Here is a 115343-nt window from a genome sequence, read left to right on the forward strand (position 1 = left end):
CGACATCCTCGCCCGCGCGGAGCGCGCGAAGGCGGCAGGCGCCAAGGGGCTGATCGTCACGACCGACTGGGTGTTCAACGTCGGACGGGACTGGGGCAGCCCGGAGATCCCGGAGAAGGTGAACCTGAAGGCGTTGGTGCGTCTGGGGCCGGAGATCGCGGTGAAGCCGCGCTATGCACTCGACTGGGTCAAGGGCGGCAAGATCAACATCCCCGATCTGTCCGCGCCCAACCTCACGCCGCAGGGTGTGCCGGGGCCGACCTTCTTCGGGGCGTACGGGTCCTGGATGAACACCCCGCCGCCCACGTGGGAAGACCTGCAGTGGCTGCGCGAGCAGTGGGATGGGCCGTTCATGGTCAAGGGCATCACCCGCCTCGACGACGCCAAGCGCGCCGTGGACATCGGCGCGACGGCGCTGTCGGTCTCCAACCACGGCGGCAACAACCTCGACGGCACCCCGGCCACGATCCGTCTTCTGCCCGACATCGCGGCAGCGGTGGGCAACGACATCGAGGTCCTGCTCGACGGCGGCATCCGGCGCGGCAGTGACGTCGCGAAGGCGCTGGCGCTCGGCGCCCGCGCGGTCATGATCGGCCGTGCCTACCTCTGGGGTCTCGCGGCCAACGGCCAGGCCGGTGTCGAGAACGTACTCGATCTCCTGCGCATGGGACTCGACGGCGTACTGATGGGGCTGGGACACAAGAGCGTGCACGAGCTCTCGGCCGGCGATCTCGTCATCCCGGACGGGTTCAAGCGGTCGTTCGGCGACGCCTGAACCGTGCTCTGCGCGGCCGAGATCGTGCCGGTGAGAACGCTGGGGAACCATAACTAGAACGTGTTACAGTTCTGCCATGGGACAGTTCGACGGCAAGGTCGTCTACATCACCGGCATCGCCCGAGGTCAAGGTCGCAATCATGCGATCCGGTTCGCCCGCGAGGGGGCCGTGATCGTCGGCCTGGACATCGCGGGTCCGATCATCGATCACGCGACCTACCCCGCGGCCACCGCCGACGACCTCGCCGAGACAGTCCGTCTCGTCGAGGGCGTCGGCGGCAAGATCATTGCGCGGCAGGGTGACACGCGTGATCTGGCCTTCCAGCAGCAGCTCGTGGCCGACGCCGTCGAGCAGTTCGGTCGTCTCGACCACGTGGTCGCCAACGCCGGTGTGCTGACGTGGGGCAAGGTCTGGGAGCTCACCGAGGAACAGTTCACCGACGTCATCGACATCAACCTCGTCGGTGCGTGGAAGACGTTGAGGGCCACCATCCCGGCGATGCTCGAGGCGGGCAACGGGGGGTCGATCACCGTCATCAGCTCGGTTGCGGGCCTCAAGGCGATGCCGCTGCAGGCGTCGTACTCGGCGTCGAAGTACGGACTCGTCGGACTGACGCAGACGACGGCCAAAGAGCTCGGGCACCATCGCATCCGGGTGAACAGCGTGCATCCCTACGCGGTGGACACCCCGATGGGCGTGGCCGACACCGAGGCCCACCGGATCTTCGGGATCCCCTGGGTCAACCCGCATTTCACGTCGATCCTCGACTACCACCCGGTCGCCGCCCTCGACGAGATCTCCGACGCGGTGCTCTACCTGGCCTCCGACAGCGCCAAGGGCATCACCGCTGCCGAGTTCCAGATCGACATGGGGCACTCGAAGGTCTGACGCGCGCGGCCGCCGGTTGCTCACTTGGTGCGAGCGAAGCGAGCCACGAAGCGGCTTCCGAGTGTGCCTCGCGAAGCCCTTCGTGGCTCGTCGCTTGCGCTCCTCGCACCTCAGGGGGCAGGGGTGGGTCGCTTGCGCTCCTCGCACCTCAGGGGGCAGGGGTGGGTCGCATTCGCTCCCGGCTCCCCGGGGAGCAGACGTGTCAGTCGGCCCAGAGCGTCGACGGGTCGGTCGCCTCGGTGGTCGGGCCCGCCGGAGTCTCCGGCTTGGTGCGCGAGAAGCGCGGAGCCACCTGGGCCTGGGTCACGCCGTCGATGTCGACGAGATTGGCACGCGCGGCCATGTGGGCGTCGGCGGGCGCCTCGGCGAAGGTGAGGACCGGCGACGTGCAGGCGTCGGTTCCCTCGAAGACCGCGGCCCAGTCGTCGCGGGTGCGGGACTTGAAGGTCTCGGCGAAGACCTCCTTCAGCTTGGGCCACTGGGCGATGTCGTTCTGCTCGGGCAGGTCGGCGTCGGCGAGTTCGAGCCCCTTGAGGAGTTCGGCGTAGAACTGCGGCTCGATCGCGCCGACCGCCATGTACTTGCCGTCGGAGGTCTCGTAGACCTCGTAGTACGGGGCGCCGGTGTCGAGGAGGTTCACGCCGCGGGTGTCGCTCCACAGCCCAGTACCGCGGAACGCCCAGATCATCTGTCCGAGAACGGAAGCGCCGTCGACCATGGCGGCGTCGACCACCTGTCCGCGGCCGGAGATCCCACGCTCGAGCAGCGCCGCGAGCACGCCGACGACGAGGAACATCGACCCGCCGCCGAAGTCGCCGGCCAGGTTGAGCGGCGGCACCGGGCGATCGTCTGCGCGTCCGATGGCGTGCAGCATTCCGGTCAGCGAGATGTAGTTGATGTCGTGCCCGGCCAGCTCCGCGCGCGGCCCGTCCTGACCCCAGCCGGTCATGCGTCCATATACCAGTCCCGGGTTCACCTTCTCCAGATCATCGGGTCCGAGCCCGAGCCGCTCCATCACACCGGGGCGGAAACCCTCGACGATCACATCGGCCTTGGCGACGAGGCCGAGGATGGTCTCCCGGTCGTTCTCGTCCTTGAGGTTCGCCTCGACGACGCGTCGGCCACGAAGGAGGGCATCGGCGTTGCGGCCCGGCTTGGGCAGCGAACCGGGCCGCTGGACGCGCACGACGTCGGCGCCGAGATCGGCCAGCAGCATGGCGGCGTGCGGGCCGGGCCCGATGCCGGCGAACTCGATGACCCGGATCGAACTCAGTGGGCCGGCCTTGCCGCTGTTGCGTGGTGTGGCACTGCTCATGGGGTGTCGTCCTCCCGATCGTTGTACTGCGCACTGTGTCAGGTGTCACTGGATGCACCAAGCATTCCATAACCGATCGAACGCTCGTCAGAGTGGTCCTGGGCGGGATCCGGGCGCGTTTTTCGCTTCGTTTTTCGGGCGAGGCCGACATACGCGCAAGCACCATCGCTAGCATTGGTCGAATGACAGGGCCATCGATGTTGGGGCAGTGCAACTGGCCAGACCTCGATGGGCAGGTGGTCACCCTGCTGGTGCCCCTCGGCTCGGTCGAGCAACACGGTCCGCACCTACCGCTCGACACCGACACACGCATCGCGGCTGCCATCGCGGACCGCGTGTGCGGGCGATCGGACCATCCCGGACTCCTGCGGGCCCCGGACCTCAACTACGGCGCCAGCGGCGAGCACGAGGGCTTCGCCGGCACCATCTCCATCGGGCACGAGGCGCTGCGCGGGCTCCTCGTCGAATACGGCCGCAGTGCGTGCCGCTGGGCGGCGCGCGTGGTGTTCGTCAACGGGCACGGCGGAAACACCCGGACCCTGATCGAGGCGGTGACCCGTCTGCGGTACGAAGGCCGGGACGTCGCCTGGTTCCCGTGCGCCTTCGACGGCGCCGATGCGCACGCAGGTTTCACCGAAACTTCTGTGCTGCTGCATGTCTCGCCATCGGTTGTCGATCCCGACCGCGCTGTCGCGGGCAATCGGGAGCCGGTGGGCGCGCTGCTGGGTGCGATGCGGTCCGGTGGTGTCGCCGCCGTGAGTCCCAACGGTGTCCTCGGTGACCCGGGGGGCGCGAACCCCGACGACGGTGCGCGGCTGGTCGGCGACGTCACCGAACGTCTGTCGGCCGCCCTCGAGTCGTGGCAGGTCGACGATCAGGGGCGTCTGGGATGACCGCCCTCGACGACTCGGCTCCACGTCGGTGGGCCGAGAACCAGGACGCGGGCGCCGACGGCCCGGCCCCCGGCGACGACTCCGGCGCCGCCGACCGCGAGAGCGATGCGACCGCGGATGCCCCGGCGGTGACGCACACCGGTCTGCCCGACGGGTTCCAGGTGCAGATCGACCTCCGGTGCGCGAAGGCCGGTGACTTCCGCTACCTGGTCGGCGGATCGCCGACCCGACTGCTGCGCATGTCCGACACCGCACTCGGAATGACCTCCGAGGACGGACGAATCGAAGTGTGCGACAACGTGACCCGGCGTCTGGCGCGCGCCCTGCTGGACGCGGGGATCGCCAACCCCCGGCCGATGTTCGGCCCGCAGCCCGAGGACGTGACCGTCGTCATCCCGGTGCGGGACAATCAGAGTGGGGTCGACCGCCTCCTCGAGGCCCTCGATGGGCTGGCGGTCATCGTCGTCGACGACGGCTCCATGACACCCATCGAGGTGGACCGGCCGACCGCCCGGGTCCTACGCTTCGACGACAATCGTGGCCCGTCCGCGGCGCGCAACGCGGGCGCGGCGGCGGCGACAACCGACTTCGTGGCGTTCCTCGACTCCGACGTCGTGCCCGACCCGGACTGGCTCACGATCCTGCTCACGCACTTCTCCGATCCGACCGTGGGTCTCGTCGCGCCGCGGATCGTCGGACTGCAGTCCGAGGCGATGACGGCATCGCTGGCCGAGCGATACGAAAACGGCTGGTCGTCGCTGGACATGGGGCCAGAGGAGTCCGCGGTGGCGCCGTCGACCAGGACTCCGTATGTGCCCAGTGCCGCGATGGTCGTGCGGCGCAGCGCTTTCTGCGGATTCGACGAGTCATTGCGCGTCGCCGAGGACGTCGACGCCTGCTGGCGGATGCATGCCGACGGGTGGCGGATTCGGTACGACCCGGTGGCACGTGTGGCCCACGAGCACCGCACCGACCTGCGCTCGGTGCTGTCGCGCCGGTGCTTCTACGGCACCGGTGCGGCGCACCTCGCCTCCCGGCACGGTGACCGCGCGGCGCCGATGAAGATGTCGGTCCCGATGGCCGCCGCGGTCGTCGCGCTGCTGTCCCGGACCCGCTTCGGTGCCGCGCTGGCGATGATCATCCTCACCCACCTCGCGGTCCGGATGCGGCGCCGGCTCGGTGACCTGCCCTCGGCGCCGCTGGTGTCCGCGCAGATGACCGGACGGGCGGCCGGGTTCGGGTTGCTGCAGGCCGCCGATGCGATCTGCCGTCACTACTGGCCGCTGGCGTTGGTGCTCGCCCTGGTGTCGAAGCGATTCCGCGTCCTCGCCGTGCAGGTGGCGATCGTGGAGGGGGTGGTGTCCTGGGTCCGGGACCTGCTCGCCGATCCGACCAGTCCGCCCACGCTCGGCCCGCTGCGGTACATCCTCATGCACCGGCTCGACGACCTCGCCTACGGTGCCGGCCTCTGGCAGGGAGTCATCGCCCACCGAGACCCGGAAGCGTTGCGCCCGGTCATCTCTCGATGACAGCGGCCGAACGGCCGATCACCGCCGACGTCGTCATCGTCGGTGCCGGTAGCGCCGGATGCGTGCTCGCCGAGAGGCTCTCCCGCGAGCCCGGTCGCACGGTCGCCCTCCTGGAACGTGGGCCCGCGGGGCTGCCCACGCCGGCGGATCTGGACCTGCGGCGACTACCGATCGACGACGCCGCGCCGCATGCGGTCCGCCACGACACCGACCTCGGGGTGTCCGCGGCCCGGGGGTCGGCGCTCGGCGGCTCGTCGGCGGTGAACGGCGGCTACTTTCTGAGGTGGCATCGAGACGACTTCGGCTCCTGGCCGGCCGGATGGGAGCCCGACGCCATCGCCGGCGCCTACGACGAACTGGACGCCCCGACGGGCACCATGGGTGTCGGACCCGTGCCCGACAGTGAACTCGGGGACGCCGGAGGCGCTTTCGAACACTACTGGTCGGTGCGGGCGCCGGTGCGTCCGATCGCGCAGCGGTGGCCGGTGGTGGGCCTGAACCGGGTGCTCACCAACCGGAGCGGACTCGCGCGCCGCTCGGCCGCGGACGCCTATCTCGTCCCCGCTCTGTCCCGCCCCAACCTGCGGGTGGTGACCGGATGTGCGGTCGACCGCCTGGTCGCGGTCCGGGGCGCGACGGTGACGGGAGTGCGTGCGGGACCGCTGGAGGTGAGCGCAGGAGAGGTGATCCTCGCTGCGGGCACGCTCGGGACCGCGGGAATCCTGCTCCGATCAGAACTCGGGGACCTGCCGTGGCCGGACGTGGCCGGCCGCTCGGATGTGCGGTCGCTGACCGCCGGGGAACATCGGGGTCTGGCGGTGTCGTACTCGAGACGATCGCCGGCGGATGCGGGCATGGTCCTGCCGACGGTGCTGCACACCGACGAAGGCCTCGAGATGCGCTGCTACCGAGATGATTTCGCCACCTACATCCGAGGGCTTCCCGCGGGTGGGCCGATTGTCGAGGTGACCGCGATGCGGCACTCGCCGGTACGTCTCGTCGCGGAGCGCGCCGGAGTGCGGATGGCGTTCGACGAACCCGACCCGGACACGGCCACGGCACTGAGGGCCGGAGCCGCCGGGGTCGTGGAGATGCTGCAGGCGCCCGAGTTCGCCGACATCGTCGTACCGGGGAGCGTGCGGATCGCCGATCGGGCCGGGTTCTCCCAGCACGCCTGGGGGACCATGCCGATGGGGGACCGGACCGATTGGCTGGGTGGCGTCTTCGGGTTCCGTGGACTGCGGATCGTCGACGGGTCCATCCTGCCGAGCAGCGGTCGCAGTGGTCCGCACGCGACGATCATGATGATGGCGTGCCGCATCGGTGGCGTGCTCGCGCAACGGTGAGTCGACGAGGCCGAACGCTCGCGGTCCGGTCCCATCCTTATCTACGCTGAGAACATGTCTGCCCCCACGCTGTCCGATCCCGCCGTCCGCGCTTTTCTCACCGACGGCACCAAGACCGGGCACCTCGGATACACCGCCGCCGACGGACGACCGCTCGTCGTTCCGGTGTGGTTCGTGCTCGACGGTGACCGGATCGCCTTCAACACCGGTGCCACCACCGCCAAAGGCCGCGCGCTGCTTCGTGATCCACGGGTCGTGATGTCGATCGACCTGCCCGAGCCGCCCTTCGGCTTCGTGCAGGTGCAGGGCCTGGCGCGGATCACGGAGGACCTGGACGAGGTGCGTCGCATCGCGTCGCTGTGCGGGGCCCGGTACATGGGCGCCGAGCGGGCCGAGGAGTTCGGGGCGCGCAACGGCGTGCCCGGCGAGCTGGGCATCTGGATCGAGCCGAGCAAGGTCATCGCGAGCCTCGATGTCACCGCGTGAGCGCTCGCCCGCGTTCCTGACGCCGACGCTGTCCAAACAGTGCTGGGGGTTCATGATCGGGTCGGCGCTGTTCGCGCTGGGCTCGGCTCCCGGGCTGGCGCACGTGGTGGGTGCCGGGTTCGCCAACGGCTGCTACTTCGTCGGCGCGTGGTTCTTCACCGGGGCCGGGTTCATCCAGCTGGTTCGGAGCGGAACCGTGGCCGAGCTGCAGTCCTCGGCGCCGGGGTCGGTGATCCGTGCCGAATGGCTGAGCGCGGCAACGCAGTCGGTCGGCACCATCCTCTTCAACGTGTCGACCACGGGAGCACTCCTCGCACACACGATCTGGGGAGACCGGCACCTCGTCTGGACCCCCGACGCCGGCGGTTCGGTCGCCTTCCTCATCAGCGGTGCGGTCGCCTTCGTCGGGTACTCCCGCGCCACGGGGCGCCGATGGGATGTCCGCGACCGCGACTGGTGGTCGGTGCTGATCAACTGGATCGGGTGCGTGGCCTTCGGGGTGTCGGCAGTCGGGGCGTTCGTGACCAAGGGCGGCGTCACCGCCGACGCCGTGGCGGCCACAGCCGGCACGTTCGTCGGTGCGATCTGCTTCTTCCTCGCGTCGCTCGTCGTACTCCCGAAGCGGCACAACATCTCCCGCTGAGTGCGTCAGCCCGGGTTCAGTCCGGCTGCGGCGCGTCGGCGTCCGCACGTTCGTCGACGGCGCTCTGGTGGGCCGAGAGCTCCCGGTCCAGTGCCGTGTCGAGGGCGCGGTCGAGGGCGGCGTGCGCGTTCTCGGTCCCGACGCGGCGCATCACGCCCAGCAGGTTCACCGCCCAGGCCACGTCGTCGTCGTTCTCCGGCAGCCAGCCCGGGCCCTTGCGCCGGTCGACCTCGTCGTGAGCGACCGCGAGCAGGATCTCGGCCGCCTCGTTGATCTTGCCGGTGAACCGTTCGTGGACGTCGGCAAGGGTGGAGATCTGCATGCCCCGTCGTACGAGCCTGGCCAGGTTCCCGATGATGCGTTGATCGACGGCCTCGTACACCCCGTCGCGCGCGGTCTCGGCGATCACCCCGGCGCTCACCAGCGCGGCGACCTCCGCGTCGTCCAGCAGGCCGAACCGATCGTCGAGCTCGGCGCGGGTGATCTCCGGACGCGACGTACTCGACCAGTGCTCGTCGAGGATCTCGTTGAGTTCCAACGCATCCCCGATGCGAGCACCCGGATTGGTCATGAACGTGGCGATGTGTTTGAGCGTGAACCCGCTGCCGAGCAGCTTGTTGATGGCCCGCAGATTGCGAAGGTGCTTCTCGGTGTAGATGGCGACGCGTCCGCGGCGGAGCGGCTGGGGGAGCAGCCCCCGTTCCTGGTAGCCACGGATGTTCCGGGTCGTGGTGCCGGACACGCGCGCCAGGTCGTCGATCCGGTACTCTGTCATCCCCTCACTGTAACGCTGCGGCGGCCGGAGTCCGAGCCCCCTCGTGGACGAGGATCCGGTAGTCGCGCAACTCGACGCGGCGCAGCTGGCCGACATACTGCGAGGCGAACCCCGGGTACATCGTCGCGTTGAACCCGTCCTCCGTCAGGTACCAGCTCTGGCAGCCCGAATTCCACGTCGTCGAGGTCAGCCGGCGCTGGATGTCCCGGTTGTATCGGTCCTGCGCCTCCGCGCGGACGTCGAGCGCCTTCCACCCGTTGTCGAGCAGTTGGGCGACGGCCCCGGTGATGTAGTCGATCTGTGCCTCCATGTAGACCAGTGCCGAGCTGTGGCCGGGACCGGAGTTGGGACCGAACGTGAAGAACAGGTTGGGGTAGCCGGACGCGGCGACGCTGCGGTAGGCGAACGCGCCTCGCTCCCACTCCGATGCCAGCTCCCGCCCGTCGAGACCGGTGATCGGGATCGGCGTCCCGGTCTTGGAAACGTCGAACCCGGTCGCGAACACGATGCAATCGAACTGATGCTCAACACCTTCCACGGTGCGGATGCCGCGTTCGGCGAGCCGGGCGATCGGCCAGGTGACCAACTTGCAGTTGGGTCGCTGGAGGGCCGGGTAGTAGTCGCTGGTCATGAGCAGTCGCTTGCATCCCGCGGCGAAGTCCGGAGTGAGTTGCCTGCGCAGCCACGGGTCGTCGACCTGGGACCGCAGGTGCAGTTTGCTCACCGCCTCGACGACGCGGGTCAGGGGAGTGTTCCAGACGACCCCCAGTGCCACCGTCTCGTGACCCCAGAACCAGAGCGAACGCGCAAGACGCTGGGTGCCCGGAATCGAGCGATAGAGCCGTTTGGTGGCCTCGCGGGTCCGGGCGTCGGCACGGGGCAGGACCCAGCCCGGCGTGCGCTGAAAGACCTTCACCGAGGCGGCCCGGTCCACCAGCTCCGGAACGATCTGCACCGCGCTGGCCCCGGTGCCCACGACAGCGACCTTCTTCCCGGTGAAGTCATAGTCATGATCCCAACGCGCGCTGTGGATCTTGTGGCCCGCGTAGTCCTCGATGCCGGGGATGTCGGGGAACGAGGCGTTCGCGAGCGGCCCGGAGGCGAGGACGACGGCGCGTGCCCGTACCGGCTCGTGTCCCTCGGCGAAGGTGACGGTCCACAGACCTTCCTCGGCGGAGTACTCCAGCCCCGACACCGTGTGGCCGAACCGGATGTGGCGGCCGATCCCGGAGTCGTCGACCATCGAGCGGATGTAGTCGAGGATCTCGGCACTCCGCGAGTAGGTGTGTGACCACTCCGGATTGGGGGCGAAGCTGTAGGAGTACAGGCGCGACGGGATGTCGCACGCTGCCCCCGGGTAGGTGTTGTCGCGCCAGGTACCGCCGACCCGGTCGTCGCGTTCGAAGATCGCGAAGTCGTCGATCCCGCGATCCCGGAGGCGGATTCCCGCGCCGATGCCGGCGAAACCGGCGCCGATGACGGCCACCGAGGTGTGCATCGCCATCCCCTCAGGCCGTCGGCTCATAGGTCAGTTCCTGCGACCACGTCGGTGTTCGGTGGACCAGGCCGAACGGGATGCGGTCGGTCAGCTTCACCATCGAGTCGGCGAACAGGTGGTAGGGCACATTTCGCCGGTTGATCACCGCCGCGCCGTGGTACGCGACCACCTGGAACATGGGCAGACGCCGCACGTATTCACTTCGATCGCCCACTGCCCGATAGCGCTTCATCGCGCTGTAGAGCCGTTCCTCGTCGACCCCCATCGCGACGATGTTGTCGCGCATCTTGTTCAGCAACGGTACGTAGCTGAGTGCGCCGATCAGGAACGTCGGCTTCACCCATCCGCCGACGAAGTCGATCGTCCGCTTGCGCAGCCCCGCATGCCCGAGGATCTCCATGACCTCGAAGTCGACTGCCAGGTGGCGGGATTCGTCGGAGTTGATCCGCTTGAACACCTCCTGGGCCACCGGGTCCTTGACCTCGTCGGTGATGAACTTGATGAGGGCGCCGTCGAGCGCGACCTCGAGCATGGGGATCACGGTTCCCAGGAAGGACAGGGACATGTCGTCGGAGTGCCGGTCGAGCCAGTTGATCACCAACTGCACGTTCACATTCGGCGACGGGATCTCGTCACCGTCCAGCATCCCCCACCGCCGCATCAGTGCCAGTTCGGCATTGGCGTGTTTCTGCTCCTCGGCGTGGAAATGCTCGTAGATGCTCTTGAGCGTCGGGGTCGGCGCCTTCTTCGCCATCGCCGCGAAGCCCCGCGCACCGACGTTCTCGATCCACATGAGGTCACTCATGAAGGGTTTGAGCTTGGCGTGCAGGTCCGGTTCGATGAGTTCGGCCCCAGGTGCATCCCAGTCGATGTCGGCCAGAGCCCATTGACGGTCCTTGATCTTCTGCAGCATGTTGTCGAGGTCGATGGCCATGACAAGTCCTTTCGAGTGGTCGTTCGGCTGAGGTCTGACGCGTCAGGACGACGGCAGGAGACGGTTGAGGAGTCCGAGCCCGCGGACGTAGGACGCGGGGAAGTGTCGTTTGAGATGCCAGATGACCCGGGCATCCAGCTGAGGCAGGACGTACAGTCGGCCGAGATCGTGGGCATCGAGTGTCGACGTGGCCACCCCGGCCGCCGACACCCCGGTCCAGCGCATCAGCGCCCCTGCGAGATCCTGTGCGTCAGAGGTGATCCGGCCGTCCCGCGCCACGTTGGTCTTCACGAAGGTCGGGCACAACACCGTCACACCGACGCCGGAGTGTGCCAGTTCCGCCGCGAGCGTCTCGCTCAACGAGACCACGCCTGCCTTCGACACGTTGTAGGGCGCCATCACGGGCGCTGCGGCGAAACCCGCCGCCGACGCGACGTTGATGATCCCGCCGCGGCCTGCCGCGCGCAGCAGGGGTGCGAAGAGTTCGCATCCGTACACGACGCCCCAGAGGTTGATCCCGAGAGCCCAGTCCCAGTCGTCGAACCCGATGTCGCCGACCGGGCGGCCGCCGATGCCGACCCCCGCGTTGTTGATGACGAGTGTCGGCGGACCGTCGAAGGTGTCACGGGTGAACGCCACCAGTGAGCCCATCGCATTCCGGTCCGCGACGTCGCAGCCGAAGGCGTGGGCCACGCGGCCGGTCCGGCTGGTGACGAGGGACGCGGTCTCGTCGGCGCTTCTCTCGTCGATGTCGGCGCAGATGACCTCGCCTCCGCGCCGGCCGAGTTCGAGTGCGAACGCGCGACCGATGCCGCTCCCGGCGCCGGTCACGACAGCTCTGGCATTCCGCGACAACGGGTTCCGGACGAATCGGTGCCGGATGCCGTCGACCGCGGTGATCATGACGCGTCCGACACGATGCGCACAGCCGAGGTGGCCGGCGCCGGTGCGTGCCGGTCCGCCGCTCGGTCGGTCAGGAACTCGCCGACCCGCCGCAGCGCGGCGTCGGCCTCGGGGCCCAGTCGAGGGAGGGCCTGGAAGACGTGCATCATGCCCGGCCAGATCTCCAGCCGGCTGTCACCGCCGTGCGCGCGGAGTTCGTCGTGCAGGTGGCGCGCGTCGGCGCTGAGCATCTCGGCACCACCGGTCTGGACGAGAAACGGCGGAAGGTGTCGCGCCGGTGTGAAGTCGAGCGAGAGTCGTGGGTCGTCGGCGGCCGCGTCACGGGTGTAGAGGCCCACCAGGCGCGCCGCTGCCGCCGCGGTGATCGCCGGGTCCCGCCGGATACGCTCCTGATCGCGCGCCAGGCCGAAGGTGAGGTCGATGAGCGGAGAGAACAGGATGACCGCCGAGGGTTGCTCGACGTCGGCGACCGCCCGCCGGAGGGTCAGATCACAGGCCAGGTGTCCACCCGCGGAGTCGCCGGCGACGACGATGTCCCCGGGTGTGAAGCCCTGTCGGAGCAGCCAGTCGAATCCGTCGGCGACGTCGTCGGCGGCCGCGGGAAAGCGGTGCTCGGGTGCCAGTCGGTAGTCGACGACGAACACCGGCAGATCGGTGGCCAGCGACAGCCGCGCGGCGAGAGAGCGGTGCGTGCGTGCCGAACAGATCGTGAACGCGCTGCCGTGGATGTAGTAGATCGCGGCTCGCCCGCGTCGGACTCCCGGACCGAGGACCCATTCCCCGGAGATCCCGTTCTCCTCGACGTTCAGCACGGTCGTCCCGGACGGGGTACGCCCGAGCGTGCGCATGATCGCGGCGATGAGTCCACGCGAGAGGCGGATACCCAGTGGGTTCAGCGGGATCACCCCGGTGAACGTGCCCAGACCCCACCTCGTCGCGTGGGCGGTGAGCGTTGCCCGCGTGGAGGCCTCGCTCGGCAACGGGGTGGGCGTCGACATGGTGTGCATCAACTCACACCATCAGCAACTGTGCCATTTGTCAATGGCATGGTTGCTGCGGTGACGAGGTGGTGCCCGGTCGACATCACACGGACACCGACAAAAGACCGGGCCGCGCGATGTCCTCGCGCGGCCCGGTCGTTCACCTGTGCGTCAGCTGCGTGCGCTGCCCTCCGGAACGGCGGACGCGGACTCCGCGGCCACCGGGGCGTCGGGGGCGGCCTGCGTGTCGGTCACCTCGATGTCGCCGGTCATCCGCGCGATCGCCGCGCGTCCGTAGATCAGGTGCGCCGGCACGAATTTCATCCCGAGCCAGTAGAGGACCATGCCCGCAGCGGCGCCCATGAACCAGGTGAAGCTGGCCTGGTACACCGTGCCGAAGATGACGACGCTGATGGGGAGCACCGACGCGATGATGGTGGCGCCCACGGCAACCGGGTTCCAGCCGTTGCGGTACCAGTAGGTGCCCTGGGGCTCCATCGTGAACAGATCGTCGACCTCGATCCGTTGCTTCTTGATGAGGTAGAAGTCGGCGATCAGGATGCCGAACAGCGGACCGATGACCGCGCCGAGGGTGTCCATCGTGTAGTGGATGGCGGTGGGATTGTTGAAGAGATTCCACGGGGTGATCAGCACCGAGCCGACCGCGGCGATCATGCCGCCGGTCCGCCAGCTGATCTTGGTGGGCGCCACATTCGAGAAGTCGAAGGCAGGCGAGACGAAGTTCGCGACGATGTTGATGCCGATCGTGGCGATGGCGAAGGTGAGCACGCCGAGCACCGCCGCGGTGGTGTTGTCGATGCGGTCGACGATGTGGACCGGATCGGTGATGATGTTGCCGTCCTCGTCGGTACCGATCACGGTGACCGCGGCAGACACCGTGCACACCACCAGGAGTGAGAAGAAGAGGAAATTGACCGGGAGTCCCCAGAAGTTGCCCTTCTTGACCTCGCCGAAGGTGCGGCCGTAGCGCGAGAAGTCGCCGAAGTTGAGCATCGGTCCGGAGAAGTACGAGACCACGAGCGCGAACGCGCTGATCATCATCGTGATCGACGACCAGCCGGAGAGCCCGTCGCCGACCGACAGGTCGAGGCTCACGTTGTCCCACCCGGCCTCGACGACGAGGTAGGCCGCCAGCGCGATCATCACGACATACACTGCGGGACCGCAGAAGTCGATGAACTTGCGGATCGTCTCCATGCCGTTCCAGAAGACGAGGGCCTGCAGGACCCACATGAGGATGAAGCCGGCCCAGCCCAGCGCGGACAGGCCCAGGAAGCCGTGCTGCTCGACGTCGCCCCAGGGTTCGAGGCCCGGCCAGAACTTCAGCGCCAGCAGGCCGAAGGCGACCGACGCCAGGTAGGTCTGGATGCCGTACCAGACGACCGCGATCACGCCGCGGATGATCGCCGGGATGTTCGCGCCCTTGACGCCGAAGGACACCCGGGTGGTCACGGGGTAGGGGACGCCGGCCAGCTGCGAGGGCTTGGCGACCAGGTTGCACAGGAGGTTGACGGCGATGATGCCCACCAGGAGTGCGACGAGGACCTGCCACGCCGCGATGCCCAGGGCGAAGAGGCTGCCCGCGAACACGTATCCACCGACGCTGTGCACGTCGGACATCCAGAAGGCGAAGATGTTGTACCACGTCCACTTCTGTTCTTTCAGTGGCGCGAGATCGGTGTTGGTGAGCCGGTCGTCATACGTGGACTTGATGACGCTCTCGCCGGCGGCGCCGGAGTGGGACGCAACCGACGGGGCCGCAGGCGACGGCCCGGGGTTCCCGGTGGGCGGTGTGGACATGGGTGCTCCTGGTCTTCCGATCAGCGGTGGGGGTCGGATGTCGTGCTGGCGCGCTGATGGGAAGAATGTAGGAACGCTTTGTTACCCCACGATGAACGGGCAGATATATTCCGCCGGGGATGTCCCGGGTGTGTCAGTCGTGGCGGACGTCGAGGAGTGCGGCGGTCTCGATGACGGCGCTCTCGAGGCGCTGGTGATGACGACGGGCGACGTCGAGGACCGACGCGGTGTCACGGTCGGCGAACGCCGCGAGCAGATCGGCGTGGTCGGTGTTGAGTGCGTTCTGGGTGTCGGCTGTCACCGATCTCATCACCTGGAACGGTTCGGTGAGGTTCCAGGTCGCCTCGAACATGTTGAGCAGGCGTGGCATCGCGCACGGCGCGGTCAGCGCGCGGTGGAACTCCCGGGAGATGTCGTGAAACGCCTTGCCGTCGTTGAACTTCACCGCGGCCAGCAATTCCGCGTGACGGGCGCGGGCGGTCTGCAACGACGACTCGTCGATGAGGCCGACCGATCGGGCGAGCGCGGCCTGTTCCAGGGTGCCACGGACGAAGTAGATCTCGCGCAGCTCCTCGGTGGACAGTTGACTCACGCGATATCCGACCCCCTGCCGGTGGACCACGAGGCCCTCGCCGACAAGGGTTTTCAGCGCCTCGCGGACCGGGATCGGGCTGACGTCGAAAGCGTCGGCGATCTCGCCGGGTGGGAGCTGGGTGCCAGGCGGCGCGCCGCCGGACAGGATCAGCCGACGCAGCTCCTCCAGCACGTTCGCACGTGCGTTGCCGGTGCGCGTCTCGGCGAGCTGATCCAGCAACCGGTCGGTCATGCGCCGGTTCATCGCGACGATCCGGGGCGGGACGGGTGGCGGGCGATCCAGTCGGCCACCGCCTCGGTGAGCCGATGCTGATTGTGTCGCTTGACGATCTCGTGACCTTCGTCGTCGAACATCAGCATCTCGGCCACCGCCCCGCGTGCCTGGAGTTCGGCGACGATCTGCTGCGACTCGCTCACCGGGACGTTGGTGTCGTGCGCCCCGTGGACGACGAGCAGTGGCGCGCGGACCGCGTCGATCCGGTGGATCGGCGAGAGGTCGGCGAGAAGTTCCCGGTCGGACTCGGGGTGCCCGTACTTGGTGTAGGCCGCGACCGCGATCCACGGTTCGGTGTTGCGGAAGAACGATTCGAGGTCACTCATGCCGCAGATCGCGATCCCGGCGGCGAACAGCTCGGGGTGGAACGTGAGGCACGCCAGCGTGAGATAGCCGCCGTAGGAACGACCCGAGCAGTACACCGCATCGGGGTCGGCGATTCCCTGCCGGCACAGGAACTCCGCGCAGTCCGCGGCGTCGTTGATCCCGGCGTACCGCCCGTATCGGTCGTCGGCATGGGCGAACAGCCGGCCGTATCCCGACGACCCGCGGACGTTCGCGGCGAAGACCGTGATCCCGGCGTCGACGAGTGGGCCGAACAGGAACTGGTAATCCGGTCGCGACTGCCCCTCGGGGCCGCCGTGGAAGTACAGGAGGGTGGGACCCGGCGTCACCGAACCCGTCTTGTCTCGCGCTCGGAACAGGAAGCCGGACAGCGGCATACCGTCGCGCGCGGAGAACTCGAGGAGTTCGGGCCGGAGCAGGCACGAGGGTCCCTCACCCGTGATGACGTCGTCGCGGACGGGATACACGGCCCGGTTGGCGACATCGACGAGGTGGACCAGGGGGGAATGTTGGGGACTCGACACCGTCACGGTCACCACCGAACCCGCCGCACTGATGGAGAGGTCGGAGGCCACCTCGCCGGGCAGGTCGATGGGTGGGTGGAGGGTCTGATCGGGCAGGGTCATGATCTGCAGCTCGCTGCGCCCCTGGACATTCCACAGCAGCGCGACGGTCGACTGGTCGTGGCTGACCGCGAACTCGTCGAGTCCGATGTCGACGCGCTGGGCCATCACCCGGAACCGCACCCCGAACTTGCTGACCTCGACACCGAGGAGTCGTGGGAACTTGGCGTCGAAGTCGCTGCGCACCAGCGCTTGGACGCTGTCGAGGTCGCGTGTCGGTTCGTTCGGGGCGTGCACGAAGACCAGTGAGGAGTGGTCGAAACCCTGATCGAGGACGTAGCCCTGATCGGTGACCGCGCCTGGATCCTGCGGTAGGAGAGGGGTCATCGAGATCTCGTCGTCGCCCGAGTCGGGCTGACGGCGCAGCAGCAACATGTCGTGGTAACCGCGCGGACCGACCCGGACGAGGGTGGCGCCCTTCCACGAGTCGATGAGCACACTGCCGACGCGCTGATCCAGGGTGAGTGTCGTCGCGGTTCCCGGATGGACGCGTAGGGCGTGGGAGGTGCCGTCGGTGTCGATGGCCGTGATGAGAACCCAATCGGTGTCCCATCCGACGAGACCCACGGTGCCGAACGAGCGGCCGTCGGGCCGCGTCGCCGCGATGCGGTGGGCGGTGTCGTCGTCGGGATCTGTCGTGACGACCCAGACCTGGTGGTGCTCGCCGCCGCTGGGGGCGATCTCCACGGCCAGCCAGCGACCGTCGGTCGAGTGCACCACCTTCCGGACGGGCCCGGTGGACCGCAGCTTGACCCACCGCAACTCGCCGACACCGTCCCGGGAGAGCGAGCGCTGCGCGGCCCGTGGATACCCCGTCCCCTCGTCGACGATGTAGGCGAACGCGCTCCCGTCAGGCGAGAGCGAGGCGCCGTAGGTCTTCCATCCGCGGTCGTCGAAACGCAGCGAGGTCACCGTCGTGCGTTCGCTTCCATGGTCTGCAACCACATCTCGAGGAGCGCGACCTGCCACAGCTCGTTGCCGTCGAGCCTGGTGCGAATCCCGTTGGGGTCGGCGAAGAGTCGATCGAGCGCCGCCGGCCGGTACAACCCGCGGTCGCGGGCGGCCTTGGATCGCAGCGTGTCCGAGACGAGGTCGAGGACACCGCCGGTGAGGTGGCGGATCCCCGGCACCGGGAAGTAACCCTTCGTGCGGTCGATGACGGCCGACGGCAGCAGCGCCCGGCTCGCCTCCTTGAGCACGCCCTTGCCGCCGTGCGCGAGCTTGAGATCGGGGGGACAGGTGGCGGCCAGTTCGACGAACTCGTGATCGAGAAACGGGACGCGGGCTTCGAGTCCCCACGCCATCGTCATCGTGTCGACGCGCTTCACCGGGTCGTCGACGAGCATGACGGTGGTGTCGAGGCGAAGCGCCGCGTCGACGGCGGTCGCGGCGCCCGGTGCGGACTGATGGGCCGAGGCGAACTCGAAGCTGGGGTCGTAACCGGCCTCGGGGAGATAGTCGTCGGCGAGGATGCCGCGGATGTCGACGTCGTCGCGGTCGAAGAAGACGTCGGCATAGGCGCGCGTCGTCTTCTCGCGGGTCACGTCGAGCAGTGGGGGATACCAGCTGTACCCGCCGAGGATCTCGTCGGCGCCCTGCCCGGACTGGACGACCTTGATGGACTTGCTGACCTCCTGCGAGAGGAGATAGAACGCGACGCAGTCGTGGCTGACCATCGGTTCACCCATGGCCGCGACCGTGTCCGGGATCGCGGGCAACAACCGGTCGGTCCCGATGTGGATCTTGTGGTGGTCGGTGCCGAAGGTGTCTGCGATGAGATCGGAATAGGCGTACTCGTCTCCCGATTCTCCGGCCGCGGAGTCGAATCCGATGCTGAAGGTGGCGAGGTCGGTCTGGCCCTGTTCGGCGAGCAGGGCGACGACGAGTGAGGAGTCGACGCCGCCGGACAGCAGCACCCCGACGGGTACGTCGGCGACCATGCGCCTGCGCACCGAGGTCCGCAGCGAGTCGAGCAGCTCGTGCTGCCACCGCTTCTCGTCCCAGTCCCGGCGGTCGGGGTGCGGCTCGAACGCCGGTTCCCAGTAGCGGCGTTCGGTACGCCGGCCGTCGGGCCGGATCGTCAGAACCGTCGCGGGCGGGAGCTTTCGGATGCCGTTGTAGATCGTGTGGGGCGCCGGCACGACGGCGTGGAAGCTGAAGTAATGGTGCAGCGCCACGCGATCGATCGAGGTGTCGACGTCACCGGCGCGCAGCAGCGCCTGCACCGACGAGGCGAACCGGAGGCGCCCGGGGGTGTCGGCGAGGTAGAGCGGCTTGATGCCGAGCCGGTCGCGGCCGAGAGTGACCACGCCGGTGTCGGTGTCGACGATCGCGAAGGCGAACATGCCCATGAAGTGGTCGACGCAATCGGGACCCCAGGCGTGGAACGCCTTGAGGATGACCTCGCTGTCGGCGTGGGAGAAGAAGGTGTAACCCTTGCCCTCCAGTTCGGCGCGCAGTTCGTGGTGGTTGTAGATGCAGCCGTTGAACACCAGGGCGAGGCCGAGCGTCGGGTCGATCATCGGCTGACTGCCCTTCTCGGTCAGGTCGATGATCTTCAGGCGCCGATGGCCCAGCGCGACAGAACCTTTCGAGAAGACGCCGGAGCCGTCGGGGCCTCGGCGGGTCATCTCGCAGGTCATGGCATCGACAGCCGAGACATCCGGGGCCGTGCCGTCGAACCGGATCTCACCGCAGATTCCGCACATGGGTCGCTGGTCCTCCTCGTCGCTGCCGCACTCCGATGCCACTGGTGCTCTGGCGCACCGGGCGGAGGCATCCTCCCACCCTAGGAGGCCGGGGGCCCGACGGCACCCCGGGCGGGGGCCGCTACTTCGGGGTCACCCACGTGGTGATGTCGCAGTGCACGACCTCCACGCCCCTGGTGTCGACGATGCTCACCGACACGGTGACGTCGGTGCCGGCGGTGATGGCATCGAAGTCGACGGGCTCGGCGAGCCGCGCCTCGGCGGTCAAGCGCGTCGTCGCCTTGGTCAGGTAGCTCGTCTGCATCGCCTTGGGTATCCAGCGATGGGACGTCGGTGTGGTGGCCTCCATCAGCATCCCCATCGCGGCCTCGGCGAGATTGCAGGCGGCGATCGCGTGGAAGGTGCCGATGTGGTTGTGGACACCGAACCAGTTGGGCGCGGTGACCTTGCAGTAGCCGGGTTCCATCTCCTGGACGAGCGGTAGGACGGTGCCGAAGTAGGGGACCTTCGCGACCATCCCGAGGGAGAACAGAACGTTCCCGAGAGGATTGGCCGGCAGCCTCTTGCGCAGGGCGAAGGTGGGGTTCGTCGAACTCATGCCGGTATCTTACTCATGAGTCAGTTCATTCCCCGGTGTCGGCGTCCGGCGTGGATTTGATCGTGCTCCCGACCTGATGCATACTGTTCGGGTTGCCTTGACCGGCGGACGCAGGTTGTGCCGTGTGCCAGCCCAGCGGTCGCGGACAGGTGAATGACTCCCAGGCCCGGTCTACGGGGACTGGGCGTGTAACGCGTGCGCCGATATCGGTTCACGGTCCCGACACGCCCGACCGCGGGTGCCGGAGCAACCAGGCTCGTACAGGTACGAGCCAACGTACAACGACAGATGAACAGCGTCGATTGCCGTATCTCACACGGTGGTCATGTGCTCAGCCGGCGAGAGCTCGGTCCGGATCACGCGGTGTTTGTCTGTCGAGAACAACTGACGGAAGAGGACACAGCGTGGCGGGACAAAAGATCCGCATCAGGCTCAAGGCCTACGACCACGAGGCGATCGACGCTTCGGCGCGCAAGATCGTGGAGACCGTGACCCGTACCGGGGCACGCGTCGTCGGCCCGGTGCCATTGCCCACCGAGAAGAACGTGTACTGCGTCATCCGTTCGCCGCACAAGTACAAGGACAGCCGCGAACATTTCGAGATGCGTACCCACAAGCGACTCATCGACATCCTCGACCCGACACCGAAGACGGTCGACGCGCTGATGCGCATCGACCTCCCGGCCAGCGTCGACGTCAACATCCAGTAGGACGGGGGCGAGATAAATCATGAGCAATCAGAGTTCGACCAAGGGGATCCTGGGCACCAAGCTCGGCATGACCCAGGTCTTCGACGAGAACAACCGCGTCGTCCCGGTCACTGTCATCCAGGCCGGCCCGAACGTGATCACCCAGCTCCGCAGCGCGGACCGTGACGGCTACACCGCCGTCCAGCTCGCCTACGGCGCGATCGATCCCCGCAAGGTGACCAAGCCGGTCGCCGGCCAGTACCGCAAGGCCGGGGTCACCCCGCGCCGCCACCTGGCCGAGATCCGCGTCAACGACATCAGCGAGTTCGAGGTCGGTCAGGAACTGACCGCCGAGATCTTCGCCGACGGCGCGCTGGTCGACGTCACCGGCACCTCGAAGGGCAAGGGTTTCGCCGGCGTCATGAAGCGCCACGGCTTCGCCGGTCTGGGCGCCAGCCACGGTGCCCACCGCGTGCACCGCGCACCGGGCTCGATCGGTGGCTGCGCCACCCCGGGTCGTGTGTTCAAGGGCATGCGCATGGCAGGCCGCATGGGTAACGACAAGGTGACCACGCAGAACCTCACCGTCCACAAGGTGGACGCCGAGGCCGGTCTCCTGCTGATCAAGGGAGCGATCCCGGGTCGCAAGGGCGGCATCGTGATGGTTCGCGACGCAGTGAAGGGTGGTGCCAAGTGAGCACCGAGACCGCTACGAAGCTGACGCTGGACGTCAAGACCGCCGACGGCAAGACCAACGGAACCGTTGACCTGCCCGCCGCACTCTTCGACGCCCCGGCCAACATCGCGCTGATGCACCAGGTCGTCGTGGCCCAGCAGGCCGCGGCACGCCAGGGCACGCACTCCACCAAGACCCGCGGCGAGGTCCGCGGCGGTGGCGCCAAGCCGTACCGCCAGAAGGGCACCGGCCGTGCGCGTCAGGGCTCGAACCGCGCGCCGCAGTTCACCGGTGGTGGCACCGTCCACGGCCCGCAGCCGCGCGACTACAGCCAGCGCACACCGAAGAAGATGAAGGCGGCCGCCCTGCGCGGTGCGCTGAGCGACCGCGCTCGCAACGAGCGCATCCACGTGATCACCGAACTGGTCTCGGGGCAGCAGCCCTCGACCAAGTCGGCGCGCCAGTTCCTGGAGAGCCTCTCCGATCGTCGCAAGTTCCTGGTCGTCCTCGGCCGCGAGGACCTGACGGCGTGGCTGAGCGTGGCGAACCTGCAGAACGTGCTGCCGATCGCGCCGGATCAGCTCAACACCTACGACGTCCTCGACTCGGACGAGGTGGTGTTCAGCGTCGAGACGCTCAATGCCTTCATCGAGCAGAACACGGCGGATGCCAAGGCTGCCGTCGAGAAGACAGCAGAGGAGGCCTGACATGTCGACCATTGCCGACCCGCGCGACATCATCCTGGCGCCCGTGATCTCGGAGAAGTCCTACGGGCTCATGGAGGACAACGTGTACACCTTCCTGGTGCACCCGGAGTCCAACAAGACCGAGATCAAGATCGCGATCGAGAAGATCTTCGGCGTCAGTGTTGCCAGCGTCAACACCGCGAACCGACAGGGCAAGCGCAAGCGGACCCGCTCCGGCTACGGCCAGCGCAAGTCCACCAAGCGCGCCGTCGTGTCGCTGACCGCAGACAGCAAGCCCATCGAGATCTTCGGGGGCTCGGTCAGCTGACCGGGGCCTTCGAGAAGGACTAGAGACTCATGGCTATTCGTAAGTACAAGCCGACGACCCCGGGTCGTCGTGGGGCCAGCGGCTCCGACTTCGCCGAGGTCACCCGTGACCACCCGGAGAAGTCGCTGGTGCGTCCGCTGCACGGGCGTGGTGGCCGAAACGCTCACGGCCGCATCACCACTCGTCACAAGGGTGGCGGCCACAAGCGTGCCTACCGTCTGATCGACTTCCGTCGTAACGACAAGGACGGCATCAACGCCAAGGTCGCTCACATCGAGTACGACCCGAACCGCACCGCGCGGATCGCGTTGCTGCACTACGTCGACGGCGAGAAGCGCTACATCATCGCGCCCAAGGGCCTGAAGCAGGGCGACGTCGTCGAGAGCGGCTCGACCGCCGACATCAAGCCCGGCAACAACCTGCCGCTGCGCAACATCCCGACCGGTACCCAGGTCCACGCCGTGGAGCTGCGCCCGGGCGGCGGCGCGAAGATGGCCCGCAGTGCGGGTTCGTCGATCCAGCTGCTGGGCAAGGAAGGCAGCTACGCCACCCTGCGTATGCCCTCCGGCGAGATCCGTCGCGTCGACGTGCGCTGCCGCGCCACCGTCGGCGAGGTGGGCAACGCCGAGCAGAGCAACATCAACTGGGGCAAGGCCGGCCGTATGCGCTGGAAGGGCAAGCGCCCGACCGTCCGCGGTGTCGTGATGAACCCCGTCGACCACCCGCACGGTGGTGGTGAGGGCAAGACCTCCGGTGGTCGCCACCCGGTCAGCCCGTGGGGTAAGCCCGAGGGCCGCACCCGCAAGAACAAGGCCAGCGACAAGCTGATCGTCCGTCGCCGTCGTACCGGCAAGAACAAGCGATAACAGGAGGAGGTAAGAGAATGCCACGCAGCCTCAAGAAGGGCCCGTTCGTCGACGACCACCTCCTGAAGAAGGTGGATGTCCAGAACGAGAAGGGCACCAAGCAGGTCATCAAGACCTGGTCCCGTCGTTCGACCATCATTCCCGACTTCATCGGTCACACCTTTGCCGTCCACGACGGACGCAAGCACGTGCCGGTGTTCATCTCGGATTCGATGGTCGGGCACAAGCTGGGCGAGTTCGCCCCCACCCGTACCTTCAAGGGTCACATCAAGGATGACCGGAAAGCGAAGCGCCGGTAATGACTACGCAGACCGATAATCCGACAGCAAAGGCGACCGCCAAGTTCGTGCGCGTCACGCCGATGAAGGCTCGTCGTGTCCTGGACCTGGTCCGCGGCAAGAACGTGGACGAGGCCCTCGACATCCTGCGGTTCGCCCCGCAGTCGGCGTCCGAGCCCGTGTACAAGGTCCTGGCAAGTGCCGTCGCCAACGCGGAGAACAACCTGGATCTGGATCGCCGGACCCTGGTCGTCGCCACCGCGTTCGCCGATGAGGGTCCGACCCTCAAGCGCTTCCAGCCGCGCGCACAGGGTCGCGCGTTCCGTATCCGCAAGCGCACCAGCCACATCACCGTGGTCGTGGAGAGCTTGCCGGAGAAGGCAGCCGGCGGCCGTGGCCGTTCGCGTCAGCCGAAGAAGAAGGGAGCCTAGACAGTGGGCCAGAAAATCAACCCGCACGGCTTCCGTCTGGGCATCACCACCGACTGGAAGTCGCGGTGGTACGCCGACAAGCAGTACGCGGACTACGTCAAAGAGGATGTCGCCATCCGCAAGCTCCTCTCCACGGGGCTCGAGCGGGCCGGCATCGCGAAGGTGGAGATCGAACGCACCCGTGACCGGGTTCGCGTCGACATCCACACCGCGCGTCCGGGCATCGTCATCGGACGCCGTGGCGCCGAGGCCGATCGCATCCGCGGCGATCTGGAGAAGCTGACCGGCAAGCAGGTCCAGCTGAACATCCTCGAGGTCAAGAACGCCGAGTCCGAGGCCCAGCTGGTGGCCCAGGGCGTCGCCGAGCAGCTGAGCAACCGTGTGGCGTTCCGCCGCGCGATGCGCAAAGCGATCCAGTCGGCGATGCGTCAGCCGAACGTGAAGGGCATCCGGGTCCAGTGCTCGGGTCGTCTGGGCGGCGCAGAGATGAGCCGCAGTGAGTTCTACCGCGAGGGTCGCGTGCCGCTGCACACGCTGCGCGCCGACATCGACTACGGACTCTACGAAGCCAAGACCACCTTCGGCCGGATCGGCGTGAAGGTGTGGATCTACAAGGGCGACATCGTCGGTGGACGTCGTGAGCTGGCCGCGGCCGCTCCGGCGGCCGAGGATCGCCGTCCGCGCCGGCCCAGCCGGCCCCGGCGTAGCGGTGCCTCGGGCACCACTGCGACGAGCACCGACGCCGCTCGCGCGGCCGAGGCCGCTCCCGCCGAGGCCACCGCTGGTGCGGCTGAGAAGCAGGAGGGCTAGGCCATGTTGATCCCCCGTCGGGTCAAGCACCGCAAGCAGCACCACCCCAGCCTCAAGGGGCAGGCCAAGGGCGGCACCAAGGTGACGTTCGGCGATTACGGCATCCAGGCTCTGGAAGGCGCGTACATCACCAACCGTCAGATCGAGTCCGCTCGTATCGCGATCAACCGGCACATCAAGCGTGGCGGCAAGGTCTGGATCAACATCTTCCCGGACCGCCCGCTGACCAAGAAGCCGGCCGAAACCCGCATGGGTTCGGGTAAGGGTTCGCCCGAGTGGTGGGTCGCCCCGGTCAAGCCGGGTCGCGTGCTGTTCGAGATGACCTACCCGAATGAGGAGATCGCTCGCGAGGCCCTGCGTCGCGCGCAGCACAAGCTCCCCATCAAGACCAGGATCGTGACCAGAGAGGAGCAGTTCTGATGGCACTCGGAGTTGCTGCGAACGAGCTTCGTGAGCTCAACGACGCTGATCTGGTCGATCGCCTGAAAGAGTCGAAGGAAGAACTGTTCAACCTTCGGTTCCAGATGGCCACCGGCCAGCTCGACAACAACCGTCGCCTGCGGACCGTGCGTCGCGAGATCGCGCGTATCTACACCGTGATGCGTGAGCGGGAGCTGGGCCTGGCGTCCGGACCGGATGGTGATGACGCATGAGTGAGGACCAGAAGGTGACCGAAACCCAGACCGAGGAGCGCGCACGCCGCAAGGAGCGCATCGGCTACGTGGTCAGCGACAAGATGCAGAAGACCATCGTGGTCGAGCTGGAAGATCGTAAGAGCCACAAGCTCTACGGCAAGATCATCCGGACCACGAGCAAGGTCAAGGCCCACGACGAGAACGGCGATGCCGGCGTCGGCGACCGTGTGCGGATCATGGAGACCCGCCCGCTGTCGGCGACCAAGCACTGGCGTCTCGTCGAGGTGCTGGAGAAGGCCAAGTAGGCCCTCTCCCAACGAGATCTACCAAACGCCGGCCCGTTCCCCCTGGGGAGCGGGCCGGTTGTCGTCTGGGCCGATCCCTGAGGAGCTCCGGAGCCTGCGGAGGTCGGCCCACGATCCCTGAGGAGCTCCGGAGCCTGCGGAGGTCGGCCCACGATCCCTGAGGAGCTCCGGAGCCTGCGGAGGTCGGCCCACGATCCCTGAGGAGCTCCGGAGCCTGCGGAGGTCGGCCCACGATCCCTGAGGAGCTCCGGAGCCTGCGGAGGAGCGTCACGAAGGGTGGTCTCAACGGGGGATTGACCGGCTGAGCCGAACGGTGTGAGGGTGAGATGCGATGCCCACCACCGATCTCGCGACAGCCGAATCCCGCGCACGACCCGCCTGGGTCCGGCGGGCGTTCGAATCCGACTCGGCGGAGCCGGACCTGGATCGCGTTCGCCGGGTGGGGGCACGGTTCCTGGGTCTGGGTTTCATCGGTTACCCGGTGGTCTCCGTGGCGGCGATTCTCGCCTCGGCGCCGCTCACCGACGCCTGGTGGCCACCGTTGAGCATCCTGCTGTCGGTCGGACCCGGAATCCTGTTGATCGCGGCGACCTTTCGGCCGGGCACGGCATGGCTCACGCCGCTGGCGATGACGTCGTGGGTCGGTTACATCCTCGGGCTCGGGTTGTGGTTCGTCGCATGGAACGGCTCGACGCTGGCGGATCCGGGTGGCACGGCCCAGTGGATGGTCGCCTTCTGCGGCATGCCGAGCATGGTCCTGATGCTCGTGCACCCGCGTCTGGCCGTGGTCGGTCTCGTCGCGTCCTCGACCCTCGCGCATCTCTCGCAGCAGCTCGGCCGGTTCGGCGAGGTGACCTCCGACGCGCCGGTGGAGATCCTGTGGTCGCTGATGTTCACCGGCGTCTTCCTCGCGGTGGTGCTGGTGGCCACCCGGACCGGGCGCGAACTCGACGAGACACGCGAAGAGACCTACCGCACCGCGGCCAACGTCGCCGCCGCCTCGGCCCGCGAGGTGGAGAAGGAGCGATTCGACGCCATCGTCCATGACCGGGTCATCGCGTCACTGCTCGCCGTCCGGCCCGGCCGTCCCGATGATCGGCTGGCGGCGCAGGCCGCGTCGGCTCTCGAAGAACTCGCGCGTGTCCCGGGGCCGGATGATCCGGTCGCCGCGAGCGAGGTCGAGGTGATCCGACGCATACGGTCGGCGGCCGCGGACGTCTCGGAACGGTTCGACGTCGAGGTCGTGGACGGCGACGCGGACGGGGACGGGGACGAGCGGTGGCCCGAGGCGGCGGCCTCCTATCCGGTCGAGGTGCTCGACGCGGTCGTCGAGGCGATGTCGGAGGCGCTGCGCAACGTCGCCGGGCACGCCGGGGACGATGCCGAATGCGCCGTCATCGTGCAGCTCGGACCCGACTCGCTGAGCATGGCGGTCGTCGACAACGGTGTCGGGTTCGACCCCGACGCGGTGGCGGCCGGCCGGCTCGGCATCGCCGTCAGCATCCGTGGCCGTCTCGCACGACTACCGGGCGGCCACGCGCGGGTGCAGAGCCGCGCCGGCCGGGGGACCACCGTGCAGATCCTGTGGGAGCGGCCGTGAGACGCGACTGCGCCCGGGGCGTCGACAGCGCTCAGCGCGGCGAGGTCGTGAACGCCTTCGGGATCGGCTCCCGGCCCCTGTGGCTGATGATGGGGGTCCTCGCCTGCGGCTATTTCGCCGTGACGCTGTACGCCGACTCGACCGTCTCCGGGTGGTGGCAGTGGATCGGACTGTTCGCCGGTTTCGTGTTGTTCGTCGTCGCGGGGGTGTCGATTCTCGACTCCCCAGGCGATCCGCTGCCCACGTCGACGACCATCGCCGTCGCCGGGCTGGCCGTCGCGGCGGTGGCTGCCACGCTGTTCTCGCTGCCGTTCCCGCCATCGCACGTGATGCAGACCGGGCCGCCGATGGGCGCGTCGGTGATCATCCTGGCCTTCGTCGCGGTGCGCGGCCGTCCCCTGGCCGCGTGGCTCGCCAGCGCCTGCATCTCGGTCATCGCGGCCGTGTGGGGCGCGGTCTCGACGGCGGGGGCGCTCTGGGGACTGTCCATCACCCTGCCCGGCTACGCGATCATGATCATGGGTTCGCTGTTCTCCGTCATGCTGCGCCCCATGGCCAGGCAGATCTACGCCCTTCGGGAGGCCAACGAACGTCAGGTGGCGCTCGACGCCGCCGCGGCGGCGGCGACCGAGGTGCGGGACCGCCGACTCGCCGCCCTCGACGAACGGGCGCGTCCCGTCCTCACCCGTATCGCCAACCGTGAGTCCTTCACCGCGGACGAGGTCGTCATGGCCCGCCTGCTCGAGGCGCAGTTACGCGACGGCATCCGTGCCTCCGGGCTCGACCTCCCGGTGGTCCGGGATGCGGCGTGGCGCGCACGACAGCGCGGGGTTCGCGTCATCCTTCTCGACGACGGTGGGCTCGCGGCGCTCGACGAAGCGAATGCGGCGACGGCGCGCGAACGGCTCGCCGTCGCCGTCGCCGAACTGCTGGACGAGGTCGACGACGGGCGGGTGACGATCCGCATCCAGCCGCCGGGGCGCGACGTGCTCGCCTCGGTCGGCGTGGACGCCGACCATCGCACCGACCGGGTCGAGTTCGACCACCGCATGATCGTCTCCGCCGATACGGCGCGGGAGACGCCGGCCTCGGGCAGGTGACGCCGCGGGTCAGGCGTTGCCGGTACGCAGCCATTCCAGGACGGCGGGAGTCACCGGTGCGGTGGCGTCGGCGTACTCCGGATGCTTCTTGAGGTATGCGGCGACCAGGGGGCACACGCCCACGATCGTGAGGTCGCGTGCGCGGGCGTCGTCGAGGGCCTCGGTCACCAGGATCGTCGCGAGGCCGCGTCCGCCGAAGTCGGGGTCGACCTCGGTGTGGAAGAACACCCGCGCGGTCAACGGGGCGTCCTGAGTGCCGGAGACACGGTCGCGGTACTCGGCGAAGCCGGCCAACGTCTCGCCGCCGGGCGTCTGGACCAGGATGTCGTACCGGTTCTCCTCGGGATTGTCGCGCACCGTGGTCTCCGCGCCGGTCTTGTCCGCGGTCATCGCTGCACCGTCACGATCGGGCCCTGCACCGACCAGGGGAAGTTGATCCACTTGTCGGTGGTACGCCAGGTGTAGTCGGGGACCGTGATGGTGTGCGGCTTCTTGTAGAGCACGGCGTTGCGGACCTCGGCGACCCGGCCCTGCTCCTGACAGAAGTCGTTGACCAGTTTGAGGGTCTTGCCGGTGTCGGCCACGTCGTCGACGACGAGAACACGCTGGTCGGTGAGGCCGCTCGACTCGAGAAGCGACGGCAACATCACGGGTTCGGACAGCGTCTCGCCGACGCCGGTGTAGAACTCGACGTTCAGCGAGATCATCAGCTTGCAGTCCAGGGCGTAGGCGAGGGCGCCGGCCGGGATCAGGCCGCCCCGGGCGATGCCGAGGATGATGTCCGGGGCGAACGCGTCGTCGGCGACCTGCTGGGCGAGCTCACGGCACGCCACGCCGTTGAGCTCCCACGTCAGGATCTCGCGCTCGGGAGATGTGGTGGTCATGAGAACACTCTTCCAGAGGGTGCGCGACGACGCGTGACCGAAGTCCATGTCGGCGCAGTCGCGCGGCTCGTCGGTCGAGCGATACACGCACCGCGGGTGCGTCGAACGCGGCGAGGAGGCGGAAACGCCACGTCGTGCGAGGTCGCGGACACGACGTAACCATTCGACCCCGACCGCACGACATATTCGTGGAGGACAGACCGAGTCAAATTCGTCGGGAACTCTGATTCGTGCGTAAGTTTGTTGTCGTGGATGCCTAGCGTCAGATCCTTGCCGCCGTCCCATCGGTGGCCGACGACGTGCGACGCTCCGGTTGTCCATGTTGCCGCCCTGTTGTCGACGCGTAGAGGAAGACATGTCCGAGGCCAGTGGTCAGCGACCCTCCGTCGCGTCCTACGCGCCGCGTCATCAACGGCAGGATTCGCCTCTTGCGCCGCTGCCCGAAGACCCGTTCGTACTCCCGGACCCGGTCGAGGAGCAGCTACGACGCTGGCGCGCCGAGCGGTCGAATCCCGCGCCCCCCACCGCCGAGGACGGTGATGCGGCCGAGCCGTCGCCCAACGGGCACGTGACCGTCCCGGCCGAAGAGTCCGCACCCACCGACTCCGCACCCACCGACGGCCCGCCCGTCGACTCCGAGCCGGCCGATCCCGCGTCCGCCGACGCGGCACCCACTGCCGAGGCGCGCGCTGCTGACGCACCCACAGCCGCGGGCCCGCCGGTGAGCACGCGCCCCGTCGAGTCGCCGCTGGATCCGTCGCCCATCGCCCGCGCTTACACGCCACCGCCGGTCCCGACGACCCCGCCGCCCCCACCCGCCGAACGGAACGGACATGTCGTCCGGCCGGCGCCGAACGGCGTGGCGGGACGGGTGGTCCCCGAGTGGCAGAGGGGACCCGTCGACGGGTCGGAGTCGCAGACCGTCGCATTCCCGGTCGCCGACCCGGTGCGGGAACCTGCGCCCGGTGACTCCGCAGGCATCGCCATCGAGGCGAGGAACCTGCACAAGAAGTTCAAGGACATGGTCGCGGTCGAGGATGTGAGTTTCACCGTCCCCGCGGGCAGCATCGTCGCGTTGCTCGGACCCAACGGCGCAGGCAAGACCACGACGGTGAACATGCTCTGCACGCTGCTCAAGCCCGACGGCGGGAGCGCCACGGTCAACGGCCACGACGTCTCGCACGACGCGGCCTCGGTCCGGAAGTCGATCATGCTGACCGGCCAGTTCGCCGCTCTCGACGAGGCGCTCACGGGCCGCGAGAACCTGGTGCTGTTCGGACGCCTCCTGGGCCTGGAGAAGTCGGCCGCGCGGGTACGCGCCGACGAACTGCTCGATGCGTTCTCGCTGACAGATGTCGGCGGCAAACGTGTCCGCGAGTACTCGGGCGGCATGCGCCGCCGGATCGACATCGCCTGCGGCCTGGTCACCGCACCGAGGATCGTGTTCCTCGACGAGCCGACGACGGGGCTGGATCCGCGCAGCAGGCTGGAGGTGTGGTCGCTCGTCGAGAAGCTCCGCGACTCCGGCGTCACCATCCTGCTGACCACCCAGTACCTCGAAGAGGCCGACGTCCTGTCCGACAACATCGTCGTCATCGACAAGGGCCGGGTCATCGCCGAGGGAACCTCCGACGAGCTGAAGGCATCGACCGGTGCGGCCTACTGTGAGGTCACGCCGGCCGACCCGGCCGACCGTGCCCGACTTCGCGACACCCTGGCCGACCTCATCGCCGACCACGTGCAGAGCGCCGACGACCACTTCGTCGCGGTGCCGGCCCCCGATGGTCCGGAGACGCTCGTCGAGGTCATCCAACGCACGGCAGCCGCGGGTATCCCCCTCTCCGACGTCGCGATGCGCCGGCCTTCGCTGGACGAGGTGTTCCTGGCGTTGACCGACCCGCGGCGGGACCGGAGTTCCACCTGACATGACGACTTCTGACGTACTGCGGTCGGGGGCGACGTCGGGGTCTCCGACGACCACGCTGATCGAGCCGCGCGTGCGACCCGTGCAGCAGTGGTGGGCGCTGTCGGGGCGCGGGATCTCCAAGGTGTTCCGGGGCGGCGAGGTCATCTTCGCCTTCATCTCGCCGGCGTTTCTCGCCATCTGTTTCTACGTGCCGCTGCGGAGCATCGTCGAGGTCGCGCCCGGCGTGAACTACGGCCAGTTCCTGATGCCCATCATCGTGCTGCAGTCGGTGAACTTCGCCGCGTCCTCGGCGGCGATGCGCGCGGCCTTCGACGGGGTGCAGGGAATCAACACCCGCTTCCGGGTGATGCCGATGTCGCCGCTGATCCCGATGCTGGCGCGGACCGCGACCAACGGTGTGCTGCTGGTGATCTCGCTCATCTGCGCGGCCGTCGCCTGCCTGATCATCGACTGGCGGCCGGGCGGTGGGGTCTGGGGGACGCTCGGTCTGTTCGGCCTGGCCTTCCTGATCGGAGCCCTGTTCTCGTGGGCGGCAGACGGTCTCGGGCTCGTCGCCGGCAGCCCGGAGGCCACCAGCCAGGCCCTGGCCCTGCCGACCCTGATCCTGGGCATGATGTCCACCGGATTCGTGCCGCTGGAGCAGTTCCCGGAGTGGATTCAGCCGTTCGTGCGCAACCAGCCCATCTCGCAGTTCGCCGACTCGATGCGTGCCCTCGACGCCGGGACCGCCACGTGGCACCAGTTGCAGCCGTCGCTGTGGTGGTGCGCGGGGCTGGCAGCGACCGCACTGGCGTTGCTGGCCGTCAGCACGCGGAGGACTCGCTGATGAGCGCCGCCGGAGTGGGCGCCTCCACCGCGGAATCGACCGCGCAGCGGCATTTTCTGACGACCGCGCCCACCGACGTGCCGACGGAGTCCTCGTTCCGGGCGTGGTGGCGTCAGAGTCTGCCGCTGGCCGGCAGACAGATCGTGGTGTTCGTCCGCGACGTCCCGACGCTGATGCAGGCGTTGCTGTTCCCGGCGCTCAGCATGCTCATGTTCAAGGTCGTGCTCGGCGACGCGATCGGGTCGGCGACGGGTCAGAACAGTGCGTACGGCACTGTGCCGCTGGTCATCCTCGTCGGCGCGATGTTCGGCTCGATCGCCTCGGCGACTCGACTGAACCGGGAGCGGGCGACCGGACTGCTCGCCCGGCTGTATGTCCTGCCGATCCACCGGGCGGCGGACCTCACCTCGCGGGTGATGTCCGAATTGGTGCGGATCCTGGTCACGACGCTCATCCTCCTCGCCGCCGGCCACCTCATCGGATTCCGATTCACGCAGGGGCTGGGTTCGGCGATCGGGCTCGTGCTGGTCGCGCTGGCCTACGGCACCGCCTTCGCGACCCTGACGCTGGCACTCGCCGTCAGCGCGCGCCCAGGGGCGCCGATCGTGCCGTATCTCGGTCTGGCCTCGAGTCTGTTGATGTTCTTCAACTCCGGCTTCTCCCCGATCAGTGCTTATCCGGAGTGGCTGCAACCGATCGTCGCCAATCAGCCCATGACACCGGCCATCGAGACGATGCGGGCGTTCGCGGCGGGTGGCCCACTCGCCGAGAATCTCACGAAAGTCGCTGTTTGGACCGTGCTGATTCTGGTCATTTCCATTTATCCGGCTCTTCGCGGCTATCGGAAAGCCGCGAGGGACCGATGATCACGAACCGATCCCATACCGTCGGGGTAACGAATGACACCCGGCATGGCCCCAATGGGGTCGATGCCGAGCGTGTCAACATCCCCCGTCGGCACATCGGCGCTGGTCAGTGGCTCTTGTGCGAGATCGGACGGGATATCGGCGCCGTCCCCTCGCCACGCGCGGGCACGCCGAAGGGCGTAACAAGGAAGGTGGGTACGGCGATGGCATTCACAGAGGCTGGCCCTGCATCCCGGTTTCATCAGACCCCCTCGCGTGAAATAGGATGGAGATTCTGTGTCGGCGTCCGATGTGGAGGGTCTGAACGATTACCAACGGCAGTGTCGTGAGGTCTAATCGACTGCAGGACTAGCGAGGGAGTGTTCAGAGGACGTGGCAATCGCCGATTACCGTGCTGATACGCCGGGTGACGTGGACGAGACCATTGCGGTCCTTCCGCTCACCGCGGCGCAGCGCGGCATGTGGTTCGCCGAGTCGCTGTCGTCCGAGTACTCGGTCAACATCGCTCAGTATGTGGACATCCGCCATGCGCCGGGCGGATTGGACGTCGAACTCTTCGCACAGTGCTGTGTGGAGGTCGGCAAACTCGTCGAGTCGCCGTTCGTCCGTCTGACCGAGATCGACGGCATCCCGATGCAGTACGTCGACGTCGACTTCGACCAGACCGTGGACATCCTGGACTTCCGTGGCGAGCCCGACCCGGTCGCGGCGGCGATGGACTGGATGCAGGCGGAGTACCGGCAGCCGGTCGATCTCCTCAACGACCAGTTCATCATCGTCTCGATCCTGCTCATCTCGGACGAGCGCACGTTCTGGTACAACCGTGCCCACCACATCATCATCGACGGCTATGCCGCACTGTCGATCATGCGTCGCACCGTCGACCGCTACAACGCTCTCCGCCGGGGCGAGGAGCCGCGCGACAAGCCGCCGGCCACCATGGCCGACATCGTCGCCTATGAAGAGGCCTACCAGGGCAGCACACGGCGGGAGACCGACCGCGCACACTGGCTCGAACGCGTCGCGGATCTGCCGGAGCGGGTGACGCTGTCGAAGGTCGGGACCTCCGGGTCGCTGTCGTTCGACAACGTCGTCGCCGGCGCCGCCCTGGACCCGGATCGGCAGCGCCGGTACGAGGCCCTCGCCGGGGAGCTGAACAGTTCCCTCGCGGTCGTGATGACCTCGGCGTTCGGCGCGTTCCTCGCGCGGATGAGCAACCACGACGACATCGTCCTGAGTCTTCCGGTCACCGGCCGTGCCACCGCCAAGATCAAGATCTCCGGTGGCATGGTGTCCAACATCCTGCCGATCCGGCTGCGCGAGGTGTCGTCGAAGTCGGTCCGCGAGCTGATCGCGACCGCGCAGCTCGAATTGACCGGCGCGCTGCGCCACCAGCGGTACCGGTCCGACGACATTCGTCGCGACGCCGGTCTCGACCAGAGTTCGGTCTCCTTCGGACCCACCATCAACATGGTGTTCTTCGACGAGCAGGTCGCCATCGACGGCACCGACATGGAGTACCGCATCCTCACGTCGGGCATCCTCGAGGACCTCCTGATCAACCTGTATCAGTCGAGTCCCGGTTCCCCGCTCGTCGTCGACCTGCACGGCAACCCGCACCTGTACTCACCGGCCGAACTCGAAGCGCTGCACGGGCGATTCCTGACGTTCCTCGACCGGTTCCTGTCGAGCGAGGCGCTCGACACCCCCGTCGCCGATGTCGACTTGCTCGTGGACAGCGATCACCGGCTCCTCGACGCACTCCCGCAGTCACTGCCGCGGGCGACCACACCGACCCTGGTCGAGGTGTTCGACGAGGTCGCGACCGCCCACCGTCATCGGGGTGCGGTCTCCGACGCCGACGGTGTGACCCTGAGTTACGCCGAACTCGCGAGCCGTTCGGACGCGATGGCGCGATCGCTCGTCGCACGTGGGATCGGGGCGGGCGATCTGGTGGGTGTGGCGACGGCGCGCGACACGAGCCTCGTGGTCGTCATGCTGGCCGTGCTCAAGGCCGGCGCGGGATACCTGCCGCTGGACACCGGCAACCCGGAAGAACGCCTGCGCTACATCATCGACGACGCCGCCCCGGCGTGCCTGGTCGTCTCCGACGGCGACCGGCCCGGATGGGCAGGGGAGTGCGAGGTCGTCGAGACCGGCCGGCTCCTCGCCGAGGCGCAGACACCGGGAGCCGTCGCGGTCGAAGTGCCGCGCGGTCCGGCGACGCCCGAGGCGACGGCCTATGTCATCTACACCTCCGGATCGACCGGGGCGCCCAAGGGCGTCGAGATCGTGCACCGCAACGTGGTCACGCTGCTCGACGCGGCGTCGGCCGACTTCGACTTCACGCCCGAGGACGTCTGGTCGGTCTTCCACTCCTACGCCTTCGACTTCTCCGTGTGGGAGATCTTCGGGCCATTGCTCACCGGTGGACGCGCGGTGATCGTGGATCGGATGGTCGCTCGCGCGCCCGCCGAGTTCCTGCAGCTGCTCGCCGACGAGCAGATCACGGTCGCATCCCTGACGCCCTCGGCGTTCAGCATCGTGGCCGACGTCCGCCGCCGGACCGGGACGCCATTGGCGTTGCGCTACATCGTCTTCGGCGGCGAGGAACTGCGCTTCGACGAGGTGCACAACTGGTACGAGTCGTTCGGCGACGAGATCGAACTCGTCAACATGTACGGCATCACCGAGACGACGGTCCATGTCACCTACCGTCCGCTCGATCCCGATCTCGTGCGCGGCGAGAGCGCCAGCCTCATCGGCCGTCCGTTGAACTCGTTGGGTGTTCGGGTTCTCGACAACCGCCTGCGTCCGGTGCCCGAGGGCGCCGTCGGCGAGATCTACGTCGTCGGTGACCAACTCGCGCGCGGATATCGTCATCGCCACGGGCTCACCGCAACCCGGTTCGTCGCCGACCCGCACGGGACCGGCGGACGGATGTACCGCTCCGGCGACCTCGGCCGGCGGATCGGTACCGACGTGCAGTATCTGGGGCGCGCCGACACCCAGGTGCAGCTGCGGGGCTTCCGGGTCGAGCTGGGTGAGGTCGAGACGGCGCTGCGCGCGGTCGACGGGGTCACCGCGGCGGCCGCGGTCGTCACCGACGCGGCCTCGGCGGGCGGGGCGAAGCTCGTCGGTTACGCGGTCACCGAAACCGGTGGCGGGCTCGACGAATCCGCCATCCGTGAGCAGGTCCGCGCCCATGTGCCCGGGTACATGGTGCCCGATGTCGTCATGCTGATCGACGAGCTGCCCCTCACCGCGAACGGCAAGCTGAACCGGCACGCGCTGCCCGCTCCGGTGTTCGCGCGTGACGAACGGATCGCCTACGTCGCGCCGTCGACCCCGCGTGAACGCGAAGTGGTCGCGATCGTCGAAGAGCTGCTCGACATCGAACCGATCGGGTTGCAGGACAACATCTTCGCGCTCGGTGCCGATTCGCTGACCGCGGCCCGGCTGGCATCGCGGCTGCGTACCGTCGCCGGCCTCGACATCAAGCTGGCCAACGTCTTCGAGAGTCAGAGCCTCGGCGACATCATCCGGGTCGCGACACCGGTCACCGAGGACGCCGCCGGCCGCCGGCCGGAGCTCCTGCCGCAGCGGCGCCCGGACCGGATTCCGTTGGCATTCAGCCAGCGTCGTCTCTGGTTCATCAACCGGCTCGACCCGACCTCGGCGGCCTACAACATCCCGGGAGCGGTCCGGCTCGGCGCCGACGTCGACGCCGCCGCGCTGGCCGCCGCGATCGACGACGTCATCGCGCGACACGAGCCGTTGCGGACCACGTTCCCGGACGAGGACGGGGAGACCTTCCAGTTCATCCACTCGGCGGAGGCGGCCGCCGCGGCCCGACTGTTCGACGTGGTCGACGTGGCGCCGGTGGACACCGAACGCCGACTCGCCGACTTCGCCGTGACCGGTTTCGACCTGAACTACGAATATCCGGTCCGCGCACGACTTTTCCGCGCCGTGGCGCCCGACGGAACGCTCGACCACGTCCTGATCGTCGTCATGCACCACATCATCGGCGACGGTGCCTCGCTCGGTCCGCTGATCACCGACGTCCTGACTGCGTACGCCGCCCGGCTCGCCCACCAGCAGCCCGCCTGGCGTCCGCTGCCGGTGCAGTACGCCGACTACGCGTTGTGGCAGCGCGAGGTCCTGGGGGAGGCCGCCGACGAGACCTCGCTGATGTCGGCGCAGCTCGACTTCTGGCGCACCGAACTGGCGGGGATGCCCGAACTCATCTCCTTGCCCACCGATCGGGCTCGACCGATCCGGCCCTCCGGCGCAGGCGGTTTCGTCGACACCTTGCTCGACGCCGACACCGTCGCCCGGCTGCACGCGGTGGCCGCCCAGCACGGTGTGACCGTCTTCGCGATCTTCCACGCCGCGCTCGCCGTGGTGCTGTCGCGCCTCAGCGGCAGCGACGACGTGGCCATCGGCACCGCGATCGCGGGTCGGGACGAGCCGGAGCTCACCGACCTGATCGGCATGTTCGTCAACACCCTCGTGCTGCGCACCCGGGTGCACCCCGACACCGATCTCACCAGTCTGCTCAACGAGGCCAATCACACTCGCGCGCAAGCTCTCAGCAACGCCGACGTCCCCTTCGAGCAGGTCGTCGACGCGGTGGGGGCCCGGCGCTCCACGGCCCATTCCCCGCTCTTCCAGGTCGAACTGGTGATGCAGCACGACCAGGTCGAGCGGCTCTTCGAGGACGAGGCAGGGATCAGCCTCATCGACGCGCGTGCCCCGTTCGCCAAGTACGACCTCTCACTCAGCGTCGTCGAGTACTCCGACACCGGTGACCACGCCGGCCAGATCTCGGTGGCGTTCGGATACGCGCGTGATCTCTTCGACGAGTCCACCATCGAACGGTTCGCGCGTTACCTCCACGACGTTCTCGCCGCGATGGCCGGCTCGCTCGAGGCCGACGATGCGGGCCGGGCACTGCGCGTCGACGACCTCTTCGCGTTCCCCGAGGCCGAGGTGGACACGGTTCGGGGGTGGTCACGCGGCGCTTCGCACGAGCTGACCGCGCCCGATCTGGCTTCCGCGCTGCTCGCCGGGTACCGGCAGGACCCCGACGCGGTCGCGCTGGTGTTCGCCGACCGTGAACTCACCTACGCCGAATTCGCCACGCGGGCAACGGCTCTGGCCCGTCAGCTCATCGACGACGGCGTCGGTCCGGATGTCGCGGTGGCCGTGTGCATCCCGCGTTCGGTGGAACTGCTGGTCGCGGTGCACGCGATCGTGCTCGCCGGTGGCCAGTACGTGCCGCTCGACACCGAGGCGCCGGTCGATCGTGCCGACTACATGCTCGAGACCGCCGGTGCACGGCGCGTACTGGTCGGGCCGGGGACTCGCCCCGCCGTGATCGACGACCTCGCCGACCGCGTGACCGTCACCTCGGTCGACGCCTCGGTCGATGCGGATGCGCAGGGCGGAACCTTCACGCCGGACGAGCGTCGCGGAATCCTTGGACCGGAGAACGCCGCGTACACGATCTTCACCTCCGGCTCCACCGGACGGCCCAAGGGCGTCGTCGTGTCGCATCGCGCGATCGTCAACCGACTCGACTGGATGCAGGAGCACTACACCCTCACCCAGCGCGACGTGGTGCTGCAGAAGACGCCGGTGACATTCGACGTGTCGGTCTGGGAGCTGTTCTGGCCCTTCATCTCCGGGTCCCGACTGGTGGTCGCGGTGCCCGGCGGACACGGCGACCCGTCCTATCTCGTCGACATCATCCAGCGCGAGGACGTCACGACGCTGCACTTCGTGCCGTCGATGCTGTCCACCTTCCTCGACGTCGTCGGCGCGGACCGGCTCGCCGAGCTGAGCTCGTTGCGTCAGGTGTTCACCTCGGGTGAGGCCCTGACCGCCTCGACCGCGGGTGGTCTGCGCACCGCCTTGCCCGCCGTCGGGTTGCACAACCTGTACGGGCCGACCGAAGCCGCCGTCGACGTCACCGAACACAACGTCCGCGGCTCGGAGACCGTCGTACCGATCGGTCGGCCGGTGCCGAACACGACGATCCACATCCTCGACCACCGGCTGCGGCCCCTGCCGGTCGGTGTGCCCGGCGAGATCTACCTCGGCGGCGTCCAGCTGGCCCGCGGATACGTGTCGCAGGGCAGGCTCAGTGCCGAACGCTTCGTCGCCGACCCGTACGGCCCGCCCGGGTCGCGGCTGTACCGCACCGGCGATCTCGGCAAGTGGAGCCCGGCAGGGGAGATCGAGTACCTGGGCCGCAACGACTTCCAGGTGAAGTTGCGCGGTCAGCGACTGGAGCTCGGCGAGATCGAGTCGGCGCTGATGTCGGTGCCCGGCATCGTCCACACGGCGGTGACGGTCGCCGATCTGGCCGCCGGACAGAGCCTGGTGGCCTACTACTCGCCCGACTCCGTCACCCCGGCCGACGCCCAGGCGCACCTGAACGGAACCGTGCCGGAGTTCATGGTGCCGACGATCTGGATGCCGCTGTCGACCATGCCGCTGAACTCGGCGGGCAAGGTCGATCGCAAGGCGCTGCCCGCCCCGGTGATCGAGACCGCCGAATTCGTGCCGCCGAGCACCGAGACCGAACGGGTGATCGCGCGGGTGTTCGCCGACGTGCTCGGCGTCGATCGGATCAGCGTGGCCGAGTCGTTCTTCGACCTCGGCGGCAACTCGCTGAGCGCGACGAAGGTGGCCGCTCGGTTGTCGGCCGACCTGGAGGTCGACATCCCGGTCGCCGCGGTGTTCGATGCGCCGTCCGTGCGGGCGATGGCGACGTTCGCCAGCGACCACGGGACCCCGTCGCGCCGCCCGCGTCTGGCAGCACGTGCGCACGGAGACCGGGCGCCGCTGTCGGCAGTGCAGCGCGGGATGTGGCTGATCAACCGCGCCGATCCGGCGTCGCCGGCCTACAACGTCGCGATGGCGCTGCGCTTGTCCGGACAGCTGGACACCGACGCGATCGGCGCCGCGATCGAGGACCTCATCGAGCGCCACGAGTCGATGCGGACGCGTTATCCGCTCGTCGACGGCGAGCCGATCCAGCTCGTGCTCGATCGGGATGCCGCGCTGGAGTTGCTCGAGCGCAGCGTCGTCGACGTCGACGGCGATCCGGTCCCGGTGATCGCGGACTTCACCGGACGCGGTTTCGACGTCACCGTCGCACCGCCGCTGCGGATGATGTTGCTGCGGCTGACCGAGACCGAGCACATCCTGGTGTTCGTCGTGCATCACATCACCGCCGACGGCGCCTCGATGCTGCCGCTGGCCACCGATGTGATGACCGCGTACTCGGCGCGGGTGGCCGGTCGTCGGCCGGATTGGCCGCCGCTCGCGGTCCAGTACCTGGACTACACGCTGTGGCAGCAGGAGGCCCTCGCCGTTTCCGGACCCGACGGGACGACCGAGGCGGGCCGCCAGCTCGCGTACTGGACCGACCGGCTCCGCAACGCGCCGGCCCGGCTGGAGTTGCCGACCGATCGCCCCCGCCCGCGGACACCGTCCTTCGTCGGCGAGGAGGTGCGGTTCGACATCGACGGCGGCCTGGTGCACAAGCTGGAGGCCGTCGCGCGCCAGCACAACGCGACGCTGTTCATGGTGATGCAGACCGCACTGGTGGTGTTGCTGAGCCGGCTGACCACCCAGCGCGACATCGTGATCGGCACGCCGTTCGCCGGGCGGGGTCAGCCCGAACTCGACGGCGTGGTCGGGATGTTCGTGAACACGCTGGCCCTGCGGTCGCGACTCCAGGACGAGGAGAAGTTCGCCGAGCTCCTGCAGCGTGTCCGCGACGAGGATCTGGCCGACATGGCGAACGCCGAAATCGCGTTCGATACGATCGTGTCATCTGTACTTCCCTCGCCGCCCACCAGTTACAACCCGATCTATCAGGTGATGTTCGCCTACCAGAACTTCACCATCCCCACGCTCGACATGGATTCGATGACGATCGCGCCGGTATCCGAGCAGTTGACCCCAGCCAAGGTGGATCTCCAGCTCACGTTGTTCCCGGACGACTTCGTTGCACCGGCAGCAAAGGACGCTGATTCAATGACGGGCCAGTTGATCTACGCCGCCGACATCTTCACCAAGGGCACTGTCGAGACGTACGCGCAGCGCTATCTGCGCGTCCTCGAGGAGGTGTCGGAGAACCCGCAGGTGTTGGTGGGGGACATCGACATCGCCACCGCCGCCGAGCAGACCGCGGCCAGTGCGGTCGCCGACGCCGAACTCGCCGTCGCACTGCCCGATCTCGTCGCACGGGCCGTGGCCGCACAGCCCGATGCGGTCGCTGCCGCGCACCAGGGGGCAGAGGTAACGTTCGCGGTGCTGTCGTCGATCAGTGATGCGATGGCTGCCGCTCTTCCCGACCCGGACTCTGCCCTCACCACCGCGCTGATGAGCCTGTTGCCGGGCCTGGCGGTGTCGGGGCCCGATGCGCTCGGTGATGTGCTGGGCGAACTCCGCGCCAACGCACTCCGAGTGGTGGACGGCGCGATGTCGGGAGCCGGGTCCCGCGGGAACGAAGCAGTGCAGTCGACCAAAGGAATGACTCAGACGTGACCGATGTCGATTCAACGGCCTCCAACATCTCTCTCACCTGGGGCTCGCGGCCTTCGACACTGCACCTGATCGCCTTCTCGGCCGGCGTCGCACCCTCCGAGACCGCCTACGAGGCGGCGTCCGGCCCGGTCACGTTCGGCGAGCTGTATGCGCGCGTGTCGGCGACGGCCGGCGTCTTCATCGCCCAGGGACTCGACACCGAGGCCGCGGTCGGCGCCGGGGTCACCCAGACCGAGGCCGCGCCCGGACGTGCGCCGGCCGAGATCGCCGACGCCACCCGGCGCGCGATCGCGCTGATCCGCGAGCGGGCGCTCGGACTGATCGGCAGCACCGATCTCGGGTCCCTGCCCGGACTGTTCCGCTCCGCCGTCGCGCGCCACGCCGCTCGGCCCGCGGTCAGCGACGCGACCGGCGCCGTGCTGTCCTACCGCGAGCTCGACGAGCGGTCCGACGCGCTGGCCGACGGACTCCGCACGGCCGGTGCCGGCCCGGGCAGCCTCGTCGGCGTCGCGCTCCCACGCCGGACAGACCTGATCGTGGCCCTGCTGGCCGTCCTCAAGACCGGAGCGGCGTACCTGCCGCTCGACCGCTCCCAGCCGGTCGCCCGCGCACAGTCGATCATCGACGACGCGGCGCCGCTGCTGGTGCTCGCCGACCCCGAGCTCGCCGCGACGTGGGATGTCATCGACGTCCGGTTCGTCACGACCGAGGACGTGATCCGTGGTGCGGCCCCTTCGAGACGCCGCTCCGCAGGCTCCGGGGCTCCTCAGGGAGCAGAGGGGGCAGCACGGACCGAGTCGCTCGACGACCGGCTGCCGGCCTACCTGATCTACACCTCTGGTTCGACGGGCAAGCCGAAGGGCGTGGTCGTGTCGCACCGCGAGGTCGTCGCGCTGATGAAGGCCGCGTCCGAGGAGTTCTCGTTCGGCCCGGACGACGTCTGGACGCTGTTCCACTCCTACGCCTTCGACTTCTCGGTCTGGGAGATCTGGGGTCCCCTCGTCACCGGTGGACGCGTCGTCGTGGTCGAGCAGGACACCACGAGGGACCCGGAGGCCTTCGTCGATCTCCTCGAGACCGAGCGGGTCACGGTGCTGAGTCAGACGCCGTCGGCCTTCTACCAGCTCATCGCCGCACAGCGACACAGGCAGGCGTCACTCGCGTTGCGCTACATCGTGTTCGGTGGCGAGGCGCTGAGTTTCGAGCAGGTTCGGCGCTGGTTCGACGACAATCCGGCAGATCCCGCGCAGCTGGTCAACATGTACGGCATCACCGAGACCACGGTGCATGTCAGCTACCGCGCGCTGGACCGCGACGCGGTGTCGGCCGGTGACGCGTCGTTCATCGGGCGACCGCTGTCGTCGCTGGACATCCACATCCTCGACTCGCGACTGCGACCGGTGCCCGAGGGTGTCATCGGCGAGATGTACGTCACCGGAACACAACTCGCGCAGGGCTATCTCCGGCGGGCCGGGCTCAGTGCCACGCGCTTCGTCGCGAACCCGTTCGCGCCCGACGGTTCCGGTGATCGCATGTACCGGACCGGCGACCTGGCGCGTCGCGTCGGTGACGACATCGAGTACCTCGGTCGCGGCGACGCCCAGGTCCAGCTCCGCGGCTTCCGCATCGAATACGGCGAGATCGAGGCCGCGCTCGTCGGCCTCGACGGGATCTCGGCCGGTGCGGCCAGCGTCGTGGACCTGTCCGAGCGGGGTGAGATCCTCGCCGCCTACGTGGTTCCCGAGCCGGGCGCCGAGGTCGACGAACAACTCGTGCGTCGGCGTGTGGCGACCCTGGTGCCGGAGTACATGGTCCCCGACGTCGTCATGGCGGTCGAGCGGCTGCCGCTGACCCAGAACGGCAAGCTCGATCGCGGCGCACTGCCGCGCCCCGTGCTCGCGTCGACAACCGAATTCGTGGCGCCCGAGAACGACACCGAGGCAGCCCTGCGGGACATCTTCGCGGAGGTGCTCGGTCTCGAGGACATCAGCGTCGTCGAGTCGGTGTTCGACGTCGGCGGCAACTCGCTGCTGGCCGCCCGCATCGTCGGCCGCGCCGCGGAGACGCTCGGCGTGGACCTCACGGTCCGTGACCTCTTCGACGCCCCGACGGTGCGGGACCTCGCGCTCGCCGCAGCCTCGAAGCGGCCGGGACTGCCCCCGATCGAACCCGTCGCCTCCCGCCCGGACCGCATCCCGCTGTCGCTCGCACAGCAGCGGATGTGGTTCATCAACCGGTTCGATCCGGCATCGCCTGCCTACAACATCCCGATGGTCCTGCGGCTGCAGGGCGGCGTCGACGCCGACGCCCTGCGCCAGGCGCTGCTCGACGTCATGACCCGCCACGAGGTCCTGCGTACCACCTATCCCGAAGCCGACGGCGACGCCTCTCAGCTCGTCCACGAGCCGTCGTCGGCGGCCGCGATGCTCGACTGGCGCGAGGTGCCGGAATCGGCCCTGCCCGAGGTGATGCTCGGCGGATTCGATCTCGTCTCCGAACTGCCTGTGCGCGTGGGCTTCTCCCAGATCTCAGATTCCGAGGCGGTCCTCGGGATGGTCGTGCACCACATCGCGTGCGACGGTGAATCCCTCGCACCGCTGGTGACCGATCTGATCACCGCGTACACCGCGCGGGTCGCCGGGAACGCGCCCGACTTCCGGCCGCTGCCGGTCCAGATGGCCGACGTCGCCCTGTGGCAGCGCCGGGTGTTCGGCTCCGCGACCGACGACTCGTCGCTCATCGGTGCGCAGTTGCAGTACTGGGCGCGGCAGCTCGACGGGGCGCCCGACGTGCTGGAGTTGCCGACCGACCGACCGCGTCCGGCGGTGGCCTCGCAGCGCGGCGCGCGCATCGAGTTCAGTGTGCCGCAGGATGTTTCGGAGCGTGTCGCCCGTCTGGCGCGCGATCGCGGGCTGACTCCGTTCATGGTGGCGCATGCGGCGCTCGCGGTGCTGCTGTCGCGGCTGTCGGCGACCGAGGACGTCACCGTCGGCACGCCGATCGCCGGTCGCGGGCAGTCGATTCTCGACCCGATGGTCGGCATGTTCGTCAACACGCTGGTCCTCCGGACCGGAGTCGACCCGGCGGCCGGTTTCGGCCGGTTGCTCGACGACGTCCGCCGCACCGATCTCGAGGCCTTCGCCAACGCGGACATCCCGTTCGAGGCGGTCGTCGAACGGGTGAACCCGTTGCGCACGGAGGCCTATGCACCGCTGGCCCAGGTGTGGCTCGCGTTCGACCAGTCGGCCATCGCCGATCTGGCCTCCCAGACGCTGACGATCGGGGAGGGCGGCGGACTGGCCGTGACCCCCGTCGAACCGCAGGACCTGTCCGCGCGTGTCGATCTGACCGTCGGGATCGCCGACAACGGGGACAACTGGCAGGGATCGGTGCTCTATGCGACCGACCTGTACGACGCCGAGTCGGTGCGTCTCTTCGCCGACCGGTTCGTTCGCCTCCTCGACACCCTGACTGCGGACCCCTCGGCTCCCGTCGGCGATGCGGACCTGATGACCGCAGCCGAACACGAGGCGCTCGCGCGCTGGGGCGGCGGTGCCGACACCGCTGCTCTGCCGGAGCCGGCCGTCACGGTCGCCGATGCACTGGCAGAGTCCTTCGCTCGCAATGCTTCCCGGGTGGCGATCCGGGCACACGGCCGCACTCTGGACTATGCCGAGTACGGTGCACTGGTCCACGCCTTCGCGCGGCGCCTCGTCGCCGACGGGGTCGGACCCGACGTGCCCGTCGCGGTCGGCGTGCCGCGATCGGTCGAGATGCTGGTGGCGATCCACGGGATCGTGCTCGCCGGCGGCACATACGTGCCGCTCGATCCGGAGGCGCCGGCGGATGTCGTGCGTCGGCAGCTCGCGCTCTCCGGGGCGTCGACGGTCGTCGTCGGCGGCGAGATCCCGGGCTGGGCCGAGTCACTGTCGAACCCGGGGACTCTCGTCACGGTCGATCTCGACTCGCTCGCCACCGCCGGCTCGGCTCGCGTGACAACTGCCGACCGTGTGGCACCCCTGCGCGGCGGACATCCGGTGTACACGTTGTTCACGTCCGGATCGACCGGGCAGCCCAAGGGCGTGACGGTCACGCATCGCGGCCTGCACGACATGCTGTCCTGGTTCGGCGCCTACACCGGCGACCCGGCGGACGAACGGGTGCTGGTCAAGACGCCGTACACCTTCGATGCGTCGGTCTGGGAGTTGTTCTGGCCCTTCGTCGCCGGCGCGACCGCCGTTGTCGCCGCGCCCGACGGCCACCGGGACCCGGCTCATCTGGCCCGCGTCATCGCCGACGAGCGGGTGACCTCCGTGCAGTTCGTCCCGTCGCTGCTCGCGGTGTTCCTCGACGAGACCTTCGATCCCGCCACCGGTCTGTCCTCGGTGCGCCAGATCTTCACCGGCGGTGAGGCACTCACCCCCGCGGTGGCCCAGCAGACCCTCGCGGCCGCCCCGCACGCGGTGATCGTGAACCAGTACGGCCCCACCGAGATGACCGTCGACGCGACGATCGCGACGCTGACCGAGCCTGTCGACGTCGTGACCGTCGGCCGGCCCGCGTCCGGCCTGACCGCACGCATCCTCGACGCACGTCTGCGCCCGGTCGCGCCCGGTGTGCCGGGCGAGCTGTACCTCGGTGGCGCGCAGATGGCCCGCGGCTATGCGTCCGCACCGGCCCTCACCGCCCAGTCGTTCGTCGCGGACCCCGCCGGACCCGCCGGTGCGCGGTTGTACCGCACCGGCGACCTCGCCCGCTGGCGCGCCGACGGAGACATCGAGTACCTCGGTCGGACCGACTTCCAGGTGAAGATCCACGGTCAGCGCATCGAACTCGGCGAGACCGAGGCCGTGCTGGCGGCGGCGCCGGGCGTGGTCTCGGTGGCCGCGGCGGTCACCACGACTCCCGCGGGCGATGCGCTCGTGGCCTACCTGACCGGTCACCCGGGTGACACCGTGGACGTCGAGGCCATCCGCGCCTTCGCGGGCGAGAGACTGCTCGCGCATCTGCGCCCCACGTTGTGGGTCGTCCTCGACGAGATGCCACGCAACGCCTCCGGCAAGGTGGATCGCCGGTCGCTGCCCGCACCGACCGTCGTCGAGTCCGAGGTCGTCGAGCCGGCGACCCCCGCCGAGCGCGCTCTCGCCGACGTTGTCGCGGAAGTGCTCGGAGCCGACCGGATCTCGGTGGTGGACTCCTTCTTCGACCTCGGCGGCAACTCGCTTGCCGCGATGCGGGTGGCGGCCCGCGCCGGTGCCGCACTCGGCGTCGAGGTCAGTGTTCGCGACCTGTTCGACGCTCCCAGCGTGCGCGAACTGGCGCAGCGTGTCGCCGACCGCGTGCCCGGCCTCCCGCCGGTGACGGCGGTCTCCCCGCGACCGGACGCGATCCCGCTGTCGTATGCGCAGCAACGGATCTGGTTCATCAACCAGTTCGACACCGCGTCCGCGGCCTACAACATCCCGATCGCCCTGCGCCTGCGCGGCAAGCTCGATCTCGCGGCCCTGCGTGCGGCGATGGTCGACGTCGTCGAGCGTCAGGAAGTACTCCGGACGGTGTTCCCGTCGATCGACGGTGCTCCGCGACAGGTCATCGGGGACGTCGCCGGGGTCGGGGCCGAACTCGACTGGGCCATCGTCGACGACGAATCCGAGCTCTTCGCGGCTGCCGCCGGCGGCTTCGACGTCGCAGTGCAGCGACCCATCCGGATCCGGGTCCACCGCGTCGACGACCTCGAACACATCGTCCTCATCGTGATCCACCACATCGCCGGCGACGGCGAGTCGATGCGTCCGCTGGTCACCGACGTCGTGACGGCGTATGTCGCGCGCTCACAGGGGCGTTCGCCGGACTTCGCCGAGCTCGAGGTGCAGTTCGCCGATGTCGCGCTCTGGCAGCGTCGTGAACTCGGCTCGATCGACGACCCGGACTCGCGGGTGTCGGCTCAGGTCGACTACTGGCGCTCTGCGCTGGCCGGACTCCCCGAGGTGCTCGAGCTGCCCGCCGACCGCCCGCGTCCCAGGGTCGCGTCCATGGCAGGCGCCGAGGTGGGCTTCGAGATCGACTCGGCGACAGCGGGTCTCGTCCGCGAGCTCGCTGCCCAGCGCGGCGTGACCGAGTTCATGGTCATCCATGCGGCACTCGCGGTGCTGCTGTCGCGGCTCTCGGCCACCGACGACATCGCCATCGGCACCCCGATCGCCGGTCGCGGCGACGCCGCCCTGGACCCGCTGGTCGGGATGTTCGTGAACACGCTGGTCCTGCGGACCGTGGTCGACCCGGCGCAACGGTTCGCCGACCTCCTCGACGTGGTGCGGGTCACCGATCTCGATGCGTTCGCACATGCCGACGCGCCCTTCGAGGCGGTCGTCGACGCGCTCGCACCGTCCCGGTCCGAGGCGTTCGCCCCGCTCACCCAGATCCTGCTGACCGTCGACCCCACGCCCGCGGATCCGTCCACGCTCGTCGCCGACATCGACGACCTGGCCGTCGAAGTGGTGGAGACCGAGGAGAACTCGGCGAAGGTGGACCTGACGGTCGGTCTGCGCGGCGGACGCGGCGGGTCTTGGATCGGTCGCGTCAACTACGCCACCGACCTGTTCGACGAGGCGACGGTCGCGCGGATGATGGACCGTTTCGCCCGGTTGCTGCACGAGCTGGTCACCGATCCGACCGTGCCGGTCGGGGACGCCGACCTGCTCGACACCGCCGAGCGCGACATGATCACCCCGGTCGGCCGCCGACCCGCGATCCCGGCCGTGCCGCTGGCGGAGCTGTTCGCCGCCGCGGTCCGGCGTGGCGGAACCGACCGCACCGCGGTCGTCGACCCCGACCGCACCCTCACCTACGGTGAACTCGACTCGGCGTCGAACCGGCTGGCTCGTCACCTGTTGGGCCAGGGCATCGGCCGCGGAACGCTGGTGGCACTGGTGATCCCGCGTTCGGTCGACCTCGTGGAGGCGATCTGGGCAGTCGCCAAGACCGGTGCCGGATACGTGCCGATCGACCCGGACTACCCGGCCGACCGTGTCGCACACATGATCTCGGACTCGGGTGCGACCATCGGGCTCACCCGGACCGGTGTTGCCGACGTGAGTGCTTTCGGGGGGCGCTGGATCGACCTCGACGCCCCTGATGTCACGACAAGTGTTGCACGGCTCCCGGATTCACCGATCGACGACGCCGACCGAGGGTCGCGTGCCGACGTGGCCGACACCGCCTATGTCATCTATACGTCCGGATCGACGGGTCTGCCCAAGGGCGTCACGGTCACCCACGGCGGACTCCGCAACTTCGGGGTCGAGGCCGCGAAGCGGTCGGGGATCGTGGAGACCTCGCGGGTGCTCGGCTTCGCGTCGCCGAGCTTCGACGCGTTCGTCCTGGAGTATCTGCTGGCCTTCTCCGCAGGTGCGTCGGTCATCTATCGCCACCGCGATGCGGTGGCCGGTGAACCGCTGCAGGAGTTCATGCGTGAACAGCACATCACGCACACCTTCCTCACGCCCACGGTGCTCGCGTCCCTGGAGCCGGCCGGACTGCCGGACCTGCACACCGTCTACGCTGGCGGCGAGGCGGTGCCGGAGTCCCTCCGCGAGCGGTGGGCGCCGCTGCTGCGATTCCAGAACCTCTACGGTCCGACCGAGACCACCATCGGTGTCACGATCGGCGAGCCGATGCAATCCGATCAACGGGTCCTCATCGGTCCGCCCATCGACGGCGTCGACCTCCTAGTCCTCGATTCCCGTCTGCACACCGTGCCCGTCGGTGTGGCTGGGGAGCTCTTCGTCAGCGGACCTGCTCTGGCGCAGGGCTATCTCAGCCGCCCGGGACTCACCGCCGAGCGCTTCGTCGCCAACCCGTTCGGGACTCCGGGCGCCCGGATGTACCGCACCGGCGACGTCGTGCGCTGGATCGTCGTCGACGCCGACGGCACGCTGTCGGTCGACTACGTCGGACGCAGCGACGACCAGATCAAGCTCCGCGGTCTGCGCATCGAACTCGGTGAGATCGAGAACGTCCTGACCGATCACCCGTCCGTGGCCTCCGCGGTCGTCGTGGGGGTCGACGCCGACGGCGGACTCGCCGCGAGCGGACAGTCGGTGGTGGCCGCGCTGGCCGCCTACGTGGTGCCCCGCGACACCATCGAGATCGCTTCGCTGCGCGAGCATCTCGCGGATCGCCTGCCCCTGTTCATGGTGCCCGCGAGCATCACCGTCCTCGAAGCGCTCCCGCTGACCCCGGTGGGCAAGCTGGACCGCCGTGCGTTGCCCGCGCCCACGATCGAGGTCGAATCCGACCACGTGGAGCCCGAGAACGCGGTCGAGCAGCAGCTCGCCTCGATCATCGCCGGCCTGCTGGGGCTCGAACGCGTCAGCGTCACCGACTCGTTCTTCGCCCTCGGCGGCGACTCGATCATGTCCATCCAGGTCGCGTCGGCCTGCCGCGCGGCGGGTATCGACATCTCACCGCGGGACATCTTCGAGCACAAGACGGTTCGCGCCATTGCCCGTGCCGTCGGCGCCCGCGGCGACCGGGTACCCGCCCTGGCGGAACTGCCCGGTGGCGGCGTCGGTCCGATGACCGTCCCGCCGGTGGTCTCCTGGGTCCTGGAACACACCGACGACGTCTCGGACTTCGCCGACTTCTCCCAGTCGATGGTGCTGACCGCACCCGAGGGGCTCACCGTCGAGATCGCACAGGAACTCCTGGCGCAGGTGGTCGACGTCCACCCCATGCTGGGTGCCTCGGTCGAACCCGGCGGGAGCGCGGGCGACTGGCGGATGCACACCGGCGTCGCGCCGCTGCAGCCCGGTGCGGTGACCGCGATGACGAGTCCGGCGCCCGTCGGCGAACCCGGCTTCTCAGACACCGTCGTCGCCGCCTTCGAGGACGCCTCCGGCCGCCTCGACCCGACCGCCGGGCGGCTCGTCGCAGCCGTGCTGGTCAGCGCCCCGGACGGCGATGCGCGTCTCGTGGTCGTCATCCATCACCTCGGTGTCGACGCCGTCTCGTGGCGGGTGATCATCGAGGACCTGCTGACCGCCTGGGCGCAGCATCAAGGAGGCCAGGCGTATTCGCTGCGACCGGAGACGACCTCGGCGCGTGCGTTCACCGCGGCGCTCGACGCCCAGCGGGCCGGACGCTCGGACGAGTTGCGCTACTGGCTGGATCGGTCGCCGGAACGGGTCACCGACCTCGGTGGTGCCCTCGACCGTGCACGTGACCGCATGTCGACCACCGACACCGTCGTGCACACCGTCGGCTCGGCGGTCACCGAGGCGCTGCTGACGACGGTGCCGACCGCCTTCCGCGGCAACGTCAACGACGCCCTCGTCGCGGCGCTGGCGCGCGCGGTCCGGTCCTGGCAGCAGGCCCGGGAGATCGCGGATGACCAGCCGGTGACGTTGCTGCTCGAGGGCCACGGCCGGTACGAAGAAGCTCTGCTGCACGGAACCGATCCGCGGACCGTGGATCTGTCCCGGACCGTCGGGTGGTTCACCACCATCGCGCCGCTGGCCATCGACGTGCGCGGCGACTCCGTGCACACGGTCAAGGTCGCCAAGGAAGAGCGGGTCGGACAGCCCGACAACGGAATCGGCTACGGACTGCTGCGCTACGGCGACACCGAGCTGTCCCGTCGGCCGTTGCCGAGTATCGGGTTCAACTACCTCGGCAACGTCGCCGGGACCGCATCCGCCGGCGAGAACGCCGCCGCGGACGATACGGGCATGCCGTTCTTGCCCGACCCGGCGGCACCTCGCCTGCCGGGCACGGTCACCGGCGCCATGGTCGTCCCGAATGTGTTGAGCATCAACGCCGGTACCGCGATCGGCCAGGACGGCCGGGAGTTCGTCGCCGGCTTCACCTTCCCGCGCGGGGTGCTCACCGCCGGCGATGTCGACGACCTCGCACGGCGCTGGGACTCCGAACTCGCGGCGATCGTCGACGAGGTCGCCCGCGTCGGCGACCCGGGTCTCTCGCCGTCGGATGTCCTCGGCGCACGCGTCACCCAGGACGATCTCGATCACCTCGCCCGGCGGTATCCGGGTGCCGACGTGTGGCCGCTCTCGCCGTTGCAGCGGGGCCTGCAGTTCCAGGCCGAGCTCGCCGCGGCGGGCCGCGAGGCCGGGGCGGTGGATGTCTACACCGCGCAGGCGGTCGTCACGCTCAAGGGCGACGTCGACGCCGACCGTCTCGCCGAGGCCGTGCGCGAGGTCTTCGTCCGCCACCGGGTGCTGCGGTCCAGCTTCGTGCGCGTCCCCAGCGGTGAGGTCGTCGCGGTTGTTCCGGATACGGTCGACATCCCCTGGCGGACAGTTGATATCGAATCGACTGACACGCCGGGGGCCGGTGCCGGCCGGGACGGCGACAGCGGTGTCGCCGCGGTCGCCCAGGCCGAGCGCGTCACGCCGTTCGATCTCGAATCCGGCCCGCTCATGCGGTTCGTCCTCGTCCGAAGTGGCGCGCGGTCGACGCTGGTCGTCACCAGCCACCACATCCTGATCGACGGCTGGTCGAGCCCGCTGATCATGGCCGATCTGTTCGCGCTGTATGCCACCGGTCAGACCTACACCGGCACCGTCGCCGCCGAGGCCGGTGCGCAGGGGGACTATCTCGACTACCTGCGGTACATCGCCGCATCCGACACCGACGCGGGTCTGGCGGCGTGGCGCTCGGTACTGGCCGCGGTCGACGAGCCGACGCTCGTCGGCGCGGGCCGCGAGGCGACTTCCGATCAGCTGCCGCGCGACCACAGCGTACTACTCCCGGCCGAGATCACCTCTGCCGTCGAGGATCTCACGCGTGCACGAGGGGTCACCGTCTCGACGGTGATGCAGTTCGCCTGGGCGGTGCTGCTGTCGCGCATCACCGGGCAGCAGTCGGTCGTGTTCGGCGAGACCGTCTCCGGTCGCCCAGCCGATCTGGACGGCGTCGAGACGATGGTCGGCCTCTTCATCAACACGCTGCCCGCGGTCGCGGATGTCGATCCGACCGCCCGGGCCGCCGACGTCCTCGACGCGCTGCAGGCCTCGAAGGTCGCGGTGCTCGACCACCAGCACCTCGGCTTGCCCGAGCTGACGGCCCTCGTCGGCCGCGGACAACTGTTCGACACCCTCGCGGTGCACGAGTCCTACCCGGTCGACGCCCAGTCGCTGAAGCAGGGGGCCGACGCGGGCGGCATCGGGATCGAGGATCTCGACGCGACCGACTCGACCCACTATCCGCTGAACCTGGTGACCGGCGTGGTCGGCGACCGCATCGAGCTCAAACTGAAGTACCTGCCCGCGGCCTTCGACGAGCGACAGGTGCAGGTGTACTCCGATGCGCTGGTCCGAATCCTGACCGGTGTCGTCGCGGATCCGGCCATCGAGGTCGGGGCGATCTCGCTGCTCGACGACGCGGAGTACCGCCGCGAGATCACACCGCCGGTCACCCGCACGGCGAACACGGACTCGTCACTGGTGGAACTGTTCGGCCGTTCGGTGGTCGCACATGCCGAGCGTCCGGCCGTCACCGACACCGAGACCTCGGTCGACTACCGCGAACTCGGCCGGCGGTCGGCGGCGATCGCCGCGTCCCTGCGGGCGCGAGGTGTCCGGTCCGGGGATCTCGTCGCCGTGGCGACGTCGCGGGGCGTCGATCTCGTCGCGTCGATCCTGGGTGTGCTGCGTTGCGGCGCGGGTTACCTGCCGCTGGACACCACCAACCCGGTCGACCGTCTGCGCTTCATCGTCGACGATTCCGCACCGAGCGCGGTGATCGTCGACGACACGACCGCGGACCTCGAGCTATGGTCGCAACTGGGGGCGACGCCGGTGGTGCCGGTCGGGCAGCTCGTGGCCGACGGTGCCGGTGCGAATCCGGAAACCGCTGCGGTTCATCCCGATTCGCGCGCCTACGTGATCTACACGTCGGGCTCCACGGGGCGCCCCAAGGGCGTCGAGGTCACCCATCGCGATGTCGTCACGCTGATGGACACCGCCGCTGGTGATTTCGAGTTCGACGAGACCGACGTGTGGACGATGTTCCATTCGTACGCGTTCGACTTCTCGGTCTGGGAGTTGTGGGGACCGCTGCTGACCGGCGGCCGTCTCGTGCTCGTGGACCGTGACCTGGCCCGGGCTCCGGAGGAGTTCCTCGACCTGCTGGCGCGCGAACACGTGACCGTGCTGAGCCAGACGCCGTCGGCGTTCTATCAGCTCGCCGAGGCCCGCCGGCGCCGCCGGACCGCACTGTCGTTGCGCTACATCGTGTTCGGCGGCGAAGCGCTCAGCTTCGAACAGGTCCGCCGCTGGTTCGACGACCATCCGGGCGAGACCACGTCGCTGGTCAACATGTACGGCATCACCGAGACGACCGTGCACGTCAGCTTCCGTCCGCTCGACCCGCAGTCGGTGACGGCCGACGACGCGAGCTTCATCGGCCGCCCGCTCGGCTCGCTGGCCATCCACGTACTCGACGACCGTCTGCGTCCGGTGCCCGAGGGCATCGTCGGCGAGATGTACGTCACCGGTGGGCAACTCGCGCAGGGGTACCTGAAACGTGCCGGGCTGTCGTCGACACGTTTCGTGGCCTCGCCCTACGGTGAGCCCGGATCCCGGATGTACCGCACGGGCGATCTGGCCCGCCGCGTGGGCGAGGACATCGAGTACCTCGGCCGCGGTGACGCTCAGGTCCAGTTGCGTGGCTACCGGATCGAGTTCGGTGAGATCGAGGCGGCGCTCCTGGCCGTGCCGGGTGTGAGTGCGGCGGCCGCGCGTGTCGTCGACATCCCCGGCCGCGGTGAGCAACTCATCGGCTACCTCGTCCGCGACACGGAGAACGCGGTCGAGGTCGCCGAGGTCCGGCGAATCGCCGGCCGTGCGGTGCCGTCGTACATGGTCCCGGACCAGATCGTCGACCTCGAGACCCTGCCCCTGACGGCGAACGGCAAGCTCGATCGTGAGGCCCTCCCGGTACCCGACTCGGCCACCGTCGTCGAGGATGTCGTCGCGCCCGCCGGCCCGCAGGAGACCGCGGTCGCGCAGGTCTTCGCCGAGGTGCTCGGCGTCGACGAGATCGGGGTCACGACAAGCTTCTTCGACCTCGGCGGCAATTCGCTGTCGGCGACCCGCCTCGCCTCCCGCATCGCCGATGCGCTCGGCGCCGAGGTGTCGGTCCGGGACGTGTTCGAGGCGCCGTCGGTCCGTGATCTGGTGACGGCCGTGTCCGGACGCGGATCCGGTCTGCCGCCGGTGACGGTCGTGTCGCCGCGCCCGGAGCAGGTCCCGCTGTCGTTCGCACAGCAACGCCTGTGGTTCATCAACAGGTTCGAGCCCGCGTCGTCGGCCTACAACATCCCGATCGCACTGCGGTTGCGCGGCGACCTCGACACCGACGCGCTGCGGGCCGCGGTGGCCGACCTCGTCGCACGACAAGCCGTGTTGCGCACCACCTTCCCCGAGATCGACGGCGTCCCCCACCAGCGCATCGACGGTCCGGACGAGGTCGACCGGCTGGACTGGGCGGTCGTCGGCTCCCAGTCCGAGATCGAGTCCGCGGTGACCGACGGCTTCGATGTCACCGTCGACTGGCCGATCCGCGCCCGACTGTGGCCGGTGAGCGCGGGCGAATTCGTCTTCGTGGTGGTCGTCCACCACATCGCCGCCGACGGCGAGTCGATGAAACCGATGCTCGCCGACCTGCTCACCGCGTACGGCGCCCGCGCCGAGGGCCGCGATCCGGTGTTCGCCCCGCTGGAGGTGGAGTTCGCCGACTACGCGCTCTGGCAGCACGACGTCTTCGGCTCGGCCGGAGACCCCGACTCGCTCATCGCCGCCCAGCTCGACCACTGGATCAGCAGGCTCTCCGGTGCGCCGGATCTGCTCGAACTGCCCACCGACCGTCCGCGTCCGGCCGTGGCGTCGCAGCGCGGCGACCGGTTCGACTTCGAGATCCCGACCGAGGTCGGGACCGCGATCGAACGGGTGGCGGCCGAGCGGGCGGTCACCCCGTTCATGGTCGTGCACGCGGCCCTCGCAGTCCTGCTCGCGCGGCTCTCGTCCGGCGACGACATCGTCATCGGTACCCCGATCGCCGGGCGCGGGAAGGCGTCCCTCGACCCGCTCGTGGGCATGTTCGTGAACACGCTCGTCCTCCGGGTCCCGGTCGACGGCACCGAGTCCTTCGAGTCCCTGCTGGACCGCGTGCGAACGACCGATCTGGATGCCTTCGCGAACGCCGACGTTCCGTTCGAGACGCTCGTGGAGAAGCTCAACCCGGTCCGGACGGAGGCCTTCGCCCCGCTCGCCCAGGTGAATCTCACGTTCGACCAGTCGGCCTCGGCCGACTTCGCGATCGACGCCGAACAGGGCGGATCCGTCGGCGACCTGAGCTTCGAACCGCTGCCGCAGGAGGCTCCGGGCGCGAAGGTCGACCTGAACTTCGCGATCGACCGCGGGGACGACGGACGCCGGTGGGCCGGTTCGGTCATCTACGCGACCGACCTCTTCGACCCCTCGACGATCGACACCCTCACCCAGCGGCTCGTCGCGATTCTGACCGGTGTGCTGAGCGCACCGTCTCGTCCCGTCGGCGACACCGACCTCGTGCTGCCTGCCGAGTCGTCGCGTCTCGACGACTTCGCGGCGGGCGCGCGGGTCGAGGTGGGTGCACCGCAGACCGTCGCCGATCTCGTGGCGGCGAACGCCGCGTCGGCTCCCGATGCGCCCGCGGTCATCTTCGACGACCGCGTGGTCGACCAGACCGAATTCGCGGCGCGCGTCTCGCTGCTGGCCCGCGAGCTCGTCGACGCGGGTGTCGGTCCCGATGTCGCCGTCGGCGTCTGTCTCGACCGTTCGGTGGAGATCATGGTCGCGGTGCACGGAATCGTCGCGGCCGGTGGCCAATACGTTCCCATCGACACGGAGAGCCCGGCCGAACGCGGGCAGTACATCCTCGACACCGCGCGTGTGTCGACCGTCGTCGTCGGCCCCGGGCCGGTCCCCGCCGTCCTCGACGACTTCCGGGGCCGGATCCTGCGCGTCGACGCCTCGGCCGCGCTGCCGGATGCGCCCGTGCCTCCGGTGACCGATGCCGACCGTCTCGGTGTCGTGCATCCGGACAACGCCGTCTACACGATCTTCACGTCCGGATCGACGGGACGGCCGAAGGGCGTCACCGTCACCCATGGTGCGCTGCGCAACACTCTCGCATGGTTCAGCGACTCGAACGGCGAAGGGCCGCATCGGTTCCTGCTCAAGACCCCGTACACCTTCGACGCCTCGGTCTGGGAGTTCTTCGGTCCGGTGTTCACCGCCTCGGCGGTTGTCGTCGCCGAACCGGGCGGACACCGCGACCCGCGTCACCTCGCCGGGCTCATCGAGCGCCACGGTGTCACCACGGTCAAATTCGTGCCCTCCATGCTCGCCGCCTTCCTCGACGGCGCCACCGGTGTCGGCATCGAGAGGCTCGCCGGCCTGCGCCGGATCTTCTCCGGTGGCGAGGCGCTCCTCCCGGGTCTCGCGACGGGACTGGCCGCCGCGCTCCCGGATGCGTTGCTGGTCAACCAGTACGGCCCCACCGAAGCCGTCGTCGACATCACCTATGGCGCCGTCACCCGGCCGCCGGCCCAGAACATCCCGATCGGTACCCCGGTCTGGAATTCGACGGTGCGCGTACTCGACGCACGCCTGCGTCCGGTCCCCGTCGGAGTGGCCGGCGAGCTGTACCTGGGCGGGGTCCAGCTGGCGCGTGGGTACGCCTCACGGCCCGGGCTCACCGCCCAGACCTTCGTCGCCGACCCGTTCGGGCCGGCGGGCGCGAGGCTGTACCGCACCGGTGACCGTGGGCGCTGGAACGCCGCGGGTGAGCTCGAATACCTGGGCCGCAACGACTTCCAGGTGAAGCTGCGTGGTCAGCGCATCGAACTGGGCGAGATCGAGTCGGTGCTGGGATCGGCGCCGGGTGTCGTGCACACCGCCGTGACCGTCGCCGCCCCGGCCGGGGGCGGCGAGCAGCTGGTCGCCTACCTGGCGGCCGGACCGGGCGTCGAGCTCGACGCCGACACGGTCAAGGACGTCGCGCGGCGCGGGCTCCCGGAGTTCATGGTGCCGACGACGTGGATGGTCGTGGACCGGATGCCGCTGACCACCTCGGGCAAGGTCGATCGTCGTGCGCTTCCGGCACCGGAGTTCACCGCCGGCGAGTACGTGCCCCCGGCCGAGGGCCAGGAGTCCGAGGTCGCCGAGATCTTCGCCGGGCTGCTCGACGTCGCCCGGGTCGGCGCGACCGACGACTTCTTCGCCATCGGTGGCACATCCCTGTCCGCGATGCGGCTGGCCGCCCGGATCTCCGACGCCCTCGGGGTCGAGGTGTCGGTGCGGGACATCTTCGACGCTCCGACGGTGCGCGAGCTGGTGGCGCGCACCCGCGAGCGCGGCCGGGCCCTGCCGCCGGTCGTCGCGGCGTCCCCGCGGCCGGACCGAATCCCGCTGTCCTTCGCCCAGCAACGGATGTGGTTCATCAACCAGTTCGATCCGACGTTGCCGACGTACAACATCCCGACCGTCGTCCGGATGGTCGGTGACCTCGATGTGGCGGCACTGCGCGCGGCGATCGTCGACGTCGTGGTCCGTCACGAGGTCCTGCGCACCACGTTCGCCCAGGACGACAACGGCCCGTTCCAACGCGTCTCGGCTGCCGACGAGGTCCCCGCGCGGCTCGAGTTCTCCGTTGTCACGACGGCCGAGGACTTCGAGCGCACGGTCACCCGCGGGTTCGACGTGTCCCGGGAGTGGCCGGTTCGGGCCTGCCTGTGGCAGGTCGACGCCGAGACCCACGTGCTGGGCGTCGTCACCCACCACATCGCCTCCGACGGTGAATCCCGCAAGCCGCTCGTCGCCGATGTCGTGACCGCCTACGTCGCCCGAAGTGCCGGGGACGCACCGGTTTTCGAGCCTCTGGAGATCCAGTTCGCCGACTACGCGATCTGGCAGCACGAGGTGCTCGGTTCGGCCGACGACCCCGATTCGGTCCTCGGCCGGCAGCTCGCCCACTGGACCGGACGCCTGGCCGGACTGCCCGACGTCCTGGAACTGCCGACCGATCACGACCGCCCGGCCGTCGCCTCCACACGGGGCGGGCGCATCGCGTTCGAGATCCCTGCCGAGGTCGCCGACGCGGTGAACTCCGCGGCACGTGCCCACGGCGTCACGCCGTTCATGGTCGTGCACGCCGCGCTCGCGGTGCTGCTGGCGCGACTGTCCGCCACCGACGACATCGCGATCGCCACCCCGGTGGCCGGTCGTGGATCGCGCGTCCTCGACCCGGTCGTCGGCATGTTCGTCAACACCTTGGTGCTCCGCTCCCGCATCGTCCCGGGAATGACGGTCGACGAGGTGCTCGCCCAGGTGCGCGCAACCGATCTCGACGCGTTCACCAACGCCGACATCCCGTTCGAGACCCTCGTCGAACACCTCGACCCCATCCGTTCCGAGGCCTTCGCGCCGCTCGCGCAGGTCCTGTTCACCCTGGACCAGTCCGGGCCCGCAGCCGGCGGCGGCTCCGGTTCCGACGCGGCAGTCCTGTCCGGACTCACGATCACACCGGTCGAGCCACCCGAGGTGTCGGCACAGCTCGACCTGGCCTTCGCGGTCGCCGCCGACGTGCCCGGCCGGCCGTGGACGGGAACCGTCATCTTCGCGCGCGATCTCTTCGAGGCCGACACGGTGAGCGAACTCGCCGGTCGGCTGGTGGCCCTGCTGCGGGACATGACCGATTCCGGCCGTGCGACGCGCGCGGTCGGGGATCTCGCACTCGTCTCCGGGACCGACCGCGCACAGGTCGACGACTGGTCCGTCGGTGCGACACAGGAGTTCGGCGAACCCGTCATCCCCGCGGCCGTCGCCGCGCGGATCGCCGCCGACCCCGCCACGGTCGCGATCGAGTTCGAGGGCCGCCGGCTCACCTATGGGGAATTCGGTTCGCGTGTGGCCGATCTCGCACGCACACTCATCGGGCTCGGGGTCGGGCCCGAGGTGGCGGTCGGGATCTGCATCGACCGGTCGGTCGAGATGGTCGTCGCCGTACACGCCGTGCACGCCGCAGGCGGACAGTACGTCCCGATCGACACCGCGGCTCCCGCCGACCGCGTGCAGTACATGATCGACACCGCGCGGGTGCGGCTCGTGCTGTCGGCGTCGGGTGCCCGACCGTCGGCCATCGAGGGTCTCGGCGATCTGGTCACCGTCCTCGACGTCGATGCCTCGAAGGCGGTCGGTGAGGCCGAGCCGGTCACCGACGCCGAACGGCTGGCCCCGCTCCGTGGCGACCACGCCGCGTACACGCTGTTCACGTCCGGGTCCACCGGTCGCCCCAAGGGCGTGACGGTCTCGCACGCATCCGTGATGAACCGCCTCTGGTGGGGACTCGGTGAGTTCCCGTGGGCGGTCGGCGACCGGATCGTGCAGAAGACGCCGTACACCTTCGATGTCTCGGTGCCCGAGCTCTTCGGTCCGTTGCTGACCGGGGCGACCATGGTCGTCGCCCGCCCGGGTGGCCACACCGATCCGGACTATCTCGCGGACCTGATCGTGTCCACCGAGGCCACCTCGGTCCACTTCGTGCCGTCGATGATGTCGATCTTCCTCGATCTCGTACCGGCTGCTCGGTTTGCCGAGATGTCCTCGCTGCGATGGGTTTTCGCCTCCGGTGAGGCACTGCCGCCGGCGGTCGTCGCGAAGGTCGCGGCAGTGTTGCCGGGCGTCGCGATCGTCAACCTCTTCGGTCCCACCGAGGCGGCGGTCGAGGTGGCCGTCGCCGACGTCTCGTCGGCGCCCGCGCTCATCCCGATCGGGACCCCCGTGGCGAACACGTCCACCTGGGTGCTCGATGCCCGGTTGCGGCCCGTCCCGGCTGGGGTTCCCGGCGAGCTCTACCTCGGTGGCGTCCAGCTCGCGCGCGGCTACGCGGCGCGTCCCGACCTGTCCGCCGAGCGGTTCGTCGCAGACCCGTTCGGGGCGCCCGGTTCACGCCTGTACCGCACCGGCGACCTCGTGCGGTGGCGTGCCGACGGGACCCTGGAATACTTGGGCCGCACCGACTTCCAGGTGAAGTTGCGCGGCCAGCGCATCGAGCTCGGCGAGATCGAATCGGTGATCGCGACCGTCGCGGGTGTCGTGCACACCGCGGTGACCGTGGCCAAGGCGCCCACCGGCGCCGATCACCTCGTCGGCTACGTCGCCCCTGCGGACGTCGACCTCGACCTGGTCAAGTCGACCGTGGCCGCCGAACTGCCCGAGTACATGCGGCCGACGATCTGGGTGCGGCTGCCGCACCTCGAACTCAACACCGCCGGCAAGATCGACCGGAAGGCGCTGCCGGAACCGGACTTCGGGGTCCACACCGACGTCCACGTGGCACCCGCGACCGCGACCGAGGAAGTCCTCGCGTCCATCGTCGCCCACCTGATCGGGCTCGATCGGGTGTCGGTCACCGAGTCCTTCTTCGCTCTCGGCGGCGACTCGATCATGTCGATCCAGCTCGCGTCGGCGGCCCGCGCCGCCGGACTCGACCTGTCGCCGCGGGAGATCTTCGAACACCGCACCATCCGCGCGATGGCCGCGGCCGCCGACGACGATGCGGCGCGGCTGCCGATGCTGGAGGAGTCCGAGCAGGCGGGCGCCGGTTCGCTCGCGGTGTCGCCGGTCGTGCACTGGATGATCGAACACGCCCAGGACGCAGCCGACTTCGCCGACTTCGTGCAGGCCGCGGTTCTGCGGGCGCCGGCCGGACTCGACGTCGCGTCGCTGGCCGGCCTGCTCTCGGCTCTCGTCGAGAGCCACCCGATGCTCAGCGCGAGCCTGGAACTCGTCGAGGGGGAGTGGCGATCGTCGGCCGGTGGCCGGTTCGACGCCGCGGACGCGGTCATCGAGGCCACCAGCACCGCCGCGACCGGCACCGAGGCGTTCGACGCCGATGTCCGCACCGCATTCGAGACCGTCTCGGCCACCCTGGATCCGAGTACCGGGCGCCTGGTGCGTGCCGCGCTGATCCACGATCGGGACGGCGTCGGCCGGGTCCTGCTCGTCATCCACCACCTCGGTGTCGATGCCGTGTCGTGGCCCATCCTCATCGAGGACCTGATCACCGGGTGGGCACAGCTCTCCGACGGTCGGGACATCGAGCTGCGCGCCGAACAGACCAGCGCGCAGGCGTGGACGAACACCCTCGCCGCGAAGTCCGGATCGTGGTCCGATCAGGTGGATCACTGGCTGGACCGGTTGCCCGCGCGACCCACCCCGCTCGGCGTCACGCTGGACCGCGACCAGGACCGGATGGCGACCGAACGGCACATCTCGCACGAGATCTCGCCGACGGTCACCCGGTCGGTGTTGACCACGGTGCCGGAAGCGTTCGGCGGCAACGTCAACGACGTGTTGCTCGGCGCCTTCGCGCGGGCGGTCCGATCGTGGCAGTCGCGCCGCGAGATCAACGACACCGCACCGGTCACCGTCCTCACCGAGGGACACGGCCGATACGAAGAGGTGCTCGCCACCGGCGAGGCAGCGCGCCGCGCGGACCTGTCCCGGACGGTCGGCTGGTTCACGACGCTCGTACCGGTGCGCCTCGACCCCGGCGCCGACGTCGTGCACGCGGTGAAGGCGGCGAAGGAGGAGCGACTCGCGCAGCCGGACAACGGGATCGGCTTCGGTTGGCTCCGGTACGGACAGTCCGCCGAGCTGGCCGCACGTCCACTCCCGAGCATCTCCTTCAACTACTTCGGGGCCGGCGGCGGCGCTGCCGCTTCCGAATCCGAGCCCCTGCCGTTCACCAATGCGCCGGACGCTCCGATCCTCGGGTCGTCGGCGTCCGGACGGATGGTGGCGCTGAGTGCTCTGGGGGTCAGCGTGACCACGGCGCACGACGAGCAGGGAAACCGCCGGCTCGTCGCCGGGGCGAGTTTCCCGCAGGCGCTGTTCGCGGCCGACGAGGTCGCGGACCTGCTGGAGCTGTGGGCGGCCGAACTGTCGGCTCTCACGGACCTGGTGAACCGCGGCACCCGGATCGGTCTGTCCCCGTCGGACGTCCCGGGTACGCACGTGACCCAGCGCGATCTCGACGACCTGGCCCGCACGTACCCGGGCTCGGCGGTGTGGCCGCTGACCCCGTTGCAGCAGGGTCTGTACTTCCAGGCCCAGCTGGCAGCCGCCGGCGCGGACGCCGGTGCGGTCGACGTCTACGTGACCCAGGTCGTCCTGACGCTCGGCGGCCGGGTCGACGGCGAGCGCCTGCGCGGCGCAGCCGAGCAGTTGTTCGCCCGGCACCGGGTCATGCGCTCGGCCTACCTCCGCACCGGTGGCGGTGCCGTCGTCGCGGTGATTCCCGCGGAGGTCGAGATCCCCTGGCGGGTCGTCGAACTCCCGGCAGACGAACCGGGTGACACGGTGGCCGCGGAGATCCAGCGGATCGTCGACGCCGAACGCCTCACGCGTTTCGATCTGAGTCGCCCGCCGCTGGTGCGATTCGTGCTGGTGTGGCACGGCGATCAGGCGCATCTCGTGGTGACCAACCACCACATCCTGATGGACGGGTGGTCGGGTCCGCTCGTCCTGGCCGACCTCCTCGCGCTCTACGCCACCGGCGAGACCTACACCGGCCAGACCGGCGCGACCGGTCTCGACTTCGCCGATCACGTGCGGCGACTGGCTGCTTCGGATCGCGATGCGGGACTTGCCGTCTGGCGAGAGGTGCTCGAACCCGTCGAGGGACCGACCCTCGTGGCGCCCGGCCTGGAGGCGACCGACGACGAACTCCCCCGTCAGTACCGGGTGATGCTCGACGAAGAGACCACCGCGGGTCTCGAGGAACTGACCCGGACCGAGGGCGTCACCGTCGCGACGGTGATGCAGTTCGCGTGGGCCGTGCTCCTGTCGCGGATGACCGGCAGTCGCGTCGTCGTCTTCGGCGAGACCGTCTCCGGGCGCCCGGCCGATCTGCCCGGTGTCGAGACCATGGTCGGTCTGTTCATCAACACCCTGCCCAGCGTCGTCGACGTCGACCCGGCGTCGACCATCGTCGAGGTGCTCCGCCGGCTGCAGTCGTCGAAGGTGGCGGTGATGGACCACCAGCACCTCGGTCTGGCGGAGCTGACCGCCCTCACCGGAACGAACCAGCTGTTCGACACGCTGACCGTGCACGAGTCGTTCCCCATCGACACCGACGCGCTGTCGTCGCCGGACACGGTGCCCGACGGGCTGACCGATGGCCTGGTCGTCGCGGACGTCGACTCGCGCAGCACCACGCACTACCCGATCAACCTGATCACCGCCGCGGCGGGCGGCCGGGTGTCGTTGCAGCTCAAGTACCTTCCCGCCGCCTTCGGTGACGACCAGATCCGGGTCTTCGGCGACGTGCTGGTGCACATCCTGGAGACGGTCGCCCGTCGGCCCCGCGAGCTCACCGCCGACCTCGCGCTGGTGTCGGAGACCCAGGGCCTCGACGTCGCGGCGTGGTCTCGCGGAACCGAGGTCGAGATCAGCGGCGACCACACCGTGGTCGACCTGGTCGCCGACGCCCGCGCGCGTGCGGCCGACCGGCCCGCGATCCTCTTCGGCGATCGCGTCGTCGATTACACCGAGTTCTCGGCACGCGTGAGCACGCTTGCGCGCGAACTGATCTCGCTCGGAGTCGGTCCGGATGTCGCGGTCGGCGTCTGCATCGACCGATCGGTCGAGGTGATGGTGGCCGTGCACGCGATCGTGGCGGCCGGTGGCCAGTACGTGCCGATCGACACCGAGTCCCCGGTCGAGCGGACCCGGTACATGCTCGACACGGCCGGCGTCGCCCTGGTCCTGACCGGTCGGGACCGGCCGGAAGCGCTCGCGGACATCGACCTGCCGGTGGTCGTCGTCGACGCCTCGGGACCCGTCGACCTCGCGGTCGCGCCGGTCGGAGCCCGCGACCGGAGTCGGCGCGTGCTGCCGGGTCACGCCGTCTACACGATCTTCACGTCCGGTTCGACGGGACGTCCGAAGGGCGTCACCGTCACCCACGGCGCACTCCGCAACACCCTGGAGTGGTTCAGCGAATCGAACGGACCGGGCGAGCACGTCTTCCTCCTGAAGACGCCCTACACCTTCGATGCATCCGTGTGGGATTACTTCGGCGGCATCCACGCCGCATCCCCCGTGGTCGTCGCCGAACCCGGTGGGCACCGGGACCCCGTCTACATGGCCCGGCTCATCGAACGTCACCGCGTGACGACCGCGAAGTTCGTCCCGTCGATGCTCGCGGCGTTCCTCGACGGTGCCACCGGCGCCGGCGACGCCGACCTCGGATCGATGCGACGGATCTTCTCCGGCGGCGAGGCGTTGAGCCCCGCGCTGGCCGGCGGCCTGCTGCGGTTGCTCCCGGAACTCGGGTTGTACAACCAGTACGGTCCGACCGAGGCGACCGTGGACATCACCTACGGCCGCGTGGACGCGCCGGCGCCGAACATCCCGATCGGCTCACCGGTGTGGAACTCCACGGTGTACGTCCTCGATGATCGACTGCGTCCGGTACCCCCCGGCGTTCCGGGCGAGATGTACCTCGGCGGACCGCAGCTGGCACGCGGCTATGCCTCCCGGCCGGGCCTCACCGCCGAGACCTTCGTCGCCGATCCCTTCGACCCGCGCGGCGGACGGCTCTACCGCACCGGGGACCGGGCACGGTGGAACACCGACGGCGTCCTGGAGTACCTGGGACGCGCCGACTTCCAGGTGAAACTCCGCGGACAGCGGATCGAGCTGGGCGAGATCGAGTCGGTGCTGGCCTCCGCACCCGGTGTCGTACACGTCGCGGTGGTCGTCGCGACCGCCCCCGGCGGGGGCGAGCAACTGGTCGCCTACGTCGCCGGCCGCCCGGGCGAGGACGTCGATCTCGACTCCGTGCGGAACGCCGCGGTGCGGGGACTGCCCGAGTTCATGCGCCCGACCGTCTGGATGGCGCTGCCCGAGATGCCCCGGACGACCTCGGGCAAGGTGGACCGACGGGCGCTGCCGCAGCCCGAGTTCGCCGCGGGCGAGTACGTGGCCCCAGAGTCTCCCGAGGAGACCGCGGTCGCCGGCGTGTTCGCCGAACTGTTGCAGGTCGACCGTGTCGGTGTCACCGACAGCTTCTTCGACCTGGGCGGGAACTCCCTGTCGGCCATGCGGGTGAGCGCCCGCGTCGGCGACGCCCTGGGGGTCGAGGTCTCGGTCCGCGACGTCTTCGAGGCGCCCTCGGTCCGCGAGCTGGTGGCGGCGCTGACCGGTCGCGGCTCCCGGATCGCGCCCGTGGTGGCGGTGTCACCACGGCCCGAACGGATTCCGCTGTCGTTCGCGCAGCAGCGCATGTGGTTCCTCAACCGCCTGCATCCGAGTGCACCCACCCACAACATGACCATCGTGCTGCGGCTGTCCGGCGACCTCGACGTCGAGGCGCTGCGTACCGCACTGGGCGACGTCGTACGTCGGCATGAGGTCCTCCGTACGACGTTCCCCGATGTCGAGGGTGTGCCCTACCAGCTCGTGCATCCGCAGGACTCGGTCGCGGGCCGGCTCGACTGGCAGGTCGTCGACTCCGAGGACGAGATCTTCGCCGCGGTGACAAGGGGATTCGACGTCACCGAGGAATGGCCGCTGCGCACGCGCCTGTGGCCGGTCGAGTCCGGCGAGTTCGTGCTCGCCGTGGTGTTCCACCACATCGGTGCCGACGGCGAGTCCATGGCACCGCTGGTGTCCGACCTCGTCACCGCCTACAGCGCCCGCGTCGCCGGGCACGAGCCGCAGTTCCCGCCTTTCGCCGTGCAATTCGCGGACTACGCGATCTGGCAGCACACCGTGCTGGGCTCGGTCGAGGACCCGGACTCGGTCGTCGGTCGTCAATTGGCCTACTGGGCAGAGCAACTCGCCGGTGTTCCGGACGTGCTCGAACTGCCCGCGGATCGTCCGCGACCGCCGGTGGCCTCCGGACGGGGCGCCCGCGCGCGGGTCGAGATCCCGGCCGCGATCGGCGAGCGGATCACCGAGGTGGCACGTGGCGCCGACGTCACGCCGTTCATGGTGCTCCACGCCGGGGTGGCGGTCCTGCTGGCACGACTGTCGGCCACCGACGACATCGTCGTCAGCACACCGATCGCCGGGCGCGGCCAGGCCGAGCTCGACCCGCTGGTCGGCATGTTCGTGAACACGCTGGTGCTGCGCACCCTGATCGACGGCGCGCAGCCGTTCGAGCAGCTCCTGTCGGCGGTTCGCGACGTCGACCTGAACGCGTTCGCCAACGCCGACGTCCCCTTCGAGACGGTGGTCGACCGGCTCAGTCCCGTGCGCTCGGAGGCCTTCGCCCCGCTCGCTCAGGTCATGTTCTCGTTCAGTCCGTCGGCAACCGCCGCCGAGGCGCTCGGCGACGCGGCGGGGATCACGGTGACCCCGTATGCGGACGTGATGGTCTCCTCACAGATCGACCTCTGGATCACGGTCTCCTCCCGGCCCGCCGGGGAGACCTGGCCGGTCAACCTCGACTACGCGACAGATCTGTTCGACGAGCCGACGATGCTGGAATTCGGCGAACGCTTCATCCGCCTGCTCGACGCGCTGACCTCGGCGCCCGACAAGGCGGTGGGCGATGCGCCGTTCGTCGCGGCCGAGACGACGGCCACCACCGAGTCCGCGGAATGGGGCGAGCGGGTGGACCTGCCACCCGTGCAGACGGTCAGTGACGCCGTCGCGGCACAGGCGCGGCGCACCCCCGAGGCCACCGCGCTCGTCTTCGGCGACCGCGAGGTCTCCTACGCCGAGTTCGCCGCCCGGGTCAACACGCTCGCCCGCGATCTGATCGCCGCCGGAGTCGGCCCCGATGTCGCTGTGGCCCTGTGTGTCCCGCGTTCGGTGGAGATGATGGTCGCGATCCACGCGGTCGTCGCGGCCGGTGGACAGTACGTCCCCGTCGACGTGGCCGCACCCGCCGATCGCGTGCGGTACATGTACGAGACCGCCGGTGCCAAGGTGCTGCTGGTCGCCGACGCGGACGGGGTCCGGAACGCGGTGGGCGCCGCGACCGAGGTCGGTGTGCAGGTCATGACCGTCGATGCCTCGGCGCTCCTGGACGTCGATTCGGCGGCCGCGTCCCCGGTGTCCGACGACGACCGTCTCGCGCCACTGCGCGCCGACGACGCCGCCTACACACTGTTCACCTCGGGGTCCACCGGACGTCCGAAGGGCGTGACGCTGTCGCATGCGGCCGTGCTGAACCGACTGTGGTGGGGTCTGGACGCCCTGCCGATCGGCCCGGACGACGTCGTGATGCAGAAGACGCCGTACACCTTCGACTGTTCGGTGCCGGAACTGTTCGCGCCGTTGGCGATCGGCGCGCGCGTCGTCGTCCTCGCCGACGGCGGCCATCTCAACCCGCGGCAGGTCGCCGACGAGATCGCCCGCACCGGTACGACGATGGTGCACTTCGTGCCGTCGATGCTCTCGGTCTTCCTCGAGGTCGTCGACCGCGAGCAGCTCGCCGCACTCGACACCATCCGCATCGTGTCCACCACCGGTGAGGCGTTGCCGCCCGCGGTCGCGGCGCCGGTGCGCGAGTTGTGGCCCGACGCCTGGTTCTTCAACCTGTACGGCCCGACCGAGGCCGCGGTGGAGATTACCTTCGAGCGCATCCACTCCGTCGCCGCCGACGACCCGACCGTGCCCATCGGCATCCCGGTCTGGAATTCGTCTGCCGTGGTGCTGGATTCGCGGTTGCGGCGGGTGCCGCCCGGCGTGCCCGGGGAGCTCTACCTCGGCGGTGTGCAGCTGGCCCGCGGCTACGCCGCGCGCCCGGATCTGACCGCGGAGCGGTTCGTCGCCGATCCCTATGGTGAGCCCGGCACTCGCCTGTACCGCACGGGCGACCTGGTGCGCCGCCGCCCCGATGGCGTCCTGGAGTACCTGGGCCGCACCGACTTCCAGGTGAAGTTGCGTAGCCAGCGCATCGAGCTCGGCGAGATCGAGGCGGTCATCGCCTCCGCACCGGGCGTCGTGCACGCCGCGGCCACCGTGGCGACCGTGCCCGGTGGTGGCGAACACCTCGTCGGCTACCTCGCCGGCGCGCCGGGTGAGAGCATCGACCTCGATGCGGTGAAGGCGGTTGTCGCCGAGTCGCTCCCGGGATACATGCGGCCGACGGTGTGGATGCCCGTGGAGGACATCGCACTCAACACGGCGGGCAAGATCGATCGCCGCGCGCTGCCCGAACCGGTGTTCACCGCGGGCGAGTACGTCGCGCCGGCCGACGAGTCGGAGGCCGCGGTGGCGGAGGTCTTCGCCGACATCCTCGGGGTGGACCGCGTCAGCGTGACCGACTCGTTCTTCGATCTCGGCGGCAACTCGCTGGCGGCGATGCGACTCGTGGCACGAGTCGGCGAGGTCACGGGTGCCGAGATCGCGGTGCGCGACCTGTTCAACGCCCCGAGCGTCCGCGAACTGCTCCGTGCCAGCACCGATCTCGGTGCGGCGCGAGCACCGATCGTCCCCGTCGCACCGCGGCCGGAGCGGGTGCCGCTGGCATTCGCCCAGCAGCGGATGTGGTTCGTCAACCAGGCCGACACCACCTCGTCGGCGTACAACCTCCCGGTCGTGCTGCGACTGTCCGGGGCACTCGACACCGAGGCGCTGCACGCCGCGCTGATCGACGTGGTCTCCCGGCATGAGTCGCTGCGGACCACGTTCCCGTCGGCCGACGGCATGCCGTACCAGAAGATCAACCGGGCATCGTCGGTCGCCGCACGTCTCGACTGGCAGGAGGTGTCCTCGCAGGCGGAGATCGAGGCCGCGGTGTCCGCGGGCTTCGACGTCTCCACCGAGTGGCCCATCCGCGCACGGATCTGGGAGGTGGCCCCGGACGAGCACGTCTTCGCCGTCATCACCCACCACATCGCCTCGGACGGTCAGTCGATGACGCCGCTGGTGACCGATGTGGTCACGGCCTATCTCGCCGAGTCGGCCGACACCGATCCCGAGTTCGGGGAGCTGGAGGTCCAGTTCGCCGACTTCGCGATCTGGCAGCACGAGGTGCTCGGCTCGCCGGACGACCCGGACTCCGTCGTCGGCCGCCAGCTCGCCTACTGGACCGATCGTCTGGCCGGGCTGCCCGACGTGATCGAGCTGCCGACCGACCGGCCGCGCCCGGCACGTGCCGGCCGGCGCGGTGGTCGCGTGTCGTTCGCCGTGCCGGCCGCCGTCGGTGACCGGATCGCGGGCGTCGCGCAGGAGACCGGCACGACACCGTTCATGGTCGTGCACGCGGCCCTCGCCGCACTGCTCTCGCGGCTGTCGGCGACCGAGGACATCGCGATCGGTACCCCGATCGCGGGTCGTGGTCAGCGCGTCCTGGATCCGCTGATCGGCATGTTCGTCAACACGCTCGTGCTGCGGACCCGGGTCGACCGGGCCCGCGGTTTCGCCGACCTGCTCGAGGCGGCCAGGGACGCCGACCTCGAGGCCTTCGCCAACGCCGACGTCCCCTTCGAGGTGGTCGCCGACGCCGCCGGCGCGCAACGCTCCGCCGCGTTCGCGCCGTTCACCCAGGTGTGGTTGACCTTCGACCGATCCACCCTGCCCGAACTCGCCGGTTCCGATCTGTCGGTGGGCGAGATCGCCGGCCTGCAGGTGAGTCCGGTGACCACCGAGCGGATCCCGGCACGCGTCGACCTGCTCGTCGGGATCTCCCAGCCGGAGGGGTCGGGCACGGACTGGTCGGGCACCATCACCTATGCGGCCGACCTGTTCGACGAGTCGACGGTGTCGCGGATGGCCGATCAGCTCACCGCCCTGCTGGACGGAGCGCTGACCGACCTGGAGGCCCCGCTGGCCAAGATCGCGCTCGGTGACACCGTGTCGCCGGCCGAACTGGCCCGCGCGGCAGCGCAATCCGAGCCGCAACGGGAGACGGTGTCGATCGCCGACTCCGACGCGGTCGTGACCGGGGGACCGGGAACCGAGCCGGTCGTCCTGGGCGAACTGTTCGCCCGGGCCGCCGCGAAGTGGGGACCCCGCCAGGCCGTCGTCGACGCCGACAACGTCTGGTTGTCCTACGCGGACCTCGACGCGCGGTCGAACCGCTTGGCGCGCTGGCTGATCGGTCAGGGCATCGGCCCGGAGAAGCTGGTCGCGCTGGCGATCGGCCGGTCCGCCGATCTGCTCACCGCGATCTGGGCGGTGGCCAAGACCGGTGGTGGCTATGTGCCGATCGACCCGGACTACCCCGCCGAGCGGGTGGCGAACATGGTCGAGGACTCGGGCGCGATCCTGGGACTGGCCGTTCAGGCGTCGGGAACGCTTCCCGGCGAACGCTTCTCGTGGCTCCGTCTTGACGATGCGACGCTGTCCGCCGAGATCGCGGCGCTCTCCGACGCGCCGATCACCTCATCGGATCGTCGTGCACCGGTGCGGGTGGACAACGTCGCCTACGTCATCTACACCTCCGGCTCCACCGGGCGCCCCAAGGGTGTCGCCGTGACGCATTCGGGTCTGGCGAACTTCGCCGCCGAGGAGATCCGCCGCTCGGGTGCCGACGAGTACTCACGGGTGCTCGGATTCGCCTCGCCCAGCTTCGACGCGTCGGTGCTCGAGTACCTGCTCGCGACCGTCTCGGGCGGCGTGCTGATCTATCGTCCCGCCGACGCCGTCGGCGGTCCGCCGCTGCAGGACCTCATGATGCGGCAGGCGATCACCCACACGTTCCTGACGCCGACGGTGCTCGCGACCATCGAACCGCAGGCGGTCCCGGCGCTCCGGGTCGTCTACGCCGGTGGCGAGGCCGTGCCGCAGACGTTGAAGGACAGCTGGGCGCCGTTCCGGCGCATCCAGAACCTGTACGGCCCGACCGAGACCACGATCGGCGTCACCATCAGTGCGCCGATGGCCGTGGGGGAGCCGGTCTCGCTCGGCGGCCCGCTCGCCGGCGTGGGCCTGATGGTGCTCGACGCGCAGTTGCGTCCGGTGCCCGTCGGTGTGACGGGCGAGCTGTACGTCAACGGCGGCGCCTTGTCGCGCGGATACCTCGACCGCCCCGGTCTGACCGCCGATCGGTTCGTGGCGAACCCGCACGGTCACCCCGGCGACCGGATGTACCGCACCGGCGACATCGTCCGCTGGAAGCAGGACTCCACCGGCGCGCCGGTCATCGAATACTCCGGCCGTAGCGACGACCAGGTGAAGTTGCGCGGTCTGCGCATCGAACTCGGTGAGATCGAGGCGGTGCTCGCCGAGCACCCGGCGGTCCGCTCGGCCGTGGTCGTCGGTGTCGGCGGTTCGGTCGCGACCGCGCTGGCGGCCTACGTGGTCGGGGCCCGGACACCGGCCGGACCCGAGGTCGATCCGGCGGAGCTGAGAGCATTTGTCGGCGAACGACTCCCGGCGCACATGGTGCCGGCCTCGGTCGCGGTGCTCGACGAGCTCCCGCTCACCCCGGTCGGCAAGCTCGACAAGGCGGCGCTGCCCGACCCGGTCATCGAGGTCGGCGAGATCGTCGCACCGGAGACCGACGAGGAAGCCGCGGTCGCCGCGGTGTTCGCCGATGTCCTGGGGATCGAGCAGGTCAGCGTCACCGAGTCGTTCTTCGACCTCGGTGGCAACTCGCTGTCGGCGACCCGCGTCGCCGCCCGGGTGGGCGAGGTGCTCGGCGTCGAGACCTCGGTGCGCGACCTGTTCGAGGCGCCGACGGTGCGTGCGCTGGTGGCCGAGGTGTCCGGACACGCCGAGGCACTGCCGCCGGTCGTCGCCCGCCCGGACCGTCCGGAACTCGTACCGCTGTCCTTCGCCCAGCAGCGGATGTGGTTCATCAACCAGTTCGATCCGTCGTTGCCCACGTACAACATCCCGTTCGTGTTGCAGGTGCGGGGCACTCTCGACACCGAGGCGCTGCGCCGCGCGATCGTCGACGTCGTCGGACGGCACGAGGTCCTGCGGACCACCTTCCCGTCCGTCGACGGGGTCGCCCATCAGCTGGTCCATCCGGCCGACCAGATCGCCGACCGCCTGGACTGGGGCATCGCCGGAGATCAGCGCGGACTCGAGACCGCCGTCATGTCCGGGTTCGACGTCGCCACCGACTGGCCGATCCGCGTGCGGGTCTGGCACGTCGATGCCGAGCGTGCCGTGGTCGCGGTCGTCGTCCACCACATCGCCGCCGACGGCGAGTCGATGAATCCGTTGCTCGTCGACGTCCTCGCCGCCTACGACGCCCGGGTGTCGGGAACCGAACCCGACTTCGAGCCCCTCGAGGTCCAGTTCGCGGACTACGCCCTCTGGCAGCACGAGGTGCTCGGCGACGGGACCGATCCGAGCTCGGTCGTCGGGTCCCAGTTGGCCTACTGGACAGACAGACTCGCCGATCTCCCCGAGGTGCTGAACCTGCCGTTCGACCGGCCGCGGCCGCTGCAGGCCTCGCAGCGCGGAGGCCGCGTCGGTGCCGCGATCCCGGCCGAGATCGGGGAGCGCGTCCGCGAACTCGCACGCGAGGTCGACGCGACCCCGTTCATCGTCGTGCACGCGGCACTGGCCGTGCTGCTCGCGCGTCTGTCGGCCGGCGAGGACGTGGCGATCGCCACCCCGGTGGCCGGACGCGGTCAGCGTGTCCTCGACCCGCTCGTGGGCATGTTCGTCAACACCCTCGTCCTGCGGGCCCGGGTGGACCCGTCGATGTCGTTCGCCGAGCTGTTGGAGCAGGCGCGCGACACCGACCTGGAAGCCTTCGCCCACGCCGACGTGGCCTTCGAGATGCTCGTCGAGAGGCTCAACCCGGTCCGGTCCGAGGCGTTCGCCCCGCTGGCCCAGGTGATGCTCACGTTCGGCCAGACGGCGCTGCCCGAGATGGGTGCGGACACCGCGCCGGCCTCGGTCGCGGGTCTCGAGATCGAACCGATGCCACCGGCCGACCCGCCGGCGAAACTGGACCTGACGATCGGTGTGTCCGTTCCGGACGGCGACGGGGACTGGCCGCTGTCGCTGGTGTTCGCACGGGACCTCTTCGACGAGGACACCGTCGCCCAGCTGGCGCGCAGGTTCGTCGGGTTGCTCGACCAACTCACCGCGCACACCGACGATCCGGTGGCCGACGCCGCACTCCTCGAACCCGCCGAGGTCGAGGAGATACTCCGGAGGTCACGGGGTACGGAGACCGCCATACCGGCGGGATCGGTGGCCGATGCGCTCTCGTTTCGCGGGGCGCGGTCGCTCGACTCGATCGCGCTGACCTTCGCCGACCGTGAGCTCACCTACCGCGAATTCGGCGCCCGGGTCGCCGATCTCGCCCGCGAACTCCTCGGGCTGGGCGTGGGACCCGATGTCGCGGTGGCGGTCTGCATCGATCGCTCCGTGGAGATGGTGGTCGCCGTCCACGCGGTGACCGCGGCGGGCGGCCGGTACGTGCCCATCGACACCTCGGCTCCGGGTGACCGCGTGCGCTACATGGTCGAGACCGCGGGCGTGCGGGTCCTCCTCGTCGGACCGCGTCCCGTGGCGGCCGACCTGTCCGGCCTCGACGACGGGATCCGGCGTGTCACCGTCGATTCCGGGCGTGCGGTGGATCCGGCGACGCCGCCGGTCACCGACGCCGAACGCGTCCGGCCGATCCGCGGCGACGATGCGCTGTACACCCTCTTCACCTCCGGTTCGACCGGGCGGCCGAAGGGCGTGACCGTCAGCCACGCCGCCGTGGCCAACCGGCTGTGGTGGGGACTCGACGAGTACCCCTGGACCGTGGGCGACCGGATCATCCAGAAGACGCCCTACACGTTCGACGTCTCGGTGCCGGAGCTGTTCGCGCCGTTGCTGACCGGGGCCACGATGGTGATCGCCGAACCGGGCGGTCACGCCGACCCGCTCTACATCGCCGACCTGATCGCCCGCAGCGGTGCCACCTCGGTGCACTTCGTCCCGTCGATGCTGTCGGTGTTCCTCGATGTCGTGCCGGCCGAGACGATCTCCCGCCTGGGGACCCTCCGGTGGCTCTTCGCCTCCGGTGAGGCGCTTCCACCGGCGGTGGTGGCCCGCGCGCACCAGCTGCTGCCACACGTCCGGATCGTGAACCTGTTCGGTCCCACCGAGGCGGCGGTCGAGGTTGCCTACGCCGACGTGACCCGGGCACCGTCGATCGTGCCGATCGGCGTGCCGGTGTGGAACACGACCACGCATGTGCTCGACGCGCGACTGAACCCCGTCCCGACGGGAGTCCCGGGCGAGCTGTATCTCGGTGGCGACCAGGTGGCACGCGGGTACGCCGCGCAACCGGGACTGTCCGCCGAGCGCTTCGTGGCCGACCCGTTCGGCCGGCCCGGCTCACGGCTCTACCGAACCGGCGACCTCGTGCGGTGGAACACCGACGGGGAGATCGAGTACCTGGGCCGCACCGACTTCCAGGTGAAGCTGCGCGGCCAGCGCATCGAACTCGGCGAGATCGAGTCCGTCGTCGCGGCCGCCCCCGGCGTCGTGCACGCCGCGGTGACGGTGGCCGACGCACCGGGTGGCGGACAGCATCTGGTCGCCTATGTCGCGCCGTCGACCGTGGACCTCGAGGTCCTGCGAGACGCGGTGGCGCAGGCACTTCCGGAGTACATGCGTCCGACACTGTGGATGCCGATCGACGACGTGGTCCTGAACAGCGCGGGCAAGCTCGACCGCCGTGCCCTGCCCGCACCCGACTTCGCGGGGCTCGATGCCGACTATGTCGCACCGGCCAACGCGACCGAGGAGACCCTGGCGACCATCGTGTCCGGCCTGCTCGGGCTGGAACGCGTCTCGGTCACCCAGTCGTTCTTCGCGCTCGGCGGCGACTCGATCATGTCGATCCAGCTCGCCTCGGCGGTTCGCGCCGCCGGGTTCACGCTCACGCCACGAGACATCTTCGAGCAGCGCACCATCCGGGCGATGGCCCGGATCGTGGCCGGGGAGGCACATCGCCTGCCGGCGCTCGACGAACCCGCCGGCGGTGGGCACGGCGACCTGCCGCTGCTGCCGGTGATGTCGTGGATGATCGAGCATTCGGCGGATCCCGCCGACTACGCGGACTTCTCGCAGTACCGGGTGCTCCACGCACCGGCGGGTCTCACCGTGGACGCGTTGTCGGAGTTGCTGTCCGAGCTCGTCGCGGTGCACCCGATGCTGTCCGCGCGTCTCACCCGTGACGGCGATCGCCCGCGGCTGGTCGCCGGCTCGGACGAGACCCCAGATGGTCGCATCGCGCCGTATGTGTTCGCCGAGTCCTCGGCCGCACCGGTGGGTAGTCCCGGCCACGACGCCGATCTGCGTGCCGCGCATGCCGAGGCGCTGGCACACCTCGATCCGTCGACCGGTGCGCTCGTCGCGGCGGGCATCGTCACCGACGTCGACGGCGTCGGCCGGATCGTCCTGGCGATCCACCACCTCGGTGTCGACGCGGTGTCCTGGCCGATTCTCGTCGAGGACCTGGTGACCGGATGGGCGCAGCGGTCGGCGGGGCAGCCGATCGCCCTGCGTGCCGAGGCGACGTCGGAGCGGGCGTGGGCCCACGCGGTCGCCGCGCAGACCGACCGGCGGTCCGCCGAGCTGGCGTACTGGCTCGACCGGCTCCCGGCTCGGCCCACCGATCTCGGGGCCACCTTCGACCCGTCGCGGGACCGGTTCGCCACCGAGGTGTCGGTGGTCCACGCATTCGACGCGGAGGTGACCGAGGCGGCGCTGACCTCGGTGCCGGAAGCGTTCCGCGGCAACGTCAACGACGTCCTGCTCGGTACGTTCGCACGTGCGGTCCGGGCGTGGCAGGCCGCGCGCGGCATCGCCGACGTCGCACCCGTCACGGTGCTGGTCGAGGGACATGGTCGCAAGGACGAGATCGTCACCCCCGACGGCGAACGCGCGGTCGACCTGTCCCGCACGGTCGGCTGGTTCACCACCATCGCCCCGGTCGCCGTCGATCCGTCCACCGACGTCACCCACGCGGTGAAGTCGGCCAAGGAGGAACGCCTCGGGCAGCCCGACGGCGGTCTCGGTTTCGGTGTGCTGCGCTACGGCGCGGACACCGAGCTCGCGCAGCGTCCGCTGCCGAGCATCGGGTTCAACTTCTTCGGCGCCGGCCGTGCCGGACGCCCCGCCGCCGAACCCGCGCACGACGTCATCCCGTTCACCGGTGCGCCGGGCGTACCGGGGATGCCGCCGTCGGTGTCCGGCGCGATGATCGCGCTGAACCCGTTGAGCGTCAACGTCGGTACGCGAAGCGACGGCGATGCCCGGCGCCTCACGGCCAACTTCACGTTCCCGTCGGCACTGTTCGGGACCGACGACATCACCGTGCTCGCCGAGTTGTGGGCCGACGAGCTCACCGCGCTCGCGCAGCACGTCGCCGTCGTCGGCGACCCGGGCCGGTCACCGTCGGATGTACCGGGTACGCCCGTCACCCAGACCGAGCTCGACGCACTCGCGGTGCGGTTCCCGGGCGCGGACGTCTGGCCGCTCACCCCGCTGCAGGCCGGTCTGTACTTCCAGTCGCAGATGGCGGTCCGGGACGCGGTGGGAGCCGACGACGGTGCCGCGGGTGTGGACGTCTATGTCACCCAGGCGGTGCTGCATCTCGGCGGGGACGTCGACCGGGCGCGATTGCGTTCGGCGGCAGAGGAACTCGTCGCACATCATCGCGTGCTGCGCAGCGGATATCTGCGCACGGCGGGCGGCGCCCTGGTGGCCGTCGTGCCGCCGCGCGTCGACCTCCCGTGGTCCGAGGTCTCCCTGGACCCCGGGTGTGACGGTGACGAGGCCGCGCGACGGGTACGCGAGATCGCCGACGCCGAACGGATCACGCCGTTCGATCTCGAGGAGCCGCCGCTCGTGCGGTTCGTGAGTGTCGAGCACGGCGCCGGGTCCGACACGACGCTGAGCCTGATCGTGACCAACCACCACATCCTGCTCGACGGCTGGTCCGGTCCGTTGGTTCTCGCCGACCTGCTCGCGCTGTACGCCGGGGTCGGCCCGTACACCGCAACCATCGCCGCCGACACCGACTTCGGTGACCATGTCCGTCGTCTCGCCGCCGCCGACCCGGCCGCGGGTCTCGCCGCCTGGCGCGACGTCCTCGCACCGCTGGAGGAACCGACGCTGGTGTCCGGGGTCGAGGAGGCCACGACCACCTCGCTGCCGCGTGACCACGAGGAGTGGATCGACGCCGGCACGACGGCGGCGATCAACCGGCTCGCCCGCGAACGCGGCGTCACCGTCAGCACGATCCTCCAGTTCGCCTGGGCGGTACTGCTGTCGCGGATGACCGGCAACCAGGTGGTCGCCTTCGGCGAGACCGTGTCGGGACGGCCGTCGGACCTCGACGGCGTCGAGGGCATGGTCGGCCTGTTCATCAACACGGTCCCGAGCGTCGTCGACGTCGACCCGGCCGCCCCGATCGGCGACGTACTCGCCGCGATGCAGGCCGACAAGGTCGCGGTCCTCGACCATCAGCACGTCGGCCTCGCCGACCTCACCGCGCTGGCCGGGATCGGGGCCCTCTTCGACACGCTGACCGTGTTCGAGTCGTTCCCGGTGGACTCCGACTCGCTGTCCACGGCGGACACGTCGCTGGCCGGCGGACTGCAGATCGTCGGCGTGGACGCGGGCGACTCGACGCATTACCCGCTCAACCTGGCCTCCTCGCCGTCCGGCGACCGCCTGCTGTTGAAGCTCAAGTACCTGCCGTCGGCCTTCAGCGACGACCAGGTGCGCGTCTTCGGTGCGGCGCTGCGCGAGATCCTGCGGACGACCGTCGACGATGCGGATCTGCCGACCTCGGCGATCGCACTGCTCGACGCCGCGGCCGCGGCCGAACTCGCGCCGGTGAACGGTCCGGCCGCGCCGCGACCGCGACTGCTCGGCGAGGTGTTCGCCGACGTCGCGGCCGAGCACGCGGACATCGTCGCGGTCACCGACGGCAGCGGCGCGTCCCTCACCTACGCCGAACTCGATGAGCACTCGAATCGACTCGCGCGGTGGATGATCGGTCGCGGGATCGGTGTGGACACGGTCGTGGGACTGGCGCTCGGTCGCACCGTCGACCGCCTGGTGGGGCAGTGGGCGCTGGCGAAGCTGGGTGCGGCATACCTGTCCGTCGATCCGACGCTGCCCGCCGACCGCATCGCCCACATGGTCACCGATTCCGGTGTGCGCCTGGTGATCGCCTCTGGACAGGGAGCTCCGGAACAGGGCACCGCCGCCCCCGGTGACGTCGAGTGGATCGAGATCTCCGCTCTCGCCGAGGCCGTCCGCGACATCGAGGGCGGTCCGCTCGCGCCCGGTGAGATGGTGGGGACCCCACGCCTCGATGCGCTCGCCTACGTCATCTACACCTCCGGGTCGACCGGTGTCCCCAAGGGGGTCGCGGTCACCCAGCGCGGTGCGCACGCCTTCGCGGTCGCCGAGACGCAGCGGTTCGGCATTCACCCGGGTTCGCGTGTACTCGGTTATGCCTCACCGAGTTTCGACGCCTCGGTGCTGGAATGGCTGCTCGCCTCGACCTCGGGTTCGACGCTGGTCTACCGCCCGGACGAGGTCGTCGGCGGTGAAGTGCTGACCGGTTTCCTCCGCGAGCACGAGCTGACGCACGTGTTCCTGACACCGAGCGTGCTGGCGACCGTCGACCCCGACGATCTGCCCGCACTGCGGATGCTCGCCTCGGGTGGCGAAGCGGTTTCCGTCGCACTCGTCCGCACCTGGGCGCGCCGGGTCGCGTTCCACAACGCCTACGGGCCGACGGAGACGTCGGTGGCGATCACCATCAGCGGACCGCTCGACCCGGACGAGCCGGTGACGATCGGCGGCCCGGTCGCGGGCACCGGCCTGCTGGTCCTCGACCAGCGCCTGTCCCCGGTGCCCGTCGGGATGGCCGGCGAGCTGTACGCCACCGGTGTGTCGACGGCACGTGGCTACCTGCGCCGCCCGCAGCTGACCGCCGAACGGTTCGTCGCGTCTCCGTTCGGCGAGCCCGGCGATCGCATGTACCGCACCGGCGACCGCGTCCGGTGGGTGCGCTCGGCATCCGGCGAGCTGGTTCTGGAGTACCTCGGACGTTCCGACGACCAGGTGAAGCTGCGCGGCCTGCGCATCGAACTCGGCGAGATCGAGAACGCGCTGTCCTCGCATCCGGCGGTGAAGACCGCGGTGGTCCTCGGGGTCGGCGGATCGGTCGCGACCGCACTGGCCGCCTACGTCGTCCCGGCGTCGGATGAACCGGGTGCCGGGACCGCGACACCGGCTCTCGACACCGGCGAACTCCGGGACCACCTCGCGGAACGACTGCCGTCGTACATGATCCCGGCGACGATCACGGTCCTGGCGGGCCTGCCGCTCACTCCGACCGGCAAGCTGGACAAGCGGGCGCTGCCGGCACCGGACATCGAGGCCGACGACCTCGTCGCACCGGAGACCGCGGCCGAGGCACGGGTCGTCGCCGTCTTCGCCGACCTGCTGGGCGTCGACGCGGTGTCGGTGACCGGTGACTTCTTCGCCCTCGGCGGCAACTCGCTGTCGGCGACCCGGCTGGCGGCACGCGTCGGTGACGCGCTGAACGCCGACATCGGCGTGCGGGACGTGTTCGAGTCCCCGACTCCGCGCGCACTGGCCGCCCTCTGCGAGCATCGCGGCGGTCTGCGCGCACCGGTCACCCGGGTCGAGCCGAGACCGGCGGAGATCCCGCTGTCGTTCGCACAGCAGCGGATCTGGTTCATCAACCGCCTGGACCCGGCATCGGCGGCGTACAACCTGCCGATCGGCGTCGAACTCGGCGGACAGCTCGACGTCGAGGCACTCGGCGCGGCGATCGGCGACGTCGTCGCGCGGCACGAGATCCTGCGGACCACGTTCCCGGCCGTCGACGGTCGGCCGACGCAGGTCGTCCACGACGCCGACGGTCCGGCGTCACTGCCCACGCTCGTCGAATGCGCCACGGAGGCAGAGCTGCTCGACGCGCTGTCCGCCGGCTTCGACGTGACCACCGAGGTGCCGGCGCGGATCCGGCTGTGGCGACGCGGTGAGGGCTCCTGGGTGCTGCTCGCCGTGCTGCACCACATCGTCGGTGACGGCGAGTCGATGCGGCCGCTGATGGCCGACGTGGTGACCGCCTACCGGGACCGTGCCGCCGGCCGGACACCGGAGCTGCCGCCGTTGCCGGTCCAGTTCGCCGACTATGCGCTGTGGCAGCAACGCGAGCTCGGCGCGGTCGACGACCCCACGTCGGTGGTCGGCCGGCAGCTGTCGTACTGGCTGCGACAGCTCTCCGGGGTGCCCGATGTGCTGGAGCTGCCCGCCGACCGGCCTCGCCCGACCGTGGCGTCGATGCGGGGGGCGCGGGTGGACTTCGAGATCCCGCACGAGGTCGCCACGCGGATCACGGCACTGGCGCGTGAGCGCGGGATGACGCCGTTCATGGTGGTGCACGCGGGACTGTCGGTGCTGCTGGCCCGTGTCACCGCAACCGACGACATCGCGGTCGCCACCCCCATCGCGGGTCGGGGGCGCGCCGAGATCGACCAGCTGATCGGCATGTTCGTCAACACCCTGGTCCTGCGCGCCGAGGTCGACCCCGCGATGAGCTTCGCGGAACTGCTCGAGGACACCAGGGTCGTCGACCTCGATGCGTTCACCAACGCCGACGTGCCGTTCGAGACACTGGTCGAACGTCTGAACCCGACCCGGTCGAGGGCGTTCTCGCCACTCGCGCAGGTCATGCTCACGCTGACCAACGCGGGCAACGCCGCCCCGGTGTTCGAGGCGGAGGGTCTGCGGGTGGCGGCGCTCGAATCGCCGGTCACGACGGCCCAGCTCGACCTGACGGTCGCGGTGGTCGCCCGTCCGGACCGGTCCTGGTCGGCGTCGATGGTGTACGCGACGGACCTGTTCGACGAGGGGACCGTCGAGCTGCTCGCGCAGCGCCTGGTTACGCTCCTCGACGGGCTCACCGCCCGGCCGGACGCCGCGGTCGGGGAGTGTCCCCTGGTGACGCCCGCCGAACGCGACCGCGTACTGGCATGGTCGGCGGGCGCCGCGACGCGGCCGACCGGCGCCACCCTGCCGGGCATCATCGGTTCCCGGCAGGCCGCCGTCACGCAGGCGGGAAGCGGCGAGAACGGTGCCGTCGACGGCGAGGTCGGGTACAACGGTCGCGGTGGGTACGACGGTCGCTACGGTGACGGTGGTTCCGGTGGCGATGGTGCCGGTGGGGATGACTGACCGAACAGAACACTCGGGGGGAATGGGGAACGCAGGACGAGACGGCAGGCGACGAGGCGAGATGGAGGCCCAACGGTGACCGATGTGGTGCATGTGGCGACGAGGTCCGACGTACCGGCCATCGTGTTCGGTTCGCGTCGCGTCAGCTACGCCGAGTTCGGGGCGCGGGTCGACTCACTGGCACGTCATCTGATCTCGATCGGTGTCGGACCCGACGTCGCCGTGGCGGTCGCCATCCCGCGTTCGGTCGAGCTGCTCGTCGCCGTTCACGGCGTCGTCGCCGCCGGCGGTCACTATGTGCCGCTCGACATCGACGCGCCGCACGACCGCACCCGGTACATGCTCGAGACCGCGGGCGCACGGTTGGCCCTCGTCACCGCCGACTCGGCCGTCGAGTTGCCGGCCGATGTCACCGCGGTCGTGGTCGACACGACCACCGAGATCGACCTCGCCACCCCACCGGTGACCGACGACGAACGTCGCGCGCCACTACAGTCCGCCGACGCCGCCTACACGCTGTTCACCTCGGGGTCGACCGGTCGGCCGAAGGGTGTCACCGTGTCGCATTCGGCGATCGTGAATCGCCTGGAATGGATGCGGGACTGGTACTCGATCAAGGATTCCGATGTCTTCGTGCAGAAGACGCCGGTGACGTTCGACGTGTCGGTGTGGGAGTTGTTCCTGCCGTTCGCGGTCGGGGCCACCCTGGTGGTGGCCGAACCCGAACGTCACGGTGATCCGCGATATCTGGCGGAGGTGATCACGGCCGAGAAGGTGTCGGTCATCCACTTCGTGCCGTCGATGCTGTCGGTCTTCCTGGACGTGCTCGGCGACCGCGTGAGCGATCTGTCGTCCCTGCGGTTGACGTTCACCTCCGGTGAGGCGCTGACCGCCCCGGTGGCGCAGGCGCTGGTGGCGGCGTTGCCGCACAACGAGGTCCACAACCTGTACGGCCCCACCGAGGCGGCCGTGGACGTGACCGCCCATCAGGTGCGGGCGGGGGAGACGTCGGTGCCGATCGGCGTCCCGGTCCCGAGCACCACGACCTTCGTCCTCGACTCGCGGCTGCAGCTCGTGCCCTCGGGCGTGCCCGGCGAGCTGTACCTCGGGGGAGTGCAACTCGCGCGCGGCTACGCCTCACAACCCGCGCTGACCGCCGAACGCTTCGTCGCCAGCCCCTTCGTGGCTCCCGCACGCGGGGATGCGGCGGGAAGCGCCGACGGTTTCGGCGAACCCGGAGAGCGTCTGTACCGCACCGGCGACCTCGTGCGCTGGAACGCGCGCGGGCAGCTGGAGTACCTGGGCCGTACGGACTTCCAGGTGAAACTGCGCGGACAGCGACTCGAGCTGGGGGAGGTCGAGTCCGTCCTCATGTCGGCGCCAGGCGTCCTGCATGCGGCCGCCACCGTGGCGAAGGTCTCCGGACAATCCCATCTCGTCGCCTATGTCTCGCCCGCATCAGTCGACGTCGATGCGGTGAAATCGGTTGTCGCGCAGGCGCTGCCGGCCTACATGCGGCCCACGGTGTGGATGACGATGGAGCATCTGCCGCTGAACAGCGCGGGCAAGGTCGCCCGCCGGCAGCTGCCGGTCCCCGAACTCACCGTCGAGGAGTTCGCGGCGCCCGAGTCCGACGCCGAGACCTCGATCGCGGCCATCGTCGCCGATGTCCTCGGCGTCGATCGCGTCAGCGTGACGCAGTCGTTCTTCGACCTCGGCGGCAACTCGCTGTCCGCGGCCCGGGTGGCGGCGCGCGTGGCCGACCTGCTCGACGTCGACGTGTCGGTGGGCGACCTGTTCGACGCCCCGTCGGTGCGGGATCTGGCCGGCCTGGTGTCCGGGCGCGGGCGGAGCGTCCCGCGCGTCGCCGCCATGCCGCGACCCGCGCGGTTGCCGTTGTCGACGGCGCAGAGTCGGATGTGGTTCATCAACCAGTTCGACCCCGCCTCTCCCGCCTACAACATCCCGATGGCGTTGCGTCTGACCGGAACCCTGGATCTCGACGCGCTCGAGGCCGCGGTCGGTGACGTGGTCGCCAACCACGAGATCCTGCGCACCACCTATCCCAGTGACGAGCACGGCCCGCTCCAGCTCGTCACCGATCCCGACACGGCCCGCGCACGCCTCGACTGGCGGGCGGCGGACACCGAAGAGGACCTGTTCGTCTCGGCGACGACCGGCTTCGACGTCGCCACCGACCCACCGCTCCGGGTCCGGTACCTGCGTCGGGACGAGACCGTGGTGGACGTGGTGGTCACCGTGCACCACATCGCCTTCGACGGTGAGTCGACCCCGGTGTTCGTGCGCGACCTGCTGGGCGCGTACCTGCACCGGACGAAAGGCGCGCCAGCGGTCGCCGCGCCCGCGGTCCAGTACGCGGACTTCGCCCTGTGGCAACGCGAATACCTCGGCGCCGCCGACGATCCGGGCACGCCGATGGGTCGTCAGCTCGCACACTTGCGCACCGTCCTCGCGGACCTCCCCGCGGTGACCGACCTGCCGATGGATCGCCCGCGACCGGCCGTCCTCGACACCGCGGCGGCGGTCGAGTCGGTGACCGTGGACGACGCACTCGCCACCGCCCTGGACGACCTCGCGCGCAGCCGCGACGTCACGCTCTTCATGGTTCTGCACGCCGCGCTCGCCGTCACCGTCGCCCGGCTCGCCTCGACCCGGGACGTCGTGATCGGTACCCCGATCGCGGGCCGTCCCGACGCCGCGCTCCACGACCTCGTCGGCATGTTCGTCAACACGCTCGTGCTGCGCACGGCCGTCGACCCGGCGGCGACGATGGACGATCTCATCGCCACGATCCGCGCCGCCGACCTGGACGCCTTCGCGCACGCCGACGTGCAGTTCGACGATCTGATCGAGGAACTCGCGCCGGAGCGGTCCACGGCCTACCCGCCGCTGGTGCAGATCGCCTACACCCTCGTTGCCGCCGGCGGGCGGCCGGAGGAGATCGACCGGGTGGAGCTGTCGGGTCTGAGTGCCGAGCCGCTCGGGGTCGCCTCACCGATCGCCAAGTTCGACCTCACGGTCTCGGTGTCCGAACGCACCGGATCGTCGCCGATGAGGGCCGACTTCCTGTATGCGACCTCGTTGTTCGACGCCGCGACCATCCGCCGCTTCACCGAGGTCTGGCTGCAGGTGATCGCCGCGATGGCGACCGGTCCCGCGCTGCCCGTCGGTGACATCGACATCGTCGGCATCGACGCCGCCACGCTCAGCGCACCGAGCCGGAACTCCGTCGGCGAGGCCGTGCCCGCCGCGGACGGCGGGGTGACCGAACCGCTGACCCTCACCGAGCTCCTCTCGCGGCGGGACCTCGACCCCCACCGCCCGGCGCTGGTCCACGACGGTGCGGAGGTCTCCTACGCGGAGTTCGAGGAGCGTACCAATCGCTTGGCGCGACAGCTGATCTCGCGTGGAGTCGGCCCCGGTGACGTGGTGGCCGTCGGACTCGAGCGATCCATCGGATCGGTGGTCGCGGTGTTCGGTGTGATCAAGGCGGGTGCCGCCTACGTGCCGATCGACCCCGCCTACCCGAGCGATCGCATCGCGTTCATGGTGTCCGATTCCGGTGTCCGGCTCGGTCTCACCGACGCGTCGACGCGGAGCCGGCTGGGCGAATCATCCTGCGAATGGCTCGAACTCGCCTCGCTCGACGACCCGGCCGTCCCGGGCGGACCCGTCACCGACGCCGAACGTCGCGGGCCGGTGCGACTCGACGACCTGGCCTACCTCGTCTACACCTCCGGCTCCACCGGCCGCCCGAAGGCCGTCGGCGTGCCCCACCGCGGCATCGCGAATTTCGTCGCCGCGCTGACCGAGGTCACCGGGACACCCGCGCAGGCCCCCGACACCCGTGTCCTCCACGTCGCCTCACCGAGCTTCGACGCGTCGGTGCTGGAGATGATGTGGTCGATCGCGGTCGGGCACACCCTCGTCGTCGCACCTGCCTCGGAATACGCCGGCGACGCACTCGGGCGCATCCTCGAACGTGACCGGGTCACCGACACCCTCATCACCCCCACCGTGCTGGCGACCGTCGACCCGCGGCGGGGCCGCTTCGTCCGGAACCTCGTCACCGGGGGCGAGGCATGCCCGCCCGAGCTGATAGCACGGTGGGTCACACCGGAATCCACGCGCCGGATGTTCAACTTCTACGGGCCGTCGGAGGCCACCGTCTGGGCGACCACCGGACGATCCGAGCCCGGCGCGCCGGTGACCATCGGGCGACCGGTCCGCGGCTTCGCCGCCTATGTCCTCGACGGCCGTCTGCATCCGGTCCCACAGGGTGTGGTGGGTGAGCTCTACCTGTCGACCGGCGACTCGCTCGCGCGCGGTTACCTCGGCCGGCCCGGCCTCACCGCATCGTCCTTCGTGGCCGACCCGTTCACCCGCGAGCCGGGCCGGCGGATGTACGCAACCGGCGACCTGGTGCGGATCACCGCGGCCGGCGAGATCGAGTTCGCCGGGCGCGCCGATCATCAGGTCAAGATCAACGGGCAGCGAGTCGAACTCGGCGAGATCGAGTCCGTTCTCGGCGATCAGCCGGGCGTCGGCTCGGTCGTCGTGACCGGCGTCGACGACGAACACGGGCGCACACGTCTCGTCGCCTATCTCGTGGGCGACGACACCGCGGGCGACGGGCGCCTCGATGCCGACGCGGTCCTCGCCGGGGCGTCGGACCGCCTTGCCGGACACATGATCCCGCACTCCGCGATGGTGCTCGACGAGCTGCCCGTGACCCCGGGCGGCAAGCTCGACCGGCGCGCGCTGCCGGTGCCGGAGTTCACCACACCCGCCGACGGGTACGTCGCACCGGCGACGACCGCCGAGGAGACCCTCGCCGCGATCGTCGCGGGACTGCTGGGCCTCGACACCGTCTCGGTGACCGAGTCCTTCTTCGCGCTCGGCGGCGACTCGATCATGTCCATCCAGCTGGCCTCCGCCGCGAAGGCGGCCGGATTGCCTCTGTCGCCTCGAGAGATCTTCGAACAGAAGACCATCCGCGCGATGGCGCGCGTTGCGTCGGCGGGCGGGGACCGAGCCCCGATGCTGGCCGAGCCCGCCGGGGAACCCGCTGGACGGGTCGACCTCCCGCCGATCGTCTCCTGGCTCGTCGACGCCGCGCGGACACCGGCCGACTTCGCCGACTTCAACCAGTCGATGGTGCTCACCGCGCCCCCGGGACTAACCGTCGAGCATCTCGGCGAGGTGCTCGGGGCGGTCGTGGCCGCACATCCGATGCTCGGTGCACGCCTGGAGTCCGTCGGTGACACCTGGATCCTCACCGCCGGAACGCCGTTCGACGCCGACGCCTCGATCGTCGCGTCCACCACCGGCGCGGCCGCCGGCGAGCCCGGGTTCGCCGAGGCACTGGTCGAGGCGCATGCCGAGGCGGCCCGGCGCCTCGACCCGGCCGCCGGGCGACTCGTCGCCGCCACGATCGTCACCGGCGCCGCACCCGCGGACTCCGACCACGCGGAGTCGAGCCGACCCGCACGAATCGTGCTCGTACTCCACCACCTCGGCGTCGACGCGGTGTCGTGGCCGATCCTGATCGAGGATCTGCTCACCGTCCACGCGCAACTGACCGCCGGGCAACCGGTGGCGGTGCGTGCCGAGGAGACCTCGCAACGTGCCTGGCAACGGGCCGTCACCGCGCAGCTCGGCGCCCGCCGGGCCGAAGCCGGGTACTGGCTGGACCGCTCGCCGGTCGCCCCCACCGACTTCGGTGCGGCGCTCGAGCCCGACCGCGATCGGTACGGCACCCTGACCTCGATCGTCCACCGCGTCGATCCGGCGATCGTCGATCCGTTGACCACGACCGTGCCCGAAGCATTCTCGTCGTCGGTGGTCGACGTCCTGCTCGCGACGCTGGCCCGCGCGGTCCGCTCCTGGCAGCGCGATCGCGGTATCGCCGACACCGCACCCGTCACCGTGCTCACCGAGGGGCACGGCCGATACGAGGACGTCCTGCTGGCCGGCCCCGAGCCGCGTCGCGCGGACCTGTCGCGCACGGTCGGCTGGTTCACCTCGCTCGCCCCACTCGCCATCGATCCCGCCGACGACGTCGTCCACGCGGTCAAGGCGGCCAAGGAAGAACGCCTCGGCATGCCCGACTCCGGCATCGGCTATGGCCTCCTGCGGTACGCCGCCGGCGATGACACCACCGATGATGCGGCCGCACAACTGCATTCGCGTCCGCTGCCGACGATCGCGTTCAACTACCTCGGAACCCGCGGCACGACCGGACGGAGCGAGTCGCCGACGACGCCCGACGTGGCCGCAGCGCACGGCACGCCGTTCCTGCCCGCACCCGACGCACCGTTCCTGCCCGCCACCGTGTCCGACGGGGTGGCCGCGATGAGCGTGCTGACGGTCAACGCGAGCACCGGCGCGTCCCCGGCCGGGCGAGTGCTCTCCGCGGATCTGCAGTTCCCCGCGGCGATCCTGTCGCCGGCAGACGTCGGCGACATCGCGCAACGGTGGACGGCCGAACTCGCCGACGTCGTCCGCCTCGTCGCCGACGGCGTCGACGTCGGTCTCTCACCGGCGGATGTCCCGGGTGCCGAGGTGACGCAGCACGACCTCGACACGGTGGCGGAGCGATTCCCCGGCGCTGCGGTCTGGGCCCTGTCGCCACTGCAGCGCGGACTCTACTTCCAGTCGCAACTCGCCGGTACCGACCAGGTCGATGTGTATGTGACCCAAGCGGTCCTGCACCTCGACGGGGACGTCGACCTCGAGCGGCTGCGCACCGCCGTGGTCGCACTGCTCGATCACCACCGCGCCCTGAAGTCGGGCTTCGTGCGTGTGCCCAGCGGGCACGTGGTGACCGTCGTGCCCGAAACGGTGCCGTTGCGCTGGCGCGTGATCGACGTGCCCGCCACCGACGCCGATGGTCTCCGGGCCGCCGTCCACGAAGTCTCGGCGGCCGAGCGGACCGAGCCGTTCGACCTCGCCGATCCGCCGCTGTTGCGTGCGGTGGTCGTGCGGCACGCGCAGGGGACCAGCGTGGTCATCACCAACCACCACATCCTCTTCGACGGCTGGTCGGGTCCGCTCGTGCTGGCCGACCTGCTCGCGTTGTACGCCACCGGCAGCCCCTTCACCGGTCGGGGAACGGGCGAGCGCACCGACTTCGCGGACTACCTCGCGCGCATCGCCGATGCCGATCTCGACGCCGGTCTCGCCGCGTGGACACGGATCCTCGAGCCGGTCGACGAGCCCACCCTGGTCGCCCCCGGCCTCACCGCTGCCTCCGTCGAGGACGACGGAAACGACACCGCGGCAGCGCATCTGCCGCGCGAACACCGCTGGGTCCTCGAACCCGAGCTGGTCTCGGGGCTCGAGCGCACGGCGCGGCGGTCGGGGTCGACCATGGCCACGGCACTCCAGCTCGCGTGGGCGGTACTGCTGTCCCGGCTCACCGACAATCGGGTGGTCACCTTCGGCGAGACCGTCTCCGGGCGTCCCGCCGGACTCGACGGCGTCGAGTCGATGGTCGGCCTGTTCATCAACACCCTGCCCGCCGTCGTCGACGTCGATCCGGACGCCACGATCGCGGAGGTCCTCGGCCGGCTGCAGTCGGACAAGACCGCCGTCCTCGATCATCAGCACATCGGCCTGCCCGAGATCCTCACCGCCGTCGGGCGTCCGCAGCTGTTCGACACCCTGACCGTGCACGAGTCCTATCCCGTGGACAACGACTCCCTGGCCGACGGCGCCGCCAGCGCCGCGGTGGGGCTGTCGATCCGGGACGTCGAGGTCTCCGACGCCACGCACTATCCCCTCAACCTGGCGACCTCACCGACCGCATCGGGTATCGCGGTCCGACTGACCTACCTGCCCGACGCCTTCGCCGACGACCAGGTCGCCGTCTTCGCGCGGTCCCTCGTGCGGATCCTGCGGACGATCGCCGACGATGCGCAGACGCGTATCGCCGACATCCCGCCGATGTCGGCGGACGACGAGGCCCGCCTCGACACCTGGTCGACCGGCCCGGAACTGAGTCCGGCCGGTTCGCATGTCGCCGATCTCCTCCTCGAGCGCGTCGCCGCGTCACCCGATGCGATCGCGGTGGTGGGTCCGGCCGGGGAGTCGACCTACGCCGAATTGGGAAGCCGGGTGAGCGTTCTCGCCCGGCGGCTGGTCGGTCTCGGGGTCGGCCCGGAGGTCGCGGTCGGGGTCTGCATCCCGCGGTCGGTGGAGATGATCGTCGCCGTCCACGCGATCCTCGTCGCCGGTGGGCAGTTCGTGCCGATGGACCCCGCCGCACCGGCCGACCGCATCGACTACCTGGCGCGTACCGCCGATGTCGCGGCGGTCCTGATCGGTCCGGGACAGACCCCGGTGGGTATCGAGGCGCTCGACCCCGGTGTGCCCGTGGTGACCGTCGACGACGACACGGACGGGTCGGCACCGCTCTTCGGCTCCGCCGAACGCGCCTCGGCGGTCGACGGGGCGAATCCGGCCTACACCATCTTCACCTCGGGCTCGACCGGTCGGCCCAAGGGCGTCACGGTGAGCCACGAGACGCTGCGCGCACACCTCGACTACGACCGCGGCGCCTACGATTTCGGGCCCGACGACGTGTTCCTGCAGGTGTTGGAGCTGACCTTCGATCCGTCGGTCGGCGAGATCCTGCGCCCGCTGCTGTCCGGAGGCCGACTCGTGGTCATGGAGCCCGGTGCGCATCGGGACCCGGTCGCCGTACTGCGGTATCTCGCCGACTTCGGCGTGACGTCGGCGACGCTGGTGCCCTCGATGCTCGCGGTACTGACCGAGGTCGCCGATCCCGGACAGCTGCGGGGGCTCTCACGGCTGCGTTTTCTGCACACGGGTGGCGAGGCGCTCCCGCAGAGCGTCGCCGAGACCGTGCGGGACCTGATCCCGCATGCCCCCATCCACAACCAGTACGGGCCGACCGAGGCGACGATCTACGCGACCGTCGCGCGGGTGTCGGGCGACTGGGTCTCCATCGGGCGACCCGTCGCGAACACCACCGCGCTGGTCCTCGACCACCGGTTGCGGCCGGTGGCACCGGGATTCACCGGCGAGCTGTACCTCGGCGGCATCCAGCTGGCACGCGGATACACCTCGCGGCCCGCTCTCACCGCCGAACGCTTCGTGCCGAACCCGTACGGCGAGCCGGGTTCTCGCCTGTACCGGACCGGTGACCTGGTCCGCTGGCGGGCCGACGGCGAGCTGGAATACCAGGGCCGCACCGACTTCCAGGTGAAGCTGCGCGGCCAGCGGATCGAGCTCGGCGAGATCGAGTCGGCCCTCACCTCGGCGCCGGGGGTCGTGTACGCCGCGGCCGCCGTCGTCGAGACCCCGGCCGGCCAGCAGCTGGTGGCCTACCTGACGCCGGCCTCGGTGGACCTCGACACGGTCAAACACTCGGTGGCGCAAGCGCTTCCGGAGTTCATGCGGCCCGGGATGTGGATGCTGCTGGACGAGATGCCGCTCAGCAGCGCGGGCAAGGTCGTGCGACAGCAGCTGCCCGCGCCGACCGTCGACGCCGCCGCGATCGTGCCGCTCGTCGGTGCGCGGGAGACGGCAGTGGCGGCGGTCTTCGCCGAACTGCTGTCGATGTCGGAGGAGAACGTCGGCGCCACCACGAACTTCTTCGAGATCGGCGGCAACTCGCTGTCGGCGATGCGGGCGGCCGCCCGCATCGGTGACGCCCTCGGTGCCGACGTGACGGTGCGTGACGTCTTCGAGGCGCCGACGCCGCGACTGCTGGCCGAACGCCTCGGCGACCGTACCGGCGGACTCCCGCCGATCGTCGCGGTGAGCCCGCGTCCCGACCGGATTCCGTTGTCGTACGCCCAGCAGCGGATGTGGTTCATCAACCGGTTCGACCCGACGCTGGCGGCTTACAACATCCCGGCCGTGATGCGTCTGACCGGCGCCCTTGATCCCGCGGCACTCGGCGCGGCGATCGCCGACGTCGTCGCGCGTCACGAGATCCTCCGCACCACCTACCCCGAGGCCGGTGGCCGGCCGGTCCAGTCGATCGCCCCGGTCTCCGACATCCCGGGTCGCCTCGACCACGAGTTCGTGCCGGCTGTCGACGATCGCGACGGGGGTGAGGTCGTACTCTCCGCGGTCACCGCCGGGTTCGACCTGACCGTCGACTGGCCGGTGCGGACCAGGTTGATCGAGGTCGGAAATGACTCCGGGACAACGGAGTACATCCTCGCGGTGGTCCTGCACCACGTGGCCTCCGACGGCGAATCCCTGGGCCCGCTCGTCTCCGACCTCACCACCGCCTACCTGGCCCGGGCCGCCGGGGCGCCGCCGCGGTTCGAGCCGCTGCCCGTCCAGTACGCCGACTACGCCATCTGGCAGCGCCGCGCCCTCGGCGACGTCGACGACGCGGAGTCGGTGATGGGCGCCCAGTTGGACTACTGGGCCGCACAACTGGCCGGCATGCCGGACCTGCTCGAACTGCCGACCGACCGGCCTCGTCCCGCGGTCGCCTCGCAGCGCGGCGCGCGCGTGCCCTTCACGATCCCGGCGGACGTCACCGCGCGGATCGACACCATCGCCGACGAGTTCGGGGTCACCCCGTTCATGGTGCTGCACGCGGCGCTGGCGATCCTGCTCGCCGACCTGTCGGGCACCGACGACGTGGCGATCGGCACGCCGATCGCCGGCCGGGGTGCCGCGGTGCTCGACCCGCTCGTCGGAATGTTCGTGAACACCCTCGTCCTCCGGACCGCACACTCGGGGGCCGACACGTTCGCCGACGTACTCGGTCGCGTCCGTCGCGTCGACCTCGACGCCTTCGCGCACGCCGACCTCCCGTTCGAGACCCTCGTGGACCGGCTCAACCCGGTCCGTTCCGAGGCCTTCGCCCCGCTCACGCAGGTGTGGCTCACCCTGGATCGCAGCGTGGTGCCCGAGCTGGCCGGACAGACGCTGTCGGCCGATCTCGGCGAGATCTCGGTCACCGCTCTCGATGCGGGCGAGGTGCCGGCAAAGGTCGATCTGCTGTTCTCGGTCGCGAAGGCTGTGTCGGGCGAGAGCTGGTCGGGCGCACTGCAATACGCCACCGACCTGTTCGCGGACTCGACTGCCGCCGGGTTCACGGCCCGGTTCGTCAACCTGCTCGACGCGCTCACGTCGACCCCGACCGCTCCGGTGGCCGCGGCGCCGATCCTGCTGCCGGGCGAGGCCGAGTCCCTGGTGCCGGTGCACGGTGGCGAGGCGGCCGACGCCGTGTTGCTCGGCGAGCTGTTCACCGAGGCCGGCACGCGGTACCGGCGTCGTACCGCGGTGGTCGACGCCACCGGCGCGACGTTGTCGTACTCCGCGCTGCACGCCCGGTCCAACCGCCTGGCGCGCTGGCTGATCGGCCGTGGGGTCGGTCCGGAAACGCTGGTGGCACTGGCGATTCCCCGGTCCGTCGACCTTCTGGTCGCGATCTGGGCGGTCGCCAAGACCGGCGGAGGTTACGTCCCGATCGATCCGGATTACCCCGCCGAACGGGTGGCGACCATGGTGGAGGACTCCGGCGCCCGGATGGGTCTGTCGGTCGCCGGCGTCGGGGCGCTGCCGGACGAGGGCTTCGAGTGGATCCGGCTCGACGACGCCTCGGTGCTGGCCGAACTCGACGCCACCTCGGACGTCACGGTGGAGCCGGCCGAGCCGGCCGGTCCGGTCCGCATCGACAACGTCGCCTACGTCATCTACACCTCGGGGTCGACAGGTCGCCCCAAGGGTGTCGCGGTGTCGCACTCGGGACTGCGGAATTTCGCCGTCGCGAAGTCGCGGGCGATGGGGACCGAAGACGGGGCGGTCGTCCTGGGATTCGCGTCCCCGAGTTTCGACGCCTCCGTGCTCGAATACCTCCTCGCGACGATCAACGGTGGGACGCTCGTCTACCGCCCGTCGACGGCGGTCGGCGGTGCGGAGCTGCAGGAGTTCATGCAGCGACACGAGGTCGCCACGACCTTCCTCACCCCGTCGGTGCTGTCCACGCTCGACCCGGCTGCGCTGCCGAGCCTGCAGGCGGTGTCCGCGGGCGGCGAGGCGGTTCCGCAGTCGGTGATGGACGAGTGGTCATCCCACACCCGCATCCACAACGGCTACGGCCCGACCGAGACGACGATCATGATCGCGGTCGGCGAGGCGGCGACACCGGGCGACCCGGTCCGCCTCGGCGGCCCGCTGCCCGGCGTCGAGTTCCTGGTGCTCGACGCACACCTGCGACCGGTGCCGGTCGGCGTGGCCGGGGAACTCTACGTCCTCGGACCCGCCCTCTCGCGCGGCTACCTCGACAAGCCCGACCTGACCGCCTCGCGATTCGTCGCCAGTCCGTACGCGGGGTCCGGACGCCGGATGTACCGGACCGGCGACGTCGTGCGGTGGCGTGAGTCGCGCTCGGGCGCATTCACGCTCGAGTACTCCGGTCGGAGCGACGACCAGGTGAAGCTCCGCGGACTGCGCATCGAGCTCGGCGAGATCGAGGCGGCGCTGCGGTCGGCGCCCGAGGTGCGTTCGGCGGTCGTCGTCGGCGTCGGGGAGTCGGGGACACCGAGTTCGGTGGCGTCGAGCCTGGCCGCCTATGTCGTCGGGGACGGCGTCCAGGTGGACGCTCTGCGGGACCTGCTGGCCGCGCAGCTCCCCGCGCACATGGTGCCCGCGTCGATCACGGTGCTCGACGAGTTCCCGCTGACCCCGGTCGGCAAGCTCGACCGCGCGGCGCTGCCCGCACCCGAGGTGGCCACCGTCGAGTTCGTCGCGCCGGCCACCCCGGTCGAGCAGGCGATCGCCGACGCCTATGCCGAGATCCTCGGCGTCGAGCGGGTCGGGGCCACCGACAGCTTCTTCGACCTCGGCGGCAATTCGCTGTCGGCCACTCGCGTCGCGGCCGCACTGCGCGACCAGAACGGCTTCGACATCGAGCTCGCGTGGCTGTTCAACGACCCGACCGTGCGTGGGCTGGCCCGACGACTGGCCGACGGCAACTCGGTGAGCAGCGACGTCGTGATCACCCTCCGCGGCGAGGGATCGCGGCCGCCGCTGTTCTGTGTGCACCCCGCCGGCGGCCTCGCCTGGTTCTACGGTGGGCTCGCACCCCACCTCCGGGATCGGCCGATCTACGGGCTGCAGGACCCGCACGTGGTGACCGGAGAACCGAGCGTGACCGACGCACGCGCGTTGGCCCGGCGCTATGTCGAGGAGATCCGCCGCGTCCAGCCGAGCGGCCCGTACCACCTGCTCGGCTGGTCCGTCGGCGGTGTCATCGCGCACGCCATGGCCACCCACCTCGTCGAACTCGGTGAGAGCGTCGCCTACCTGGGGATCATGGACTCGCGGCCGGAAGACGAACCCGTGATTGTCGGTCACGAGCGTCCGTCGACCGACGAGGACGCGTCCGGCAGGGTCGCCGAGTCCGGCGCCGCACCGGGGTCCACCGTCGCCGAGACCATCGAGCCCGACGCGTCGACGGTCGTCGACGTCCTGGGCGGCTGGCGGGATCTCTTCGATCTCGGCGACGACGTGCAGGCGTCCACCTCCGAGGAGGTCACCGCGATCATCCGGCAGCAGATCTCCGGCATGGGTCTGCTGGCGGAGGATCAGGTGGAGCGCATCATGGACAGCTTCGATTCCTCCACTCAGGTGGTCCTCGACTACCGGCCGGACGTCTTCGCAGGCGACATGCACGTCTTCACCGCCACGGAGGACAAGGACGACCCGTCCCTGCTGGCCGGTGCCTGGCGGCCGTTCGTGACCGGTGCGATCGACAACGTCGACGTCGCCACACACCACCTGGGGATGGCGAACGCCGACGCGCTGGCGGTCATCGGGCCGACTCTCGACGCCCAGCTGTCGCGGATCGACGCCACGGACGGTCGGGGACCGGAATGAGGGGATTTGCGTGACATCATCGACCTGACCTCGCCGACGTCCCGGCCGAGAGCCATTACGTTCGACAACAACAAATGCAGGCGGGTGACGACAGTCGCCGCGCCAACGGAGAAAGGACACCCATGACGAACCCATTCGACGACGAGGACGGCCGCTTCTACGTGCTCGTCAACGACGAGAACCAGCACTCGCTGTGGCCGACCTTCGCGGACATCCCGGCCGGATGGACCAAGGTCTTCGGCGAGGACAGCCGGGCGGCGTGCCTGGAGTATGTGGAGCAGAACTGGACCGACCTCCGGCCCAAGAGCCTCATCGAGGCCATGGAGGCGGACAAGGGCGGCGACGCCTGAGCCTCGGTTCGGGGGTTCGACACTCGCGATCTGCAAAGTCGGACTAGCTTGAATGTCGGGACAGTTGCATGTGGATAACAGGTAACGAAGCAACCCACTGGGTTCCTGTTTCAACTGCAGTCACAGCCGTAACATCGAAGTACAGCAGAGTTACGGGAATTGTTGTGGAATATCCCACACATGTTGAGCCAGTGTTCTACTACTTGAATGAGGTAGGGCACACTGGGTTGAAGGATCGCTCGGTGCCAACGTCAGGGGAGGCGCGGACACGGCGATCGACGCTCCACGGGCGGGAAGGCAGTAATCATGGACCAGCTACTTCTGGACGACATCCAGAACCGAGGGGCGATCACGCCCCACCTGACAGCAGTTCGGCTGGGCGATGAGGCTCTCACCTATGGTGAACTCGCCGATCGCGTCGAAGACTACGGAAACGTGCTCGCCGAGTACGGCATGTCGCCGACCTCGGCGTTCTACGCCGCTCTGATGCACTGCATGCCGTCGCTCGCCGACATCGACCCGGTGGACGCCAGGCTGCAGGTCATCGGCGAGATCCAGGCCTGGCTCGGGCGCGAACGCGGCGAAGTGGCCTCGGTCAGGCCGCGGCTGCGCGCAGTCAGCTAGTCCCCGACACACCGACACCACGACGAGACCCGCCGAACGGCGGGTCTCGTCGTTTCTGTGGCGTCCATCTGCCCGGGCGCTGCTCAGCCGAGGCGCGGGCGTTCTTGTGACTACAGTCCGGCGAGGAAGAGGACAAGAAGCAAGATCGGGCCGCCGACGACCATGCTGCCGGCGCCGGTCACGATGCCGGTGATCGCGCGGCCGGTTCCCTTGCGCTCCGCGGGGGCGCGACGGACCTGTCTCACGGCGACGGCGCCGGAGACCACGGCGACCAGACCGAGAACCGCGCCCAGGCCGAGGACGAGCGTCAGGGGAATCGAGATCAGGCCGGTGGTCAGCGCCAGCGATGCGGCCGGAGCGACGGGACGGCCGCCGACGGGCCGGGTCAGGTAGGGCGCCGGGCGGGGCGGAACCGGTCCGGCCGGCACGGGCATCGCGGCCAGGGACGCCGAGCCGGCGTTCTGCAGGTCCCAGAAGTCGCCCACGGGCGGTAGCGCGGCATGTTCGCGTGCGGGAAGCCTGGTCTGTACCCGGGTCGCCGACCGCGGGGTCGGTCCCGCCGCGGTGTCGATCCTGATCGGGACCGGTGAGTCCGGCGTAGAAGTTCTGGCGACGACGACGCGCTCGGGCTCCGGCTCGGTCGCGTCCGGGAGTTCGGTGTCGTCGAGATCGTTGACCAGTGGCCACCGCTCATGCCGTTCGGTCACCGGCGGAGCGAACGGTTGGGTGGGATGATCGGTACGCACGTACACCTCCTCGCCGTCCGGCGCCGGGGCGGAACCGCACCCGTCCGAGTGTAGGCGAGGAGGCGACGTGGGCCGGGGGTCTAGTTGCCCTCTTGCTGGCCGCTACCCATGCTGATCAGCTGCTGGATGGCGTCACCACTGAGCTTCCAGTCGCCGTCGACCTTCACGAAGCCGAGCTGGATGTCGACCGGGGCCGGCGAGTGTGGGCTCTTCACGGCGACGGTCGCCGTGGCCTTGTCTCCGTCCTCGGTGACCTCTTTGACCGAGAACGCGTCCGGGGTGTACCCCGCCGCGGACGCACCCTTCGCGAACGCCATGGCGGCCGGCTTGGTCGCGGGGTTGGTGACGTCGATGACGTCGTCGAGCTCCTCGGACGAGGTGGCCGGATCGATGGCCTGGCGGAGGGTTTCCTGCGCGTCGTCGTTGCTGAGCCCGGTGACCTCGTCGACCGCGGAGCTGGCGGCGGTCTCGACCTGGCTGGCAGCGGACTCGACGGCCGTCGACACCGCACTCGTGGCCTCGTCGACGGTGTCGGTGGACTCCGAACAACCGGTGACGACGAACAATGCGGCCCCGGCGAGGGTGACGGCAGCGACGGACTTCCGGATCTTCATGCGACTCTCCTGAATGCTGTATCTCTTGGCGTCTCTCGGCCCGCTCGCTTCGCTCCCGGCGCCGGTCCGCGGCGCTTCCCCGCAGTAAGCCAACACTAACCCACCGGCCTCCGGAATTAATCGGACCGCGGTCCGGTTAGAGTGTGTGTAACCACGACAAGGAGGCGCGACATGCAGTTCGGACTCTTCAGCGTCAGCGACATCACCGTCGACCCCACCACGGGTACGACGCCGACCGAGCACGAGCGGATCAAGGCGATCGTCGAGATCGCGAAGAAGGCCGAGGACATCGGACTCGACGTGTTCGCACTCGGCGAGCACCACAACGAGCCGTTCTTCTCGTCGTCGCCCACCACGACCCTCGCCTACATCGCGGCGCAGACCCAGCGCCTGCAACTGAGTACTGCGACCACGCTGATCACCACCAACGACCCGGTGAAGATCGCCGAGGACTTCGCCATGCTGCAGCACCTCGCCGACGGGCGTGTCGACCTGATGCTCGGGCGCGGCAACACCGGTCCGGTGTACCCGTGGTTCGGGCAGGACATCAGGCAGGGCATTCCACTCGCGATCGAGAACTACCACCTGCTGCACCGGTTGTGGACCGAGCACGTCGTCGACTGGGAGGGACAGTTCCGCACCCCGCTGACGTCCTTCACCTCGACCCCTCGTCCGCTCGACGATGTGGCACCGTTCGTCTGGCACGGCTCGATCCGGAGTCCCGAGATCGCCGAACAGGCCGCCTACTACGGCGACGGCTTCTTCGCGAACAACATCTTCTGGCCGAATGAGCACTTCCAGCGGTTGATCAACTTCTATCGCGAACGGTACGAGCACTACGGACACGGCAAGGCCCATCAGGCCATCGTCGGACTCGGCGGGCAGTTCTTCATCCGGCCGAAGTCGCAGGACGCGGTGCGGGAATTCCGTCCGTACTTCGACAACGCGCCGGTGTACGGCCACGGGCCGTCGCTCGAGGACTTCACCTCGCAGACGCCGCTGACCGTCGGCAGCCCGGCCGAGTTCGTCGACAAGACGCTGACCTTCCGGGAGACCTTCGGCGACTACCAGCGTCAGTTGTTCCTCGTCGACCATGCGGGACTTCCGCTCAAGACCGTGCTGGAGCAGCTCGACCTGCTCGGCGAGGTGTTGCCGGACCTGCGGGCCGGATTCGCCGAGGGTCGCCCCGCCGACGTTCCCGAGGCGCCGACGCACGCGTCGCTCGTCGCCGCGCGCCGGGATGTCGAGGAAGGTGTGGAGGTGTCGTCGTGACCGCACTGCGGATCGTTGCGGTGAACGCGGGCCTGTCCGAACCGTCGTCGACGCGACTGCTCATCGACCGGATGGTCGCGGCGGTCACCGAACGACTCGGGCCGGGGCGCGCGGATGTCCAGATCGTCGACCTGCGTGACCTCGCCGGGGACCTCGGCCAGGCGATGACGGTCGGCTTCGCCTCGGGCGGGGCCCGCACGGCGCTCGACGCGGTCGAGGGCGCGGACGCCCTGATCGTGGCGACGCCGGTGTTCAACGCCTCCTATAGCGGGCTGTTCAAGATGTTCTTCGATCTCGTCGACATCGATGCGATGGCGGGTAAGCCGGTGCTGATCGGCGCGACCGGTGGCAGCCCACGACACTCGATGGTGCTCGATCACGCACTGCGACCGCTGTTCGCCTACCTGCGCACCGTCGTCCTGCCGACCGGTGTCTACGCCGCATCGGCGGACTGGGCGGGCGCCGGCGGGGACACCGCCTCGCTGAACGACCGGATCGCCCGCGCCGCAGCCGAACTCGCGTCGCTTCTCACGCCGCGGGGCGGTGCGGGTCCGGTGGACGCCCCCGCCCGGGGACCGTCGATCGCATCCGATGCGGCCGGCGGCCGGCAGCAGGCGGTCGAGGCCGCGGGAATCGCGAACTTCGCGAGGCTGCTCGGCACGGCGTGATCGCCGGCTGAGAGTCTCCCGGTGGACAAACCCACCACAGATGGACAGACGCGCCCCCGAATCGGGAGCGCGTTTGTGCATCCGTGGTGGGTTTGCGGTCTGTTCGGTTCAGGGGGTGGCGCGCCCGGGTGTGTTGGTCCGGGCGCGCAGACGCGAATGCGGTAGCGGCGGAGCGGGCAGGTGCTGGGTCGATCCGACGTAACCGTGGACCTGCCCGAATCGCTCGCTGTGGGCTTCCCACTGGTCCCGGTAGGCGACGATCTCCTCGTGCGTGCGACCGATGAAGTTCCACCACATGACGATGTCCTCCGACAGCGGTGCGCCGCCGAGGAAGACGACGCGCGCGTCGGTGTCGGCGACGTTGGTCAGTGTGATCCGTCGCGCGCCGAGCCCGAGGTAGCCCAGTTCGGTGCGGGACAGCGGTGCCGCATCGGTTCCGGCGACCTGTATGGCCCCGGTGTCGACCAGGATGCCGTGTTCGTGGGTGGGATCGACGTCGATGTCGACCGTGGCGCCGGGCGCGAAGTCCAGCTGGGCGCCGGTCAGCGGCGTGAACGTGTGCACCGGCGAGCGCGTGCCGAACAGGTGTCCGAGGAAGACCTTGGCGGTCACTCCGCCGAGGTCGAGCGCGTCGGGCCGGTGGTGCGCGAAGTCGCGTGGGGTGTCGGCCTTGTCGGCCGGCAGGGCGACCCACAGCTGCACGCCGTGCAGAGTCGTGGTGTCGGGTGTCGAGACCTCCGTGTGCGCGATCCCGTGTCCGGCGGTCATCAGGTTGATCTCGCCGGGGCGGACCATCGCGTGGTTGCCCATCGTGTCCCGGTGCTCGACCTCCCCGGTGAACAACCAGCTGACCGTCTGGAGTCCGGTGTGGGGGTGCGGCGGAACGTCCATCCCGCCGCTGCTCGCGACGTCGTCGGGACCGTAGTGGTCGATGAAACACCAGGCCCCGATCAGCGACCGGGACCGCTGCGGCAGCGTCCGGTGCACGGTCATCGCGCGCGGCCCGCCGAGCGGTACGTCGCGGGCGGTGAGTACGTCCATGTGGAGGAGGCCCGAACCCGAGGCGATGCCGGCCCCGGCGCGGCATTCGACCTCGACGGGGTCCGTTTCCAGATTGCTCATGGGGCCATTGTCCGCGACCGCGGCCCGGGCGTCCGCAGACCCGCGTCCACGGGAGCCGCCGGCCCGGTCAGACGAGCGTGGGGTCCTCGAAACGCATCGTGATCCGGTCCACCGAGCTGGACATGAGCGCATGTCGGCCGAGCCGCAGCGACCGCAGTTCGTCGGCGATCGGGTGGTCGCCGAGGGTCAGGCGCGCACCGCCGATCCGCGTGCGGGTTCCGCCGGTGGAGGTCAGGCGCCACGGTGTCATCCGGGTGATGCCGTCGAGCTGCGAGTAGGCGTGCAACACGGTGTCGGCGGTGGAGTCGGGGACCTTGATCCCCGGCTTCACGCTCAGGTCGGCGATGAGCGCGTCATCGGCGACGAGCCGGCCGTGTCTCGTGGCCGAGGAGTGGTCGACGTCGAACTCGGCGAGCGTCTTGGGGAAGCCCCAGATGCCTCGGCCGGCGGCCAGGGTGAACTCGCCGTCGACCGGGAGGCGGTGTACGAGCGCACGCGCGTCGCCTTTCAGCAGGGAACGCAGCGCCCGGACCGGTGAGGCGGGCGGAACGGTCGGGTCCTCGACGAGGAAACACACCCCGAACTCGTTGTACGGTCCGAGATCGCCGTCGACGTAGTCGACGAACACGAGCATGCACATCGTGCGACCGGGCCGGATGCGCAGCGGCCGGAGGATGCCGGGCCGCGCCGACTGGGCGTCGATGGCCCGGGTGACGGCCGCGGTGTCGGCGGTGAACCCGGCGACGAAGCACCGGGCGTGCCGGATCTCGACCGGCATCGTCACCGTGGTGCCGAGTACGTCGTGGGTCGAAGGTGCGCTCACCTGTTCTCCTTCTCGGGGTGGGATCACGACCGGTCGACGGCGCGGACGGGCCTGAATCGCGATTTCTAGAACATGTTCTAGTCTTGCACGTGTCGGTCGCGGATGTCGCGAGGTGGCGATGTCCCCAAGAATGTGGACACAAACGGTTCCAGATTGGGACAGATCGTCGCTGGTGAGGTCGACGACGGGGGAATGTGTCCGACTCGTCGGATACGTTCGCTGAGTACAACGTCGCAAAACGCTGTGTACTTGCTGAGAACCGGGTCGTCGTGAGACAGGCACAGCTGTCGCGGCCGATCGCGCCGACGGGTTCCGAGGGGGTGAACGCGATGACGACAGGACCGTCGGAGGATGGCGGGTCACTCGTCCGCGTCGGGATGGTCGACGACCATCGATCGCCGATCTGGGGGATAGAGCGCGTACTCGACCCGATCGCCGACATCTCGCTGGTCTGCGCTGCCTCGACAGTCGACGGTGTGCTCGGTGGGATGCCCCTCGACGTCGTCCTCCTGGACCTGCGCCTCGACGACGGCACGACGCCTCGCGAGAATGTCACCACCTTGTCCGCCGCCGGGGTCGCCACTGTCGTCTACACGTCCGGAGAGCATCCGGCGCTGTTGCGATCGGCGGCTCGGGCCGGAGCGCTCGGCGTGGTCCTCAAGTCGGCCGACGAGTCGGTCATCATCGATGCGATCCGGTCGGCGGCCCGGGGCAGGGCGGTTCTCACCACGGAGTGGGCCGCAGCCATCGACGGCGATCCGGAGCTCGCCGCGGTGGACCTGTCTCCTCAGTTGCAGAAGGTCTTGGCGCTCTACGCATCCGGGGAGACCTCGGCTCGGGTCGGCGCCGCCCTGGGGGTGTCCGCCGAGACGGTCAACGAATACCTCAAGCGGATTCGCCAGAAATACGCGGATGCGGGGAGGCCCACGCACACCAAGGTGGACCTGTTCAAACGTGCGGTCGAAGACGGCTGGTTGCCGGTGCCGCAGCGGCGCCGACGGACCAGCGGAGCGGTCTCCGACGACTCTCGGGGGCGCCGGCGGTGAGCGGAGTGCGAACCGCCCGCGAGCGGTGACACTGCCCGGACGTCGGGGATGCCGACCAGAAGACAGAGGAGGGGAGCGAATGGGGAATCGGATGCGAGATCGGTTGGGGCGGGCCGAGGTCCCCAGTTCTGGGTCTACCGACCAACACCACGGCCGACCTACCGTGGGACAACGATGAGAACGCGTGGAGCGTGCGGCGCGGGGGACGTCAGCGATGCGCTGATCGAAAAGGGGATGGGATCAATGACGGCGACCACACAGATCTTCGCGACCGGCGCCCTGCCGGCACCACGCCGTGCCGATGGGCCGGACACGATGGGGCACAAGCCCGTTGCGCGTCTGGCGGACTACCGGGGGAGCGGGGAGGTGGCCGCCGCGATCCCTCGACCGAGCCTGTCCGACCGCGAGATCGAGGTCTTGCTGGCATGGCTCGCCGCCGACTCCAAGGAGGATGCCGCGGCCCGCCTGTTCATCTCGGCGTCGACGGTCAGCACGCACCTTGCACGAATCCGTGCCAAGTACACCGCCGTCGGACGGGGTGCGCCGACCAAGACTCATCTCTTCGCTCGCGCTCTGCAGGACGGATACACGGGCCTCGACGCGTGGTGAGTTCCCGACCGATGGGCCGAGTCGGGTGACGCGGACGCCGGCTGGACCTCATCGCAGGTCGCGTTCGATCCGCGGCCAGGTCTGGTACAGGTCGTCCTGCCAGTAGCCCCATGAGTGGGTGCCGGCCGGGCGGAAGTTGACGTGCACCGGGACGTCGAGCGAACGCATGCGCTCGACCATCTGCCGCGTGCAGATGTCGATCGCGACCTCGATCCCGCCGCCCACGATCGCCTGGTTGGCCAGTGTGAAGCCGTCGCCCGCGATGCTCGGGTCGGCCAGCTGTTCGTGAACTCCCGGCGCTCCCGTGCCGGTGGTCATGTAGACCTTGCTGCCACGGAGTTTCGCCGCGTTCAGGTAGGGGTCGTTGGCCCGCCATCCGGGACCGTCGAGAGGTCCCCACATGTTGGTCATGTCCGCCTGGCCCCGGTCCTCGACGACCAGCCGGATGTACTGCTGCCCGGCGGGATCACTGGTCCGGGCGCACCCGCTGAAGGCGGCCACGGACCGGTACAGCCCGGGGGCCGCGATGGCGAGGTTGAGCACCGAAGTCCCCGCCATGGAGATCCCGGCGATCGCGTTGACCCCGGTCGTGTCGAATTCGTCGTCGACGAGCGGCGGGAGTTCCTTGGTGAGGAAGGTCTGCCACTTGTTGCGGCCCAGCGCCGGGTCGTCGCGTTGCCAGTCGGTGTAGTACGAGTAGGCGCCACCGATCGGCGTGACGACGTAGGCGTGCTTGTCGGCGAAGTAGCGCTTGTAGGTGGTCCGCGCGTCCCAGGTCGCGGAGTCCTCACCGCCGCCTGCGCCGTTCAGCAGATAGAAGGTGGGGGCCGGCCGGGAGCGGTCCCGGGGAGTGAGAACGGTGACCGGAACCGTTCGGTTCATGGCCGCGGAGTGGACCAGCAGGGTCACCTGTTGTGCGTCGTCGCGGTAGGAGTCGACGATGCGGGAACCGTCGGGAGCCGACGGCGGTGCCGCGGAAGCCGGCGCCCCGGGCGCGGTCGCGAGGCCCGCGATGACCGCACACACCGTCATCACCCCGGCGAGCAGCTTCCAACCGTCGAGAGGTCGACGACCGTTTCCGTTCACACCGCACCCACTCGTTCTCGAGACGCACCCGTTCGCCGACGCACCGAACGGCTCCTCAGTCTATGGATCGTCGTCGGGGAACAGAACGCTACGACTGTCACCCGAAGGATCGAATCACGCCGGGACTAGAGGGCGACCTGGGCGAGGATCGGCGTCGTCGGCTGTGGCGAGCCGCCGGCCGGTTCGATGGTCACCGCGAGCACGCTCGACCCGCCCACGTCGTTCACCACCACGGGGGCGGTGTCGTCGCCGGGGATCAGGCCGGCCGGCACGGGTTGGTCGCCACCGCCGACCAACCACAACTGGTAGGTGCTGTCGGCCGGGATCGGAGTGCGCAGATCCCGCAGGAGCGCGACGGCCTGATCGGCGGACTCGGACGTCACCACCGCGATGGTCCCGCGGTCGTCGGCGAGTGGTTCGACGGTCACCGACGCGTCGGCTGCGGTGAGCACTCCGAGCACCTCGCGCTGGGAGTCGCTGAGCGCCGTCGTCGAGGTGGAGGTTTCCGGGGCGGTGGTGCGACCGATGAGCACGCCCGCTCCCAGCGCCACTGCCACCGTCACGGCCGCCGCCGCCAGGATCGCGGTGGCGCGTGCCGGACGCGGTGCGGTGCCACCGGCCCGGTGTTGGCCGCGGGATGATTCGCGGGGCCGCAGTTCGATCGGCGGCGGTGGCACGAGGTCGGTCTCCCCGGATCGGTCCGTGCCGGCCGGAGCGGCAGCGGGTTCCGGGTCGCTGGCGGCGCCGCTCGCGTTCGGCGGGCCGGGATCGATGCCCGCGGGCATGTAGGCGTCCGGGTTGAGCGGCGCGCCCTCGAAGACGTGATGCAACACCCGGTCCCGGAGTTCGGGCGGCGCGTCGAGCGCATAGGTCGTCGCGAAACCGGCCATGGCCGCGTGGATGTCGGTGATCTGCACGTCGTAGGCCGCGCGCCGCTGCGGAGGCAGGGCGGCTAGTTCCTGTTCGGCTCGGGTCGTCTCGTCGGGGGTCAGCGCGCCGACCGCGAAGAGCTCGACGTGATCGTCGAGCCAGGCGGACCCGCGGTCCCCGGACGTCGTATCGGGTGTGGTCATTGTGGGTTCAGGCGTCCTCGTGCGTCCTCAGGCAATTTCTCAACCGACGCAGGCCATCTCGAATCCGAGACTTGATGGTGGGTAAGGGGGTGTCGGTGTGCCGGGCGACCTCGGGATAGGTCAGGCCTCCGAAGTACGACATCTCGATGCAGCTCCGTTGCAGTTCCGTGAGCGTACCGAGACATGTTCGTAGCGTACGCGCCTCGTCGGTCTGCACAACGACCTCGAGCGGAATGTTCCGCGGTGTCTCGACCGACACCGCGCCGTACTGCGACATCCGCTGTTGTTGCAGCTCCTCGGAGCGCACACGATCGACGGCCCGCCGGTGGGCGATGGTCATCATCCAGGTGATGACCGACCCGCGCCCGGGCTGGTACTCGGCAGCCTTCTGCCAGTACTGCAGGTACGCCTCCTGGACGATCTCCTCGGCGTACTGGCGGTCGCGCACGACCCGGAACGCGAGGCCGTAGATCCGCGAACTCGTGAGGTCGTACAGAGTGGAGAATGCGGTTCGGTCGCCCGCCGCGGCCGCGGCCAGCAGTTCCCGCAACATCCCTGCCTCGCCCCCGCGTCCGTGGTGCGCGTGGGCGGCCGCGCTGCCATCGTCCGGTGTCACTGGTCCACGGTAACGAACACATGGGGATTTCTCGGCCGATCGTTGATCGCGGGTATGCCGATCGTGAATTCGCACAGCGCTGACGCAGAGGTCATCGATTCGCGGAGCGGCGGTACAGGATGAGCGACGCAGGTATGCACACCGCCAGTATGACCAGGGCCGAACCGACCGAGTAGCCGACCGCGTGGTCGGCGACCCATCCGGTGGCCTCGGGGAAGGTCGGGGGCGCCTCGTTGCCGAAGAGCTGCCGGGAGGCGGTCGCCACTGCGGTCACCGGATTCCACTCGGCGATCGCACGCAACGGCCCGGGCAGGCTCTGGGCGGAGATGAAGGCGCTCGACAGGAAGGTGACGGGGAACATCCACAGGAAGCCGATGCTCTGCGCGGCTTCGACATTCGGCGCGGCGAGACCGGTCACCGCACCCACCCACGCCATGGCGAGCGCGAACAGGCCGATGATGCCGAAGGCAAGGGCGGCGTCGCCCGCGCTGCCGTACACGCGCCATCCGATCGCCAGGCCGCAGGCGACCATCACCGCGAGACCGACCACGCCCAGGAGCATGTCGGAGGTGACCCGACCGCTGATGACGCCCAGCCGGGACATCGGCAGCGACCGCAGCCGGTCGACGATGCCGTCGGAGGTGTCGTTCGCCAGACCGACGGTGGTGAAGGCCGCGTTGAACACCACGGTCTGGGTGAAGATGCCGGCCATCAGGAATTCGCGGTAGGAGCCCCCGCCGAAGGTCGCGCCGAAGACGTAGGCGAACAGGAACACGAACATCAGCGGCTGGATGGTGGCACTGATGAGCAGTGTGGGAATTCGCTTGACGGTCAGCAGGTTCCGCTCGACCAGTACTGCGGTGTCAGTGAGCATGGAGTCGATCCGATCGGGTCGTCGGGGCGTGGGAGAGGTCGGGATCGGCGTCGGACACCCTCGGGATGACGGTGGTCTCGGCGTCGGCCGTCGCCTGTGCTCCGGCACTGCGGTCACTGCCGCCGTCGCTCGCCTGCGTGTTCCGCTCCGTGAGCGCCAGGAACACGTCGTCGAGGGTCGGGGTCGCGACGGTGGCGTCGACGACGTCGATGCCGACGGCATCCAGTGCCCGGACGGCGGAGACCGCGCTGCGCGTTCCCTCGTCGACCGGTACCGACCACTTCGTGACTCCGGCAGCCGTCTGCTCGGCGAGGGGTGCGTCGGTGCGGTCCGGGTCGTCGAGTCGTTCGGGCATCCCGAGTCCGACCTCGGCGAGTGTGGTGGCGACCAGCTCGTCGTGGTGGCCGTCGTCCGAACGCACCTCGATCGTGAGGATCGAGGCGCCGGTGGAGGCCTTGAGTGCGGCGGCGCTGCCCTGTGCCCGGATGCTGCCGTGGTCGATGACGGTGATCTCGTCCGCCAGCGCATCGGCCTCCTCGAGGTACTGCGTCGTCAGCAGTACGGTCGCACCGCCCGCGACCTGTTCGGTGATGACCTCCCACATCTGTCGGCGACCTCGCGGATCCAGCCCGGTGGTCGGCTCGTCGAGGATCACCAGTGACGGCCGGTTGATGAGGGCACCGGCGAGGTCGAGCCGCCGGCGCATGCCGCCGGAGTAGGTGCGCATCGGCCGGTCGGCCGCGTCCTGGAGCGCGAGGTCGGCGATCAGTTCGCGCGCCCGCCCGGAGGCCTCGGCCCGCGACAGTCCGTAGAGCTGCCCGACCATCCGCAGGTTCTCGAAACCGGTCAGGTTCCCGTCGACGGCCGCGTACTGGCCGGAGACGCCGATGATCTTGCGGGCGGCACCGGGATCGGCGATGGCGTCGACCCCGTCGACGAGGACGGTGCCCTCGTCGGGCTTCATCAGGGTCGCCACGGCGCGGACGGTCGTGGTCTTGCCCGCCCCGTTGGGTCCGAGCAGCGCGTGCACGGTGCCCGCGGGCACCGTGAGGTCCAGGCCGTCGAGGGCCTGAACGCGGCGGCCACGGCCGAACAGGCCGGTGCGGAATGTCTTTCGTAGGCCGCGCAGTTCGAGGGCGTTCGGCGCGGGGGTGACCGTGTCGGTGGACATTCCGCCGGGAGTCGTGTCCGGCGATGCGGTGTCCGCCGAGGTCGTGTCAGCCATACTGTGCCGCCCCATGTGTGACCTCCCTTTCAGTGTTCTGCGAACGTTCCATCGACCGGATCAGACTGGCGGGCCTCATGTCTCGCCAGTTCTCCTCGACGTACTCCAGGCACTCGTCGTGACCCGACGGACCGAACACGACGCGCCAGCCGTCGGGAACGGGGGCGAAGTCCGGCCACAGGGAATGCTGGTTCTCGTGATTGACGAGGACGCGAAAGGTCCCCTCGGTGTCGTCGAACGGGTTCGTCATGATTCCTCCTCCTGTGCTGTGATTCCCGGTGTGCCCGGGCCAGCCTCGATTGCGGTCATCCACTCGGAGACGTTCTCCGGCAGCAACATCCGCGCGTGGGTACTGCTGGCCTCGATCTCGACCACGCGACCGGTGACCTTCGTGTGCCAGCCGGCGACGGCCGGTGGACCGTCGTGGGCGTCCACGGTCGCGGTGACGAAGGTGAGGTCACCGTCGAAGACGCGGGGCTGCCAGTTCCGCGCCAGCGGTGACGCGTGCCGAAACACCTCGTGGACGGTGGTGAGCGTCTCCTCGGACAGACCGCCGAGTGCTCCGCCCGCGGCGGAGATGATCCGGAACGCGTCGGCGACCGTGGGTTCGGCGGAGTCGCCGTCCGGGATGACGTCGTCGGGGACGTCGAGTCCGAACTCGCGCATCAGCTCCGCGATCGACGCCTCGGTGTCGAGGTCGGGCCGTTCGGCGACGACATAGCTGTCGAGCAGGACGAGCTGCTCGACGGTCTCGCCGGCCTCCTGCAGCTGAACGGCCATCTCGTGGGCGATCAACCCGCCCAGCGACCAGCCGAGCAGGTGGTAGGGCCCCTCGGGTGCGACCGTGCGCAAGCGCGAGACGTAGACCTCGGCGAGGTCGGCGATCGTGCGCGGGCACGGGTCGCCGGCCAGCGCCGGATGCTGCAGGCCGTAGACCGCGCGGTCGGCGGGCAGGTGGGGAAGCAGCGAGGTGAAGCTCCAGGACAGGCCGATCGCCGGATGCACCACGAACAGTGGTGCGGGAGCGACGTTTCCGGCGTCCTCCGGGACGCGGCGCAGCGGCAGCAGTGTGTCGAGGCCCGACGTCGACGGACCGTCGGTCCGATTCGGATCCGCCTCCCCGTCGAGCAGGTCGGCGAGTTCGGCGGGACTCGGAGCCCCGAACAGCGTCTGCGCCGCGACGTGGAGCCCGGTGAGTTCGGTCAGTCTGCTGGTCACCGCGGTGGCCATCAGTGAGTTGCCGCCCAGGTCGAAGAACCCGTCGTCGGCGCCGACGGCGTCGATGTCGACCTCGAGGACCTCGGCGAAGACGCGGGCGACGGTCGCCTCGGTCCCGGGTGCCGGTGCTCTCCCCGAGGCGGACACGGCCGGCGTCGGCAGCGCCGCCCGGTCGAGTTTGCCGGTCGGGGTCAGCGGGATGTCGTCGAGCACGGAGACCGACACGGGCACCATGTGCCGCGGCAGACGGCGCGCCACCCGGCGCCGCAGATCCGCGGGGTCCGGATCGGACCCGCGGGTCGCGGTCACGTAGCTGCGCAGGATCGCCGCGGTTCCGGTGCCGTCCACCAGCGTGACGGCGAAGTCGACGTCGGGTTCGGCGGCGAGCGCGTCGTCGATCTCACCCAGTTCGATGCGGAACCCGCGGACCTGGACCTGGGTGTCACTGCGGCCGACGTAGGCGAGCTGCCCGTCGGCGGTCCAGCGGACCAGGTCGCCGGTGCGGTACATCCGCTGGCCGGCGAACCGCGGCCCGGTGACCATCGGTGCGGGGACGAACCGGATCGCGGTGAGTCCGGGCCGGCGGTGGTAGCCGCGCGTGAGCTGGACACCCGTCAGGTACAGGTCCCCGGTGACGCCGGGCGGCACCGGGTGCAGCCGATCGTCGAGGACGAGCGCGCCGACGCCGTTGTTCGGGGTGCCGATCGTCAGCGGCGTGTTCGGGGTCAGCGAACGGCTGCCGGTCGTGATGATCGTCGTCTCGGTGGGGCCGTAGACGTTGATCATCGTGCGACCTGGCGACCAGCGCCGCACGAGATCGGCCCCGTAGGCCTCGCCACCGACTGCGAGAGCGCGCAGGGACGGCACAGCGGCGGGATCCATGCTGGCGACCGCGGCGGGGGTGATGAACGCATGCGTCGCCTGGCGCGCACTGATCACGTCGCTGAGCGCGGTACCGCCGTAGACGTGCGGTTCCACGATGGTCAGCGCCGACGAACCGGCCAGCGCGAGGAGCATTTCCAACACCGAGGCATCGAAACTCGGTGAGGCGAAGTGCAACACGCGCGACGTGGGTCCGGGATTCATGCGCTCGGCGAGCTCGTCGTGCACGGCACGCAAGCCACTGTGCGGGACCAGCACGCCCTTGGGCTTACCGGTCGACCCCGATGTGTAGATGATGTACGCCAACTGATCCGGACGGATCGTCGACTCCCGCTCGGCGTCGGTGATCGGTGCCGGCGACGAGTGCTTCATGCGGGTCCGGGTCGGCGCCGCGTCGAGGACCAGGGTCGGTACGTCGTCTCCGGCCGAGCTCTCCCGGATGCGTTCCCAGGCGGACGACGTCGTCACGAGCAGCTGCGCGCCGCTGTCGTCGAGCATGTGCGCGATTCGGTCGGCGGGATACTCCGGGTCGATCGGGACATACGCGGCGCCGGCCTTCACGATCGCCCAGATCGCCACCAGGGAATCGATGGAACGGCTGATCGCCATCGCGACCACCGGCTCCCGGGACGACCGGACGTCGGGACCCACGGTTCCCGGCTCGTCGTCCGTCCGTGCGTAGGCGCCGACCCCGCGGCCGAGCAGCACCCGGGCCAGCCGGTTCGAGCGGGCGTCGAGTTCGGCATACGTGAGTGTCTCGGGGGCGTCGCCGTCCCCGGTGGGCTGCCCGATGACGGCGAGTCCGTCCGGGTGACGTCGCACGGCGTCGGCGATCAGCACGTCCAGCGTCGTCGGCGCCTGGCCGCGCGGGCCCAGAGCGGGGGTGCGTTCGGCGACCTCGAGTGGGTCGGTGATGCGGATGTCGCCGATCGCGCGCCCGGGATCGCCGAGCATCCCGCGCAGCACACGCATCAGACGTGTCCCCAGCATCTGGGCGTCGTCGTGGCCGTATCGGGCGGCGTCATAGGTGATCTGGACGGCGGCGTCGGTGTCGGCGTCGGTGGCACCCAGGCCGGTGACGGTGAACTGCAGGTCGAACTTGGCCGCGAGTGAATCGAATTCGGCCACCTCGGCGAGGAGTCCGTCGTCCATCGGGACGGCGGCCCCGGCGAGGGAGTCCGCGCCGCCGACCGGCGTCGGTGCGCCGCCGGCGAAGTCGTGCACCGACAGCGCCACCTGGAAGATCGGGTGGCGTCCGTGTGCGCGTTCGGGATTGAGCGCGGACACCACGTCGTCGAACGGCACGCCCCGGTGATCGAGGGCGTCGATGTCGGAGTCGCGGGTACGGCGGACGAGCGCTGCGACGGTCTCCGCGCTGCGCAGGTGGCTCCGCAGCGGCACCATGTTCACGAACATGCCGACCACGCCGCTGTAGTCGCGGTCGACGCCGGCCATCCCGGTGCGGTTGTCGACGGGGCTGCCGATCACCAGATCGTCACCGACCCCGAGGCGGTGCAGCAGGATCGCGAGCGCGGTGTGCATGACGGAGAACGGAGTCGTCGACTGCTCGCGGGCGAAAGCGGTCAGGCCCGCCCTGGTGTGTGCCGGAAGCTTGAGGCTCACCGACCGGGCGCCGGATTCGCGTCGCCCACCGGTCACCGGTTCGACCGTGCTCTCGGCGGGCGCACCCGCGAGGTGCTCGGTCCAGAACTCCAGCTCTTCTCCGGCCGCGGGCGCTGCCGCACTCTCGACGGCGTGGTCGCGGTAGTCGAGTTCAGCTGCCGCCCACTGCTCGGCGCGGCCGGCGCGTCGTTCGCGGTAGGCCTGGGCCAGGTCGCCGACGAGGATCGGCAGCGACGCGCCGTCGGCCGCGATGTGGTGCACGACGAGCATCAGGACATGGGCGGGATCGTCGGCCCGGGTGCCGGGCTCGACGAGGAGGGACGCCCGGAGCGGGGCCTCGGTGGTCGGGTCGATCGGCGTCGATGCGAGACGCGCGATCTCGCCCATGAGAGCGTCCGTGTCCGCGGGAGCGACCGGGGTCAGCGCGCCGACGACGGCCTCGGGGTCGTCGAGCACCCGGCCGGACGGGGTGCCGTCCGCGGCCTCGAAGACCGTCCGCAGGCTCGTGTGCCGTGCGACGACATCGGTCAAAGCTCCTCGGAGGGAGTCGACGTCGACGTCGCCGGCGAGTCGCAGGACGAAGGGCATGAGGTATTCGGTCGACGCGGGGTCGGCGACCGCCAGCGACCACAGGCGGCGCTGGACCGGTGCGAGCGGGAACGTATCCCGTCGAACCGGGCGGCCGGTCGCGTCGTCGGCGGTGGCTTCCCAGTCCTCGGGCAGGCTGATGAGGCCGGCGAGCGCCTCGGCGGTCGGGTTGTCGAACACGTCCCGGACGCGGAGCCGGCCGTCGATGGACGCCCGGTTGATCCGGCTGACCAGCGTCGTCGCCTGCAGCGAGGTGCCGCCCAGCTGGAAGAAGTCGTCGGTGGCCCCCACCTCGTCAGGGGCGAGCCCGAGCACGTCGGCGACGATCTCGACCAGCGCGGTCTCGGCGTCGGTCCGCGGCGCGCGGCCGGCGGACGAGATGCTGCTCGCCGAGGGTTCCGGCAGCGCCCGGCGGTCGAGCTTGCCGTTGCCGGTCAAGGGGATCTCGTCGAGCACGACGATCGCGGACGGGACCATGTGGCGGGGGAGCCTGCGGCGCATGTCCTCGAGAACCGTTGCGGTGTCCAGGGTCTCGACCGAGCTGGTGACGTATCCGACCAGGGTGGCCGATGCGCTCTCGCCGCGGACGACGGTGGTGGCGAAGTCGACTCCGTCGACGGCCGCCAGCGCGGCGCTCACCTCGTCGAGTTCGATGCGGAAACCGCGAACCTTCACCTGGTTGTCGCTGCGTCCGTGGTAGGTCAGTGCGCCCGCGGCGTCGCGGTGGACGATGTCGCCGGTGCGGTACATGACGGACCCGCGGCCGACCGGGGACGCCACGAATCGTCCGGCGGTCAGGCTCCGCCGGCCCAGGTAGCCGCGTGCCACTCCCGGTCCGGCGAGGTAGAGCTCGCCGGGGACGTGGTCGGGCAGCGGGCGCAGCCGGTGGTCGAGGACGAGTGCGGTGCACTCGTGGACCGGTGTGCCGATGGTGATCGGGTCACCCGGGTGTAGTGGCGTCGACATCGCGGCGACGATGGTCGTCTCGGTGGGTCCGTAGCAGTTGATGTAGCGTCGGCCGGTTCCCCAGCGCGCCACCAGCTCCGGGGTGCTCGCCTCGCCGCCCACACCCAGGGTCCGCAGGTGGGGCAGCGGATGCGGGGCGGCGGCGGCGAGCGCCGACGGGGTGATGAACGCGTGGGTCACCTCCCGTTCGTCGAGGAACTCGACGAGTTCGTCTCCGCCGTAGATCGTGGTCGGCGCGACCACCATCGTCGCGCCGGACTCGACCGCGAGGAGGAACTCCAGCATCGATGCGTCGAACGAGGGGGAGGCGAACAGCAGGGTGCGGTCACCCGGGCCGACCTCGTACCGTTCCCGCTGGCTCGCCGCGAAGGCGGCCAGGCCGCGATGGGTCACGCTGACGCCCTTGGGTTTTCCGGTGGATCCCGAGGTGTAGACGATGTAGGCGACCGAATCCGGGTGCCGCACCGGGGAACCCAACGCCGAGCGCTCGCTCGTGCACAGGTCCTGCGGGGTGAGCCACCAGATGTCGTGCGGCACATCGCGGCGGTGATCGGAGCCGCTGATACCCAGGATGGCCCCGGAATCGGCGATCATGTGCGCGATCCGCTCGGCCGGGTAGCGCATGTCGACCGGCAGGGCGGCGGCACCGGACTTGGCCACCGCCCATGTGGCGATCACCGACTCCAAGCTGCGATCGACGGCGATCGCGATCACGTCCTCAGGTCCGACCCCGAGATCGCGCAGCACGCGGGCCCAGCGAGCGGAGATCTGGTCGATCTCGGCGTAGGTGAGGGTGCGGTCGCCGTCCTCGATGGCGACTCGATCGGAGTGATCGATGACGGTGTCGGCGATGATGTCGGCGAGGTGTCTCGGCTCGACGGTCCGGTCGTCGTGGACATCGGCGTCGATGGTGTTCGCGAGATCGTCGCCGACGGCGAGGTCGTCGAGAGGTGTGGACGGGTCCGCGGCGACCGTACGCGCGAGGTCGACGAACATCCGGGCCAGTTCGGTGACACGCTCGGAACTGTGGACGTCGGTCGCATAGGTGAACCGCGCGCGCCCGTTGCGGATTCGCAGCTCGAGGTCGAATCGCACACCCTCGGTGTCGATCTCCTCGGCGACGATCTGCAGGCCGGGCAGGTCCACTCTGGTGTGGTCCGGCTCGAGGGTGTCGGAGACCCCGGCGTCGAAGGCCAGGGCGATCTGGAACACCGGATGCCGGTCCGTCCGAGGCGGATTGAGCATCGAGACGATCTGCTCGAACGGCATGTCGGCGGCCGAGAGTGCTTCGAGATCACGGTTGCGGACGGAGTCGAGCAATGTCGCGAACCCCTGACTCCCGTCGACCGGGGTCCGGAGGACGACGGAGTTCACGAACATGCCGACGATCTCGGCCAGGCGGGGATCGGCGCGTCCGGCGACCGGGGTGCCGATGACGATGTCCGATGCCGAGCCGGCGACGTGCACCTGGGGGTCGGCATTCAGCCGGTGCAGCAGGGCGGCGAACACCGCGTGCACGCACATGAACTCGGTCGCCCGGCCGTTGCCCAGGGCGCTGAGGCGGTTGCGCAGCCCGGCGTCGAACTCGACCTCGACGACACCCGCGGTCCGGGTGGCCCCGGCCGGTGCGTCGGGTACGAGGATCGGTCCGACATCGAGGCCGTCGAGGTCCTCTCGCCACCGGTCGGCCAGATCCGGCCGGGTGTCGAGGTACTGCGCCTGCCAGCGCAGGTAGTCACGGTAGTCCAGGGCCCCGGGGTTGGCGGTGACCGTGGGTTCGGTGCCGTTCTCG

55 protein-coding genes and 1 pseudogene (2 of these 56 only partly in view) are annotated in these 115343 nt (G+C 69.7%); 32 read left to right on the forward strand and 24 right to left on the reverse strand.

What is annotated here, in order from left to right:
* Both mftD and AMD30_RS06860 read left to right on the forward strand, forming a co-directional pair.
* Positions 1-775: the 3' portion of a pre-mycofactocin synthase MftD gene (gene mftD, locus AMD30_RS06855; RefSeq protein WP_010842288.1), read on the forward strand. The gene continues 425 nt to the left of window position 1, outside the view; only the last 775 of its 1200 coding nucleotides appear in the window; the start codon falls outside the window, past its left edge; the stop codon is at positions 773-775.
* Between the two features lie 76 nt (positions 776-851).
* On the forward strand, positions 852-1664 hold the full coding sequence (locus AMD30_RS06860) for a mycofactocin-coupled SDR family oxidoreductase (protein WP_010842287.1): 813 nt from the start codon (positions 852-854) through the stop codon (positions 1662-1664).
* A gap of 202 nt (positions 1665-1866) precedes the next feature.
* Here the strand turns inward: AMD30_RS06860 and AMD30_RS06865 are convergent, their stop codons facing one another.
* Complete coding sequence (locus AMD30_RS06865) at positions 1867-2979, reverse strand: CaiB/BaiF CoA transferase family protein (protein WP_010842286.1); 1113 nt, start codon at positions 2977-2979, stop codon at positions 1867-1869.
* Between the two features lie 197 nt (positions 2980-3176).
* Here AMD30_RS06865 and mftE point away from each other — a divergent pair, with 197 nt between their 5' ends.
* From mftE to AMD30_RS06890, 5 genes are read left to right on the forward strand one after another with little or no spacing between them, the layout of a single operon-like run.
* Entirely contained in the window at positions 3177-3872 is a 696-nt protein-coding gene (mftE, locus tag AMD30_RS06870; protein WP_010842285.1) for a mycofactocin biosynthesis peptidyl-dipeptidase MftE, read from the forward strand.
* Entirely contained in the window at positions 3869-5401 is a 1533-nt protein-coding gene (gene mftF / locus AMD30_RS06875; RefSeq protein WP_010842284.1) for a mycofactocin biosynthesis glycosyltransferase MftF, read from the forward strand. The genes mftE and mftF overlap by 4 nt, the downstream gene beginning before the upstream one ends.
* Positions 5398-6747, forward strand: coding sequence for a mycofactocin system GMC family oxidoreductase MftG (mftG, locus tag AMD30_RS06880; protein ID WP_010842283.1), 1350 nt, complete (start codon positions 5398-5400; stop codon positions 6745-6747). The genes mftF and mftG overlap by 4 nt, the downstream gene beginning before the upstream one ends.
* A 54-nt stretch (positions 6748-6801) precedes the next feature.
* Complete coding sequence (locus AMD30_RS06885) at positions 6802-7233, forward strand: PPOX class F420-dependent oxidoreductase (protein WP_010842282.1); 432 nt, start codon at positions 6802-6804, stop codon at positions 7231-7233.
* On the forward strand, positions 7220-7876 hold the full coding sequence (locus AMD30_RS06890) for a hypothetical protein (protein WP_010842281.1): 657 nt from the start codon (positions 7220-7222) through the stop codon (positions 7874-7876). Before AMD30_RS06885 ends, AMD30_RS06890 begins: the two co-directional genes overlap by 14 nt.
* Before the next feature lie 16 nt (positions 7877-7892).
* On the opposite strand, the gene AMD30_RS06895 is transcribed toward AMD30_RS06890, so the two are convergent.
* The 10 genes from AMD30_RS06895 to AMD30_RS06940 form a co-directional block, all read right to left on the reverse strand.
* Positions 7893-8651: a MerR family transcriptional regulator gene (locus AMD30_RS06895; RefSeq protein WP_010842280.1), complete on the reverse strand. Its 759-nt coding sequence runs from the start codon at positions 8649-8651 to the stop codon at positions 7893-7895.
* 4 nt (positions 8652-8655) lie between these two features.
* On the reverse strand, positions 8656-10149 hold the full coding sequence (locus AMD30_RS06900; RefSeq protein ID WP_035717198.1) for a flavin-containing monooxygenase: 1494 nt from the start codon (positions 10147-10149) through the stop codon (positions 8656-8658).
* 10 nt (positions 10150-10159) lie between these two features.
* A complete protein-coding gene (locus AMD30_RS06905) occupies positions 10160-11083 on the reverse strand; it encodes a hypothetical protein (protein ID WP_014927862.1) in 924 nt (307 codons plus the stop codon).
* 42 nt (positions 11084-11125) lie between these two features.
* On the reverse strand, positions 11126-11986 hold the full coding sequence (locus tag AMD30_RS06910; RefSeq protein WP_010842277.1) for an SDR family NAD(P)-dependent oxidoreductase: 861 nt from the start codon (positions 11984-11986) through the stop codon (positions 11126-11128).
* A complete protein-coding gene (locus tag AMD30_RS06915) occupies positions 11983-12993 on the reverse strand; it encodes an alpha/beta hydrolase (protein ID WP_010842276.1) in 1011 nt (336 codons plus the stop codon). The genes AMD30_RS06910 and AMD30_RS06915 overlap by 4 nt, the downstream gene beginning before the upstream one ends.
* Positions 12994-13137: 144 nt before the next feature.
* A complete protein-coding gene (locus tag AMD30_RS06920; protein ID WP_010842275.1) occupies positions 13138-14787 on the reverse strand; it encodes an NCS1 family nucleobase:cation symporter-1 in 1650 nt (549 codons plus the stop codon).
* Positions 14788-14920: 133 nt separating this feature from the next.
* Positions 14921-15613 carry a GntR family transcriptional regulator gene (locus tag AMD30_RS06925; RefSeq protein WP_010842274.1) on the reverse strand — a complete coding sequence of 231 codons (693 nt, stop codon included), beginning with the start codon at positions 15611-15613 and terminating at the stop codon, positions 14921-14923.
* Between the two features lie 8 nt (positions 15614-15621).
* Positions 15622-17535, reverse strand: a complete 1914-nt coding sequence (locus tag AMD30_RS06930; protein ID WP_010842273.1) for a S9 family peptidase — start codon at positions 17533-17535, stop codon at positions 15622-15624.
* Positions 17532-19331: an N-acetylglutaminylglutamine amidotransferase gene (locus AMD30_RS06935; RefSeq protein ID WP_010842272.1), complete on the reverse strand. Its 1800-nt coding sequence runs from the start codon at positions 19329-19331 to the stop codon at positions 17532-17534. The genes AMD30_RS06930 and AMD30_RS06935 overlap by 4 nt, the downstream gene beginning before the upstream one ends.
* Positions 19332-19452: 121 nt before the next feature.
* Positions 19453-19929: a hotdog fold domain-containing protein gene (locus AMD30_RS06940; protein WP_010842271.1), complete on the reverse strand. Its 477-nt coding sequence runs from the start codon at positions 19927-19929 to the stop codon at positions 19453-19455.
* Positions 19930-20333: 404 nt separating this feature from the next.
* On the opposite strand from AMD30_RS06940, the gene rpsJ reads away from it, so the two are divergent.
* From rpsJ to AMD30_RS07005, 13 genes are all read left to right on the forward strand, one after another.
* Positions 20334-20639 (forward strand): 30S ribosomal protein S10, encoded by a 306-nt coding sequence (gene rpsJ / locus AMD30_RS06945; RefSeq protein ID WP_003938093.1) that lies wholly within the window; start codon positions 20334-20336, stop codon positions 20637-20639.
* 19 nt (positions 20640-20658) lie between these two features.
* A complete protein-coding gene (gene rplC, locus AMD30_RS06950; RefSeq protein WP_010842270.1) occupies positions 20659-21315 on the forward strand; it encodes a 50S ribosomal protein L3 in 657 nt (218 codons plus the stop codon).
* Entirely contained in the window at positions 21312-22001 is a 690-nt protein-coding gene (gene rplD, locus AMD30_RS06955) for a 50S ribosomal protein L4 (RefSeq protein ID WP_010842269.1), read from the forward strand. The genes rplC and rplD overlap by 4 nt, the downstream gene beginning before the upstream one ends.
* A gap of 1 nt (position 22002) precedes the next feature.
* Positions 22003-22308: a 50S ribosomal protein L23 gene (gene rplW / locus AMD30_RS06960; RefSeq protein WP_055475147.1), complete on the forward strand. Its 306-nt coding sequence runs from the start codon at positions 22003-22005 to the stop codon at positions 22306-22308.
* Positions 22309-22337: 29 nt separating this feature from the next.
* Positions 22338-23174 (forward strand): 50S ribosomal protein L2, encoded by an 837-nt coding sequence (gene rplB, locus AMD30_RS06965; RefSeq protein ID WP_010842267.1) that lies wholly within the window; start codon positions 22338-22340, stop codon positions 23172-23174.
* 17 nt (positions 23175-23191) lie between these two features.
* Positions 23192-23473 carry a 30S ribosomal protein S19 gene (gene rpsS, locus AMD30_RS06970; protein ID WP_004020551.1) on the forward strand — a complete coding sequence of 94 codons (282 nt, stop codon included), beginning with the start codon at positions 23192-23194 and terminating at the stop codon, positions 23471-23473.
* Positions 23473-23883: a 50S ribosomal protein L22 gene (rplV, locus tag AMD30_RS06975; protein WP_004020550.1), complete on the forward strand. Its 411-nt coding sequence runs from the start codon at positions 23473-23475 to the stop codon at positions 23881-23883. Before rpsS ends, rplV begins: the two co-directional genes overlap by 1 nt.
* A gap of 3 nt (positions 23884-23886) precedes the next feature.
* Positions 23887-24693 carry a 30S ribosomal protein S3 gene (gene rpsC, locus AMD30_RS06980; RefSeq protein ID WP_004020549.1) on the forward strand — a complete coding sequence of 269 codons (807 nt, stop codon included), beginning with the start codon at positions 23887-23889 and terminating at the stop codon, positions 24691-24693.
* 3 nt (positions 24694-24696) lie between these two features.
* On the forward strand, positions 24697-25113 hold the full coding sequence (gene rplP, locus AMD30_RS06985) for a 50S ribosomal protein L16 (RefSeq protein WP_004020548.1): 417 nt from the start codon (positions 24697-24699) through the stop codon (positions 25111-25113).
* On the forward strand, positions 25113-25346 hold the full coding sequence (gene rpmC, locus AMD30_RS06990) for a 50S ribosomal protein L29 (protein WP_004020547.1): 234 nt from the start codon (positions 25113-25115) through the stop codon (positions 25344-25346). Before rplP ends, rpmC begins: the two co-directional genes overlap by 1 nt.
* Positions 25343-25633 carry a 30S ribosomal protein S17 gene (gene rpsQ / locus AMD30_RS06995; protein ID WP_004020546.1) on the forward strand — a complete coding sequence of 97 codons (291 nt, stop codon included), beginning with the start codon at positions 25343-25345 and terminating at the stop codon, positions 25631-25633. The genes rpmC and rpsQ overlap by 4 nt, the downstream gene beginning before the upstream one ends.
* A gap of 331 nt (positions 25634-25964) precedes the next feature.
* Positions 25965-27233 (forward strand): sensor histidine kinase, encoded by a 1269-nt coding sequence (locus AMD30_RS07000; RefSeq protein WP_055475148.1) that lies wholly within the window; start codon positions 25965-25967, stop codon positions 27231-27233.
* Positions 27230-28333 (forward strand): hypothetical protein, encoded by a 1104-nt coding sequence (locus AMD30_RS07005; RefSeq protein WP_035717196.1) that lies wholly within the window; start codon positions 27230-27232, stop codon positions 28331-28333. Before AMD30_RS07000 ends, AMD30_RS07005 begins: the two co-directional genes overlap by 4 nt.
* A gap of 78 nt (positions 28334-28411) precedes the next feature.
* On the opposite strand, the pseudogene AMD30_RS07010 reads toward AMD30_RS07005, so the two are convergent.
* Both AMD30_RS07010 and AMD30_RS07015 read right to left on the reverse strand, forming a co-directional pair.
* Positions 28412-28723: pseudogene (locus tag AMD30_RS07010) on the reverse strand (GNAT family N-acetyltransferase); the annotation flags it as partial.
* The gene (locus AMD30_RS07015; RefSeq protein ID WP_014927852.1) at positions 28720-29217 is read right to left on the reverse strand and encodes a phosphoribosyltransferase; all 498 of its coding nucleotides are present in this window, start codon (positions 29215-29217) and stop codon (positions 28720-28722) included. The gene AMD30_RS07015 and the pseudogene AMD30_RS07010, both read right to left, overlap by 4 nt.
* 355 nt (positions 29218-29572) lie before the next feature.
* Between AMD30_RS07015 and AMD30_RS25400 the strand changes: the two genes are divergently transcribed.
* The 8 genes from AMD30_RS25400 (at position 29573) to AMD30_RS07055 (ending at position 96500) form a co-directional block, all read left to right on the forward strand.
* Positions 29573-31141 carry an ATP-binding cassette domain-containing protein gene (locus AMD30_RS25400; RefSeq protein ID WP_010842262.1) on the forward strand — a complete coding sequence of 523 codons (1569 nt, stop codon included), beginning with the start codon at positions 29573-29575 and terminating at the stop codon, positions 31139-31141.
* A 1-nt stretch (position 31142) separates the two neighbouring features.
* Positions 31143-31970: an ABC transporter permease gene (locus AMD30_RS07025; RefSeq protein WP_014927850.1), complete on the forward strand. Its 828-nt coding sequence runs from the start codon at positions 31143-31145 to the stop codon at positions 31968-31970.
* Complete coding sequence (locus AMD30_RS07030; protein ID WP_010842260.1) at positions 31970-32836, forward strand: ABC transporter permease; 867 nt, start codon at positions 31970-31972, stop codon at positions 32834-32836. The genes AMD30_RS07025 and AMD30_RS07030 overlap by 1 nt, the downstream gene beginning before the upstream one ends.
* Positions 32837-33208: 372 nt before the next feature.
* The gene (locus AMD30_RS07035) at positions 33209-41404 is read left to right on the forward strand and encodes an amino acid adenylation domain-containing protein (protein WP_055475149.1); all 8196 of its coding nucleotides are present in this window, start codon (positions 33209-33211) and stop codon (positions 41402-41404) included.
* The gene (locus AMD30_RS07040; RefSeq protein ID WP_055475150.1) at positions 41401-81630 is read left to right on the forward strand and encodes a non-ribosomal peptide synthetase; all 40230 of its coding nucleotides are present in this window, start codon (positions 41401-41403) and stop codon (positions 81628-81630) included. The genes AMD30_RS07035 and AMD30_RS07040 overlap by 4 nt, the downstream gene beginning before the upstream one ends.
* A gap of 75 nt (positions 81631-81705) precedes the next feature.
* Positions 81706-95526, forward strand: coding sequence for a non-ribosomal peptide synthetase (locus AMD30_RS07045; protein WP_055475151.1), 13821 nt, complete (start codon positions 81706-81708; stop codon positions 95524-95526).
* 122 nt (positions 95527-95648) lie between these two features.
* Positions 95649-95876, forward strand: a complete 228-nt coding sequence (locus AMD30_RS07050; protein WP_010842256.1) for an MbtH family protein — start codon at positions 95649-95651, stop codon at positions 95874-95876.
* A gap of 306 nt (positions 95877-96182) precedes the next feature.
* Positions 96183-96500 (forward strand): hypothetical protein, encoded by a 318-nt coding sequence (locus AMD30_RS07055; RefSeq protein ID WP_010842255.1) that lies wholly within the window; start codon positions 96183-96185, stop codon positions 96498-96500.
* Positions 96501-96610: 110 nt separating this feature from the next.
* On the opposite strand, the gene AMD30_RS07060 is transcribed toward AMD30_RS07055, so the two are convergent.
* Both AMD30_RS07060 and AMD30_RS07065 read right to left on the reverse strand, forming a co-directional pair.
* A complete protein-coding gene (locus AMD30_RS07060; protein ID WP_010842254.1) occupies positions 96611-97246 on the reverse strand; it encodes a hypothetical protein in 636 nt (211 codons plus the stop codon).
* Positions 97247-97326: 80 nt separating this feature from the next.
* Positions 97327-97860: a hypothetical protein gene (locus AMD30_RS07065; protein WP_010842253.1), complete on the reverse strand. Its 534-nt coding sequence runs from the start codon at positions 97858-97860 to the stop codon at positions 97327-97329.
* 171 nt (positions 97861-98031) lie between these two features.
* Between AMD30_RS07065 and AMD30_RS07070 the strand changes: the two genes are divergently transcribed.
* Positions 98032-99132: an LLM class flavin-dependent oxidoreductase gene (locus AMD30_RS07070; RefSeq protein ID WP_055475152.1), complete on the forward strand. Its 1101-nt coding sequence runs from the start codon at positions 98032-98034 to the stop codon at positions 99130-99132.
* Positions 99129-99800 (forward strand): CE1759 family FMN reductase, encoded by a 672-nt coding sequence (locus AMD30_RS07075; RefSeq protein ID WP_010842251.1) that lies wholly within the window; start codon positions 99129-99131, stop codon positions 99798-99800. Before AMD30_RS07070 ends, AMD30_RS07075 begins: the two co-directional genes overlap by 4 nt.
* 108 nt (positions 99801-99908) lie before the next feature.
* On the opposite strand, the gene AMD30_RS07080 is transcribed toward AMD30_RS07075, so the two are convergent.
* Together AMD30_RS07080 and AMD30_RS07085 are read right to left on the reverse strand one after the other, a co-directional pair.
* Positions 99909-100922, reverse strand: a complete 1014-nt coding sequence (locus AMD30_RS07080; RefSeq protein WP_010842250.1) for a pirin family protein — start codon at positions 100920-100922, stop codon at positions 99909-99911.
* Between the two features lie 67 nt (positions 100923-100989).
* The gene (locus tag AMD30_RS07085; protein WP_010842249.1) at positions 100990-101745 is read right to left on the reverse strand and encodes an acetoacetate decarboxylase family protein; all 756 of its coding nucleotides are present in this window, start codon (positions 101743-101745) and stop codon (positions 100990-100992) included.
* Positions 101746-102074: 329 nt separating this feature from the next.
* Between AMD30_RS07085 and AMD30_RS07090 the strand changes: the two genes are divergently transcribed.
* Together AMD30_RS07090 and AMD30_RS07095 are read left to right on the forward strand one after the other, a co-directional pair.
* Positions 102075-102791 carry a DNA-binding response regulator gene (locus AMD30_RS07090; RefSeq protein ID WP_035717194.1) on the forward strand — a complete coding sequence of 239 codons (717 nt, stop codon included), beginning with the start codon at positions 102075-102077 and terminating at the stop codon, positions 102789-102791.
* Between the two features lie 243 nt (positions 102792-103034).
* Entirely contained in the window at positions 103035-103400 is a 366-nt protein-coding gene (locus AMD30_RS07095) for a response regulator transcription factor (protein ID WP_010842247.1), read from the forward strand.
* A 48-nt stretch (positions 103401-103448) separates the two neighbouring features.
* Here AMD30_RS07095 and AMD30_RS07100 read toward each other — a convergent pair whose 3' ends face one another.
* The 7 genes from AMD30_RS07100 to AMD30_RS07130 all read right to left on the reverse strand — a co-directional run.
* Positions 103449-104486: an alpha/beta hydrolase gene (locus AMD30_RS07100; protein ID WP_084817217.1), complete on the reverse strand. Its 1038-nt coding sequence runs from the start codon at positions 104484-104486 to the stop codon at positions 103449-103451.
* Between the two features lie 125 nt (positions 104487-104611).
* Positions 104612-105559: an anti-sigma factor gene (locus tag AMD30_RS07105; protein ID WP_055475153.1), complete on the reverse strand. Its 948-nt coding sequence runs from the start codon at positions 105557-105559 to the stop codon at positions 104612-104614.
* 7 nt (positions 105560-105566) lie between these two features.
* Positions 105567-106175 carry an ECF RNA polymerase sigma factor SigK gene (gene sigK / locus AMD30_RS07110; RefSeq protein ID WP_010842244.1) on the reverse strand — a complete coding sequence of 203 codons (609 nt, stop codon included), beginning with the start codon at positions 106173-106175 and terminating at the stop codon, positions 105567-105569.
* 91 nt (positions 106176-106266) lie between these two features.
* A complete protein-coding gene (locus AMD30_RS07115; protein WP_010842243.1) occupies positions 106267-107049 on the reverse strand; it encodes an ABC transporter permease in 783 nt (260 codons plus the stop codon).
* On the reverse strand, positions 107039-108289 hold the full coding sequence (locus AMD30_RS07120) for an ABC transporter ATP-binding protein (protein ID WP_442902689.1): 1251 nt from the start codon (positions 108287-108289) through the stop codon (positions 107039-107041). Before AMD30_RS07120 ends, AMD30_RS07115 begins: the two co-directional genes overlap by 11 nt.
* On the reverse strand, positions 108267-108524 hold the full coding sequence (locus tag AMD30_RS07125) for an MbtH family protein (protein ID WP_010842241.1): 258 nt from the start codon (positions 108522-108524) through the stop codon (positions 108267-108269). The genes AMD30_RS07120 and AMD30_RS07125 overlap by 23 nt, the downstream gene beginning before the upstream one ends.
* Positions 108521-115343 carry the final stretch of a non-ribosomal peptide synthetase gene (locus tag AMD30_RS07130; RefSeq protein ID WP_055475165.1) on the reverse strand. Its footprint extends 6995 nt past the window's final position, so 6823 of the gene's 13818 nt are visible here — the last part of the coding sequence; its start codon lies off the right edge, out of view; the stop codon is at positions 108521-108523. The genes AMD30_RS07125 and AMD30_RS07130 overlap by 4 nt, the downstream gene beginning before the upstream one ends.

This window comes from Gordonia sp. HS-NH1, from assembly GCF_001418765.1.
GTDB lineage: Bacteria > Actinomycetota > Actinomycetes > Mycobacteriales > Mycobacteriaceae > Gordonia.

Bases quoted from the DNA above. Each gene is read 5' to 3' on its own strand.
- AMD30_RS06935 (WP_010842272.1), bottom strand. From the start codon at position 19,331: ATGTGCGGAATCTGCGGTGAGATCCGGTTCGACGGCACGGCCCCGGAT.
- AMD30_RS07095 (WP_010842247.1), top strand. From the start codon at position 103,035: ATGACGGCGACCACACAGATCTTCGCGACCGGCGCCCTGCCGGCACCA.
- AMD30_RS07115 (WP_010842243.1), bottom strand. From the start codon at position 107,049: ATGCTCACTGACACCGCAGTACTGGTCGAGCGGAACCTGCTGACCGTC.
- AMD30_RS07090 (WP_035717194.1), top strand. From the start codon at position 102,075: ATGACGACAGGACCGTCGGAGGATGGCGGGTCACTCGTCCGCGTCGGG.
- rplV (WP_004020550.1), top strand. From the start codon at position 23,473: ATGACTACGCAGACCGATAATCCGACAGCAAAGGCGACCGCCAAGTTC.
- mftG (WP_010842283.1), top strand. From the start codon at position 5,398: ATGACAGCGGCCGAACGGCCGATCACCGCCGACGTCGTCATCGTCGGT.
- AMD30_RS07025 (WP_014927850.1), top strand. From the start codon at position 31,143: ATGACGACTTCTGACGTACTGCGGTCGGGGGCGACGTCGGGGTCTCCG.
- AMD30_RS07030 (WP_010842260.1), top strand. From the start codon at position 31,970: ATGAGCGCCGCCGGAGTGGGCGCCTCCACCGCGGAATCGACCGCGCAG.
- AMD30_RS06865 (WP_010842286.1), bottom strand. From the start codon at position 2,979: ATGAGCAGTGCCACACCACGCAACAGCGGCAAGGCCGGCCCACTGAGT.
- AMD30_RS07015 (WP_014927852.1), bottom strand. From the start codon at position 29,217: ATGACCACCACATCTCCCGAGCGCGAGATCCTGACGTGGGAGCTCAAC.
- AMD30_RS06885 (WP_010842282.1), top strand. From the start codon at position 6,802: ATGTCTGCCCCCACGCTGTCCGATCCCGCCGTCCGCGCTTTTCTCACC.
- AMD30_RS07120 (WP_442902689.1), bottom strand. From the start codon at position 108,289: ATGGGGCGGCACAGTATGGCTGACACGACCTCGGCGGACACCGCATCG.
- AMD30_RS06915 (WP_010842276.1), bottom strand. From the start codon at position 12,993: ATGCACACCATGTCGACGCCCACCCCGTTGCCGAGCGAGGCCTCCACG.
- AMD30_RS06860 (WP_010842287.1), top strand. From the start codon at position 852: ATGGGACAGTTCGACGGCAAGGTCGTCTACATCACCGGCATCGCCCGA.
- mftE (WP_010842285.1), top strand. From the start codon at position 3,177: ATGTTGGGGCAGTGCAACTGGCCAGACCTCGATGGGCAGGTGGTCACC.
- AMD30_RS07105 (WP_055475153.1), bottom strand. From the start codon at position 105,559: ATGACCACACCCGATACGACGTCCGGGGACCGCGGGTCCGCCTGGCTC.
- rpsS (WP_004020551.1), top strand. From the start codon at position 23,192: ATGCCACGCAGCCTCAAGAAGGGCCCGTTCGTCGACGACCACCTCCTG.
- AMD30_RS07000 (WP_055475148.1), top strand. From the start codon at position 25,965: ATGCCCACCACCGATCTCGCGACAGCCGAATCCCGCGCACGACCCGCC.
- AMD30_RS06900 (WP_035717198.1), bottom strand. From the start codon at position 10,149: ATGCACACCTCGGTGGCCGTCATCGGCGCCGGTTTCGCCGGCATCGGC.
- AMD30_RS25400 (WP_010842262.1), top strand. From the start codon at position 29,573: ATGTCCGAGGCCAGTGGTCAGCGACCCTCCGTCGCGTCCTACGCGCCG.
- AMD30_RS06895 (WP_010842280.1), bottom strand. From the start codon at position 8,651: ATGACAGAGTACCGGATCGACGACCTGGCGCGCGTGTCCGGCACCACG.
- AMD30_RS06910 (WP_010842277.1), bottom strand. From the start codon at position 11,986: ATGATCACCGCGGTCGACGGCATCCGGCACCGATTCGTCCGGAACCCG.
- AMD30_RS07050 (WP_010842256.1), top strand. From the start codon at position 95,649: ATGACGAACCCATTCGACGACGAGGACGGCCGCTTCTACGTGCTCGTC.
- rplP (WP_004020548.1), top strand. From the start codon at position 24,697: ATGTTGATCCCCCGTCGGGTCAAGCACCGCAAGCAGCACCACCCCAGC.
- AMD30_RS07055 (WP_010842255.1), top strand. From the start codon at position 96,183: ATGGACCAGCTACTTCTGGACGACATCCAGAACCGAGGGGCGATCACG.
- rpmC (WP_004020547.1), top strand. From the start codon at position 25,113: ATGGCACTCGGAGTTGCTGCGAACGAGCTTCGTGAGCTCAACGACGCT.
- AMD30_RS06905 (WP_014927862.1), bottom strand. From the start codon at position 11,083: ATGGCCATCGACCTCGACAACATGCTGCAGAAGATCAAGGACCGTCAA.
- AMD30_RS07125 (WP_010842241.1), bottom strand. From the start codon at position 108,524: ATGACGAACCCGTTCGACGACACCGAGGGGACCTTTCGCGTCCTCGTC.
- rplC (WP_010842270.1), top strand. From the start codon at position 20,659: ATGAGCAATCAGAGTTCGACCAAGGGGATCCTGGGCACCAAGCTCGGC.
- AMD30_RS06925 (WP_010842274.1), bottom strand. From the start codon at position 15,613: ATGACCGACCGGTTGCTGGATCAGCTCGCCGAGACGCGCACCGGCAAC.
- AMD30_RS06890 (WP_010842281.1), top strand. From the start codon at position 7,220: ATGTCACCGCGTGAGCGCTCGCCCGCGTTCCTGACGCCGACGCTGTCC.
- rplW (WP_055475147.1), top strand. From the start codon at position 22,003: ATGTCGACCATTGCCGACCCGCGCGACATCATCCTGGCGCCCGTGATC.
- AMD30_RS06940 (WP_010842271.1), bottom strand. From the start codon at position 19,929: ATGAGTTCGACGAACCCCACCTTCGCCCTGCGCAAGAGGCTGCCGGCC.
- AMD30_RS07080 (WP_010842250.1), bottom strand. From the start codon at position 100,922: ATGAGCAATCTGGAAACGGACCCCGTCGAGGTCGAATGCCGCGCCGGG.
- AMD30_RS07065 (WP_010842253.1), bottom strand. From the start codon at position 97,860: ATGAAGATCCGGAAGTCCGTCGCTGCCGTCACCCTCGCCGGGGCCGCA.
- rplB (WP_010842267.1), top strand. From the start codon at position 22,338: ATGGCTATTCGTAAGTACAAGCCGACGACCCCGGGTCGTCGTGGGGCC.
- AMD30_RS07070 (WP_055475152.1), top strand. From the start codon at position 98,032: ATGCAGTTCGGACTCTTCAGCGTCAGCGACATCACCGTCGACCCCACC.
- mftF (WP_010842284.1), top strand. From the start codon at position 3,869: ATGACCGCCCTCGACGACTCGGCTCCACGTCGGTGGGCCGAGAACCAG.
- AMD30_RS06920 (WP_010842275.1), bottom strand. From the start codon at position 14,787: ATGTCCACACCGCCCACCGGGAACCCCGGGCCGTCGCCTGCGGCCCCG.
- rpsQ (WP_004020546.1), top strand. From the start codon at position 25,343: ATGAGTGAGGACCAGAAGGTGACCGAAACCCAGACCGAGGAGCGCGCA.